The organism is Brevibacterium marinum (assembly GCF_011927955.1).
Classification (GTDB): Bacteria; Actinomycetota; Actinomycetes; order Actinomycetales; family Brevibacteriaceae; genus Brevibacterium; species Brevibacterium marinum.
The window spans coordinates 806814-922156 of sequence record NZ_JAATJN010000001.1 but is presented as its reverse complement, the minus strand read 5'-3'; the positions used below and the strand labels follow the sequence as shown (position 1 = coordinate 922156).

Here is a 115343-nt window from a genome sequence, read left to right as displayed (position 1 = left end):
GGGGCTGGGAGTGCTGGCCGAACGGTTCCCCGACGTTCCGCGCATCGCACTGACCGCCACAGCCACACCCGCCACTCACGCCGAACTCACCGAGCGTCTTCACCTAGACGAGGCCGAGCATTTCGTCGCCAGCTTCGACCGTCCGAACATCACCTATCGCATCGAGCCGAAGCAGTCCGGTCGCTCCCAGCTCATCAACTTCGTCACCACCGAACATCCCGGCGATTCCGGAATCGTCTACTGTCTCTCCCGGCGTGGTGTCGAACAGCTCGCCGATGCGCTCGCAGCCAGGGGAATCAACGCCCTGCCCTATCACGCAGGACTGCCGGCCGAGGTGCGAGCCGAGCACCAGGCACGATTCCTCCGCGAGGACGGACTCGTCATGGTCGCGACGATCGCCTTCGGCATGGGCATCGACAAACCCGACGTCCGCTTCGTCGCCCACCTCGACCTGCCGCGATCCGTCGAGGGCTATTACCAGGAGACCGGCCGTGCCGGACGCGACGGACTGCCCGCCGATGCGTGGATGGTCTACGGCCTCGGCGATGTCGTCTCCCAGCGTCGCCTCATCGAATCGGGTGACGGCGATCGGGCCTACCAGCGACGCGCGATGAGCCACCTCGACTCGATGCTGGCCCTGTGCGAGACCGTCGACTGCCGCCGCGTGCAGCTGCTGCGCTACTTCGATGAGGACTCCGAGCCCTGCGGCAACTGTGACACCTGCATCACACCACCGGTGACCTGGGACGCGACCGTGGCCGTGCAGAAGCTCCTGTCGGCTGTCATCCGCCTCGACCGGGAACGCGGACAGCGCTTCGGCTCGGGGCAGGTCATCGATGTGCTGCGCGGCAACGACAATGAGCGTTCCCGCACGGCCGACCATGAGAGCCTGAGCGTCTGGGGCGTCGGCGAGGACCTCAGCGAAACCCAGTGGAAGACCGTGGTCCGCCAGGTCCTCGCCCGCGGGCTGCTGGAGTCCCACGGCGATTACGGCGTCCTCATCGTCGGTGAGGCCGCCGGACCGGTCCTGCGCAGTGAGGTCGAGGTGTCTCTGCGCGTGGATCCCAAAAGATCTGGATCGAAGAAGGCAGCGGCCAAGCGCCGAGGCGGCCCCGAGGTCGAACTCGACCCCGCGGATGCCGAGCTGTTCGAGGCTCTGCGTTCCTGGCGTGCCGATCAGGCGAAGGAGCAGGGCGTGCCCGCCTATGTCATCTTCCCCGATGCCACACTGTACGGAATCATCGAGGCGAAACCGGGCACGGTCAGCGAACTCGGCCAGGTCAGCGGGGTGGGCCTGAAGAAGCTCGACCGCTACGGGTCCAGCGTCCTCGAGGTCCTCGAGTCCGCCGGAGCCTGACCTCGAGTCCGGCGCGGCCTGGCCTCGAGTCCGGCGCGTCCTCGAGGTCTTCGAGCCCGGCTCCGGCCGACCTGCCGAACTCTCGGAGTCAGTTCGTCTTCGTCACGGTGACGTCGATGGGCGTGGGGTTCGTGAAGATGTCGAAGACGGGGCAGTGTGCGTCGACGGTCGTCTGCAGCTCCTGGTAGGCCTCATCGCTGTCGGGCCCCGTGATCTCGACGTTGACGCGAACCGCGGAGAATCCGGGGCGCACGGTGTCATCGGCGCCGAAGAGCCCCTGGACGTCGAGATCGCCCTCGGCGCTGACGTCGAGGTTCTCGATCGTCAGTCCCAGGTTGTGCGCGTAGAGGCGGTAGACGACGATCTGACAGGAGATGAGCGCACCGAGTGCGTACTCGACAGGGTTCGGTGCTGCGTCGTCGCCGGCCAGCGGCTTCGGCTCGTCGACGGTGAAGGTGTGCTGACCGGCCGTGATGACCGAGGACACCGACCCCTGGGCGCTTCCCTTGGCGGAGAAGCTCAGCGCAGCGTTCTTCGCCGATGCGGCGATCCGCTCATTCCACGCCTGCCCCGCCGAGGTGAGGCGTTCGGCCCGATCCTCGGCGCTGATGGCAACGGTCGAGTCCGTGTTGATCGTGGTGGTGGAATTCTTGGTGGCTGTGGAGTCTGTGGTGCTCTCGGCTGTGACGGTCATGGGGACGTCTCCTTCGTGTCAGTGATGGTCGGATGCGTGTGGCTGGTCCCCAGGCTAGGAAGCCCAGTCGATCTCCAAGTGCACACTCGTCTGATTCCGACACAGACCGTCATACGCACGCAATACGAGGACGCATTTCGACATTCTCTGGGATCCCCCATTCAACGTCCTCATCACCCCTCCCCGATCGGATCCACGAATCTCAATCTTCTGGACGACGGCATCACTGATCAGCGACTTATAGGGTCAAGGTATGGACGAATCCCCACAGCAGGCGCGGCTCTCGACGAAAACTCTGCTCACCTCGGCGGGAATCACTCTTGGAATCGCTGCACTCGTCTTCGGCGTGGCAATCGCCATCGGTCTCACCGTTCCCGGGATTCGGGCACATGTCGATATCCTCATCATCACTGTGCTGGCGGTCCAGAGCTCCGGGACCCTGATTATGCTGTCGCTGTTTCTGCGCCGCCGCGGACACCGCATGTCAGCCATCGGCTTCTCCCGCCCCTCCCCGCGTCTGCTCCATCTGCTGTGGCAGATTCCCGCTGCTTTTCTCGCAGTGATCGGGGCACAGCTCCTCGTCTTCGCCGTCACCGGCTCGGGACCCGTGAGTGGGTCATCGACGGACGCGGTCGCCGGCAATGCCGGCCCCGTCTCCGCGATCGTGATGTTCGCTGCCATCGCGATCGTCACGCCCTTGTGGGAGGAGCTGTTCTTCCGCGGAGTGATCTACGGCTATATACGTGATCGCCTCGGCGCGGTTGGGGCTGTGACTGTCAGCGCCGCCATCTTCGCTCTGTGCCACGGGGTGCCGATCCTCCTGCCGTATATGGTCACCCTGGGGCTGTGTCTTGCGCTGCTGCGGACCTTCCACCGCAACCTATGGGGGCCGCTGGCTCTGCATGTGACGCTCAATTCGACGGCATCGTTCGTTCTCCTGGAAGCCGTATTCGCCTGAAGTGACGCCGACCGACCGTCCCACCTCCCGTCACACGGCCCTCCGAGCGCTTCGAAGTCGATGTTCGCGTGAATCCCCTGATGATTCCCCGCGATCTCAGAGCGCCGACTCTCCCCGAGCACGTGGAGGGAGCAAGCCCCACCCGGCCGGCGAGCTCCTTGTTGGAGTTCCGGGCATCGGAACTGAGCTCCCGCAGAATCGTCAGGTCCACCTCGGCGAGGTGGATTTCGTTCGATTCCGAGCGATGATCGACGATCAACTCCGAATTCACCACAAAGATCACTCCTCGTTTCCGCTGCCTGGTCGGATACAGCCGATAATGTCCGCCAGGTGGGTAACCTTTGAGGTGATCAGCCGCCGACAGCTCCGTCCCGATGAAGGTGACCCATGACGAATCCCGAACTCAGCACCACACTCGATCGACCCGCTTGCGAGCGCATCGATGCCGAGGATCCGCTGCGCGATTTCAGAGACGAATTCATCTTGCCCCCGGACACGATCTACCTCGACGGGAACTCGCTCGGGCCACGGACCAAGGGCGCGGCCGAACGCGCCCAGGAAGTCATCGAAGACGAGTGGGGCACCGGGCTCATCCGCTCCTGGAACAGCGCCGGCTGGTTCGACCTGCCGGCGACTCTGGGCGAGAAGGTCGCCGGTATCGTCGGCGGCGGGGCCGGCAGCACCGTCGTCACCGACACCACCTCGATCAACCTGTTCAAGGCGGCCTCGGCGGCGCTGAAGATGCAGGCCGCCGACTCACCGGACCGCCGCGTCATCCTCACCCAGCGGGAGAACTTCCCCTCCGACATCTACATGCTCCAGGGCTTGGCCAAGCAGCTCGGCAACGGCTACGAGGTGCGTCTTGTCGATGACGCCGAGGTGACCGCCGGCTTCCCGAACACCATGACCGCCGAGGTGGCCCTGGTCGTCCTCACCCACGTGAACTACCGCACGGGTCGGCTCTTCGACATGGACAGCACCACCTCGGCGATCCATGCGGGTGGCGCACTCGTGATCTGGGACCTGTGCCATTCGGCCGGTGCACTGGAGATCGACCTGGCCGGATCGGGCGCGGACATGGCGATCGGCTGCACCTACAAGTTCCTCAACGGGGGACCCGGCTCACCGGCGTTCATCTGGGTCTCCGAAGCGCTGCAGAACCGTTTCACGCAGCCGCTCTCCGGGTGGTGGGGCCACGCGAAGCCCTTCGAGATGTCACCGGACTATGCTCCGGCCGAGGGCATCCGCCGCTACCTCACCGGCACGCAGGGCATCATCTCGATGTCGGTGGCCGAGCTGGGGCTCGACATCTTCAATCGCGTCGACATGTCAGCGGTGCGGACGAAGTCCCTGCAGCTGTCCGATCTGTTCATCGACCTCGTCGAGTCTCGCCTGGCCGATCATCCCGTCGAGATAGTCACCCCGCGAGAGCATTCCCATCGCGGCTCCCAGGTGTCGATCACGCACCCCGAGGGGTTTGCCATCATGAGCGCCCTGATCGAGCGCGGAATCATCGGCGACTATCGGGAGCCTGAAGTGCTGCGCTTCGGCCTGACGCCGCTCTACATCGGCTTCACCGAGGTGTGGGACACAGTCGAGGCTCTGCGCGACATCCTCGACGATCGCACCTGGGACGCCCCGCAGCACAAGGTTCGCGGCGCCGTGACCTGAGCTCCGTCGACCCCGCTGCACGCGACTGCTCTGCGCGCCGCTCGCCGTTGCCGATCTCCAGACACCGGTGTCGGTCACTCAGCAACCCGTCGTGGGGTTGCTCAGAGACCGCCAGGTTGCTGAACGCGCCAAGTCACGCCTGACGGCGCCCGCCAACCGCATATGCCCCGATGGCGATCGCGCCGATGGCCAGGACTGCCCCGCCGATCGTCACGGCCTGCGGGATCGTCGCGATCGTGCCGAGCACACCGACGGTGACCCCGGAGAATGTCTGCATCCCGGGACCGAAGGTCGCATAGGACCCGATGACCCGACCGCGGATCTCCTGCGGGGCTTCGAGCTGGATGATCGCCATCTCGGTCGATTCGGCGGTGATCTTCGAGACTCCCGCGATGACGAGCACGACGATCGCCAGCCACAGGTGCGAGGTGAATGCGAACACGATCGACGAAGCTCCGAGCCCGGCTGCGGCCACCGCCGCGGCTGCAGGGGTGGGACGCACCCATCCGGTGGCCTCGAGGAGGAAGCCGCCGAGGACGCCGCCTGCGCCCATCGCGAAGAGCAGCATTCCGTACGCGGAATCGCTGTCCCCGCCGGGCCCGGCGAGAATGCCGGAGAAGACGGGCATGGACGTCTGGAGGACCGCACCGATCGTGATCGAGGCGAGCGCCGCGAGCAGCAGCATACCGACGATCGACCTGTTGTGGCGGACATCGATGAGGACACGCAGCGACTGCAACAGCGTGGTCCTCGTCGTGCGGATCCCGCCGCTGCGAATGTGCCCCGTGTACGGGGTGCGCATGAGGAAGAGCGTGAGGGGCAGGTAGAAGACGATGTTGATGAAGATGCCCCAGGTCGGGCCGAAGAAGAGCAGCAGTGCGGATCCGACGACGGGCCCGAACAGGATGCCCAGGCTGCGGAAGGTGGCGTTCAGGCGCACCGCACTCGGCAGCTCGGAGCGGTCGACGAAGTCGTGGAGCATCATCTGCTCGGCCGGTCCCCACAGACAACCCGCGAGACCGTGGATGACGAGGAGGACGCAGGCCTGCCACAGCTGCAGGGAGTCGGTGAGGAACAGGATGCCCCAGCACAGGGACACGACCATGAACATGACCTGCCCGATCTGGATGAGCCGTCGGCAGTCGAAGCGTTCGGCCAGAGATCCGGCATAGACGGACAGGAGCAGGAACGGCAGCCAATGGCTGATGAGTTGGAATCCGACGAGGGCCGGCGACTCGAACTTCTGCCACAGCACCCAGTAGGTGATGACGTGTTCGATGTTGTCGCCCATCATCCCCATGCCGGATCCGACAAGGTACGGTGCCGTCTTCCAGCTGCGCAGCACGCTGAATCGGCGCGGATGTTCGGCAGAATCGTCTCGGGTCTCGCTCACCCGCCCCATTCTGGCATCACTGCTCGGTCAGCAGGGGCGAAGTTCCGAACCGTGGAACCGGATATCGCCGAGGTGGCTCTGCCTCGGCCCGATCAGGTTCGCTGGCAATTGGCTCGGGAAGGCGACCGGCTATTGCTTCGACGAGCGCAGCGGAGCAGGATGGAGATGATCGAGGAGGATCAGATGTCGACCGGCACATCCGCTGCACCGAGCACCACCACAGCACAATCGCCCGCCGCCGAAGCGCTGCCGCCGGCTTCTGCACGTGAGAACACCGCCCTCCTCGTCATCGACGTCCAGACCGGAGTGATGGCCGCATCCTGGAACTCCGACGAGGTGGTCGAAAGGATCTCCGATCTGGTTGAGAAGGCCCGTGCCGAGGGCACCGAGGTCATCTGGGTCAGACACTCCGCACGGGAAATGCCCTCGGGGTCACCGCAGTGGCAGATCGTCGATTCGCTCTCCCCGGCCGTCGGTGAGGCGATCATCGAGAAGACCCACGGCAGTGCCTTCGAGGACACGAACTTCGAGGACGTTCTCGCGTCCGAAGACGTCGGCCATCTCGTCGTCACCGGCGCCCAGTCCGATGCATGCGTGAGGTCGACGATCCACGGCGGATTCGCCCGCGGCTACGATGTCACGCTGGTTTCGGACGCCCACACGACCGAGGATCTCAGCGATTGGGGTGCCCCGCCGCCGGAGCAGGTCATCTCGCACACGAACCTCTACTGGACCTTCGAGTCGGGTCCGGGTCGGACCGCTCGGGTCTTGGAAGCCGCCGAGGTCGATTTCGCAGCACCCGACCAAGACGACTGAGCCGTTGCCATTGCCCAGTCGACACTCATCGTTTCCTGACATGATGAGGCCATGAGTGAAGACACACGCAGCATCGAACTGACCAGGCTCGCCGAGAACCACTACCGTGCCACTGCGCCGAGCGGGGCGAGCATCGAATTCGGCCGCGGCGAGGGCCTGATGACACCGGTGGAGCTGCTGCTGGCAGCCGTCGCCGGATGCTCCTCGATCGACGTCGACACCGTGACCAGCCGGCACACCGAGCCGACGCGCTTCGATGTCTCGGCCCGGGCCGACAAGATCGACGAGGACGGCGCGTCTCGGGTGGACAACGTCCACCTCGACTTCGACCTCGCATTCCCCGACGACGAGGACGGTCGCAAGGCCGATGCGCGCATCGAGAAGCTCGTCGGCCTCTCCCACGACAAGTACTGCACGGTCTCCCGTACGGTCGAACACCCGACGAACGTGGACTTCAGCATCCGCCGCGACTGAGCCTCAGCGCATCGGCCAACACCGATCGACGGTCACTGCACGTGTGTCGTCAAGCATCAGTCCTGTGACACGATCGTCGATGCGATCGCCTCACCCAGTGATGAAGTCGTGCCCCGACCTCCCAGATCTGGGGTGAGAACGCTCGCGTCCCCGCTGCTCAACACCGATTCGATTGCCTCGAGCACATCCGTGCTCGCCCCGGTTTCGCCGAGGTGGTCAAGCATCATCGCGCCCGACCAGATCTGGCCGATCGGGTTGGCGATGCCTTGGCCGGCAATATCAGGAGCCGAACCGTGCACCGGTTCGAACAGGCTCGGGAAGGATCCCTCCGGGTTGATGTTCGCACTCGGTGCCACCCCGATGGTTCCTGTGCAGGCCGGTCCCAGATCGGAGAGGATGTCGCCGAAGAGATTGCTCGCGACGACGACGTCGAAATTGTTCGGTTTGAGAACGAAGTTGGCTGTGAGGATGTCAATGTGGAACTGGTCCCAGACCACGTCCGGGTAGCCCTCGGACATGACCTTCACGCGTTCGTCCCAGTAGGGCATCGTGATCGAGATTCCGTTACTCTTCGTCGCCGAGGTGAGGTGCTGATTCGGCCGGGAACGGGCCAGATCGAAGGCGAACTTGAGCACCCTGTCGACACCTGTCCGAGTCATCACGGTCTCCTGGACGACAATCTCCCGGTCGGTGCCCTCGAACATCTTTCCGCCGATCGACGAGTACTCGCCCTCGGTGTTCTCCCGCACCACGTAGAAGTCGACGTCACCTGGCCCGTAACCGGACAACGGGCTCTTCACACCGGGCAGCAGACGGCACGGCCTGAGGTTGATGTACTGGTCGAAAGACCTCCTGAATTGCAGCAGGCTGCCCCATAGAGAGACGTGGTCGGGTACGACGTCCGGCCAGCCGACGGCCCCGAAGAAGATCGCGTCGAAGCCGCGCAGACTGTCGAACCAGTCCTCGGGCAGCATGGTTCCATGAGCCTGGTAGTAGTCGGCACTCGCGAAGTCGAAATCGGCGAATTCGAGATCGATCCCGTGTTTCTGTGAGACTGCCTGCAGCACCCGACGCCCCTCTGGAACCACTTCCTGCCCGATTCCGTCGCCGGGGATGGCTGCGATCGACTTCTGTGAGCTCATTGAGCACCTGCTTCCGTTCTCTGACCGTCGGTGGGGTCGGTTGGGCTCTGAGTTTCCGATTCGGGATGATGACAGGCCGCTCGGGTCCCGTCTGCCATCGTACGCAGAAGCGGAACCTCGGTGGCACAGCGTTCGGTGGCCTTCCAGCACCGGGTTCGGAACCGGCATCCGCTCGGAGGGTTCAGAGAGCTCGGCACTTCACCGCTGAGGGTGATCCGCTCTCTGCTCCGCTCGACGATCGGATCGGGGATCGGGACTGCGGACAGCAGCGCCTGAGTATACGGATGCTCGGGTGCTGCGAACAGCCGGCCCGTCGGCGCGGACTCGACGATCGTGCCGAAGTACATCACGGCCACCTCGTCGCTGAGATATCTCACGACGGAGAGATCATGGGCGATGAATACGTAGGTGAGTCCGAGCAGGTCCTGGAGCTCCTTGAGTTGGTTGAGGACGCCGGCCTGCACACTGACGTCGAGAGCACTGACCGGTTCGTCGAGCACGATCACCTCGGGTTCGACGGCGAGTGCGCGGGCGATGCCGATGCGCTGCCTCTGACCACCGGAGAATTCGTGCGGGTAGCGCTGGACGAACTCGGGACGTAGGCCCACCATCTCCATAAGTTCCTGCGCCCGTTCTGAACGGTGGCCGGCCGCCAACCCGTGGATCTCGAGGGCTTCGATGATGGCGCTGCCGATCGTCAGCCGCGGGTTGAGGGAGGCATAGGGATCCTGGAACACCATCTGCACTCGTCGCCGCAGCGAGCGCAGGTCCTGGCCGGTGGTCGATTCGACGGACTGGCCGTCCAAGCGGATGCTGCCGCTGTCGATGTCGTGGAGCCGGACGATCGAGCGCCCCAGCGTGGACTTTCCGCAGCCGGACTCACCGACGATGCCGAGCGTCTTTCCCTTCGGCACCTCGAGGCTGACCCCCGAGAGCGCGTGAACCGTGCCGTTGCGTCTGCGGAAGAGACCCGAGCGAACCGGGTACTCCTTGACGACATCGATGGCTTCGAGTGTGCTCCTCATGAGGACGCCTCCTGTCGAACGGCGGCGACCTCGTCGATCCTCAGGCAGGCCGCCACATGGCGATCGGTGATGAAACGTTCGGGAATGGGAGTCTGATCGCACGTGCCGAGCATCGCGTACCGACACCTGGGCGCGAACCGGCAGCCCGGCGGAAGTTCGGTCGGATCCGGAGGAGCCCCGGGGATCGAGTACAGGCGCGAATCGCCCGGATTGCCGTCGAGTCGGGGCATCGCGGCCAGCAGATCCAGTGTGTACGGGTGGGAAGGACGGTAGAACACATCCTCGACGTCGGCCTCCTCAACCTTCCTCCCCGAGTACATCACGAGGACCCTGTCGGCGAGCCCTGCGACCACGCCCAGATCGTGGGTGATGAGCAGGAGGGCCGAGTTGGTCCGTTCCTGAACCCGACGCAGCACGTCGAGCACTTGCGCTTGGACAGTGACGTCGAGGGCTGTGGTCGGCTCGTCGGCGATGAGCACATCCGGATCGTTGGCGATGCTCATGGCGATCATGATGCGCTGGCGCATTCCCCCGGAGAATTCGTGGGGGAACTGGTCGACACGCTGCTCCGGAGTCGGAATCCCGACGATGTCGAGGAGTTCGATCGCCCTGGCCCGCATCTCCTGGCGGCTTCGGCCCGACGAGTGGACGCGCACTGCCTCCATGAGCTGACTGCCCACTGACTTCACCGGATTGAGTGCGGCGAGCGCGTCCTGGAAGACCATGGAGATCCGTCGTCCGCGCAGCTCCCGCAGCTGATCGTCGGTCTTGGTCAGCAGCTCCTCTCCGCGGAACCTGATCGATCCCGTCACGGTGGCGGTGCGCGGAAGCAGTCCCATGATCGCCATTGAGGTGATGGACTTTCCTGAGCCGGATTCGCCGACCACGCCGAGGGTCTCGTTCGCATTCAGTTCGAAGCTCAGTCCCTCGACCGAGGTGACTGGACCGTTGTCCGTCGAGAAGACGACGCCGAGGTTGTCGACCGTGAGCAGTGGCTGTTGATTGAGTGTCATCGTGGGCCTCATCGTTTCGTCTGTGGGTCGAGGGCGTCACGGAGTCCGTCGCCGATGAAGTTCACCGACAGAACCGTGATCAGTATGAGCAGGCCGGGGTAGAGCAGCAGATGCACCTGCGGGGTGCCGAGCAGACCGGCGGCCTGGCTGAGCATGTTGCCCCAGCTGGAGTCCGGGGGTTGGACACCGAATCCGAGGAAGCTCAGGGTCGATTCCGTGATGATCGCCGCGGCTACTGCGAGGGAGACGTTCACGGCGATGACTCCGGCGAGGTTGGGGATCATGTGTCTCAGGATCACTCGTATGGGAGAGGCTCCGAGCACGATCGCCGCGTCGACGAACTCCTTCTCCCGCAAAGACAGCACCTGAGACCTCGCAACACGTGCGATGACGGTCCAGCCCAGCGCGCTCAGAGCCAGCACGATCGTCACCGACGAGCTGCCGAACCCCTGGAGTAGGAGAGCGAGGATCGCGATCGGCGGGACGACGAGGAAGAGGTCGACGAGGCGCATGATGAGTTCATCCGCCCAGCCGCCGAAGTATCCGGCCAGGGAACCGAGGAGCACTCCCACAATGGTCGAGAGCAGACCCACACCGAGGCCGACCGACATCGAGATCCGCCCGGCGTAGAGCAGTTGACTGAGGAAGTCTCGGCCGAGTTGGTCCGTTCCCAGCCAGTGCACCGCACTAGGGCCGGTGGATCCGGTGATGAGGTCCTGGTGATTCTCCTGGAATGGGGCGATCCACGGAGCCCCGAAACAGGCGACGACGAGGACCGCCAGCACCACGAGGCCGCTGACGGCAAGCTTGTGTCGGAGGAACCGACGTCGGAAGAGGGCCCATTGGCCGACGAACGACCTGGTGGTATTGCCGGATGCGGCCGCTGACTGTGCTCTCATGACAATTTCACTCTCGGGTCGAGGTAGGCATAGCAGAGATCCGCCAGAAGATTGAAGACGACGATGATGACGGCGACGAGCATCATCCACGGCAACAGCAGCTGGGCGTCGCCGGCGAGCAGGGAATCGAGCAGGAGCTTTCCCATTCCTGGGATCGAGAAGATCTGTTCGGTGACGACGAGTCCACCGAGAAGGATGCCCGCGTCGAGAAACACCACGGTGACGAAGGGGGCCAGGGAGTTACGGAGGGCGTGGTTGATGACGACCTGCCGCTTCGGCACCCCTTTTGCCCTCGCCGTGCGCACATAGTCGCTGGTGAGGGAGTCAAGCATCGAGGCTCGCCCGTACCTGCTCCAACTGGCGACGAGAGTGATCGTCATCGTCACCACGGGAAGGGCGAGGTGGCGCAGGTAGTCCCCGAAATCGGAATGGCCCACCGAGTGAAGTCCCACGAAGTACAGCGGCGGCTCGGCCAAGTTCCATATCTGCACCGGCCACACCCCGAATATCTGGATGAGCAGAAGCCCGAACCAGAATGCGGGCAGGGCGATCCCGATGTAGGACACGCCGGTGAACACGTAGTCGGCTGCACTGTACTGTTTGACCGCCGAATACGTCCCGACCGCTATCGCAACGATCGCACCGAGGAGGACTCCCCAGAAGATGAGCTGGATGGTCGGCCCGGCAGCACCGGCGATCATGTCGACAACGTCGCGGCCGGTGCGCGTGCTGGTCCCCCAGTCCCCTGCCACGAAGCCCTTGAACCAGAGGAGATACTGCTCCGGGATGGGTTTGTCGAGACCCAGCCGTTCGGTCTCTCGGGCGATCGCAGTGGGGTCCTGGTTCAACCGGAGCTTGCTCAGCGGGTCGAAGGCCCGACGGACAGCCCAGAAGAGCAGGAACGAGGCGATGAGGATGACAGGGATCGAGTAGGCCAGTCGGCGCAGCGCATAGGTAATCATGGTGATATCCCGTCGTCTGCGGTTCCCGGACAGTCGAGCTCGATGCCGGCAACGATCGTCGTGGCGTCGAAGGCGAAGGTCTCAATCAAGGGTCCACTCCTCCAGGTTCCAGAAGGGGCCTTCTGCGGGGTTGATCTCGACCGGCCCCTCGACCCTGTCGCTGGTCATGACGATATTCGGCACCGTGTCGATCGGGATTCCGGGAACAGCCTCGGCGATCAGCTTCTCCGCTGCATGGGACTTCTTGATCCGTTCCTTATCGTTCGTCGTGCGGGCAACGGTGTTGAGGAGTCCGTCGGCTCCTGAGATCTTCGCTCGGGTGAAATTGATGCCCGAGAACCCGTTGTCTTCACCGGGGATGGCGTCCGACCTGAATGAGGAGCCGAGATCGGGCTCTGGGACGGTGTCGATGATCGTCCACATTCCGACTTCGAAGTCCCCTTCGGGAGCGACGCTCGAGAACAGATCGGCGCCTGCAACATTGGCGATCTTCATGGAGAAACCGGCCTCGCCTGCCTGCTTCTGGAGGATCTGTTCGGCCAGTTCTCGCCGTTGGTTACCTGACTGTGTGGTGATGCGGAACTCGGCTGGCTTCCCGTTCTTCTCCCAGATTCCCTCCCCATTCCTGCGCCACCCGTCGTCCGTCATGAGTTCGTCGACCTTCTCGAGGTCTTTGGTGTATCGGGAGAAATCCTCTCGGGCGTAGATGCCGTTGAGTGGGGTGAGGAAGCTCTGTTGCACCTGCTCGACCCCGATCTGTCCGTAGAGTCGTTCAACGATCGCAGGCCTGTCGATCGAATAGGCGAAGGCCTGTCGCACCGCCTTGCTGTCGAAGGGAAAGGCCGCATTGTTGATCCACAGGGCCTCCAGGTTTCCGGAATCTGTATCGACGTCGATGTTCGTGTTCGGAACCCCGGCCTTGATCTGGCTCATCGCGTCGAGCTGGGGTGTCGGATACAGCGCTTGGACCTGACCGCTCTTGAGTGCGAGGAAGGCGGCCGCGGTATCGGTGATGAACTGAAAGGTGACCTTCTTGAGCTTCGGCTTCTCGCCCCAGTAGTTGTCATTGGGCACCAGTGTCACCGAGACGCCTTTGACCCAGGACTCGATCTTCCAGGGGCCACCGGAGAAGTCGTAGCCGTCCTTCATCACCTCGGCGCGGTCCTCGCCCTTGAGGATGTGACTGGGGAGAACAGAGTAGTCGCCGCTGAAGAGCTTCTTCCATGAGCCGGTCGAGGTCTTGAGCGTGACGACTGCGGTCCTCTCATTCGGAGCGTCGATCGATTCGATGAGCGAGTACCCGCTCTTGTCGAAGATGTCATCGCCGTCCCGGATCTGAAGGCCGGTGTACACGAAGTCCTCGCCGGTGATGGGTTCTCCATCGGACCATTGAGCTTCGGGATTGATCCGATACGTGATCGTCTGCTTCCCGTCGTCGGTGATGGCCACGCTCGGTTCACCGGTCAGGAGATCGGAGGGGACGAGCTCCCAGGATCCATCGTTCTTCCGGGACTCGAAAGCGCGCGGGAGAGTGGGGATCCGCATCGTGTAGGAACCCCAGATGTTTGCGGCACACGTGGCGATCCAGTCCGCGCAGTCGGGTTCCTGTTCGGCCCCGATGACGATCTGCTCGTCGTCCGAGATGTTCTGGTCGAGACCGCCGTCGCCGTTCGAGCACGCAGTGAGGCCGAGTGCGAGCGCGAGACCGGCGGCCGCTGCGCGAAGGCGTGTCCTACGTCGCGGTCGGGTGAAACTCGTCATTGAAGTTCCTTTCCACCATGGCCTTGGCCCTTGCGGCGCCATGTCGTAGCAACAGATTAATCCCGGAACAAGGAGATAGCAATAGTCTTAGTCAATAGAAATGACTATCTATTGGGCAAGTGATCTTCGCGTTCATGCCGACTGCCGTTATCCTTGAGGACACACACGACGATGGGAGTACCTTGACGAACCCCGGCACATCCGAGGACGGCGCACGTCGTTCGGCGCCCGACGCACCGGCCCGCACGAGGCGTAAGCGGGATTCCCTCAACCGCACTGTCATCCTCGACGCCGCTGAGATGATTGCCGAGCGCGACGGCCTCGACGGGCTGACATTCCAATCCCTGGGAGCTGAACTCGGCGCTCACCCGACGTCGATGTACCGACACTTCAAGGACAAGGACGAACTCGTCCTCGCGCTCATCGACTCCCTGCGCGACCGTTCCTACCTCGGGGCCCTCGTACCCACTGGAGACTGGAGGGAGAATCTGCGGATTGCCGCCCGGGTCGTCCACGAACACTACCTGCGCTATCCTCAGCTCGCCCAGCAGATGGCCTCCAGGACCACGCGAATGCCTCGCGAGTTCAGCAATATGGAGTACACCCTCGCGGCATTCCTCGATGCCGGATTCAACCACACAGACGCACTCAGGTACCAACGCGTATTCGGCAACTATGTTCGCGCACTCTCAAGCATCGAGGCTGCCTCCCACTGCCTTCCGGAGCAGGTGCAGCGGGAGGACGAATTGGCCTGGAGGATGCAGTTCGAACGCCTCGACCCCGAGGACTATCCGGCCATCGCTGCGGCGGGCCAACCTCCTCTGGGCATCGGGGACGCCAGCACGTTCGACACCGGTCTCGAAGTCCTCATCAGGGGCCTTGAGGCACTTGCGGAGAGCAAACCCGATGGCGAAGATGACTCGCAGCCGCAGCCCAGGGACGCAGCGGAGACGAACGGCAGCTGAGTTCCGGTCACCCCCCGGGCTTGTCGGACCACCTCGTTGATGACTCGGTGAGCGCGACGAACCCCAGCTCACGCTCCAGCCATTCGTGTTCGATGGCCAGACCCGCAGGTGAATGGCCGGCATCGAACCATTCGATCGAGACGTCGCCTCCGCTGGCTCGCAGCTTCTCGATGTAGTTCCTCGCCTGAGCGGGCGGGGTGCGAGAGTCACGCGCCCCCTGAAACAGCACGACGGACCCCTGCACCTGATCGACGTAGCTCGTGGACGAAAGCTTCGCACATGCTTCCTCGAAGCTCAGCTCACCGTTGGCCAGCACCTTCTCCCACACTGGTCTGAGTGCGGCGTTCATCTCCTCGAATGCAGTGGCCCAGTCGGCCATCGCAACCACGGCGAAGCCTCCGGCGAAGTATTCGGGCAATCTGCCCATCGACAGCAGAGTGAGGTGACCACCGTAGGAGGCGCCGGTGACGAACGACGATCCCGGAGCGGCCACACCGAGTTCCCGCAGTCGGTCCATCACCGCTCGTATATCGGCGATTTCGCGGTCGCCGTACCCGGTCCAGAAGCCTTCTCTGAATTCCCTGCCGAACGTCACTGAGCCCCGATAGTTCAGCGAAGCGAAGGCGAAGCCCTCCGCCAGCCACGCCTGCGCCTCTGGAGCATAGTGGTCGGTGGTGACCAGATTGGGCCCGCCGTGGATCGATAGGATCGTGCCCCGTACCTCACCTGCTGGGATCGCCCACCACAATTGGACTGGTGTGCCATCGGCACTGGTGACGAGTTCAGAGTTGAGCGGCACACCTGCGGGCAGCTCGGGGGCAGCGATGACGACGCTCGATTCGCCGTCGTGGTCGATGCCGATGAGCGCCGGAGGAGTGTTCCACGACTGTTCGAAGATGAATACTCCGCCGGTCTGGTCAAGGTAGGACTGCGCGCTGTATGCGAACTCTGCGGCCACATCGGGGGCGGCGTAGCTGCCGGTGCCCTGGCGCACGACGGACAGCTCCCCGGTGTCGGTGTCGAGGAGCAGAAGGCGATGAATGCCTGCGTCCACGTGCAGCGAGAGGATCTGGGAATGGCCTGGGTCCCAATCGAGCGGGAGCACCTCGCCGGCAAGGGCGGGGAGGGGGTAGTCTGTTCGCTCCCCAGCGGACGGTGACCACAGCGCGGGCCTGGCGAAGCCGCTCTTCTCTGTGCTCAGCAGCAGCCGGTCGTCGCCCGCCAGCGGGGAGAAGCGAACGGCACGGACGGGTCCGCCGTCGACCATGTCGTTGCACACGGCGATCTCCTCGCCAGAGAGCGCGTCGACGACGGTGACTGCGGTCCGACGCCAACCGGGGTTGTGATTCGTCGAGTCGACGCAGAACAGGCTCGCATCGGCAGAGACGTGTCCGTACCAGGCCTCGTTCCGTGAGGACCAGATCACCGCCGCCTCGCCCCAGGGATGCGCGGGCACCGACAGCAGGTGAAACCCCTCATCGTCGACGATGGTGGCGAGAAGCGTCGACCCATCGGTGGAGAATTCCATCCCCCTGATGACGTAGGGCTCACGGTCCGGGGTCAGATGAACGCTTTCGGCACCGTCGACCGATCGGGCCAGGAGTCCGCCGACCTCGGAACCTCCGCCGTCATCGAGGGAGACGACCCAGCGAGCGTCGGGTGACAGGAACGATTCGAAGTTCACGTCGACCGGGAGGATGTCGGAGAGCACAGATCTGCTGCTGCCTGCCTCGGGTGCGAGGAGTCGCCCCCTGACCCCATGGCGATGGTTTTCGATGACGAGAGCTGTGTGCGGGTTCCCCATCGCTGGTCTCACCGTGTGCAGGTATGGGGTGTTGAATCGCGCCTCCCAGTTCGATGTCTCACGCCCGTTGCTCGATGCTGTGGCGTCGTGTTGTGTGGTCATTGCTTCTCACCTTCGGCTTTCATGGTGTGGTCTGAGTCGTGCCTGCGAATGCGTCGGATGAGCTCTGCGACGAGATCGGCCCGTTCGATGATCGATTCGAGATCCGCCCATTCGTGTTCGGCATGCGCTCCGTCTCCCAGCGGCCCGAGCCCGTCGAGGGTCGGGGTGCCGAGCGACGCTGTGAAGTTGCCATCGGATGCGCCTCCGACCTCGACACCGTCGAGCGGTGTCTGACCGAGGTCCTCTGCGACCTGTCGGGCAAGGAGGTGGAGTGCCTCCGCGTGCTCACGTTCAAGGGGCGGCCGGTTGATGCCCCCGCCCAAGGTCAGAGCGATCTCGGGATTCCTCGGGAGAGTCGACCGGAAGGCGGCGTCGACGCGTTCGAGTTCGTCGAGGGACCAGGCACGAACGTCGAAGGCCACCTCGGCGAGTTCCGGAATGGTGTTCACGGCGGTGCCGGCTGTGGCGAATGTCGGCGACACCGTCGTGCCGAGCGACTCATCCGAGTGGAGTGCGAGTCGCTGAAGGACCGACGCCATCTCCGCGAGAGCGTTAGCGCCCTTTTCGGGTTCGAGACCCGCGTGCGCCGCCCGCCCCTTGAGCCCGATTCGGTAGATTCCGGCGCCTCGTCGAGCGATCTTCACTGCCCCGTCGAGACTCGGCTCGAGGATGAGCACGGCGCTTGAGTGCGCTGCCGCTTCTTCGATGAGTCTGCGGGAGGTGATCGATCCGGTTTCCTCATCACCCGTGATCAGGAGCGAGATGTCGTCACATCCTCGCCGCCCCTGGGCAACCAGCCTTTCGAGGGCGCCGATGGTCGCCACGAGTCCCGATTTCATGTCGAAGACGCCGGGGCCGCGAGCGCGCCCGTCATCGACGGCGAAGGGCAGCCGGCCCAGAGTACCCACCGGCCATACGGTATCGGCGTGTCCGAGCAGGAGTATCCCACCGGGATCTGCGGCCTCGAAGTACAAGTGGTCGACGCCGTCGATCTCTCGGATCTCGCCGTGCCGACCAAGGGCCTCACCGGCCCAATGCCTGATGAGGGAGAGGCATTCGGCGATCCCCTCCCGGTGCCCGGAGGGAGATTCCATTTCGACCAAGGTCCGCAGGCGTGCGCGGACGAGCTCGGATTCGGCGTTCTCCTCGTCTTCGCAGCGGTTTTGAGTGCAGTTCATGAGCCCTGCCCTCCGCCATCGGCCGTGGACGGGTCGAAGAATCTCGTGAGCTCGGTGACGACGAACTCGGGAGCTTCTTCGGCCAGGTAGTGATCGGACTGGGCCGCTGCACCTTCGACCTCGTCCGCATAGTCCTTCCACACCTCGACGACATCGAAGGTCCTACCGACGTATCCCTTGTCTCCCCACAGAGTGAGCAGCGGCATCATCAGGCGCCGGCCGCGATCACGGTCGGCGCGATCGTGATCGAGATCGATGGTTGCCGCGGACTGATAGTCGGCCGTCGAAGCCTCAACCCCTCCGGGACTCGTGAAGCACCGTGCGTATTCGTCATACGTCTCGGGGTCAACCTGCCTGCCCCCGGCGTTGCGACCTTCGAAACGACTGCGCAGCCAGGTGAGGGGGTCCGCCCGGATGAGAGCCTCGGGCATCCCGTTCTCCAGCGCGAGGAAGAACCAGTGGAAATAGGAGCTCGCCATAGCGCGGTTCACATTGTCGAACATGTGCAGAGTCGGCACGATATCAAGCAGTGCAACACGGTCGACTGCCTCAGGGTGGTCGAGCCCCAAGCGGTGGGCGACTCGTCCGCCCCGATCGTGACCGGCAATGGAGTACTTCTCGAATCCGAGCGACATCATCAGGGCATGTTGGTCGGCAGCCATCTCACGCTTGGAGTAGGTGCTGCGATCGTTCTCCTGCTCCGGTTTGTCGGAGTCACCGTACCCGCGCAGATCTCCGAGGACGACAGTGTGGTCCTTTGCCAGCGCCGGTGCCACCAGATGCCACATGTGCTTCGTCTGCGGATAGCCGTGCAGGAGCAGCACCGGCGGGCCGGAGCCCGCGATCAATCCGCTGATGCGCACCCCTGAGTGCGAGTTGCCGATCGGCTTGAACCCTTCGAGCATGGTGCAAGCGCCTCCCCTCATTGGAAAAAACTTTAGTCAATTACATAGACTATCCCAGTTGCAAATGGGTAGAGAAGGGCTGAGACGATAGAAATCGGGAGGAACTCTACAGCGCCCACCGTCCCCGCGGCGGAGCACATGTCGCGTCGGCGAAGTCCCGAACGTCTCAGATCTCGGCCAACCGCTCGTGCTCCACGTCGATATCGGAATCGGCGGCGAGCCAGGAGCCCACCTGCAGGAAAGGTGCCGGAGCTTCGGTCCATTTCTGGTCCGCCTCTGCGCTCATAGGTTCATCTATGCAAGCAGGAAGGTGGCCGAGAAGACTTCGCCCTCAGTCGGGCTTGCGGAACACCGAGGGCAGCTTCTTCATCTTCCGCTCGGTGGCTCGATACGACCACTGTCGCATGGGCTGCGGGACCCGCCACTGCAGCTTCCAGGCCAACATCCTGAAGCCGAAGGCCAGGGCCGCGATGGTCAGCGAGACCACACCGCCCAGAATTCCCGTCGCGTGCGCGAGGAGCGTGACGCCGGCTCCGAAGAGCGCAGGAATGAGATAGAGGTCGGTGCCGGTGAAGATCGCCGGGTCCTCACTGGCCACCGCATCGCGCATGAGGCCGCCGCCGCAGGCGGTGAGGGCACCCATGAGCAGTGCGGCCGGGTAGTTGGCTCCGGCGCCGAGAGCGATCGTCGAGCCGGTGACGCTGAAGATGGCAAGTCCGATCGCATCGAACGTCACGATCCAGATGCGGGCACGCGAGACGTGCTTGCCGATGAGGTAGATGAGCAGCGTGGCGATGAGCGGCGGAACCAAATAGATCGGTTGGGACAGTGCATTCGGCACACGGTCGAGGAGGACATCGCGGATCGTCCCCCCGCCGATGCCGGTCATCGTCCCGAGAACCAGCCCTCCGGTGATGTCGAAGCCCCGCCGGGCGGCCAGGAGCACGCCCGAGACGGCGAAGACGAATGTGCCGGTGAGGTCGAGCGCGAGAAAGATCGCTTCCTGAACGTCCACGGCTGCTCCCCCTTCCGACACATCTGCGGTTCACCCCATGCCGTGCGGCATCCGGTCGGCATGGACGACGCCGGATCTGGAGTCTCGGCGCCTGGTGACCACTGTAGTATCAGTTCGCCGAGGTGGTGGCGAGCGCCGTGATCATGAGCTGGAGGCAGGCTCAGCTGAGCTGGAAATCATCCGGATTCTTGTAGGCCTCGATCTCGACGCTCGGGCTGCCCTGTCCCTTGAGCAGTTTCGAGATCGGGCACCTGGCATGTGCCCGCCCCGCGTACTTCTCCGCGTCTTCGACAGAAACGCCTTCGATGGAGATGTAGGCCCGGGGCACGAAGCGGTATCCCGCAGCGGACTCACCGTGCAGGTCGACTTCGACCCGGACTCGTGACAGAGCCTCGACCTCATTGACCGCCAGCACCACCTTGAGGGTCTCACCCAGACAGGTGCTCCATGCCATGGCGAGGAACTGCTCCGGGTTGCTGCCCTGATCGACGTGCGAGGTGGGAGCGGTCGAAAGCGTCAGTCCGTCTTCGACACGCACTTCGCCCGAGGTGCCGCCGAGGTTCTCGACCTTGGCCGTATAGATGGGGGCACTTGCGCTTCTGGGTTCGTCCGAGTCTCCGCTTGGCGCCTGCGGCTCGGCGTATCCTGGGTTCTCAGTCATTGCACTATGCTACGTCAGCCTGAAGGCACGTTCACTGACAATTCTGTGAACGGAGCGAGGCCCAGGGACGAAGCTTCACGCCCCGATCGCCCATCCGAATCGGTGTCTGCTCCGAATATCGAGCATGAGAAGACCACTTCGCACCGCCCTTGCCGGGGTCGTCGCCACCCTCGTCCTGTTCGGTGCCGCCGAGCTCATCGCCCGAGCCTTCGGGCCACCGGCCGCCCCTCTGCTGGCCGTAGGCCAAACGATCATTCCGCTGGCTCCCGCGGGCCTCATCAAACCGGTCATCGACCTTCTCGGGCACAATGACAAGCTCGTCCTCGTCCTCACCACGGGCCTCGGGGCTCTGGTGCTCGGGGGACTCATCGGATGGCTCGCATCTCGTCGCCTCCGGCTGGCCACAGCGCTCCTGCTCCTGGCCGGGATCGTCCCCGTCATCGTCATCCCCCTCCGCCCCGAGTCCGAGGTCCTCGACGTGCTTCCGACTCTGATCGGCCTCGCTCTCGGCATGGCGACCTTCCGCGTCCTCATCAGCCTCGATTCGTCGACTTCGACGTCTGCGCCCGGAACGGATACCGGCGGAACGGATACCGCTGCTGCCTCAACTTTTCCTGCCGTCGCTCGACCCGGCGCCTCGGCGACAGCCGATTCCCCGGCGACGACTGATTCACCGTCGACAATCGATTCCCCGTCGCTGCCCGATTCTTCCTCGCCACCCGATTCCCCGTCGCCGGTTGGAGCGTCATCGAGCGCGAAACCTGCCGCAGATCCGTCACGGCGCCGCTTCTTCGCGATCACAGGGATCATCGGCGCCGCAGGGGCAGCAGCAGTGGCCGCCGGACAGACCGTGGCTTCACTGACCTTGGACGCCGGTGCTGCGGTTGCGAAGCTCGTGCTGCCGAAGCCCGCGAAAACAGCACCCCCGATTCCCGCCTCGGCGCATCCTCAGGTGAAGGGCCTTGCGCCCTTCGTCACCGACCGAAAGGACTTCTACCGCATCGATACGGTCCTCGCTCCCCCGGTCATCGATGCGCAGCAATGGTCACTGCGGATCCACGGCATGGTCGACTCAGAGGTGACCCTGTCGATGGACGATCTTCTCGACCTCCCCCTCGAGGAGCACCACATCACGCTCACCTGCGTCTCCAATCCCGTCGGTGGTGACCTCGTCGGCAATGCCACGTGGCTGGGCTTCCCCGTCAGCGAGCTGCTGCAACGGGCGAAACCGCACAGGGACGCGGACATGGTGCTCTCCCATTCCTTCGACGGCTTCACGGCCTCGACGCCGATCGAAGCACTCTCAGACGATCGGAACGCGCTGCTTGCCGTCGGCATGAACGGCAGTCCCCTGCCGCCCGAGCACGGGTACCCCGCCCGCCTTGTCGTCCCCGGACTCTACGGCTTCGTCTCGGCCACCAAATGGGTCACGGAACTCGAGGTCACCCGCTTCGATGAGAAGACGGCCTATTGGACCGACCGCGGGTGGGATGCCAAGGCCCCCATCCTGGTCGCGTCCAGAATCGAAGTTCCGAAACCGCTGGGGAAGGTGCCGGCGGGTGATCTGGTCGTCGCCGGCACCGCCTGGGCGCAGCGAAGCGGGATCGAACGAGTCGATGTGAAGCTCGACGACGGGCAGTGGACGGAGGCAGAGCTGGCCGACGAGGTGAACATCGACACCTGGCGGCAGTGGAGAGCAGACTTCAGCACGGTCGATGCCGGGTCGCACACCCTCACCGTCCGTGCGATCGATCGCGACGGGAACGTGCAGACCCCGGAGCGCAGGGAAGCCATTCCCAATTCGGCGACCGGGCACCACCACATCCAGTTCCGCGTCGAATAGCTTCCCCGGTCGAAAACAGCGCCTGCGCCGAGATGTCCGAGCCGAGCAGACCGCCTGCGCCCAAGGCGGCTTGGTCGAACAGTTTCCAAGAAATTCTCGCGATCACCCATCCAGAACCACGGCGGCTGCGAATACCAGGTACACAGCGAGCAATGAAGACGCCTTCACGGCTGAGCGCTGTTGAGCACCACTGTTGATGCACCACCACTCACAAGGAGAAGAACGATGAAAACTCTCATTCGCAATCGCGCGACCACGATTCTGGCTGCCGGCGCAATCGGGCTGATGGCGTTGAGCGGCTGCTCCGGCACCGGATCCGATTCCGAATCCGGAGGCGGAGAGACCCAGGCCGAGGATTCCGGTGGCAGCTCAGAGGCTCCCGAAGAGTCGGAAGACGGTTCCATGGCGGACTCGAACCTCGTCGGCCCGGGCTGCGCCGCCTATGCCGAGGCCAATCCCGATGGCGGCGGATCCGTCGAGGGCATGGCACAGGACCCCGTCGCAACAGCGGCGTCGAACAACCCGATGCTCAAGACCCTGACCAAGGCCGTCTCGGGTGAGCTCAATCCGGACGTCGACCTCGTCGACACCCTCAACGGGGACGAGTTCACCGTCATCGCTCCGGTCGACGATGCCTTCGCGGACGTCCCCAAGGACGACCTGGACGCACTGGCCAAGGACTCGGACATGCTGACGAAGGTTCTCACCTACCACGTCATCCCCGGACAGATGTCTCCCGATGAGATCGCCGGAGAGCACGAGACCGTCGAGGGCTCGAAGGTCGAGATCACAGGCGAAGGCGAGGACATGAAGTTTGACGATGCCGGACTGGTCTGCGGCGGTGTGAAGACCGCCAACGCAACCGTGTACATGGTCGACAGCGTGATGATGCCTTCGAAGTGACATCGAAGCTCCACAGTGAGGTGGCCGGGGAACGATCCGCTGCGTCGAGATCGGGCTCCGGCCGCCGCCGCTTTCCTCGAAGATATGGAGGATCGATGAACAAGTTCCGATCAGATGACATGATTGGTCAATGAGCTCAAATGATCCGACTGCGTTTCGACACGGCCCCCCGGGCAGCGACCGGCGCATACACGAGGACCCGCGCGCTGACGGCGACCAACGTGCGAGCGACGACCCGCAGCCCGCCTCGGCGGATCCCAGCGGATCTCTGCTCGTCCGGATCGCCCGCGGTGACGCGGCCGCTTTCGAGGAGCTGTTCGTGTCCCAGTCCCGGATCCTCATGGCTGTGATCCTGAGAATCGTCAAGAGCCGATCGCTCGCCGAGGAGGTCCTCCAGGAATGCTTCACGGAGGTGTGGACTCACTGCAAAGGCTACGACCCCGATCGTGGAACCGGTCGAGCATGGCTGGTCACCCTGTGTCGCAGGAGAGCCATCGACTGCGTTCGCAGCGTTGCGGCCCAGCAGAACCGCGACTTCGCCGATGGTCTGCGCAGCACCGCCGAGTCGGGTGAGCAGGTCGAGCAGACGGTCATCGAAAGAACTGAATCGGATCGCACGGTGACAGCGTTGAAGATCCTGCCGGAAGAACAGGCCAGACCCATCGTCATGGCCTTCTATCAGGGCCTGACCCACGCCCAGATATCGGAGGGACTCGAAGTTCCCCTCGGTACGATCAAGTCGCGGATACGCGATGGAATGAAGAAGCTGCGAGAAGAGTTGGAGGCAAGTCGATGAGCACCGATCGTGACTATCTGGCTGCCGGCCTGGCCCTGGGCGGTCTCAGCGACGCCGAACTCGCCGAGGCACAGGCACTCGCAGACTCAGACCCAGACTTCCGTTCCGAGGTCGCAGCGTACGAGGACACCATGGCGCTCATGGCCGAATCCGATGCGGAGCTGTTCACTGCAGCAGACGCCCCCGATTCTGCGCCGGACGACGCGGTGGAGCCTGTCTCCGCGGCCACCCGGGACGCGATCCTCTCCATCCCGGAGACCCACTCACAGGCCGAGCCCGAGCAGAGCGAGCCCGAGCAGAGCGAGTCCGGACAGGTCGAGCCCGAGCAGAGCGAGTCCGGACAGGCGTCTCCCGGACCCGGTGCTGATCGGCAGAGCTCACCCGAACATGACTCAGCCGGCCGGGAGACAACAGGGTCCGCGTCTCCGCCCCCTCCTGCCGACCTGGCCGAACACCGTCGGCAACGTCAGCCCTGGGTGGCGTGGGTCGCTGCCGCGGCCGCGGTCATCGTCGTTGGAGTCATCGGCGTGAATTCCTGGCAGCTGCAGCAGAACCAGAGTGAGATGGAGGAGAAACTCGCCTCGACTCAGCAGCAGCTCGAGGACTCCACTCGCCTGATGGAGGCCGGGGACCTGCGAACGAGCACCGCCGATCTGCCCGAGGGCGGCGAAGTCACAGTGTTCTCATCCGAGAACGAGCAGCTCATCCGCCTGAATTCGAGTGACGTGGACACAGCTCCAGCCGGGAAGTCCCTGCAGATGTGGGTGATCGGTGACGAAGGCCCCGAGAGCGTCGGACTGATGACGGAACAGCCGGTGACCATCGCCGACGAACCCTTCGGCTCGGGGAGTCTGTTCGGCATCACCGTGGAGCCCGAGGGCGGTTCGGAGCAGCCGACCACCGATCCGATCGTCGCCATCGACCTGTAGCACCGTCGTCCATGGACCTCCGCCCTGAGCCGGAGGCCCATGGACCACAGATCCCCACCCCGGCGGATACCCCGAAGCGGATCGCCTGTCTAAGCTGGGAGGATGGCGGAGAACTCGACATCGCAGACCCCCACACGCACAGACGTGTATCTGGTGCTCGCGCTGGCCGCAGCCTCGATCGTCTTCGCGGTGCTGTACAACACGACGAGCTATTGGCCGTTCAAGGGACCCCTGTGGCTGATCTGCCTGATGTCCGTCCTCGTCACCCTGCCACTCATCTGGCGTCGACGCTATCCCAGCCAGACGGCGTGGATCCAGGCCGCCGTCTTCGTCACGGCGCAGGCCCTCGAGATCATGGAGCCCGGAGTCACGCAGATCATCGTGTTCATGGGCGTGTACGCGGTCGGTGCCTGGCAGCGCAATCGCCGAGCGGCGTTCATCTCCCGGCTCCTCCTGTGCGTGGGAATCTTCGTCTATCTGTTCGTCTCGATGATCCTTCAGTTCGAGTCGTTCACCGATATGACGGTCCTCCAGTTCGCGGCGGGGTCGGCAGTCACCTTCCTCGTCAACGTCGCGTTCTTCGGCGGTGCCTGGCTCTTCGGCAACCGTGCCTGGAGCCAGCGGAGGATCCTCAACGAGCTGCGCTCGGCCAACGCAGAGATCCGGTCCCAGGAACAGCAGCTGACGAATCAGGCACTCGACCTCGAGCGGGTGCGCATCGCCCGCGAACTCCATGACGGCATCGCCCACCACATCACCGGCGTCGGCATCCATGCCGCGGCGGCCCGACGCAGTCTCGAGAAGAACCCCGACAAGGCACGGGAGTCGCTGAAGACCATCGAATCCTCCACGCGGGAAACCGTCGACGAGCTGCGCGCGCTCGTCTACACGCTGCGGGATACGGACGATGCGAGCATCGGCGAACACAATGCGCAGGGCAACCCCGGCCTCGGCGACGTTCCAGAGCTCGTCGACGCCTCACGTCGATCGGGCCAGCGGATCACGGTCCACACGATCGGCCAGTCACGCCCGCTGACACCGATCACTGAGATGTCGCTCTACCGCGTGATCCAGGAGTCCCTGACCAACTGCCGCCGCTACGCGGGTCTGCACGCCGAGGTTCAGGTGCGTCTGCGCTACGGCTCGACCGAACTCGAGGTCGAGATCAGCGACTCCCGATCCCCCGGTGCGCTCAGAGACGAACCCCGCCCTCACCTTGAACCCGCACCGGAGCACGACCTCGCCCCCGCGCCGGAGCGGAGCCACGAGCCTGCACCCGAGCCTGCACCGGAGCGAGACCCCGAGTCGGATGACGACGATTCCGCAGGCACCCGAGTTGCCAGGCATGCGGGCTCGGGTCTCGGAATCATCGGGATGCGCGAACGGATGAGCGCCCTGGGCGGGACCCTCGAAGCCGGCCCGAAATCACGCGGCGGCTGGCTTGTGCGTGCACGGATTCCGTACCCACGCAACGTCGCCGAACCCGAGGCCGAAGCCCCCTCACCCGCTGCTTCGGAGACCGCCGCCTCGTCCACCGGACCCGACGCCCCTGCCTCATCCGCCGCCGACTCCACAGCAAAGGCCTGAACCGTGATCCGAGTCCTCCTCGTCGACGACCAGTCGATGGTCCGAACCGGCTTCCGCACCATCCTCGAGAGCGAGGACACCATCACCGTCGTCGGTGAAGCCGAGAACGGGCAGGTTGCCATCGACCGGGCACTCGACCTGTCACCGGACGTCATCTGCATGGACGTCCAGATGCCCGTCATGGACGGACTCGAATCCACCGCGGAGATCGTCCGTCGAGGCGCGGCCGGCGCGGTCCTCATGCTCACCACCTTCGACCGTGACGACTTCCTGTTCCAAGCGCTGGCCGCCGGTGCCAGCGGATTCCTGCTCAAGACCGCCGAGGCGGAGCAGCTCATCGACGCCGTCACAGCCCTGGCGAACGGCGACGGGCTTCTGTCCCCCGAGGTGACCCGACGCGTCATCGAACGCTCCGTGCGCAGCCCCGAGACGACCGCCTCGGCGGCCCCTGAACTGGAGCTGCTCACCGACCGCGAACTCGAGGTCCTCCACCTCGTGGCCACAGGACTGAGCAATGGGGAGATCGCGGGCAAGCTCTTCGTCGGCGAGGCCACCGTCAAGACGCATGTGTCCAATCTGCTGACGAAGCTCGACATCCGCGACCGGATCCACGCCGTCATCTTCGCCTACGAGAACGGAATCGTCGGCGGCTGACTCAGTCGCTGACACACTCTGCGCGCAGTCGGCACGGAGCCGCCACGTGCATTCGGCCGTACGGCGCTCTCCCCCTCCCCGCTGAACCGAAAATCCTCCCCACGGCGGATCCGCGTCGACCACTCACCGCATAGCGTTGAATCATGATCACTGTGGACGCGATTTCGCGCAGCTTCGGCGACAAACAGGTCCTGCACGACCTGAGCTTCTCCATCGGCGCCGGTCGGATGACCGGATTCGTCGGCTCCAACGGCTCCGGCAAGACAACGACCATGCGCATCATCCTCGGCGTGCTCGCCGCGGACTCCGGTCGCATCACCGTCGACGACGAGGACATCACTGCCGCGCACCGCAGCGCGATCGGCTACATGCCCGAGGAGCGCGGCCTCTACCCGAAGATGCCGATCATCGATCAGCTCATCTACCTCGCCCGCTTCCACGGACTCAGCCGTCACTCCGCCCGCCGTCGCGGACTCGAACTCCTCGAGCAGCTCGACTTGGGCGGCGAACCCGGCGACAACCTCGAAGCCGTCAGCCTCGGCAACCAGCAGAAGGTCCAGATCGCCGCGGCCCTCATCCACCGTCCGCGCGCCCTCGTGCTCGATGAGCCCTTCTCCGGACTCGACCCGGTCGCCGTCGAACGCACCCTCGAGGTACTCAAGGATTTCGCCGACACCGGCGCGCCCGTCCTCTTCTCCAGCCACCAGCTCGACCTGGTCGAACGCCTCGTCGACGATCTGGTCATCATCGACCGCGGCCGCCTCGTCGCCAACGGCACCGCCGATGAGCTGCGCCGCGAGCGCAGCAGCCCCGAGTGGATCCTGCAGACCGATGCGGACATGGGGTGGGTCCGCGAGGTCCCCGACATCACCGTCGTCGAGTTCGACGGGAACTGGGTGCGCTTCGCGGCCCCGAATCCGGACACCGCCGAGGCGGTCCTGCGCAGAGCCATGTCCGTGTCCTCGGTGAGGTCCTTCGCCCCGCACACCGTCGCCCTCAACCGACTCTTCCAGGAGGTCACGCAGGCATGAGCACCCACCAGGATGCGAACACCCCCACCACGACCACCTCCAGGAAGTCGGGGCTGGCGACGACCGCACAGACGAAGCGAGCAAGCTTCACAACCGCCATCGGCCTCGTCATCGAACGTGAGATCATGGTCCGGCTGAAGTCGAAGGCGTTCATGATCTCGACGCTGCTGAGCATCGTCCTCTTCGGAGCACTCGTCGCGGTCTCCGGATCGCTGCCCTCACTGTTCTCGTCCACGGACAAGGTGGCGATCACCTCGGCGGGGGCGACGGCGGTGGAGGGAATCGACGGCATCGAACCTGTCTCCGTCGACAGCGAAGACGAGGCGAAGGACCTCGTGACCTCCGAGGAGGTGGAGGCCGCCGTCGTCGCGGACGGGCAGTCCCCGGTCGGTGTCACGGTCATCGCCGAACGCTCCGCGCCCGAATCGCTGACCGGCGAACTCAGCCAGGTCCCGACGGTCGAACTCCTCGACCCCGACGCCCCGGACCCGGGCCTGACGTACCTGATCGGCTTGGGCCTCGGGCTCGTGTTCTTCATGTCGGCGGTGACCTTCGGCACGACCATCGCCTCGTCCGTGGTGGAGGAGAAGCAGTCACGGATCGTCGAAATCCTGCTCGCGTCCACCTCGGCGAAGGTGCTGATGTTCGGGAAGGTCCTGGCGTGTTCGATCCTCGCCTTCGCACAGATCGGCCTGACGGCACTGTCCGTCCTCATCGGTGCCGCCATCAGCGGAAACGACCTGGTGCTCGGCAAGGTCACCGAGCCGATCGCGTGGTTCATCCCACTCTTCGTCGTCGGCTTCGTCATGATCGCAGCTCTCTACGCCGCGGCCGCCTCGATGGTCTCCCGCACGGAGGACCTGGGTTCGACGTCCAGCCCGATCATGATGCTCATCTTCCTGCCCTACATGGGAGTCATCATCTTCTCGTCCAACGAAGCGGTGATGGCCGTACTGTCCTACATTCCGTTCTCCGCGGCGGTCGCGGTCCCGATGCGAGTCTTCCTCGGCACGATCGAATGGTGGGAGCCGTTGGTCTCCCTGCTCATCCTCGCGGTCACCACCGTCCTGGCGCTGCTGTTGGCGACGAGGATCTTCGAACGCTCCATCCTGCGCTCGGGCCCGAAGGTGTCGTGGAAGCAGGCGCTGAGCCGGCCGGACTGAGTCGCGTCCGGCTTCGGCTACCCGAACCGGCAAAAGCACCGTGCAGGTGGAGTGGTCTTGCAGGTTCGGGTAGCTGAAGGGCCAATTGTCGCGGGCGATGCGCACGGCGTCGGCACGATTGCGGCCGTCGGTCTTTCCGATCGCCGCCGACAGACGGTTGCGCACGGTGCCCGAGGAGACGAACAGCGCCGAGGCGAGTTCCTCGACAGGCTGGGTCGATGATGCCATTTGTCACGATGTTCCCGTGTGCGCCCCGGGTGTTCACTCTCTCCAGCTACCTCAACCTGCATTGGCAACCCGCCTGCACGGTGCTTTTGTCGGTTCGGGTAGCTGAAGCGGCTGGTGTTCCAATCGTCGGCTTCGCGTGATTGAGTTGGACCATGGATCCGATCGAGCTGCCCCTGACCACCGACCGCCTGCAGTTGCGGACGTATCGCGAGTCCGACGCCGAGGCGCTGCTGCCCGTCATGTCGCGCGAGGACGTCTCGCGGTACCTCCTCCAAGACCCCTGGACCGCTGAGGATGCAAAGGCCGAGGTCGCGAAGCGCATTCCGCGAACCGGACTCGAGACCGAATCCCGTGCCCTGGCACTCGTCCTCGAGACAGCAGAGGGCCTCGACGACATCGAAGGCTCGATCGTCATCGGCGCCATCGCCCTCTGGCACGACGGGGAATCAACGGAGAAGGCCGAGATCGGCTGGATCCTCGACCCCGCGGCCGGCGGGCACGGCTTCGCGACCGAAGCGGCCATCGCCGTACTCAATCTCGCCTTCGACCACTACGGGCTGCACCGGGTATTCGCAGGGATGGATGCCCGGAACACCACCTCGGCGAAGCTGGCCGAGAGGATCGGCATGCGGCAGGAAGCACACCTGCGTCAGGACTGGTGGTCGAAGGGCGAATGGACCGACACCCTCATCTACGCGATGCTCGCCAGCGACCGTCAGAGGGCCTGACCCGGGCCTTCCATCTGCGCCTTCGCCGCCATGACGCGGGCACTGCCGCCACGTCCGATGGCGCACTCACGGCGTCCTCCGCCGCAAGGTCAGCGAGCCGACGACGATCGCACCGACGATCCAGCAGGCGATGAAGGCCACGCGCAGCCAGATGTAGCCGGAGTCCTCATCGCCCGTCGCGACCGCCGTCAGCGCGTCGATGGCGTGCGACAGCGGCAGCCAATCACCGACGACTTCGAGCACCTCGGGCAGCTGGTCACGCGGCAGGAAGATCCCGCCCAGAAGGATCTGCGGGAACACGAGCACAGGCATGAACTGCACGACCTGGAACTCGGTGCGCGCGAAAGCGCTGGCGAGCAGCCCCAGGGCGGTGCCGAGCAGGGCATCGGCAACGGCGACGACGAACAGCAGCCATACGGAGCCCTCGATCTCGAGGCCGCAGACCAGCGTGGCATAGGTGACGGCCACGGCCGTCTGCACCACTGCAAGCAGGCCGAAGGCCAGCGTGTAGCCGAGGATGAAGTCGCCGCGTCCCAGCGGCATCGAGAGCAGACGTTCCAGGGTTCCGCTGCGACGTTCGCGCAGGGTCGAGATGCTCGTGACGAGGAACATGACGATGAACGGGAACAGTGCGAGCATCGCCGGCCCGATGGTCGCGAAGGCATCGGTCTCGTCGAAGATCCAGGCGACGAGGCCGATGAGCAGGCTGGGCACGACGAGCAGCAGGACGATCGTGCGGGGATCGTTCCGGATCTGGCCCAGCACGCGGCCCGCTGTGACCAGAGTTCGCATCGGAGTCATCGCCTGCCTCCTGTCCGACGACTCGACCTCTTCCGCCTCTGCCTCACAGGTGCAGCCTCATCGCGTGAGAGCAGGTGTGTCACGTGCTCGGGTCGAGATGGCAAGTCCTCGGGGCGAGACGGGGAGCCGCTCTGCGCGGAATCGGCGGTGATCATGGCGAGGAATGCGTCCTCGGCGCTGCCGGCACCGGTCGACTTAAGCATCTCCGACGGCGTGGTGTCGGCGATGACCGCTCCGTCGCGCATGAGCAGCAGGCGGTCGCAGCGCGTGGCCTCGTCCATGACATGACTCGAGACCAGCAGGGTCGTTCCGTCGTCGGACAGCCGCCGGAAGATGTCCCACAGCGCGGCCCGCAGCACGGGATCGAGTCCGACGGTCGGTTCATCGAGAACGAGAAGATCCGGGGAACCGAGCATCGCCGCGGCCAGGGATACCCGATTGGTCTGTCCCCCGGAGAGCGTGCGGGCAAGCTGCTCAGCCTGTCCGAGGAGATCGGTGCGCTCGAGAACGCGGTCCACGTCTGCGACGGACGCGCCCTGCACACGGGCGAAGTAGCGCAGATTCGCGCGCACCGTGAGGTCGTCATAGATGCTGGCCCTCTGGGTCATATAGCCCACCCGGTGACGCAGCACTGCGGCACCGGCGGGCTCCCCGAGCACGGTGACCCTGCCGTCCGCGACGATCTGCACGCCGACGATCGCCCGCATGAGGGTGGTCTTCCCACTGCCGCTGGGCCCGAGCAAGCCGACGATCGCGCCGCGGGGCACGTTCAGATCCAGTCGGTCGATCACGGTGGTGCGACCACGGCGAACGGTGAGTCCTCGCGTCTCGACCCCATTATTCATCATATGATGAATAATGCACCCACGAGTCGATGCCGTCAAGGGTGCTGTCATCCTCAGGCGGCGTCGCCCCTACCCGGAGGCACTCCCGCCGGACTCTCCATCTCTGCCGCCTTCTCCGACCCCGTCGAGATGACCCTGCACCGACGGCGAGAGCCGCGCGGTGAGTTCACCGACCGACAGCGAGGCAAGGGGCTCGAGTTCGAGGACGTGGCGGATGATGAGTGCCCCTGCCATCTGGGTGAGCACGAGCGTGGCCCGCAGGTCCGCCTCGGCGGGAGCGACGCCGCTCTTCTCAACCCTGCCCGCGATGGACCCCTTGAGCTCGCGCATCAGGAACTGCCTGATGAGACGGCCGGCGTCCGAATCGCTGACCGCCGAGCGCAGCACGGTGACCCCGATCGACCTCACCGCTGTCCGCTCCCACGCCGTGAGCACGGTGCGCACGAGCGACTCGCCGAGGCGATCGTCCGGGGCGTCGAAGGCCGACCGGACGATCCGATCGGGGCGGACGGGAAGCCTGACCACCTCGGCGAAGAGGCCCGCCTTGGACTCGAAGTAGTGGTGGACGAGGGCGGAATCGACCTCGGCCCGCCGGGCGATGCCGCGGATCGAAGCCGCGTCGTAGCCCTTCTGCGCGAACTCTGCGGACGCGGCATCGGCGATCGCCTTGCGCGCATCGCCGCTGCTCACCTTGCGCGGACGCCCCCGACGACGGGGATGAGACTCAGAATCCACCACGTCACTCACACTAGCGCCGGTCGATCATGTTGCGCAGGTCACGAAAGGTCTGCACAACGAGCCGTTCATCCGGCCAAAGGTTCACGAAACGGGCCTCTGTGAGGTCGGAACCACCTCGGCGAGGGTCATAGCGTGGATATAGCAATCGTCGTATGAAAGGTTCCCACGGTTCACATGTACAGGCAGTCGTCGAAATTGGCCAACGTCCTCTATGACATCCGGGGACCGGTCCTCGAAGAGGCCGAGGCGATGGAGACCGCAGGTCACACCATCCTCAAGCTCAATATCGGCAATCCCGCACCCTTCGGATTCGAAGCCCCCGAGGCGATCGTCCACGACATGGTCAACCATCTCCCCGTTGCACAGGGCTACTCCGACTCCCGTGGCATCCTGTCCGGACGCCGAGCCGTCGTCCAATATTACGAGACCCAAGGCATCCACAATCTGGACACCTCCGAGGTGTTCCTGGGCAATGGCGTCAGCGAGCTCATCACCCTGTCCCTGCAGGCACTGTGCAATCCCGGCGACGAGATCCTCGTCCCGAGCCCGGACTACCCGCTGTGGACCGCATCGGTCGCGCTGGCCGGCGGCACACCGAAGCACTACGTCTGCGACGAAGCCACCGCCTGGCAGCCCGACCTCGAGGATCTCGAAGCCAAGATCACCGAGAACACCCGCGGCATCGTCGTCATCAACCCGAACAACCCGACCGGTGCCGTCTACTCGCGCGAGACCCTGAAGAAGATCGTCGACATCGCACGTCGGCACGGCCTCATCATCTTCGCCGACGAGATCTACGAGAAGATCACCTACGACGGCGTCGAGATGGTCAACATGGCGACTCTCACCGGCGACGACGTGCTGTGCCTGACGTATTCCGGCTTGTCGAAGGCCTACCGGATCGCCGGATACCGCGCCGGCTGGCTGGCCATCACCGGCCCGCTTTCAGAGGCGAAGAGCTACCTCGAGGGAATCAAGCTCCTGGCCAATATGCGCATGTGTGCGAACGTTCCGGCCCAGCATGCGATCCAGGCGGCTCTGGGCGGAAAGCAGTCGATCGAGGACCTCGTCCTCCCGCAGGGTCGGCTCGGCGCTCAGATGGACGTCGCCCACGAGGGACTGAACGCCATCGACGGGGTGTCAGCCCACCGGGCCAGCGGCGCGCTGTACATGTTCGCAAAGCTCGACGTCGACACGTTCGACATCACAGATGACGAACAGTTCGCCCTCGATCTGCTGCGTGAGCAGAAGATCCTCGTCTCCCACGGCACGGCCTTCAACTGGTCGAGGCCGGACCACTTCCGACTCGTCACCCTGCCCTCGGTCGAAGTCCTCGACGAATCGATCAACCGCCTCGGCGAGTTCCTCTCCGGCTACAAGCAGAAGGCCAGCACCACCTGCGAACTGCCGACCGTCAAGGATCTGTCACCGGCAGCGGGGTGAGCCAGCGGCGCGACGGCCGGCTTGAGCCCTGAGCAGGGCGACTGAGGCAGGCGAGAGCCGGCTGAGGTATGCGACGGGCGGCTGAGACAATGGGTCCATGACGGAGCGCGCAGCGGAATCAGACACGGTATCAGTGGAGTCCGTCGCGCAGGCAGTCAATCTGGTGGCGCGTGGAACGCATGTCGACCGCAGCCGGCTGGAAGCAGAACTCGGACGCCGACCCGTGTTGGTCGATTCACTGCTCGATCTGTCCACCACCATGGTGCGCTGGCGACAGAAGGATCATGAACGCGCCGCCCTGCTCGAAAGCGCCTCGGAACTCATCCAGGTCAGGGACACGAAGCGTCTTCTGCAGAAGCTCGTCGACAGGGCCAAGTCGCTGATCGGCTGCGACATCGCCTACCTCTCGGAATACAGCCCGGACACCGACGAGCTCAACGTCAGAGCCAGCCGCGGAGCCATATCGCTCCAGCTCCCAGCACTGCGCGTACCACCCGGAGTCGGACTCGCAGGCCGCGTCGTCCGCGACCGAGCCGCCCACTGGACCTCCGACTACGACCTGACTCAGCTGCCTCATGAGCGACGCGTCGACTCAGCTGTCAAGGCGGAAGGCATGGAATCGCTCCTCGGCGTGCCCATGGTCGTCGACGGCGAGGTCCTCGGTGCCCTGTTCGCGGCGAATCGCTACCCGCATGACTTCGGTGCCGATGAGATCACCCTGCTCTCCGCACTGGCCGACCACGCCTCGGTGATCCTCAAGACCGCACGGCTCATGGGCGAACTCGCCGAGGCGGCCGCGCTGTCAGCTGCCTCGGAAGAACTGGCCGCGGCCAAGGCGAATACCTTACAGCGCCTCGTTGAGGTCGAAGAGCAGCTGACCCAGTTGGTGCTGCAGGGCCACGGTGCAGCAGCCGTCACGGACGTCATCGCCGAAACCCTCCGTGCCGAGGTCCTCATCGTGGACAGCCGGTTGCTCGAATCCCCCGAGTTCCCATCGAACGAATCCTCATCGCCGGGGTTCTCATCCGACGACGGGCTCCTCGGAGACTCCGATGCGAGCAGAGGGGAGATTCTGGCCGCGCTGGACACCAGCCACCGCACCGGGCGCAGTGCTCAGGTCGCCGACGATGAGCGACTCATCGTCGCTTCGGTGGCATCGAACAGTCGTCGGCACAGCGGACTGTTCGTGCGCTTCCGCAACGCCTTGAAAGACGGCGACCACAGCATCGTCGCTCAAGCCGCACAGTCCCTGGCCCTCATCCACATGAACGAGCAGTCTCGTGCCGATGCCGAGAACCGTGTGCGCGGCGAGCTGGCCCTCGACCTCATCGCCGACACCAGAAGTCTGGACGAGCTGCGAGCGCGAGCGCGCTCCGGCAACTTCACCCTACTCGGCCCCTGGCAGCTGATCGTGGTCCAAGCCGGCCCCGCTGACTTCGACCGCATCGGCTCATATCTGGCTCGGATCGAGCCGCGGATCCTCATGACCCAGCGCTCCCCCGGCCTGACCGTGCTGCTGCCCCGCTCGGCTCATCGGACCCGGACACAGCTGGAGGAACTCCTCGCGGCATCAGACGTCCTGCGCGAGAGCCTGATCGTCGTCTCCGACACCGGATTCCAGCGTTCTCAGCTGCGTACCGCAGAGGACGAGCTGTGGTCGTGCGTGCGAGTCCTCAATGCGCTCTCGATCGCCAGAGGCGTCTGTCCCGCCGAGGACTTCGCACCCTACACAGCCATGTTCGGCACAGCCCCCGAGCACGTCGGACAGTTCATGGAGCGCATGCTCGAACCCCTCCGACAATGGGACCGGAGGCAGTCGGCCGATCTGGTCACCACTCTGCGCGCATACTTCGAACACGGCAGCAGCATCAGCCGCACCGCCGCCGCTCTCTCGGTTCACATCAACACCGTCAAACTCCGACTGGAGCGCATCGATACGGTACTCGACAACGACTGGCGAGCCCCCGAATACGCGTTCCGCCTCCACGTCGCACTCCGTCTGGATCAGCTTCAGCGCAAGGTCTGAACGCAGCCGACTCGACTCCCGAACCCCGACTCACAGATCCGAGTACGCACACCATGACCAAGAATCCCTGGCCGAGAACGCCAGGAACCTCAATCATCACTGTCCGAAACGGCCATAGACGATCGAGTCGCGAAGTGCTTGACTGAACTCTGCGCGGAATCACTCTGCGCAGAAGATCCGACCGGCTCTACTCAGACACTTCCGGCAGCAGCGGTCGGCCGACACAGACTCGATGAAGACTCGACAGGAGACACGCAATGGCAGAGAACAGTCGCATCGCCGGCTTCCGCAATATGTCGGTCAACGATCGACGCTCGGCGGTGGCCGAGGCGACCGGCCTCGACGATGGCGCCTTCGCCCAGATCGATGCGACCGCGTTCGGGCCCGAGCAGGCGGCGAATCTCAGTGAGAACGTATTCGGCGTCTTCTCCCTGCCGTTGGGAACGGCCACCAACTTCACGATCAACGGCACCGATGTCCTCGTGCCCATGGCCACCGAAGAGGCTTCGGTCATCGCCGCAGCAAGCAATGCTGCCCGAATGGCGCGCCCCCAGGGCGGCTTCTCCACGAGCTCGACCCAGCCGATCATGCAGGCGCAGATCCAGCTCATCAATGTCGCCGACCCCCATGCCGCCCGCTCCCGCATCCTCGAGCATCAGGACGAAGTCATCGACCTGGCCAATGCTCAGGATCCGAAGCTCGTCGAGGTCGGCGGGGGCGTCAAGGGCCTCGACGTCCGACTCGTCGAAGCGAAATCGGCGACCTACGTCGTCGTCCACCTCCACGTCGACGTCCGCGACGCCATGGGAGCCAACGCGGTGAACACCATGGCTGAGGCCGTCTCCGGCAGTCTGGCCGCGATCGCCCAGGGCGACGCTCTCCTGCGCATCCTCACGAACAAGGCAGATCTGCGCCTGAGCCGCGCACGTGCTGTCTTCGACAAGGAGATGCTCGGCGGCAGCGAGGTCGTCGACAACATCCTCCACGCCTATGAGCTGGCGGCGGCCGACCCCTACCGTGCGGCCACCCACAACAAGGGCATCATGAACGGGATCTCCGCCGTCGTCCTCGCCACCGGCAACGACACGCGCGCCGTGGAGGCCGGCGCCCATTCGCATGCTCAGGCCGACGGTCGCTACACCTCGCTGTCGACCTTCGAGAAGGACGCCGAGGGCAACCTCGTCGGCAATCTCGAGATGCCGATGCCCGTCGGCCTCGTCGGCGGAGCCACGAAGGTCCACCCTGCCGCCCGCACTGCACTTCGGATCGCCGAGGTGAGCACAGCGAAGGATCTCGCCGAGATCATCGTCGCCACCGGTCTGGCACAGAATCTCGCGGCCCTGCGGGTCCTGGCCACAGAAGGCGTCCAGCGCGGCCACATGTCGCTGCATGCGAAGAACCTCGCCGTCTCCGCCGGTGCCACCGCCGAGGAGGCCACGGCCATCGTGGAGAGGCTCATCGCGGAAAAGTCCTTCCGCTTCGATCGGGTCCAGGCCCTCCTCGCCGAGCTGCGTTCCGGGGCACGGACGCCCGATGCACAAGGCACAGGTGCACAGAGTTCGGGTGGCCAGAAATGATGGGCTCGCTCCCCCAGGTCTTCGGCCAGGCCGATCTCCCGGCCCAGGTCAGCGTCTATGAGGTCAGCGCTCGGGACGGGCTGCAGGCCGAGCCTGTCACACTGCCTGCCGCGATCCGGGTCGAGCTCATCTCCCGCCTCGCCGCCACCGGCCTGTCGACCATCGAGGCCGGAAGCTTCGTCTCTCCCAAGGCCGTCCCGCAGATGGCCGACACCCGCTCCGTCCTCGACGAACTCGACCTCGACTCGGGCATCACCTATCCGGTCCTCGCCCCCAACCGACGCGGGCTCGAGGACGCGATGGCGGCGCGAGCCCAGGACATCGCCGTCTTCGTCAGCGTCACGGAATCGTTCTCGCGGGCCAACCTCGGCGATTCCCTGGAGGTGACCACGGCACGCAATCGTGATGTGGCCGCAGCAGCCACCTCGGCGGGGATGCGGGTCAGGGGCTATCTGTCCATGGTCTTCGGCGATCCGTGGGAAGGGCCGGTCGAACCGTCGCAGGTGGTCGGCGCCGCGGGGCAGCTGCTGGATGCCGGGTGCACGACGATCTCCCTCGGAGACACGATCGGCACCGCCACACCGGGCCACGTGACCGCCGTTCTGCAGGCCCTGATCGAAGCCGACATCCCCGTCGAGGCGATCGCACTGCACACGCACAACACCTACGGTCAGGCATTGGCGAACGTCTACGCGGCACTCCAGTCGGGCGTCAGCGAATTCGACGCCTCTGCCGGTGGCGTCGGCGGCTGCCCGTTCGCCGGTTCGGCGACCGGAAATCTGGCGACCGAGGACCTGCTGTGGATGCTCGACGGCCTGGGGATCTCGACCGGTGTCGACATCCGCGCGGTCGCTGAAACCAGCCAATGGCTGAGCCGGCAGCTCGGCAAGCCGCTGTCCTCTGCCACCTCGGCGGCTATCGTCGATCAGTAGCACCACCGTCGATCAGCAGCACCACCATCACGGACCGGCGCCGGGGGACCGCCCCGTCCCCGGCCCACCAGCAGGAACACGACCCAACAACAGAAGGCAGGCGAAGATGCCACAGCTGCTCGAAGTCTGGAATGACACCGTCGATTCGAAACACCTCGTCGGCGGCATTGCGATCGGAATCGGGGTGGCGGTTCCCGCCTATCTCATCGCCGACCACCTCTTCACGACAGGCGCAGGCGATGCGGAGCTGGGGCACTCCTATGCTCTGCTGATCGGAATCGTCGGCTGCATCGTCGGTGCCGTGATCGCCGGGCTCCTCTTCAAACCCAAACGAGTGGTCACCCAGTCCGCGGCCGACACCCGCAACCGGCAGGAGGTCATCGACGAAGTCGTCGAGGAGTACGGCGATCTCGGCGATCCCCGCGACCTGAAACCGGCGGTGCAGGAGGAGATCCGAGCCCTCGGACTCTTCGACGCCCTCGTCGAGAACCACGAGAACCGCGCGAAAGGTGCGCAGCTGTGAGCGCGGAGCTGTTCGAACCGATCCTGTGGGCGATCGGCATGGCCCTCCTGGCCGCGGTGCTCTTCACCGGAATCGGCCTCATCTCGGGCACCGATGAGACCGCGATCGTCGCGCCCCTGGCGCTCCTCGTCATCCTCATCGGAGTCCCGCCCGCCGGCGTCATCGCCTTCTTCCTCGCAGCAATCATCGCCAAGCACATCTCACACGCGGTCCCGACGACGCTGCTGGGGATACCCGGCGACACCACTGCGGTGCCGATGCTGCGAGAGGCACAGCTGCTGCGATCTCTCGGCGTGCCCCACATCGCCCTGCAGAAGGCCATCTCCGGCGGCGTGATCTCGGTGATCATCGCGATTCCGCTGTCGATCCTCTTCGCCCTGATCCTGACTCCCTTCGCCGAGGCGATCGGTGCGGCCGCGCCGTGGATCTTCATCGCTGCCGCGATCCTGGTCGCCTATACCTCGAAGGGGAAGCTCGCGGCCGTCGTCGCTCTGGTGCCCTTCGTCCTCATCATCGTCGGCCTGCAGGCGTTCATCCTCGAACAGGAGGAGGCGACGTTCACCACCTCCTTCTTCCTGGGCATCGCCACCGGGCCGCTCATCTTCGACCTGTTCTCCGCCCTGTCGCCCGCCGGGCGTCGATCGATGGTCCAACCGGGCAAACGGGAGTTCGACCTGGCCCCCGATGTTCGACCCGAGGGCGGCGGCAGGCTGCCGAACCCGTTCAAGGTTCTGGACCGTGAGCAGTTGGCGTACACCGGCGGTTCGGCGACCATCACCAGCGCCACCTTCGTCTTCTCTCCCGTCGCCATGGCGGTGCTCATGGGCGAGATCGCCGGCAGTCGGATCAAGAACGGCTTCCACCGTCTGACGACGGTCGTGTCCGTGAGGAACGGCACCACGGAGTCGACCTATATCGCCGAGACCCTGATCCCGCTGATCGCGATCGGTCTGCCGCTCTCACCCATGGCCGCGGGACCGGCGGCACCCTTGTTCAATGCCCCGCCCGTGTACACCCTCGATGCGGAGACCGGGGAGACGAACAACCTGCACGACCTGCTCTCGACCGGTGAGTTCGCGCTCTTCGCGGTCATCGCCGCGGTCATCGCGATCGTCATCGCCTACCCGTTCGTGATGCGAAACGCCCATCGGGCGGCGACGTGGGTGATGAAATCGGTCTCCCACGAAGCGATCATCGCCGGCTTCGTCGCACTCATCTGCGTCATCTGCCTCTACGAGGGCGGGCTGCTCGCCCTCGGCGTGACCGTCACGGTGGGACTCGTCGGCGGCCTGTTCAATCGCATGATCGGCATGCACGCCGGTGTCCAGTTCATGGGCTACTATGTCGCCGTCCTCACGGTTCCGGCGATCCTGGCGCTGTGACGCAGGAACTGGCGCTGTGACGAGCCTGCCAGACGCCGCCCGAGCACGATCCTGGCGCTGTGACGCACAGCGTCAGGAACCGTCACAGAAATTCATAGTCTAGTAAATCACTCAACTTACTGGTTATGGTGTGGACAATCACCCTCGGTTGAAAGGTCACCACCATGCGCCAGCTCATCGTCCTCGGGCTCGTCGGGCTCCTCGCCCAACTCATCGACGGCTCCCTCGGCATGGCCTATGGGGTGACCTCGACGACCCTGCTGCTCGCGGCCGGAGTCGGACCGGCAGCAGCCTCGGCAGCAGTGCACTTCTCCGAGATCGGCACCTCGCTGGCCTCCGGCATCTCCCACCACAAGTTCGGCAACGTCGACTGGAAGACGGTCTCGATCCTCGCAGCCCCGGGCTTCGTCGGAGCCTTCGCCGGTGCCACGTTCCTCGCCGGCCTCAGCGGGCACGCGGCCACGCCATGGGTCTCGGGCATCCTGCTGCTCCTCGGGGCCTATGTGATCTGGAGGTTCCTCGCCCTCGGTGGCCGTCGCCCCGTGTTCAAGGGCCGTCCGGGAGCGCCGCTGCTCGTGCCCGTCGGCCTCGTCGGAGGCGCGCTCGATTCCATCGGCGGGGGCGGCTGGGGCCCTGTCGGAACCACCACGCTCCTGTCCTCGGGGCGGTTGGAGCCCCGCAAGGTCGTCGGCTCGATCGACACCAGCGAATTCGTCGTCGCCGTCGGCGGCTCTCTCGGGTTCCTGTTCGCCCTGGGATCCTCGGGCATCGAATGGCCCATCGCCGCCGCCCTCCTCGTCGGCGGGACCATCGCCGCCCCCTTCGCCGCCTGGCTGGTCAAGATCCTGCCGGCTCGGGTCCTCGGGGTCGCGGCCGGTGGCATCATCATCCTCACGAACGTCCGCACGATCGCCCTGGCACTCGGCGCATCAGTGACGACGGTCGCGGTCATCCTCGCGGTGCTCGCTCTCGTGTGGGCCGGGCTCATCGCCCAGGTCGTTCGGCTCCAACGCAGGTCCCGCCGCGCCGAGGCCTCCCGCGAAGCCGAGGTCGAAGTCGCCGCCGGAAGCTGAGGGGTGTCCGGCGCGCGCCTGTGACGGCGGGCTTGTCGGGGCTCGCGACTGAGCGCGCTGTTACCATGACGGCATGCGGGTCACCACGAAATCCGACTATGCCCTGCGGGCGCTGATCGAAATCGCCAACGTCAGCGACGGCGGCCCCATCAGCGCCGATGAGCTCGGGAGGCGACAGGAGATTCCGAAGGGCTTTCTCCAATCGATCCTCGCCGATCTGCGCAGAGTCGAGATCGCGGCCTCCGTGCGCGGGAAGTCCGGCGGCTGGAGACTGACGAAGCCGGCCAGCGAAACGACGGTCGCCGATGTCATCCGCGCCGTCGACGGACCCTTGGTATCGATCTACGGCCAGCGCCCCGAAACCGTCGAGTACGACGATGCCGCCGCCTCCCTCCAGCAGGTGTGGATCGCGGCCCGCTTCGCCCTCCGGGACGTCCTCGAGCAGGTGACCATCGAAGCGCTGGCCTCGAAGTCGCTGCCCGCCGAAGTGACCGAGAGGGTCGCGATCGAAGACGCCTGGCAGCCGCACTGACCAATCACAACCGCAAAACGATCGTCACCGCCACTGCGCGGTGACGATCCCGACGTCGGCGACCACCTCGGCGATGGCGGCATTGTGGGCGGCGACGATCGGGTCATGCCGACCTCCCTTCGCGCTCGACGCCGCAGTCTGCGAACGCGACACGAGGAGCACGTCGCGGCGGCAGGCGTCCATCGGCATCGGGATGATCTCGACCGTCGGGTCCTCCGGCACCGAGGAGTCGGGGATCACCGCGACTGCCAGCCCAGCCGCGATCATCCGGATGATCGCCGCGTAGTCGTCCATCCGCATACCCACCCGCGGCTCGAAGCCGGCCGCGACACAGAACGATCTGACCACCTCGTCGATGGCATCACCCGGGTCGATGCTGAATGCCCAGGTCTGCGACACCAGCGCCGCGAGGTCGGGCATGCCGTGCTCATCGAGGGCGATCGGTCCGACGGATCTCGGCACGCAGAGGGAGAGCCGCTCCGAATACAGGTGCTTGGCCGTCAGGGTCGCCGGGATCCACGACTTGTCGATGTCGGTCGAGACGAGCAGGGCCAGGTCGAGGTCGCCGGCCTCCAGCCTGGCGACGAGCTTCGCGTGCTCATCCATGGTCACGTCGAGTGCGGCGGTCGTCATCTCCGCGGGTGCGGGGTTCGGCGCGGCCATCTCGTCGTAGGTCCGCCACCGGGGGCGCTTCTGCAGTTGGTTGTGCAGCTTGGGGATCACGCGGGCACCGACCGTCGGAACAGCTCCGATCTTGACCGGGACCGCCTGGGCCTCGCGCCACAGGGCCACCTCGGCGCCGAGGCGGTCGCACAGTCCCAGGATCTCGATCGCCCGGGAGACGACCAGGTCGCCCACGACCGTCGGGTGCGAGCCGCGGGGACTTCGTTCGAGCAGGGTCGAGCCGAGGACCCTCTCGAGGTTGCGCAGGTGATGATTGACCGTGGGCTGGCTCCATTCCAGACCCGTCGCCGCGGCCGCGACCGAGCCGGATTCGGCGATCGCACGCAGAGCGATCAGCCCGCGAGTATCCAGGGGTTCCATCATCCTCCGATCTTAAGCTCAATAGTGTGTATTCATCAGTTTAGGAAAGTTGGTATTCTCCCGGCAAGGCTTCGTTTTCTAATCTGAAGCTATGACTGTGCACCAGGATTCCCACATGCCCTCCGTCTCGGACCGATCGGCCCTCCGGGGGAGCGCGACGACCCACGCACCCTATGCCGATGCTCTGGCAGCGGCGGCCGAGCGTGATTCGCTGTTCCTGTCCACCCCCGGACACGGCGGCACCACCTCGGGAATCTCTGCAGGTCAGGCCGAATTCTTCTGCGAGCACATCCTCTCCCTGGACATCCCCCCACTCTTCGACGGCATCGACCTCGGCGTCGACACCCCGAAGGACGAAGCCCTGCAGCTGGCAGCCGAGGCCTGGGGCGCTCGGCGCACCTGGTTCCTCACCAACGGCTCCTCGCAGGGCAATCGGATGGCCGCGCTGGCGGTCGGCACCCTGGGCACGGGCGTCGTGACCCAGCGCAGCGCCCACTCGAGCTTCATCGACGGACTGGTACTCGCCGGACTCAACCCCGGCTTCGTCTACCCCAACGTCGACGAGGTCAACGGCATCGCCCACGGAGTCACTCCGGACTCGCTGCGCCATGCCATCGCATCACACCCCGAGAAGGTCTCCGCCGTCTACCTCGTGACCCCCAGCTACTTCGGCGCCGTCGCCGACGTCAGTGCACTCGCCGATGCGGCCCACGAAGCCGGCGCTGCCCTCATCGTCGACGCCGCCTGGGGTGCCCACTTCGGCTTCCATCCGGACCTGCCCGAATCCCCGGTCACCCTGGGCGCCGACATCGTCATCATGAGCACCCACAAGCTCGCCGGCTCATTCACCCAGTCCGCGATGCTCCACCTCGGCGACACCGATTTCGCGAACCGTCTCGAACCGGCACTGGCCCGTGCCTTCATGATGACGTCATCGACGAGCGAGAACGCCCACCTCATGGCCTCGATCGACATCGCCCGCCGGGACCTCGTGAACTCTCAGGACGCGATCTCCGATTCGTTGGACAACATTCGTCAGATCCGCGCCCGGATCGAAGGCTCCGAGCACTATCACCTGCTGTCCGGGGACTTCATGAACCATCCCGATGTCGTCGACATCGACCCCTTCCGCCTGCCCATCGACATCACCTCGACCGGACTCGACGGACATGCGGTGCGCAAGCGCCTGACCGAGGACTTCGACATCTTCGCCGAGATGGCGACGGCGACCACCATCGTCGCCCTCATCGGCATCGGCAAGTCCCCCGATCTCAGCCGCCTGTTCGACGCGCTCGACCAGATGCGCCTCGAGGGCTCCGGGGCCGGCCCCGCCGAGGCGGTCGCGGCGTCGGCCGGCATCCCCGCCCTGCCGAGTGCGGGAAAGTTGGTCGCCCTGCCGCGCGATGCGTATTTCGCGGACTCCGAGCTCGTTCCCGCCGCCGAGGCGGTCGGTCGCACCAGCGTCAGCTCCCTGGCGGCGTATCCGCCCGGAATTCCGAATGTCCTCCCGGGTGAGGAGATCACAGCGGAGACCGTGGAGTTCCTGCAGACGGTCGCCGCGAGCCCGACGGGCCATGTCCGCGGTGCCCTCGATCCCGAACTGGCCACATTCCGCGTCCTCAAGGACTGACGCACTCGCGACCGCCGCAGTCCGGGACGACCATACCCCGGGTCAGCTTGAGTCCGGGACGCCCTGAGTCGACGGTCTCTGCCCGGGTCGGTACGGTCATTCCAGGCAGTCGGCCGGGTCGGCTCCGGCAGTTCACATTGCGGTACTGACTGCAAACGAGACTTGTCTCCGCTAGAGTCTCCTCCGAGAGTATCTCCCACCATGGGAGCAGGCTTCCCGTATTCTCACCGCTGTAGCCGAAGCAGACTGCAACGTCGAGTGGCAGCCTGCATGACGAAACCGATTGATTCAGGACCGGATGGACGCGCAAGGACATCAACCAGGGGAAGAACTCGCCGACTTCACCGAGGGAGAACTCCTCTCCCTCATCGACGCCGGTACCGCCGGCGCCTACTCGGAGATCTACCGCCGCTACGTCGACGATGCTGTGGCCAGAGCGGCCTCTTCCCGCACTGGGACCGGGTCTTCCGGCCCCAGCGCCGAAGCCCGCTATATTGCCGACGACGCCTTCCTCAGCGTCCTCAGATCCCTGCTGGATGGGACAGCTGACACCGCCGAGGGCCTCAGATCGCTGGTGGACGACGCGATCGACGCGCGTCTGGACGAACTGGATTCCTCCGGTGTCCCCTCGATCGGGAACGGCGCGTCCGTCGACGCTTCTGCTGTCGAGGCGGATCGCATCCTGGCTGCGCAGGCACTCTCGACTCTGCCCGACAACTGGCAGCGGATCCTCTGGCTGCGGGGGGTCGAGCACCTCTCGCTGAAGGCCGCGGCCGACCGGCTCCACATCACCACCGCAACCGTCGAACGGCTGTCGACCCGTGCCCACCAGAACCTGCAGAAGGAATGGGAGCGCACCCGGAGCGACAAAAGTGCCCTCACCGCCGATCACCGCTCCACCCTGATTCCGGCACTCCTGACCTCTCCGATCGTCATCGAGCGCCTCTCGGGCACGATTGCGCACACGACCCCCGAGGCAGCTCACCCTCCGACCATCGGTGCAGTCCCGGACACAACGACGCCGGCCGAGGCGGTCCCCGACGAAGACGCATCCGCCGAGGCGGCCCCCCGCGATGCCGCATCCGCCGAACCGGTCTCCGACGATGCCGCCGAAGAGTCGCCATCGGAGGGCACCGCGAGCACAGCAGCAGCCGTTTCGGCCGGGACCGGCGAAACCGGCGCCCCCGCCGCGGCTTCTGCGGCTTCGAATGCGGCGCCGGCTGCGGCCGCGACTGCAGCCATCGGAACGGTCGAAGCCCCCGAGCGTTCGGCTTTCACCATGCCCAAGCCTGTGCTGATCCCTGTGATCGCAGCCTGCATCGGCCTCCTCGGGACCCTCGTCGGCCTCGCCATCGTGCCGCAGCAGACCGAACCCACGAACTTTCAGCCCCGGAGCTCGACCTCCAACGTCTCGACCACGGACAAGGGCACGGACACCGAGAGCCGCGACCCGCAATCGCCGGACGATGAGAGTTCGGACGGGCGCCGAGGAGAGCCCCGATCAGAGGACTCGAAGGCAGCCGACCCGGACAGCCCGAACGAGACGGGCGAGTCGGCCCGCGGCTCCGAGGATCGAACAGACGATTCGCCGACGGGGGACAAGGACGGCGACGACGGCGACAGCACAGACGACTCCGGGGCGAAGAACCCCGGAGACCCGAGCCCTCCGGATTCCGATCGACCGGACCCCGAGGCCCCGTCCGACACCCCGCCGCCCGAGACGCCATCCGATCCATCGCCATCGGAGCCTGACGACCCTGAGCCGACCCCGAGCGAGCCTCCGGAGACAGAAGACCCGAGCGAGCCTCCGGAGACGGAGGACCCACCCGAACCGACCGAGCCGGACGAACCGCCCCCGTCGGACACGGAGACACCCGAGGACCCCTCGACCCCTCCGGCCGATTCGGATGCGTCCACGTCGGACCAGTCCGATTCGGATTCGGAGACCGACGCGGACACTCAGACAGCCTCGGACACAGGGGCCGATTCGGATTCGGAAACCGCGAATTGAAGCACTGCCCGGCGTCCGCCCTCGCGACGTCGGCGTCCTTCACCGTCTGCCGTGTCTATGACCTGAGACCACTGGCTTCTGTCGGCCGAACCCCGGAACTCATGCCATTTTCGGAAATTTGTCGTGATCTGGCTCACCATTTTTCTTGACACGGGTGTTTAATCGAGTAACGATGTTCTGCATTGTCGAAAACCGATCGCCCCAGGCTCGACGAGCCCTGCAGGCGATGGATACCCGAATTGCATCGGAAACGAGGAACCGCTGATGTCAGAAGGACTCGAAACACCTGCCGCCAAGGAGAACAGACCCTCTCGCCGGGGACGGAAGGCCCTCAAGAAGAAGCGTCTGGAAGCCGACCACTGCATCGTTGTCGAGCCCCGGTCCATCCGCACCGCAATCGGAGGAACAACTGTCGGCAACTTCATGGAATGGTTCGACTTCGGCGTCTACGGCTATCTCGCTGTGACCATGACGTCCGTCTTCACGGAGGGCATGGACAGGCAGATGGGTCTCCTCGTGACTCTGCTCGGGTTCGCGGTCTCCTTCCTCGTGCGTCCGCTCGGCGGCATGGTGCTCGGACCGCTCGGTGACAAGGTCGGACGCCAGAAGGTCCTCTTCTTCACGATGGCCACGATGGCCACGGCCACCGCCCTCATCGGCGTTCTGCCTACGGCGGCACAGGTCGGCCTGTGGGTGATCGTCCCCCTCTACCTGCTCAAGATGATCCAGGGCTTCTCCACTGGGGGCGAATACGCTGGAGCGACCACCTACGTCTCAGAATTCTCTCCCGACAAGTCGCGCGGCTTCTGGTCCTCCTGGCTCGACGTCGGGTCATATATCGGCTTCGCGGCTGGTGCGGGCACGGTCGCGATCACCACCGTCATCTCGACCAGTGTCGCCGGCGAGAACGCCATGGCCGACGGTGCCTGGAGGATTCCGTTCCTCATCGCGATTCCCCTCGGTGCCGTCGCCATCTGGTTCCGGATGAAGATCCCCGAGACCCCGAGCTTCGAAGCTAACGAGGCCGGAGGTCTCATCATCAAGGACAAGGACGATCAGTACGCCCGTCACGGCCTCATCGGAGTAGTCCGCCATTTCTGGAAGGAGATCCTCATCGGCATCGCCATCGTCGCCGGTTCGCAGACGGTCGGCTATGCTCTCACCAGCTTCATGCCGACCTACCTCGAGGAGACGGTCAAGGTCTCGAACGTCCAGGCCGCCGTGGTCACCATTCCGGTGCTCGTCATCATGTCCGTCTGTCTGCCGCTGATCGGTCGGCTCTCGGACAAGCTGGGCCGCAGGTTCGTCTTCCTCGTCGCATCGGGAACCACGATCGTCCTCATGGTCCCCGCCTTCGCGGTCATGCAGATCGGTGAGATGTGGGCGGTCACCATCGCCCTGTTCATGGTCGCCCTGCCCGCGGGCTTCTACATCGCCTGCCTGGCATCGGCTCTTCCGGCTCTGTTCCCGACGGCCTCACGCTACGGAGCCATGGGACTGACCTTCAACCTCGGCGTCTCACTGTTCGGCGGCACCACTCCGCTGTTCAGCCAGGCACTGATCGATCTCACCGGAAACTCGTACATGCCGGCGTTCTACATCATGTTCTTCTCCGTCATCGCCTTCGTGGCGGTGCTGTTCATGAGGGAGTCCGCCCACCGACCCCTGCTCGGCTCGTTCCCGACGGTCGCCACGCACGAGGAGGCGATCGAATTGGCACGGACCCAAGACGACAATCCCGACATCGATCCGGACACCATGCCGATCCCAGTCGTGAACAAGGCGTAACCGCCAACCACGCCCGGGCACGGTCGCCTCGGCGCTCAGCTCTCGTCCGGCACTGGGGCTGTGCGCTTGAAGAAGTAGAGATTGCGAGTGACGAGCTCCGTCACCTCATCGGCCCGGCCCTGCTCGATGAGATCGACGATGGCCGAGAGTTCGCGCGCCGAGGTCGTGTTCACCTCGTCGACTGCGCCCTGGGGCCGGAAGACTCGCGACTGGTCACGGAGCCGAAGACTGATGTCGGCGGCGCGTCGGCCCAGCCCGTATTCGAGCAGCGCCTCGTGGAAGCGACGATCGTGTGTGAAGAATCCTGTCGCATCACCCGCTTCGGCCGCAATCGCCGTCGCCGCGGCGTGCTCCCGCAGCTGCTCCAGTTGAATCCTGAGCGGCTCATCGGCAGCCTCCGCACCGTCGGGAGCGCCGGACGCCCCCTCGGAAGCGCCGGACGAACCGTCGGCGACGGGATCGGCTGGCTCCGCGCTCTCGGAACCGACGTGGCCGGCCGCTCGGTCGCAGAGCTGCCTGACCGCGGGGACCGCGAGCAGCACCCTGACCCGAGTGATCTCCTCGAGGTCGGACCAGGTGACGGGAACCAGACGAAACCCCCGGTTGGGCACGGCCTCGACGGTGCCCTCGGTGACCAGGGACATCATCGCCTCCCGCACCGGGGACAGGGACATGCCCAGCTGCTTGGCGAGTCCCGCTGCGGAGTAGATGCGCTCCTCATCGAGTTCACCGGCGGTGATGGCGTCTCGGATGATCCCCAAGGCCTGCTCGCGCAGCGAGGTGACCGGCCGCCTGTCTGTTTCCACGTTCTCTTCACCTCCGCAATCGTCGACCGTCTCGAAATCGCCACTGTCGGCGACTTCTTGCTCTTCGGCTATTGACAGCATAACCGCGGCACTCCACGATTGAGACAGGTAATCGGTAACCGATTACTCAGAGAAACCGACCGAGCCGCCCGTCGACCACGACTCGCCGCGGCGGCACCGCGTTCCTGCGACGAAGGAGGAACCAATGTCAGCAGACCCGCTGCTCCAGCCGTTCGAGTTGGGCCCGCTCACCCTGCGCAACCGCATCGTCTCCACCTCCCACGAACCCGCGTACACGGAGTCCGGGATGCCCAAGGACCGCTACCGCCTCTACCACCGGGAGAAGGCCCGCGGCGGGGTGGGGATGACGATGATCGGCGGCTCCGCAATCGTGTCGAAGGACTCCCCCGCGGCCTTCGGCAACATCGACCTGTCCACCGACGAGGTGGTTCCATGGCTCGCGGCACTGGCGCAGGACTGCCACGACGAGGGAGCCGCGGTGATGATCCAGACCACCCACCTGGGCCATCGTTCCTCGAACTTCGCCGGTTACTGGCTGCCGCTGGTCTCGGCCTCACGGACCAGGGAGGCCGCGCACCGTTCGTTCACGAAAGAACTCGAGGACTTCGACATGGATCGGATCGTCGATGACTTCGCGACCGCCGCCGCGCGCGTCGCCGAAGCGGGTCTCGACGGCCTCGAGATCATGCACGCGGGACACCTGCTCGACTCCTTCCTCGCGCCGTGGCTCAACTCCCGCACCGACGACTACAGCGGCGAGCTGGAGAACCTCATACGCTTCCCGCTGCGGATCATCGACGCAGTGAAGGCCGCCGTGCCCGAGGACTTCGTCGTCGGAATCCGCATGGCCGCCGACGAGCTGCGCGAGAACGGCATGCGCGAGGATCGGGCCACAGACATCCTCACCACCTACACCGAGCACGGCATCGACTTCCTCAACCTCAACGTCGGCATGATCAACTCCGACCGTGAACTCGCCGAGGCGATCCCCGGAATGGGCACCCCCTCGGCTCCGTGGCTCGAGACCTGCCGACGCATCCGCAAGGCCATCGACATCCCGGTCCTCCATGCCGCCCGCATCGCCGATGTGCCCACTGCCAGATACGCGGTCGAGGACGGCTGTCTCGATCTCGTGGGCATGACCCGCGCCCAGTTGGCGGATCCGTACCTGGTGAAGAAGATCGAGGAGGATCGCGAGGACGACATCCGCCCCTGCGTGGGAGCGAACATGTGCCTCGACAGCATCTACACCTCCGGTTCGGCGACCTGCATCCACAATCCCGCGGCCGGCCGAGAGGCCGATCTGCCCCAGGAGATCCGCCGCGACGCGAAGGGCGCCCCCAAGCACGTCGTCATCGTCGGTGCCGGCCCCGGAGGGCTCGAGGCCGCCCGCGTCGCGGCCGTCCGCGGACACCGAGTCACCCTGCTCGAAGCCGATTCCTGCCACGGCGGGCAAGTGCGCATCGCTTCCCGCTCGGAACGCCGCCATGACCTCATCGGCATCGTCGACTGGCGGCTCCAGCAATGTCGGAAGCACGGCGTCGACATCCGGTTCGACACATTCGCCGAGGCGGACGACATCCTCGCGCTGTCACCCGATGTCGTCATCATCGCCACCGGAGGCATCCCGGATTCCAGTTATCCCTTCCGTGAGGAGGGCCCGTCCTTCGACGTCTGGGATGTGATGAACGACAGCCTCCGACAGAAGCGGCGAGTCCTCGTCTATGACGATCACGGCTTCCATCCGGCCCTCGACGCAGTCGAACGCCTGGCCCGCAACGGCCAGCAGGTCACCTATGTCAGCCCCGAGCGCACCATCGGCATCGACGTCGGCTCGATGAATTCACCCGCCTATCTGCAGGTGTTCTCCGAATTCGGGGTCTCCGTCCACCTCGGGGAGAGACTGGCGGCGAAGCCCGTGGCCGCCGACAGGAGCGTGCACGCGATCCTGCGCAACGACTACTCCGACCTCGAGACCGAGGTCGAGACCGACGCCGTGGTCGTCGACTTCGGGACGACACCCAACGACGAGGTCTACTTCGCGCTCAAACCGGCCTCGAGCAACCTCGGCGAGATCGAGCTCGATGCCTGGGTGCACGGTCGTACCCAACCGGAGGCAGACGCCGCCGGAATCACCAGGAGCACCGGCGCCGAGGCGAGCGCCCCCTTCGCCCTCTACCGAATCGGTGATGCCGTCGCCTCCCGCAATGTCCACGCTGCGGTCCTCGAGGGACTGCGCGTGGGGATGGGGCTCTAGACCGATGCCGCTGGAGGCTCGTGAGGTCACCACGGTCGACTACCACACCGCGGGGGAGCCGTTTCGGATCGTGGCCGATCCACCGGTCCCGATCCCCGGCGCCACGGTGGCGGAGAAGCGGATGAACGCGATCGGCAGCGAGGAGATCGACGGGCTGCGTCAGCTGCTGGTCTTCGAACCGCGGGGCCATGCCGATATGTACGGCGGGTTCATCACCGCACCCGATGACTCGGGCGCTCATTTCGGGGTGCTGTTCTGGCACAGGGACGGGTTCTCGACCGCCTGCGGCCATGGCACGATCGCATTGGGCGCCTGGGCGATCGAATCCGGACTGGTCGTCCCCGATGACTCCGGCGTCACCGACGTGGTCATCGACGTGCCATCGGGCAGGGTGAGGGCCACCGTGCACACCGAGGCAGCGGGCCGGGTCACCTCGGTGGATTTCGTCAACGTTCCCTGTCGCCTCATTGCGGCGGGGATCGAGGTCGCCATCGACCGGGGTCCGGTCGCCGTCGATCTCGTCTGGGGCGGTGCGATCTATGCCTGCGTCGACGCAGACCTGATGGATCTCACCGTCGCGCCGGAGAACGTCAGCGAAATCATCGCCCTGGGCCGCCGGGTGAAGGCGGCACTGACACAGAATCCGCTGACCGCGCATGCAGGCGATGACCGCCTGAGCGGCGTCTACGGAACCATCTTCGTCACCCGCCCCGGCACTCTTCCCAGCGGTGAGCTCCACCAGAGGAACATCACGGTCTTCGCAGACGGTCAGGTCGACCGCTCCCCCTGCGGATCAGGCACCGCCGGGCGAATCGGCGCTCTCAGCGTCAGCGGTGAACTGGCCCCCGGGCAGACCCTGGTGCACGAGTCCGTCATCGGCACCCGATTTCGCGCCCGTGTCCTCGCCGAGGCTGATGAGGGCGTCATCCCGATCATCGAATCGACGTCGCACAAGGTCGCCACCTGCACGTTCACAGTCGACCCGCGCGATGATCTGGTGCCGGGCTTCATCCTGCGGTGAGCGCGCCGTCGATATCTGACACCGCATCACCACGGCAAGCCCGTCTGCCAGGAGACTTTTCCTATCAGAGCATTGTGTGCTGGTTCACATAAAGGTAGATTGAGCATACCTTTACTCATCGATGGAGAGAGTGGCCGTGGGCAAATACATCGCCAGACGCGTACTTCTCATGGTCCCCATCGTCCTCGGCGTTGCCACACTCTCGTTCGTGCTCATGCAGCTCGCTCCCGGCGATCCTGCTGCGGCCTACCTCGGCGACAAGGCCACTCCGGAGGCCGTTGCCCAGCTGCGACACGCATGGGGTCTCGACCAGCCGTTCCTCATTCAGTATGTCCAGTTCCTCGGGGGCCTCGTCATCGGCGACTTCGGTCCCTCGTTCATCTTCCAGACCTCCGTACTCGAGCTGCTCAAGCTGCGCATGCCCGCGACACTCATGCTTATGCTCGTCTCAGTCATCTTCGCTGTCGCCATCTCGGTTCCGATCGCGCTGTGGGTGGCAGCGACGAAGAGTCCGACCGCGGCCGTCGTCTCCCGGCTCTTCACCGCCACGGTCCAGGGCATGCCCGCATTCTTCGTCGGCACGCTGCTGATCCTCGTCCTCGGAGTGAATACGGGACTGTTCCCTGTCGGCGGATACGGGCGCAACCTCGGGGAACATCTGTATTCTCTCGTGCTGCCGGGGATCGCTGTCGCACTCACCATCTGTCCCGTGCTCATCCGCAGCCTGACCGCGGCGCTCAACGACTCCCTGTCGGCCGAGTACACGAACTTCGCGATGTCCAAGGGGTTGAGCCGGTCCAAGACTGTAGCCAACTATGCGTTCCGCAATGCCGGGATCACGGGAGTCTCGATCCTCGGCATCCAGGTCGGGCACCTCGTCGGAGGCGCCCTGATCGTCGAGAACGTGTTTGCGATCCCGGGTGCCGGTTCCCTGCTGATGCAGTCGGTGCTCGCCCGCGACTACAACGTGGTCCAGGCCCTGACCGTCGTCTTCGGCATCCTCGTCGTCCTCGTCTATCTGCTCACCGACATCGTCTACAGCCTCGTCGATCCACGCGTACGGCTGGGAGGGTGAGCATGTCCGCCGAACCTCTCGCACCCCAGGCCAGATTCACGATGCCGCTGCCGGCATTCCTCCGGCGCCACAATCTGCAGCTGTGGATCGGCCTGGTCATCTTAGGCGTCATTGTCGCGATTCTGGCGATCGGGCCCCTGTTCGTCACTGCCGATCCGAATCGTCAGGACCTTCTCAACGCCTTCGGTCCGTCCTCGCTCGCCCACCCCCTGGGCACCGATCAGCTGGGCCGCGACATCCTCTCCCGGTTCCTCAACGGCGGGCGCATCGATCTCATGGTCGCCGTCATCGCGGTCATCGTTCCGTTCATCGTCGGCACGATCTTGGGGTCTCTGGCGGGGTATTTCGGGAGGTGGGTCGATGTCGTCATCATGCGTCTGGCCGACATCGTCTCTGCGTTCCCCTTCTATGTGCTCGTCATTGTGCTGGTGTTCGTCATGGGAAATGGCATGGCCAGCATCTTCGTTGCGATCAGTCTCGTCTCCTGGGTCGCATACGCCCGCATCGTCCGCGGTGAAGTCCTCGTGCTGCGGGAAGAGGAGTTCATCTCCGCCTGCCGGACCAGCGGACTGTCGACGCCACGCATCCTCACCCGCCACGTCATCCCGAACACAGTCAGTCAGGGAATCATCTACGGCATGTCCGACATCGTGCTCAACATCGGCGTCGTCGTCACCCTCAGCTTCTTCGGCATGGGCATCGTGCCGCCGACAGCAGACTGGGGACAGATGATGAATGACGGACAGCAGTACATGGGCACCGGCCACTATGGACTCATCCTGTGGCCGGGATTCGCCGTCGTCCTCGTGTCTCTGGCCCTGGCGCTCATCGGTGACGGCCTGACCAACATCCTGAAGCCGAAGAAGTGAGCCTCATGAGTCCTGAACCCGTGACGACACAGCCCACGCAGTCCCGACCCACGGCGTCCCAGCCCTTGCTCGAGGTCGACTCGCTGACCGTCGACATCGACGGGGAGGTCGGCAGGCGTCGGATCCTCGACGATGTTTCGATCACACTCGAACCCGGGGAGCCGATGGGCCTCGTCGGCGAATCGGGGTCCGGGAAGTCGATGACCCTGCGCACCATTCTCGGGCTGCTGCCGCCTGCGGCCACTGTGGTCGAGGGCGAGGTCCGTTTCCGCGGGAAGAACATCCTCACCTCGGGCAGCGGTCGACGCTACGACCAGAACGTCCGCGGCACCGGAATCTCGATGGTGTTCCAGGAACCGGCGATCGCGCTCAATCCCGTGATGAAGGTCGGCCGACAGATCACCGACGCCATCGCCGAGCACAAGGGTCTGTCCCGACGCGCCGCGCACGACCTCGCGGTCGACCTCATGGACCGAGTCGGAATCGCAGACCCCGAACGCCGCGTCTCCGACTACCCGTTTCAACTCTCCGGCGGCATGCGGCAGCGCGTGATGATCGCGGCCGCCCTAGCCCAGGAACCCGAAATCCTCCTCTGCGACGAGCCCACCACGGCCTTGGACGTGACGATCCAGGCCCAGGTGCTCGACCTCTTCCGCACCATGCAGCAGAAGAATGGGCTGGGACTGCTCTACGTCACCCATGATCTCGCCGTCGTCGCCCAACTGTGCACGAGCATCAGTGTGATGAAGAACGGGCAGATCATCGAACGCGGGACCCTGCAGAGCGTCTTCGACGAGCCGCAGGAGGACTACACACGCACACTCCTGTCGGCGACTCCGCGGATCGACGACGGTGTACAGATCGCGAGAGTGAGATGAGCACACGACTGCTGTCACAGGACGACGCCTCCGGTCGAGGATCAGCCGCCGGCCCGAGCCCCTCGCCCGGGTCCGGGCTCAGTGCCGAGAACATCACCGTCATCTTCGGGCGGGGCGAGCGAGCCTTCACAGCGGTCGATGACGTCAGCCTCGAAGTCGCCCCGGGTGAGATCGTCGGCCTGGTCGGGGAATCGGGCTCCGGAAAATCCACGGTCTCCCGAGTCATCTGCGGCCTGCAGCGCGACTATTCGGGCGGAGTCTCCTTCGACGGCCGCGAGCTTGGACCGAAGCGCAGCGCCGAACAGTGGCGGGTCGTCCAGATGGTCTTCCAGGATCCCTTCGCCTCACTTGATCCCCGGTACACCGTGCGCAACACCCTCACCGAGGTGATCAGGCACCACAAGCTCGCCTCGGGCGCTGCGCTGAAGCGCCGATGCGTCGAACTCATGGACATGGTGCGCCTGCCGGTCGAATTCCTCGACCGCACACCCACGGCCATGTCCGGCGGCCAACGCCAGCGAGTGGCCATCGCCCGAGCACTCGCGGTCCAGCCCGAAGCGATCGTGGCCGACGAGGCCGTGTCTGCCCTTGATGTCAGCGTGCAGGCGGAGATCATCGCACTCTTCGCCCGACTGCGCGAACAGCTGGACCTGTCCATCCTCTTCATCTCCCATGACCTGGCCGTGGTGAGGAGTCTGTGCGAACGCGTCTGCGTCATCCACAACGGAGTCCTCGTCGAAAGCAGTTCGACGGCAGAGATCTTCGACAATCCCCGCGAGGAGTACACGAAGTCACTGCTGAGGGCCATACCGCGTTTCGACAGCGCCTTCCTCGATCGCGGCGCCGGCGACCCCACGAATGATCCCGCCAGAACCCCGACCGATACGACACGAGATTCCACCGCGCCACGACGGACCATCTCGGCGAGGGAAGGAGGCCGCTAATGATCGCCAGACACACGTCCAGATTCCTCGGAATCATGGCCGCCGCCCTGCTGATCCTCACCGGCTGCGGACCGGGCGACGACGGTCCTCCAGCCAACGGCGGCGACCTCATCTTCGCTCGCAGCACTGACGCCACCACCCTGCTGCCGCCGACCACGACCCTGAACTCCGACATCTGGACGCTGCAGCAGGTGTACGAGACGCTGACGCTGAACAAACCCGATGGGACAGGCGTCGTGCCGGGCCTCGCGACGGACTGGACGGAGTCGGAGGACAAGCTCTCGTGGACGTTCAATCTGCGTGAGAATGTGAAGTTCCACAGCGGCAAGGAGCTCACGGCCGACGATGTCGTCTTCTCCCTCAACTACGCGCGGGACGAAAGTGACGATGCCAATCTCTGGGCCGGCGAATTCACCCTCATCGACGACGTCAAGAAGGTCGACGACTCGACGGTGAAGATCGAGCTGTCCAAACCGTGGGGTCCGCTGCCCAGCTACATGGCCCTGTTCGCCGCCGCGATCTACCCGGACGACTTCGGCGGCCACGACGCCGAGTACATGGCAACACATGCCGATGGCACCGGACCCTTCAAGGTCCACTCCTGGACGAAGGGTCAAAGCCTCAAACTCGTCCGCAACGATGCCTACTGGCAGGAGGGCGTACCGAACCTGCACTCGGTGACATTCAATGTGGTCTCCGAGGACAACACCCGCCGATTGCAGCTCCAGGGCGGACAGGCCCACATCAACGAGGAACCTGCTCCCTTGAGCATGAGCACCATGGACCGGTCACAGGATGTCTCGGCCACGGCCTTCGAATCGACGAAGATCCTCTACTTCAACCTCAACAACAAGGTGGACGGCCTCGATGACCCGAAGGTGCGCCGGGCTATGTCCTATGCGGTCGACCGGAAGTCCGTCGTCGATGTCGTCTATGCCGGTTACGCGGATCCGGCGAGCTCCTTCATCTCCCCCGGCCTGACCGGCCATGCCGAGGGCATCGACGGCGGCGAGTACAACATGGACAAGGCCAAGAAGCTCATGGCCGAGTCCGACCACGCGGAAGGACTGGAGATCACGATCCAGATCCCATCCGGCGTGGCCGACCGTGAGCTGCTGGCGCAGATCGCCCAGCAGTCATGGCAGGACCTCGGTATCACGGTCCATGTGCAGAAACTCGACGATGCGACACTGACGACGAACCGCACCAACGGCGACTTCGAGGTCCAAGTCGGCTATGCCACCTCTGACGTCTCCGACACCTCGCAGATGATCAACTTCCTCGCGGTCACCGACGATTCGGGCATCCGCTCCGGCTACGGCGACCCGCAGGTCAAGAAGTGGTCATCGCAGGCCCTGGCCGAACCCGATCCCGAGAAGCAGAACGCGCTCTACGCGAAGATCCAGCAGAAGGTCGCCGACGAAGCGCCGATCATCCCGGTCGCCTATCAGAAGGCGCTGTACGGAATCAGCAGCGATGTCGTCGATTTCGAACCCTATGTACTGGGGACCTATGGTCTGCGGGAGGCCCAGCTCAAGAACTGACGTTCAGTGGGCAGCAACGCTTGGCCACAGAGGAATCAGACCACCCGGTGTTCGGCATCTCAGTGTTCGAGCACGATCTTTCCGGTCGTCGCACGGGATTCGAGCGCTGTGAAGGCGGCGCCCACCTCGGCGATGGGATACCGGGCGCCGATGGTGACCGAGAGGTCACCGTCTCTGATCCATGTGAAGATCTCATCCGTTCTGCCGCGGATCTCCTCCGGGGTGCGGACGTGGTCGGCGACGGTCGGGCGAGTGAGGAACAGTGAGCCCGAGGTGTTGAGGGTGTTGACGTCGACCGGTGGGACCGGACCGCCGGCATTGCCGACGACCACGATGGTCCCGCGGGTCCGCACTGCGGTGAGGTCGTTGTCGAAGGTCGTCGCGCCGACACCGTCGTAGATCACAGAAGCGCCGACGCCGTCCGTGACCTCAAGAGTCTTCTCCGCGAAGTCCTCGTAGCCGAAGACGTGGGCGGCTCCGTTCCTCCGGGCGGTCTCGGCCCTCTCCTCGGACGAGGTCGTGCCGATCACGGTGGCCCCCTTGAGCACGGCGACCTGGGTGAGCAGCTGGCCGAGTCCACCGGCCGCGGCGTGGACGAGGACGACGTCCCCGGTCGAGACCGAATAGGTGTCGCTCGTCAGATAATGAGCCGTGATGCCCTGCATGAGGGCGGCCACGGCGGTCTCGTCATCGATGTCGTCGGGCAGCACGACCGCCTTATCGGCCTGGACGAGTGCGAACTGGGAGAAGCTGCCCTGACCGCCGGTCATCCATCCGACCCGTGCACCGACCGCAAGGTCCGTGACGCCGTCGCCCACAGCGGAGATCCGGCCGACGCCCTCGACTCCGGCCCGGAATGGCGTGGGCAGTGCCGCACGACGCTGTACGACGTCGAGGAAGTTCACTCCCGACACGCTCAGTTCGACGAGGACCTGGCCCCGACCGAGCGTCAGGTCCTCGTTCTCCACCTGCACGTATGCCTCCGGGCCTCCGTGCTGCTCGACCTTGACGAATGTCATCGCTGCCTCCTTGGAATCGCTGCCGGAACTTCACAATGAAGCCCCTGTCCGGTGCACCCCGCAGGACTGCCCCGCGAGACTTCCCTCCGGAATCGGATCCGGACTATAGTCCGAATATGAGCGAGCATACCGGACCACAGTCCGCTTTTGGAAGGGCACTCCTCCCCTTGGCATCGACCGAGCCGCCGCTGCGCGCAGACGCCCAGCGGAATCGGCGTCGAATCCTGGATGCCGCCGGACAGCTCCTGACTGAACGGGGCGTCGCGGGACTGACCATGGACGAGCTGGCCAAGCGGGCTCGTGTGGGCAAGGGCACGCTCTACAGGAACTTCACCGACAAAGCGGGAATCGCCTCGGCGCTGCTCGACGATCGAGTCCGCGATATGCACGCGCGCATGCTCCAGGGCCCGCCTCCCCTGGGGCCGGGAGCACCCGGTGTCGAACGTCTGGCGGCCTTCGCCGAAGCGTACATGAAGCACATCACCGGCAATCTCGATCTCGTCCTCCTCACCGAGGCGTCGAGCCCCCGCGGCCGTTTCGACCGAGTGGTCTACCCCTTCTGGCGTCGCCATGTCGAGATTCTCGTCGAGGAGATCGACACCGAGGCCCCACGGCTGCGTGCCGAGGCGATCATGTCCGTTCTCTCGGCGGCTCAGCTGGAGCAGTGGCTGCGCGTCGAACACCACGAACTCGCCGAACTCATCCCCCGGGTGCAGACGATCGTCCTCGGCATCGCTGGTCACTGAACCGCGCACATCACGACACTGGAACCGCGCACATCGCAGGTCACTGAACTGCGCACGTCGCGTCACGGTGCGTGTCACCTCTCGACGACGAGATCACTCAGCGGGGTCGAGCAACAGGGCAGGAACTTGCCTGCCGCGATCTCCTTGGGCCGGATGCCACCGGCATGGTTCATCTCGACCTCACCACTGACCAGCACGGATTTGCAGGTCCCACACATGCCCTCCTCACAGGAGGAGGGAAAGACCATGCCTGCCTCCACGGCTGCGTCGAGGACGGTGGTCTCCCGGTCACAGTCGATGTGCTTGCCGCTGGAGGTGAACTCGATGCCGAAGCTCGACAGCGGTGACCCTCCTGCTGCGGTCCCTGCTGTGCCCGACGCAGACTCACCGGGTTCTGACGTGGCCGGCGCCTCCGCCTCGCGGCCCTTCCGCGCGAGCCGTTCGGCCGGGGATGTGGCGAAGACGAATGACTCCTCGTGCACCCGAGAGCCGAGGACGCCGAGCTCGTCGAGCATGATCCGAACTGCGGACATGTAGTCGGCGGGACCACAGACGAAGGTCTCGCGATCTGCCGGCTCGGGGACCACCTCGGCGAGGGTCCGACGGGTGATCCGACCACGTCGTCCGGCCCACACCTCCGCGGACGAGTCGCGCGAGCACATCGTCACGACACTGACCCCGGGAACCTCCGCGAGCTGCTCGAGCTCGGCGCGGAAGATGATGTCCTCGGGGGTGGCGGCGTTGTGGATGAGGACGATGTCGGTCGGGGTCCCGGCCGGTCGCGCCAAGAGGGATCGGACCATCGACATGATCGGGGAGATGCCCGAACCGCCGGAGACGAACAGATGCCTGTTCCCAGCGTGGAAGCTGGTGCTGAACAGCCCGTAGGGCCCGTCGACGTGAATGCGGTCGCCGACCTTGAGCACATCGTGCAGATGGGTCGAGACCGCACCGCCGTCGACGCGTTTGATCGTCAGCGTGAACGTGTTGGTGCCGAACGGCGCCGAGGAGATGGAGTAGCAGCGTTCGAGGCCGAGCTCGGGGACGCGCACGGTGACGTACTGGCCGGGCTCGAAGTCGATCCGGTTCAGCCATGGAGCGAAGAAGTCGAAGCTCGTGACATCGTGGGTCAGCGAGGTCCTCCCGGTGCACTCCACCATGCCCGTCAGGCCGTCGTCGGCAAATGTCTCACCGGCGTTCGCGGAGTCGGCAAACCTCGCGCGGTCGTTGGCGGCGGGCGAGCCGGTGTCGACTGCGGGGCCGGCGTTCTGTGACACGGTCATGGCATGCTCCTCTCTCCTGGCTCACCGTCACCGCGGTGGGCCTTGAGCCGTTCGATGTACCAGGTGCAGAATTCCTCGAGGTCGGCCTCCGTCGGGGCGTAGGGTCCGGGCAGGTAGGCCGGTGAGGAGATGCCCCGATGGGCCTTCGCGCACAGGGCCGCGTCCTGCTCGTTCGTCTTCTTCCACACGGTTGTGAGGTTCTCGACGTCGTAGTCGACGCCCTCGACGGCGTCCTCGTGCACCAGCCAGGTCGAGCGGACCAGTGTCTTATCGGGGCCCAGCGGCACGAGGGAGAAGGTGACCGCGTGGTCGCCCATGAAGTGGAACCAGGCGTTGGGCTGGGTGTGCATCGACAGCCGCCCCAGCTCTGCGGTGTCGAATTCGCCGAGGAGCCTCGCCGAGGCGGCCGCACCGTCCATCGTGTACGACTCACCCTTGCCGTCGAGCGCGGCCCGTTCGATCCGGAACCCGGTGGGGCGACCGCTGAGCTCCTCGATGAGTTCGGTCGGCAGGTTGTTGCGTTCGCTGTTGACGCGCAGTCGCTCCTCGGCGTCGAGGTAGCGCTGGTAGGCGGGCTTGAGGCGTTTGGGGATCTCCTCGGGCCTGTACCCGTAGGTCGGGAAGAAGGTGCAGGTCAGCTCGGGGTGACCGGCTTCGCAGTGGTAGCACTCGCGGTTGTTCTCCATGACGAGCTTCCAATTGGCGTGCTCGACGAGGTCGACCTGGGCGGCGACCTTGGTCCTGTCCAGGGCGTGCGGTTCGATGTAGGGAGAGATCCGAGCGGCCGCCTCGGCGAAATCCTCCGGAGGATCCTGCGCGAGGCAGATGAAGACGAGTCCCGAGACGACACGGACGTTGACCGAGCGCAGTGAGAAGCAGGTCCTGTCGAAGCCGGGAGCTTGGACGCCTGCGGACATGAGGTCGCCCTCGGGAGAATAGGTCCACTGATGGTAGCTGCAGACGATGTTGCCCACGGACCCGTTGGCCTCGGACAGGAGGCGAGCGCCGCGGTGGCGGCAGACGTTGTGGTGGGCGCGGATCTCCTCGTCGTCATCGCGGATGATGATGACCGAGTAGTCGCCGATGTCGATGGTGACGAAATCGCCGGGCTCGGGCACCTCGGCGGCGGCCGCCGCGAAGATCCAGGTCGAGGCGAACACCGCGTCGACGTCCCGGCGGAAGAACTCCTCGGACAGATAGAAGGGAGCGTCGAGACAGTACCCGGGTCGACGCTCATCGATGAGACGATCCGGGTCGAAGGTGCTGGTCGTGGTTCGGGGATCGACTTCGTATGCCAAAGTCATCGGTGTCACCGCCTCGCTGCGATTGCTGTTGCTTTCTGCCAGTGTCCGCCGGGAATCCTGCAAAGAAAAGCGAATCTTTTTCACCTGGACCGTGTAACAATATTGCATGATCGATCAGCGCCTCCACGTCCTCCGCGTCCTCGCCGAAGTCGGCACCCTCACCGAGGCCGCACACCGCCTCGGCTACACCCCGTCGGCCGTGTCCCACCAGCTGAGGTCCCTGTCCAAGGACCTCGGTCTGCCCATCCTCGAACAGCGCGGGAGGGGCCTCGTCCTCACCCGCGTGGGGCAGCTTCTGCTCGAGCGCACGCAGGAGCTGTTCACCCGGTGGGAGGAGATCCGGGGCGAACTCGCCGAGGCGGATGCGGGCAGTGCCCTGCGACAGCGGCGGCTGCGCCTGTGCGGCTTCTCCACGGCCGCGGCGACCCTGCTGCCGCCGACCGCGGAGAGGGTGGACGAGCTCTTCGGCGATTCGCAGGTCACCATCATCGAGGCCGAACCCGAGGAGTGCTTCGAACTCCTCGTCACCGAGCAGGCCGACATCGCCGTCGTCGTGGCCACGGATCCGCTGCCGCCACGCAGCGATATCCGGTTCGAACAGAATGCCCTGGTCAGCGACCGTCTCGATCTCCTCGTCCGCAGCGATCATCGGCTGGCGACCCGTTCCGCGGTGTCGCTGAGCGAGGCCGCCGAGGAGAGCTGGATCCTCGATCGCCCGGGCTCGCCGTATCACCGACTCGTGCGCACCGCGTGTGCGGCCGCGGGCTTCTTTCCGGAGAACGCACACCAGTCGCGGGAGTGGGAGACGGGCGCGGCTCTGGTCTCGGCCGGGCTGGGTGTCGCACTCATCCCCCGCCTGGCCCGCCTGCCCGATGGCTACGATGTGGCCCGCGTGCCGCTACGCGGCGACCCGGTCCCCTCGCGCAAGATCCTCACCGGAGTGCGCAGCGGATCGGCCGGCCAGCCGATCATCGCCGCAGCGCTCGAGATCCTCCACGAGGTCGCCGCCTCGGTGGCTCAGCGCGATGTGTGAAAATGCGACTCACAGTGACGGATGAAGCCGCGGCTCAGGGTGATGTGTGAGGCACGCATCCTCGCTGCCCAGCACACGGACTGAACCGCATTCACATCCCGACCGGGGGTGGCATAGGGTCGGTTCCACGACCGAATCACGAAGGATGTGCACACCGATGGACGCAGTGAGGTACCTCGACACCGAGGCAGTCTTCGCCACGCTGACCCCCGCCGAGGCGGTCGCTTCCCTGCGGGAGGCGCTCGCGGGCGATTTCGATCCCAGCGATGACATTCCACGCACGATCAGCGACATCTCGGCCGGGAACATGATCTTCATGCCCTCGGAGATCGGTGATTGGGTCGGGGTCAAGCTCGTCGGCGTCTCCGTGGGAAACAGCGAACGCGGGCTGCCGCGGATCATGGCCCAGTACCTCATGTACGACAGCACGACGCTCGAGCTGCGCACCGTCATCGATGGTGCCGCACTGACGACGCTGCGCACCCCGGCGGTCTCCTTGGCCGCGGTCGAACCGGCCCTGGACAGGTTCACCCAGGCGGTCAACGTCGTGATCTTCGGAGCCGGGCCGCAGGGGGTCGGGCATGCGGACACGATCGCCGACGTCCTCGACGTCGAACTGGGCGATGTCACCTTCGTCGTCCGTTCCCCCGATCAGGTCACCGCCGATGCCCGTGACCGCGGAAAGGTGCTCGAGGCCCACACCGCCGAGGTGGACGCAGCACTGCGTGCCGCCGACGTCATCGTCACCGCCACCACCGCCGGCGAACCCCTGTTCTCGGCGGATCTCGTCAGACCCGGGGCCGTGGTCATGGCCTGCGGCTCCCACGATCCTCACTCCCGTGAGCTGCCCGCCGAGCTATTCACCTCGGCGATGGTGATCGTTGAGGAGTTCAGCACCGTTCTGCGGGAGGGCGGGGACGTCGTCCTCGCGATCTCCGAAGGAACTCTCGACGCGGACGAACTCGTGACGATGAAGCGGTTCAGCAACGGCGAGGTCAGCGCCGAAGCGGACCGGACGCTCATCTTCAAGGGTTCGGGGATGTCCTGGGAAGACCTGGCCGTGGCCGCGAAGCTGGTCGAAAGAGCTTGAGCTCCTCGACCCCTGAGCCGGCGGGCGGAGCCGCAGGGAAGCCCGGCCGTACCACGGGGAAGACGGACGGCGCCACAGGGAAGTCCGGCGAGCTTCGCCGCAGCATCGGCCTGACCGAACTCATCTTCATCGGACTCGTCTTCATCGGTCCCGCGGCCGCGGTCGGGGTCTTCGGCACGCTCGACGCGAATTCGGGCGGGGCGGTCGCTCTCGTCTACATTGTGGCCACGATCGTCATGTCGTTCACGGCGGTCAGCTATATGCGCATGTCGCGGGAGATTCCGCGGGCGGGAACGGTCTTCGCCTACGCCTCGGCGGGCATCGGAAAGCGGGCCGGATTCGTCGCCGGTTGGATGATCCTCCTCGACTATCTCTTCATCCCGTCGGTGGCATACCTGTTCACGGGCATCGCCCTGAATTCGATCTTCCCGAGCGTGCCCGTGTGGCTGTTCACCGGCGTCGCCGTCGTCCTCACCACCGGACTCAACCTCGCCGGAGTGAAGATCGCCTCTCGGGTCATCACCATCGTCGTGCTCGTCGAAGTCGCCGTGCTCGGATTGGTCCTCGTCCTCGGCGTCATCTATCTGGCCGCCAATGGGCCCAGCCGCGACTGGCTGTCCCCGCTGACCGGTGTGGGCACGTTCTCGATCGCTGCGGTCTTCGCCGCGGTGTCCGTCGCCGTGCTGTCCTATCTGGGCTTCGACTCTCTGGCGACATTCGCCGAGGAGGCCAAGGGCGGCCCGAAGATCGTCGGTCGCGCCACCCTGTTCTGCCTCATTCTCGCGGGGGTCTTCTTCGTCGCCCAGACCTGGGTCGGCAGCCTGCTCTCCTCGACCTCGCCCGCCGATCTGCAGGCCGACCCGGAACTGGAGGGAGCGGCCTACTACAGTGCCGTCGACGCCACGCTCGGGGCGTGGGTGCACTGGCTGCTGGCGCTGGCCAAGGCCGTCGGTGCTGCCTTCTCTGCGATGATCGGGCAGGCCGCGGGCTCGCGCATCCTCATGGACATGGGCCGCAGCGGTCAGGTGCCGAAGTTCCTCGGCGAGGTCTCGACACGGACCGGTGTTCCGTGGAAGGGCATCCTCGTCGCTGCGATCGGCAATGTCGTCGTCGCCGGGTGGGCCACGACTCGGGCGGATGGTCTCGACCAGCTGACGTCGATAGTCAATGTCGGTGCGTTGAGCGCGTTCATCTTCGTCCAGGCCGCCGTCATCGGCTACTTCCTCGTCAAACGTCGCGGTGAGGAGGCACCCAGCTGGTTCAAGCACGGTCTGATCCCTGTGGTCGGCGCCGGCCTGCTCGTCATCGTCCTCGTCAGCGCGAACCCCTTGGCGCTGATCATCGGCGCGGTCTGGTTGGCCATCGGCATCCTCGTGCACTTGGTGCGAAACCGACGCCGGGTCTGAGTCGGAATGCGGTTCAGTCCTGGAGTCGGGTCGTGCCTTCGGTGCCGCCCGAGGTGTTGAGCTGCTTCGCGTAGCAGTAATCGGCGCCGAGACCGTGCGCGGAGCACCAGGACAGTGCCTCCTCGGGGTCGTCGTATCCGATTCCCACGATCGTGACCCAGAAGTCGTTTTCCTTGAAACTGGAGAAGTCGCCCGACCACACCAGCTGCACCCGGGGAAACTCTTCCCGCAGCTCCTGGTGCTCGGCGAGGATGTCCTTCTCCTCCCAGGTCTTTCCCTCGGCTTCCAGCCCCAGCTTCTTCGAGCTCAGCTGAGGCACCCATTTCCCGTTGAGGTCGGACTTGACGCTGGGCCGATCGGTGTCGACCAATTGGTCGAGGGCTTCGGCCGGGTCCCCCGGCAGAGTCGGTGACTCGGAGGCTTCGGGGCTCTCGGACGGGCCCTGACTCGAGGAGGCCTCGTCGCTCGGACTCTTCGCCTCGGAGGAGGCGGGTGCCGCAACCGTATCTTCATCGGAGCTGTTGCCGAACAGGGTGGCCGCGCCCCATCCGATCCCGAGACCGACGAAGATGATGAGGACCGCGCCCAGGGCGATGAGCCCCTTCCGACTGCGCGGTTTCGTCGCCGGAGCTGCGGCATATGGGCCCTGCGCATACTGCGCGTATGCAGCCTGCCCCTGTGCGCCCTGTCCCTGCGCAGCCTGAGCCTGGAGGGCATCACTCTGGGGACGCTTCGGCCGAGGATACTGTGGAGGAGGGGGACCCGCTGCGGAACCACCACCCCACCCGTTGTTCGACTGCGGAGGACCCCAACCAGACTGGCCCCAACCAGTATCGGACTGCTGATCCCATCCTGATTCCGGCTGCTGGTTCCATCCATTGCCGGACGGGTGCCCCGAGGGGTTCGGCCAGTGACTTTGCTGATTGTCGCCGTTCCGCTCGTTGTCGCGGCCACTCCCGGGCGGAGGAGGATTCACACTCATCGGCGGCTCCCGATCCTTCTTTGCGAATTCAGTCCGTTCGGACAACATCGATGGTGACACAATCCTAATATAGGATTGCCACTACAAAATGAATCTGAAGTCGCAATTCACATGGACGACCTCGCCTGCATCGATGCAGACACATGGATGAAGGACCACACATGAGCAATTCATCTCACGACGCCACCCGTGACGGAGCCGGGGACGAGTCGAGCAGCACTGCCGCTGAAGACCACGAGGACACCGAGGCGTCCGCCGACCCGGACGAGTCCGAGGCCTCTTCAGATGCTTCGGCGTCGGGGTCGGATGGCTCGGCCTCGCGTTCCGCGCCTGCGTCGGATGGCTCGGCGGTCGGCGACACAGAATCCACTGCTCGATTCGCGCCGGGATGGAATCTCGATGGACCACAGCCCGATCCCTACGGTTCGGGACCACAGGCGGAAGCCCCCTATCCGCATCAGGCCTCGCACTACCCGATTCAGGGCTCTGCATACCCCGGGCAAGGCTCTCCGTATCCTGCTCACGGGTCGCCGTATGCGCAGCATCGCCCAGCATCGGACTCCTACTATGGACATTCCGGTCGCCAGCAGCACGAGTACCCGGACGGTCAGCCCGGAGCCCATCTCGGCAGTCAGCCACAGGGGATTCCCTATCCTCAACCTCCCCAGTCGCCTCTAACTCCCCACCCACAGATGTCACCGACCGCTTCGAGGCACCTTTCGGCCCTCACCAAGGGAGCCACCTGGCGCTCTGCGCTGATCCCGCCGGGGTTGGCACTTCTGGCGGGCATCGTCGTTTCGATCATCGTCTCGACCATGCTCACGTCGATCGGCGAGGACGGCCTCGCATCGCTTGCCGAGGAGACCGGGTTCAACACCGACGGCATCGCCTATGCGCTGCCGTTCGTCCTGCTGGCGCTGTCCCTGTTCGGCTCGGCCGTGTTCCGATTCGACGTGCTCGCCGGCGACATGGGCCAGGTCTCCGGGAGCTTCTTCGCCTCCGGCGCTCCGCTGCTCATCACGGCCGTCGTCGTCGGTGTGCTGTGGTGGTTCACGAAGCGCAGCGAACTGCGATCGCCGTCCCCGAACCGCGGGACCACCTGGATCCGAATCGGCATCACGACTCTGACGATGGCCCTCGTCCTCCTGTTCCTCGAACTCATCTTCGCATCACGATTCTCCCTCGCGGAGAGCGGAGGCGTGATCAATCTCGAGTTCTCCGCTGTGACCGTCCGTTCGTTCTTCCTGCCGTTGCTGGTCATCCTCATCACCAGCATCTGCGCACGGTCTGCCGGGCACTTCAAAGGCACCGAAGCCATCGGCGCACCATTCCTTCGCCGGATCGTCCCACCCGTGCTCGTGACATGGACTCATCTCCTCGTCAGCACCCTGGCACTGTCGGTTGTCGCGATCTTCGTGATCCCGCTGTCCTTCGACATGCCCTGGCAGACGATTCCCGCGCTGTTCATCAATGTGGGCCTGATCCTCACGATGCTCGTCCACCTCGGCGGCGTGTCCGCCTCGGCGCAGGGGGACATCTTAGGGTACGACTCGGGCGGATTCTCGGAATCACTGACCATCTTCAGCCAGGACGCACCGGGACAGCTGTGGATCGGCCTGCTTGCCGTCGTCGCCGCCGTCCTCGCCGCGACGCTGGTCGCCACCGTGACTCGACGCCCCTATTGGACGGCAGTCGGCGAGGACAAGCATCAGTGGACCACAGCGTGGAGGATTCCACTGGCATTCTGCGCCGTCTGGGGCCTGCTCTCGGTGCTGGCCGTTCCGCTTCGCGTCCACCTGGAGGGAGGGGCTGCGGCAATGACGATGTTCGATGCGACCGGTACCGCTCGCGCCGGTCTCGGCCCTCTGGCCTGGTCGTTCCTCGTCTTCGCACTCTGGGGCGTCGTCATCGAGGTGCTCTCGAGGACCCTCGGCCCGAGGCTCGTGCTGACCGTCCCCGGCGTCGCGAAGCTCCTCGCCGGACGTGCCGTCCATCCGCACTGGGGCCAGGCGCTGGGGATGAGCGAGCCGCGCTTTCCGCTCATCCATCCGGACGCAGTCGCACCGACCGCAGGCATACAGACCCCAGCAACTCCGCCAGCTCCGGGGGCTCCGAGGGCCCCATCAGCTCCGGGGGCTTCGGGTGCTCCGACTGTTCCGGGGGCTCCGGGCACCATGGGTTCCACGCCTCATCCTGCCGGTCGAGGACCCGGCGGGTACCCGCCCGCGAGCGCACCGGCTTCCGGTCCCACGCCAGGCTACTCAGAGTCCTCATACTCGGCTGCCGACCGCGCCCGCCCCATGCCCGGAGCATCGAACGGCGTCTACTCCAGCACCGTTTCGGCCCCTCCTCCCGGCTCGCCCCTGCCTCCCGGTGCGGTGCCTGTCAGACCCTTCGATAAGAAGAAGGCCACACTGGTCGGTGCGGTCAGCGGGTCTGCAGTGATCGTCATCGTCGCCGCTCTCATCGTCGTCACTCAGGTCAACGGCCACATGTTCGGCCCCGAAGCTGCTGTTGAGAAGTACTTCTCGGAGCTCTCCGACGGGGACGCCGAGGGTGCGCTGAAGATGGCCGATGTCGACGTGCCCTCCGAACAGCGACAGCTGCTGACGAACGACATCCTCGGCGCCGCGAATGCCCTGCCCGACGACGTCACCGTCGAAGACGCCCAGGTGGACGGGAGCTCGGCAACCGTGTCTGCGAGCTATGACGTCGGCGGAAGCAAGAGCACCACGAGCTTCTCACTCCACAAGGTGGGCAAGAAGGCGCTCCTCTTCGACGAGTGGAAGCTGCAGGCGCCCGAACTGTTCTACCTCTCGGTTGAGACGCCCGGCCTGAGCACGGTGAAGGTCAACGGCATCGATGTCGACACCGATGGAGGGGGCCTTGCGCTTCCCGCCTTTCCCGGCATGTATTCGATCGGTCTGTCGGAAGAGACGGATCTGGTCTCCGCCGATGCGGTGGAGGCCCGGGCGTTCTTCGCCGACGATGCGGACATGGAAGGAGCTGAGCCCGCATTGCTCGCGGCCCAGCCCACCGACGCGTTCCGCACCGAGGTGGACAAGCAGGTCAAGACCCTCATCGACAGCTGCGCGAAGAAGACCGTCGCGCAGGCCGACGGCTGTCCGTTCGGTTCCTACAGTGCCGAGAGCTACGACGCGACGAACATCAAATGGTCGATCTCCTCGTATCCGACGGTGAGCGTGGGCACCGATTCGTCCGGCGGAGGGTACTACGACCCCGAGGAGTCCACCGGGCCGAACGGCGGACCCGCCTGGCCGATCACGACCGAGACGACAGGAGAGGCCTTCGTGACCGGAAAGTACGACTCCTTCTTCGACGACTCGGACACGTTCGACGACACGGTCACCTTCTCGGTCGACGGCACCGCTGAGATCGTCGACGGCAAGGTTGTGATCAACGTCGACGGTGACGACTACGGGTATTGATCAGTCGACGTGGGGCTGGCTCCGTTCTCGGATCGTCGGCAGCAGCTCCAGCCCCTCGGTCACGTAATTCCCGCGATCCTCGGCGGGCACCATGGCTCCACCGGTCACCCACACCAGATGCGTGGAATCGCGGGACCATATCCCCTCGCCGAGGTGGCCCGAACTTCGCCAGGGAACGGTCAGTCCCGCGGTGGCCGAGGGTTCGACATCGATTCCCTCGGTCTGGTGCAGGACACCGACCCCTGCTTTGATGACGTCGTCCGAGACGGTGGCGAAACCGGAGATCAGAGGGCTGATGACCGGTCCGATGAAGCGCGAGGGGCGGCCCACGGCCAGACCGTCGGCGGCAGTGGACCCGCTGAGTCCGAGGTCGCCGACCGAGATCGTGCTGTGGAGTCCGGTTCTCACGCCGAGGACCATGGCCGGGGCTTGGCTCGGTTCGACGAAGACGCAGTGCACAGCGTCGCCGAAGACTCGCTTGAGTCCGTAGGTCACACCACCGGGGCCGCCGCCGATTCCGCATGGCAGGCAGACCACGAGCGGATGCTCGGCATCGACGCTCACATCAGCGGACTCGAACTGCTCCTTCAGCCGCAGCGCTGCGACAGAGTAGCCGGCGAAGAGGCTTCGCGAGTCCTCATCGTCGACGAAATGAGTCCGCGGTGCGCCTTCCGCCGACGCTCGCCCCGCCGATACCGCTGCCACGAAGTCTCCCGCATGTTCGACGACATCGACACCGTGGCTGCGCAACAGGTCCTTCTTCCACTCTCGAGCGTCGGAGGACATATGCACCGAGGCGGCGAAGCCGAGAGCCGCACTGAGGATCCCGATCGACAGTCCCAGGTTTCCGGTGGAGCCGACGACGATCCGGTGGGTTGCGGCGAGCGTATGGAATTCCTCGGAACTGCAGGTCGCAGGATCGTGCGGATCAAGGCCGTTGTCGACGGCGACCGACTCGGCGTATTCGAGAACCTCGTGGAAACCTCCACGTGCCTTGATCGAGCCGCTGATCGGAAGGGCATCATCGCGTTTGAGCCACAGTCGGCCGGGCAGTTCGGTGCCGAGGCGTTCGTCGAGGTCTGCCTGGGCCGCATCGGCGGGGACGAGCGGGGATTCGACGATCCCCTGTGCCGCTGCAGTCTCAGGGAAGACCTCGGCGAACCACGGGGCGAATCGCTCGAAGCGCTCGGCCGCCCGGTCCATGATTTCGGGATCGACCTCCATGTCTCGCAGAACCGCCTCGGCGGAGGGCAGATCCTTGCGGATCCAGGTCGTCGGCGCTCCTGCTGCCAATTCCCGGATGACCGGGTCATCGGGATCGAACTCGGTTCCCGGCTGTGGTCTTGCGGTCATGTGGGCAGGCTCCGATACGCATTGGACTGGTCGTCTCAGGATTCTGATCATAGGGTCCCGTTCGGACGAGTTCAACGGTCCCTCGACCCTGGGAGACGAGAAGCCGATGCCCGAGTTCCACCGGAGATGACTGTTCGCCCCTTACCCGCCGTTGGACTGACGTATCCCCTCACCGATGGCTTCGAAATGGTAGATGTAGCCGCCGTCGGGCCCGCTGACGGTCGCGTAGGCGTCGTTCGTTCCCGGTTTGATCGCGATGTTCGTCGCGGACTCGAGTCCATCGTGGTCCGGGGGAACACCGATTGTGGCCACCTGCTGCCCATCTGGCCCGTGGACTCGGATCTCGGGTCGACCGTGCATTGCCTGATAGATGTTTCCCTCTGCATCGACTGCGTTCGAATCCGTCTGGGCTCCTCCGCCGTCGATGTGGACCGCAGTATGGCCGACCGAGACTTTCGTGCGCTCCTCGTTGAGACGGAGTCGATCGATTCGGTCGGCATCCAGCTGGCTGATCCACAGCGCATCCTTCTCGAGGTTGAAGGAGATCCCGTTCGGGTTGGGCTGATTGTCAGCCAGGACCGTGGCATCGCGGGTCTCGGCGTCGATTCGCACGACCCGGCCCGAGGGCTCTGCGTCCGGATAGGTCGTCGGCGAGGAATCAGTGACGAAGAGATTGCCCGCGTCGTCGAACGTGAGGTCGTCGGGATGCATCACTCGACCGTCGACCTTGCCTTCGAACACCGTCTGCGGGTCGCCTCCGTCTGCCGTGACGCTCAGAATCCGCCCTCCGGCGTAGTCGGTGAGATACAGTCGGTCATCGCGCGGACTCCACTGAGCTGAGGTATATGCACCGGTGTCATCGGTGTAGACCTGCTCCACCTCGCCGGCATCGAGGTCGATTCGCATCACCTTCCCATCACCGGGAGGAGCAGTCACATCGACGACATGCAATCGGCCCTCCCCATCGAAGGTCGGTCCTTCCAGCAGCGTCATACCAGTCTCTTCGTGAACATCGCTGACCTTGAGGACACGATCGGCGATGATCCGAGATGGTGTCGACGTCGACGAGGCCGCTGCGCCTCCGCCGGAGCCCGCTTCGGTGCCACAAGCGGCCAGGGGCAGCAGGAGGGCAGCGATCGCGGCCGCGCAGAGCCCCCGCCGATTCCGAGCAGCGCCCCGAAGAGACCTCGGCCCCCGGGCCGCCCATGTTGAACCATCCGACTGCCATGATTCGACGTTACGACTCATCAGGCCACCTCACTCCCCTGCATATCCGCTTCGGCGCTGTTCTGCTTCTCGGCGGAGAGCACCAAGACCTCGTCAAGACGCTCCCTCCGCCACTGGGCGAGCAGACGGTGAAAGGCAACGGGACCCGGGTGATACGACCCCGCGGTCGAGGTCCGCTTCCCCTCGCCGTTGTAGTAGCCGGGGGTGCACTCGGCGAGGAAGCCCGAGTTGTCGACTGAGACTGCGACAAGCGTGTCCTGCCAAGCCTGCTCGGCTTCGACGGAGGGTTCAACATATGCGGCTCCCGCATCCTCCGCCGCGGAGACCACGGCAGCGATGTGTTCCGCCTGCTCGGTGAGAATGTGGGCGAAATTCACCGAGTTCGCATTCTGCATCGACCCGAGGTGAAACAGGTTCGGAAAGCCATGCGAGTAGAAACCGTGCAGAGTTCGGGCGCCCTGGGACCAGGATTCGAGCAGCTGCGTGCCTCCACGCCCGTATACCGGCAGCGCACCGGAGACCACGCCCGACACACCGGTCTCGAATCCGGTCGCGAAGATGACGCAGTCGACGGCGTACTCCACCTCGCCGACGACGACGCCCGTCTCGGTCATCCGCGTGACTCCACCTTGGTCTGCGGTGTCGACGAGCGTGACATTCGCTCTGTTGAAGGACTGCAGGTACTGGTCACTGAATCCTGGCCGTTTGCACATGTACCGGTACCAGGGTTTGAGAGCCTCGGCCGTCTGCGTGTCATCGACGATCGAATCGACCCGAGCACGAATCTGCTCCATTTTGGCGAAGTCGGCGAGCTCGTCCGCTCGTTCTCGTTCGGCTGGGTCGAGAGTGGAGTCCACAGTTCCGGTGATCATCTTCCGCTGAAGTCGAGCGGTGGATGTCCATCCGTCCTGCGTGAGGTCTTCGTCAACTTCGTCACCGGAGAGGGTGGAAAGAAAGTTGTCCATGCGCTCACGCTGCCAACCGGGTTCGAGCGTCGAAGCCCAATCGGGATCGGTCGGGCGGTTGTCTCGCACGTCCACCGAGGAGGGCGTGCGCTGGAAGACGAACAGCTGCTGTGCGTCGCGTGCGAGATGGGGAATGGCCTGCAGGCCCGTTGCGCCGGTGCCCACGATTCCCACTCGCTTGTCGGCAAGCCCGGCGAGGCCACCGCCGGCGTCACCATCGGTGTAGTCGTAGTCCCAACGGCTCGTATGGAACGTGTGCCCCTGGAACCCCTCGATCCCAGGAATCCCGGGCAGCTTGGGCTGCGTGAGCGTCCCCGATGAGACGATGACATAGCGCGCACGCATGACATCGTCTCGATCGGTGCGCACCAGCCATTCGGCAGCCTCATCATCCCAGCTCAGCTCGGTCGCACGAGTATGGAATGCGGTGTCCCGATAGAGATCGAAGTGCTCGGCGATCGCGACGGCATGCTGTCGGATCTCTTCCCCGGGGGCGTATCGCCACTTCGGCATATACCCCACTTCTTCCAGAAGCGGCATGTAGACATATGACTCGATGTCGCAGTGGATTCCCGGATAGCGATTCCAGTACCAGGTGCCTCCGAAATCACCGGCTTCGTCCATCATCCGCATCGATTCGACGCCCGCTTCTCTCAGCCGCGCACCGGTGACCAGCCCGCCGAATCTACCGCCGATGACAAGGACCTCGACACGATCGCGCATCGGCATTCGCTCGACTCGAGTGGTGTAGGGATCGTGGGCGTAGTACCCGAATTCGCCGGTGGCTGCGCGATACTGAGCGTTGCCCTCCGGTCGAATGCGCCGATCACGCTCCTGGCGGTATTTGTCGCGCAGTGCGTCGGGGTCGAAGGCGAGGTCTTCGGGTGCGGCTGAAATCGTCAAAACAAGAGGCCTTTCATCGGTGCGTATTCAAACCGTACATTGGTGTACGTTTAAGGGGCAAACCGGGCCCCGCCGGCTGATACGATGCCGCAATGGCAGACCTTTCTCGCAGGCGCGATGCGGCACGCAATCGAACACTTCTCCTCGACGCAGCTCGTCGGATCGTCGCCGAACAGGGCCCCGATGCCCCTCTCGACGAAATTGCACGCGCGGCGGGTGTCAGTCGGACCACCCTGCATCGACACTTCGCCGACCGTGAGGAGCTTGCCTTCGAAGTCCTTCGCGACAACGTGACGGAGATCGAATCCCGCGCCTCAGCCTTGGCCGGGGTGGCCAGCGGTGCCGAGGATCTTTACCACCATCTGCTCGATGTGCAGCGCGATGTCCCGTGGCTGGCACACATGGTCGCGAAACGGGATTCGCGCGAGACCGGGGAGCTCGCCGAGCGCACACTCGCAGCAATGGAACCTCTCATCGGACGAGCGCGGGAGCTCGGGCGCATCTACCCGTCGGTGACGGCTCAGGACATTCTGCTCACACTCCCCATGGTCATGACCGTCCTGTTCGCGAACCCCCAGGGCAATCGCGAGCCGTCTGTCGATCGCGCTCGCGCAATCCTGCACCGGGGCCTGTTCACCACAGAACCGCCGTCATGAAACGAGAAGCGGGCCCGCGCCCGTAGTCACCTCACACGTTCCTCGATGGCTCACGCGTTTTTCGCCGGCTCGCGTGTTGCTTCGCCGGCCCCCGCGTTGTTTCGCTGGCTCACGCGTTTTTCGCCGGTCCCCGCGTTGCTTCGCCGGCTCGCGTGTTGTTGCTGGCTCGCGTGCTTCTCGACGGACTCGAGAAGCAACCGTTTCACTACTGCACAGACCAACCGCCGTCGGACGGCAAGACCACTCCATTGACATTGCTCGAATCGTCGCTGAGCAGCCAGGCGATGGAGGCGGCGATAGCCGCAGGGTCCGCGACCGGCGGGATCATCCGCATGAATGGGCCGATTCGCCTTTCTGAGAACTCGGAGGCGAATGCCCCCTCGATTCCGGTTGCGACCGGTCCCGGCGCCACCGCGTTGATCCGGATATTGTCCGGGGCGTAGAGAAACGCGGCGCTGCGCGTGAGCCCGACTATCGCATGCTTGGACACGGTGTACGCGGTTCCAGCGGCATTGCCGCGCATCGAGGCTTCGGAAGCCACGTTCACGACAGCTCCACCCTTGCGACCGCGCATCAGAGGAATGAGAGCGCGGGTCAGACGGAAGGGCCCGTCGACGTTGACCGCCATCACCTTCTGCCAGATCTCATCCGAGGTCTCATGCAGTGGACGATGCCCATCGGTGATGCCCGCGACGTTTGCCAGACCATCGATGGGTGCCTCACCGGCAGCTGTGACAATCTCCTGCACACTCTGCGGATCCGTCACGTCTGCTCTGACCGTGACGATCGAGCCCTCCGGGTGAGCCGCTGAAAGCTCCGAGAGACGTTCCGCGAAGAGGTCGACGGCAATCACACGCCCGCCTTCGGCGATGATGCGCTGCGTCGTGGCGCGGCCGATCCCGGAGGCTGCCCCTGTGACGATGACCGTCTTGTTCACAAAGCGAGCAGCAGAGCCGGTGGCGCCGTCTTCATCGACGACCAGTTCACCGTCATTCGCAGCACGCACGAGCTCGTCGACCTCGTCCTGAGTGATCTGCCCGCGACTGATCTCGACGAAGCTCGCCAAGGACAGTCGGAGGGCCGGAGCCAGGCTCGACTCGTCGATGCCCTTCCTTGCGAGGAGGGCGCTGAGGAGCGGAGCACCGACGGGACTCGACTGCCAGTCTTCGAGGCTCGTCCTGCCGGTCAGTGGTCGTGCGGCTTCCGTCAATTCCATCATCCTTTCGCCTGCGTGGATTCTCACCCGCACGGGCATTTCGATTGAGGCCCTGCCGAACACGGGGCCGATTCACATTGCGGTGGCTGTCCAGACTGTGGTGCACGCATCCTGCTCCGATCATCGGGCAGCAGGTACCGATGCTCCTGCGCGTCGACTGGCGACGACTCCGCCGTCGACGCGAAGGTCGGAGCCGGTGATGAAGGTGGACCCAGGTCCCAGCAGGAACGCCACCGCCTCGGCGATGTCCGTCGTCGTCCCGATCCGTCCTGTCCCTGACGCTGCGATCATCTCCCGCATACTCGCGCCGGACTCCCCTGACATCTCATCCTGCCCCATTGGGGTCGAGACAACGCCGGGGCTCACACTGTTCACACGACCTCCACGACGCCCCCATTCCACACTGGCAGCCTCGACGCGCACCTGATTGCCACGCTTGGCAAGACCGTACGCGGCTTGTGGGCTTTGGAGTGTGCTGACCGCCGGAACGGAGAGCAGCTTATCCGACGGGGCCGTGGCAAGGGCGGACTCAACTTCAGGGGTGATCTGGTCAGCGGCGAACCAGCCCGCCATACTGCTGATGACGACGCCGGAACCTCCCGATTCGATCACCTTTCCGAACTGCTCGAGGCTGTGGGCCACTCCGAGCAGATCGACCCGCAGGACCGACGCGGCGTCGGCTTGGACCGGTGAGAGCCCTGCAGTGTGCACAACCTGGGTGACCGAACCCAGGGATGTCGCACATTCAGCCAGGTCCGCTACGGAACCGCACGATGCAACATCGGTTTGCCTGACGGTCACCGAGTATCCCTCGCCCCGGAGCGTTGCGGCCGCCCGGTCCAAGGTGGAAGTGCTGAAGTCGGCAAGGAGTACGTCCTTTCCTGCACCAGAGCGTCGCGCGATCGCTTCGCCCATCCCACCGGCTCCGATGACGACAAGAACTTCCCGCATGCCCGCTCCCCTCGATTTACAAGACTCAGCGTCTCGTTATTCTGTGATGCTAACACCTACACTGATCCCATGACCGGATCTTCGAGAGGCCGACCCCGTTCAGAGACCGCGCGATCGGCGATTCTGGAAGCGACGAGGGCGCTGCTCATCGAGGACGGCTACGAGGACATGACCGTGAGCCGAATCGCAGTTCGGGCCGAAGTCGGCAAGCAGACTGTCTATCGGTGGTGGAAGTCGAAGGCCGAAATCGTGGCCGAGGCCGCCCTGAACGGCGTGATCCCCATGGAAGCGGAGCAACCAGTCGCCACCGACGATCTCGTCACCGATGTCTACACGCTGATCAGAAATTTCACTGAACCGGCCAACGAACGCGGCGGCTCAGCACTGATTCGCGCCCTGGCTTCGGCCTCGGCCGCGAGCGAGACATCCGGTGCCCAACTGTGGGAGAGATTCGCCGAACCGACGAGAGCCGCGATCACGCAACGGCTCGCTGCGGCGGTCGACATCGGCGATGTTCGTGACGACGTCGAGCTCGGTTCTGTCGCCGATGCCCTCATCGGGTCACTTCTGCTTCGCGTACTGTCTCGACAACCGATCACTTCAGCGGATTTCGAAGCTCTTGCCGACGTAATCCTCTGCGGTATCAGCACAGGTTCACTCGGGCAACGATCCACCGAGCGTTCCGAGGATTCATAGCTCGCCACTCCCACCTCGGCGATCTCAGCCCCTCCGAAGATCCCGCGCGCTTTCCAGAACGTCCGCGAGCTCGCCGAGCCACTGCGTGTACCCATCATAGGTGTAGGCACGTTTGTCGTCCCAGGTGCCGAGCTGATCGTGTTTGACCGGAAGCAGGCTCTTGAAGACGGGGTTGTCCTCGAAGTCGGCCGAGGCATCGTGGATGAGCATGACGTCAGCCGGATAATCGCTGATCTTCTCCCAGGAGACCTCTGCCCAGCTGGTGTCAGCGCCCGAATCGGGCCCGACGAGGTGGAGCCCGTCCTCGGTGAGCATCTGCGCAACACCGAGTTCCTTGGCGGTATAGATGATCTCGCGACTGAAGTTCGCGAGGAGCACCGTCAGCCCATCCTTTTCATCTGCAATGTCACGGATTCTCTGGCGAGCGGCGTCGAAGTCGTTGCGCTGTTCTGAGATCTTGCCCGTCTCCGTGTCCTTGCCAAGGGCCTGCGCGATCGCGGCGTACTGGGCGAACATGTCGTCCGGCGTTCCTCCGTCGAGCTTGACCGGCACAAATGGAACGAGCGTGGCCACTTGGTCGCTGAGCTTGTCCTCCCACCATGTCCATCCGTCGCCCCGCTCGTTGCCGTAGGCGACGATGATGTCGGGATCCGTTGCCGCGAGCTCCTCGAGATTCAGTTCCATATCGGTGCCGACAACCTCGACGCCGGTCTGATCGAACGACTTCCCTGGGGACTCATTCTGCCCGAAGCCGTAGACGGCCACCGGCTTGATTCCGTAGGGGGCGAGCGCTGCAGCTGAGTAGAAGTCCATCGCAATCCGCTCGGCCGGGTGATCGAGTTCGATGGTGACGCCGTCGTAACCGTCCGGGGTGTAGGAGAACCCCTTCGTACCGGTCGTCGAGGTGGCTTCGGTCTCCGGGTTTCCGCATGCGGCAAGGGCGAATGGGGCAAGGACGGACAATGCGAGAAGTTGACGACGATGCATGGAGGACCTTTCGGTTTTCGGCAGAGCTGAGACGGCTGGCCTGGACTACGGTTCGGATCGGGGGTCGTGCGGGCGGCTCCAGGATGCAGCGCATCGTCGCTGTTCGGCACTGGCCGCCAGCGGGAGATGCGCATTCCGAGCCGGTCGAGAACACCGTAGCACCATTTGGCCAGGCTATCCTTACCTAAGTGGCGTAGACTGTCGGTGAACGTTGCACCCACAGCGCTTGCAGAGGTCCTCACCCTGCCTGCACACGTACCGTGTTCCTCGTACCGACGGGGAACGAAGGAGCATCAGTGCCACAAGCACCCATCACCGCCTTCGAGGCCACCGTCATCGACATCGAAGACCTCAGCCCCGTTTTCCGCCGCGTCACCTTCGGCGGCGAGGGCCTCAGGGACTTCGGATGCAGCGGCCACCCACGTGACCTGCGGTTCAAGCTCATCATCCCTTCGGCCGGCGCGACGAAACCGGAGTTCGATCTCCTTCGGTTCCTCGACGAGCAGGATCCCGAATCCGGACTGTCCTGGTACCAGGCCTGGTTGCAGATCGATCCGAGGGTCCGCGGCGAGATGCGCACCTATACCGTGCGCGAGTGGCGTGCCGAAGCGTGCGAACTCGTCGTCGACATGGTCCTCCACACCGACGAGCAGGGTCGTTCTGGCCCCGCAGCAGCGTGGGCACTGTCCGCTCAGGTCGGCCACAGTCTGCACATCATCGGACCATCTCGTCACGCAGAGGGGCCCACCGCCGGCATCGAATTCGCTCCCGCGGATGCCGACACGATCCTTCTCGCCGGCGACGAGACCGCCGTACCCGCCATCGCCTCGATCCTCGAGTCGATCACGAACGGCGAGTCGATCAAGGGCGCCAAGGTACAGGGCAAGGCGATTCTCGAAGTTCCGAGCGCCGAGGATGTACTTGAGCTGGACGCTCCCGCTGGGATCGAGATCCAATGGCTTCCTCGCGGTGACGCCGACCATGGACAGCTGCTCGAACCCGCCGTGCGCGACGCCGTCCGCGCCGAGAATCAAGTCCATACCGACAACCGTGTCTTCGTCGAGAGCAGCGCCTCCGTCGAGAACCGGGCCGTCACCGAGAACACCGCCGTCGCCGAGAACCGAGTCCTCGCCGGGGTAGGCGCGGGTGCGGCCAGCGCCGGCGCAAGTACGTCAGATGCACTCTCCGCCGAACTCGACCACGTCAACATCGACGAAGAGATCCTCTGGGACGTACCCGCTGCGCTGACTCAGGCCGCTCAGGGCAGCTCGAGCAAGACCGAAAAGAATGCCCGTCCGTTCTATGCCTGGATCGCCGGTGAGGCCGGGCCCGTCAAGCGACTGCGCCGTTACCTCGTACAGGAAGTCGGAGTCGATCGCCATCAGATCGCATTCATGGGCTACTGGCGTCAGGGCAAGGCCGAGGGGTGATCGGGGTCGCCTCGAGGGGCATCATTTCGCAGCAGTTCGCTTGGCTGAAGAACCGAGCATCTGCGGGATGATGGTGAAGCCCGCGCCGACGAGGCAGAGGACTCCACCCAACGCTGCCAGTGGTGGCGGAACTTCACCAAGGAGGAGCCAGGCGAGAACGACGACGATCGCTGGGACGAGCAGGCCCGAGGAGCTGAGCACTCCAGCGGGCAGGAACCGAATCGCGTATCCCCACAAATTGAACGCAAGCGCTGTGGGCACCATCCCAAGGTAGATGACCTGGACGGTGATTTCGACGGGGGCATGGGACACCTCGGCGATCAATCCGGGAGCGAAAGCGAGGCAGGCCAGAGTTCCGGCGAGGATACCTCCCCAGGTCACGGTCACAGAGTCATCGCGGGACAAGAAGCGCTTCTGCAACACCACACACGCTACGTAGAGAATCGCCGCAGTGAGGCTGAGAAGCATGCCGCCGATGGTGAATACCCCGGTGAAGCTTGCGATCGTGATCATCCCGATCCCGACCATCGAAACCACTATGCCGACGAGAAGCCTGCCCGGCAGGCCCTCGCCGAGAAGAAGCCCTGCGAAGACGGCGACGAGGAGCGGGCCGATGTTGACGATCATTGCGGCTGTTCCCGCATCAATGGACCGCTCGGCCGCGTTGAGGACGACCGTATAGCCGGCGAACCAGGCGATTCCCCAGATGAGCATGATCAGCCACGTCATTCTCGAAGTCGGGAACTTCGGCCTGCGAAAGAGCATCCAAGCAGACAGGACGGCCGCCGCAGCGCCCATGCGCAGCAGCGACATCGGCCCAGGGGTGTAGTAGCCGCCCGCATCGCGGATGACTGCGCGGCGCTACCGTGAAGCCGTCGCCCAATGATCCGCTGCTGCGATGACGTGCTCGCGCACTGGCACCGTCACTCGCCGAAGAGATCGTCGATGGCGTCTTGGGCTACGAATCTCGCATGCAGTATCGGTCGCCGGGCCGGGTCGATCGACGCAGGAGGCACCCAAACGGGCCTTCCGTCCTTGAGCATCACAGTCTCCCAGTCAGATCTGTCCAATAGGTGGTGATGGGCGGAGCAGCTGAGCATCATATTGTTGATATCGGTTTTGCCTCCCTGCGCCCATTCGACAATATGATGGGCATCGCACCACCCCGGCGGAGCATCACATCCCGGGAAGGTACATCCCTTGTCTCGAGCGGTGAGAACCGCGATCTGCTTTGCGTTCGCGTAGCGATTCTCGGTGGCCACCTGCATCGTCTTGGCCTTTTCAGAGATGAGTTCGAAGAACACGGCCCCATTCAGTCCGTTGCGCGCGAGCTCCTCGATGGGTACCGGATTCTCACTTCCAGTTGTGCCGAATCCGGTCCCATTCGCAAGGTCTTCGGCCTTCGCGGTGACAACCAACGCATATTGGGCACCTTGGCCGGTGCGCGTCATGTCGATTCGGCCGATCAAGGTGGCGAATCGCTCGTAGATCCATTCCTGAGCTGTCAGCTTCTGCCCCGACATGTCGACGAGAGTTCCGTCTTCGAGAACTCCGGAATCGGCCTCCGCATCCACATCAGCGTTGACGTTGGCGTCGGCGTTGGCGTTGGCGTTGGCGTTGGAGCCATTGTTCTTTGCGATCTTGGTTCTCGCCGTCAGCAGTCCGTTGAGCTGACCGCCGGTGATCGGGTCGAGCAGGCCCGCGATCTCCCAATCGCCGTTCTCGCGAGCATGCATACCGATTTTGTACGAGGAGCGGTCCGTGGGGTCGATCGGCTGTTTGCCGTCGGGATCGATATGAGCCAGGATGCGAGCGAAGATGGCGCGCAGATCGAAGACTCTCACGCTCGGCGCCTTCTCAACGAGAGTCGATTCGGCGTAATCACGGTCTGCCTGGCTGACCCATATGGGCAGCTTCTTCAGGCAGTCTTTGATGACGGTGGCTTGGTCGGCCGAGAGCCCACCTCTGTTGAACGCATCCGCGACCTTCGGGTACATGGGTGGCTGCGCCTCGCCGGTGAGAGTGACTCTTCCACCAAGGTTCTTGGCCATATCGGTGCGGCGGTTCGCTTCACGGCTGCTGAGATTGAGCCGGTCCTGGATGAGGGCCTTCGTCGTCTTGGCACCGTAATCGGTCGGCGTACCGACCCGTTCACACACCGCCAATGCCAAGGTGGACAGAGCCTCATTGACTCGACCGAGGGCTTCGAGCCCATCGATGAGCTTGATAGCGTCCTCGGGACCCATCGGGCGGTCGAATGTGCGCAACCCGTCCCGAAGATCGCCGAGGGCAGTGAGACTGTTCGTGACTTCAGGAGCGAATCGTGAGATGTCGGTCCATTCTTCGTTCGACAGCAACGGGTGAGGGCCGGGAGCGGCGGAAGCGGCAACAGGACGATCGGAACCGACCGGTGAAGCAGCAGCCCCTGCTCCCGAGAAGGCTTCTGCTTCCGAGAAGGGGTCTGTTCCCGATAAGGGCCCTGCGTCCGAGGCGCGATCTCCATCGGCCTCGGGGCCGGCGTCCACAGGCTCACCGCTGCCGTTCGGCTCATCAGGATCACCAGCGGGCACGGCCGCGAGGGATTCGAACTTCTCGGCGAGGGGATGACCGGTGAGGTCGAGGCTGGCACCTTTGAGCTGATCGAACAACGTGGGGCCCTCAGAGCCATCGAAGCCATCGGCTGCGTCCGCACCCGAGCCTGACGCGGCACGACGAGAACCGGAGCGCGAGTCGTGCTCTTCCGGGTTCTCGGGTGCGCGGTCGGGGGTGAGAGTCATGGTACTGAGATCCATTCGCCAACATCGTTGTTGCTCTTGCCTCCATTATACACGCTATTGGACTTTTTACACCTTCAGTTTCGATTTATGTTCGTTCTTTCTTTGATTCCCATATCATTTGCTCGCAGATTTTGCGAAGTTATTCGCAACACTGCAGGTCAGAGGCAACCCTGCAGGTCCGAGGCGGACTATGATTCGATCTCCATACAGAGACGAGCCGCGGCATTGTGGCGTCACAATGCCGCGGCTCGTCTCTGCAGTTCCGTTATCGATGTCTGTCAGGTCGTGGAAATTCCAGACCACGGGCAAGTTCCAGACCGCGGGCACCCCAGACCGCGGGGCACCCCAGACCGCGAGGAACCCCAGAACGCGGGGCAGTCCCAGACCACGCTTGCCCCACGAGCTCTCCTTCAGAGCGCGCTGAGCATCTTCCCCGGGTTGAGGAGCCCCTGGGGATCCAACGCATTCTTCACAGCGGTCTGGATCCGCTTCGACCCCTCGTCGAGTTCGTTGTTCAGCCAATCGCGCTTCAGGAGGCCGACCCCGTGCTCACCGGTGATGGTGCCGCCCAGCTCGAGGCCGATGCGCATGATCTCGCCGAAGACCTCCTGCGCCTTCGCCGTCTCTGCGGAATCACCGGCGTCGAAGAACACCGAAGGATGAGTATTCCCGTCACCGGCGTGTGCCACCAGCGCAATCATCAGACCCGACGATTCCTGCAGCTCCTTGAGACGGTCGCAGAACTCGGGCATCGCCACCCGCGGCAGGCACACATCGTCGAGCAGCTGACCACCGCCGTGCGAGTTGGCGAACTTCTCGTACGCGGGCTGGATCATCCGCCGCGCGGCGACGAGCGCAGCCGAGTCGGCGGGATCGTCGGAGTACGCGACGTCGAGGGCACCGCAGGCCTTCGCCACCTCGGCAAATCGGGCCATGACCTTCTCGGACTCCGCAGGAATCTGATCGACCTGCATGATGAGCATCGATCCGGCATCTCCGTCGAGGCCGAAGTCGCCGAACTCATTGAGCATCTTCAGACTCGACGAATCGAGGAACTCGAGCAGGCTGGGCACACCGCCGGCGGCCATGAAGTCCGCGACAGTCTGCAGCCCCGAACGCTCGTCGGGGAACGTCGCGACGGCCGTGAAAGGGTCCGGCAGCTTCGGGACCAGACGCAGGGTCGCCTCGACGACGATGCCCAAGGTGCCCTCGGAGCCGATGAACAGGTGGCGCATATCCAGTCCCGCGACGCCCTTCGCGGTCTCCGGACCCAGCTTCGTCAGCGTGCCATCTGCCAGAACCACCGTGAGGCTGCGAACGTAATCCCTGGTCACACCGTATTTCACACAGCACAGGCCGCCCGCGTTGGTGGCAATGTTGCCGCCGATCGACGACAGCGCGACGGATCCGGGGTCGGGCGGATAGGACAGTCCGAATGGCGCAAGATGGTCCTTGAGGTCCTGATTGATGATCCCGGGCTGAACCGTCACGAGGCGCTCGGCCTCATTGACGCCGACGACGTCCTTCATCCGCGAGACATTGAGCAGAATCGCTCCGGGCGAACCGTTCGCCCCACCCGAGATCCCCGAGCGCGCACCCTGAGGAACCACGGGAACACCGTGTTCGGCGGCGAAGCGCACGACCGCCTGGACGTCTGTCGCCGAGGTGGCTCTGACCAGGGCGATCGCCCCTTCGTGAGGGCAGAACAGGGCTTCGTCGCGAGCGTGGGCGCCGATGACGTCGGGATCCGTCGTCAGTGCGCCGTCCCCCAATCGCGAGGCGAGCGCATCGAGTTCGGCCGGTCCCACCGTGGTCTGGTTCTGTGCTGTCATGACATCCTTCCGAACGGAAATGTTGGGACGGTCGCGACCGCCTCGGCGACTCTCATCTGGGACTATCTCGTCAGATTCGGGTCCACCCTATCGGGCGCGGGGGCGGCCTTGAGGACGAGGGTGACGATTCCGGCCCCGACCATTGCCGCGCCCACGACCCACATGCCTGCGTTCTGGGTTCCGGTGAGCTGGGCCAAGCCACCGGTGATGTAGGGGGCGAAGAACCCGGCGGAGTTACCCAGCGAGTTGATCAGGGCGAGACCCGCGGCGGCTCCGGCACCGGCCAGGAAGGTCTGCGGCAGCGGCCAGAAGGTCGGCAGGGCCGCGCAGATGGCCATGCAGGTGATGGTCACGGCGACCATCGTGGTGAAGGGCGAGCTCAGATACAGGGCGATCGGGATCGTGACACCGCCGACGAAGAGCGGAATCGCGACGTGCCAGACCCGCTCGCCGGACTTGTCGCCGTGGCGGGACCAGAAGTACATGGCCAGCGCACCGAAGATGTAGGGGATCGCGGTGATGAAGCCGATCTCGACGATCGAGTACTCGACGCCGAAGGTCTCCTGGAAGCCGGAGATGATCGTCGGCAGGAAGAAGCTCATCGCGTAGAGGCCGTAGACCATACCGAAGTAGACGAAGGACAGCGCCCACACGCGCGGCTGGAGGAGGGACCGGCGGACCGGGTAATGGAAGGTCTCGGCCTTGCCCTCCTCCTCGGCATCCATCCTCGACTGCAGCCAGTTCCGCTCGTCGGGAGTCAGCCATTTGGCATCACGAGGACGGTCGGTGAGGTAGAAGATGCACATGATTCCGAGCAGGATTGCGGGCACGCCTTCGATGACGAACATGAAGCGCCAGCCGGCGAAATTCTCGAAGATCGAATTTCCGCTCGAGATCAGCCACGAGGACAGCGGCGAGCCGATGACGCTGGACATCGGGATCGCGAGCATGAACAGCGCGGTGGCACGGGCGCGCATGGATGAGGGGAACCAGTACGTGAGGTAGAGGATGATGCCGGGGAAGAATCCCGCCTCGGCGACGCCCAGGAGGAAGCGCAGCACATAGAGCCACCCGTGACTGGGCACGAACGCCATCGCTGCGGCCACAATGCCCCAGCTGATGAGGATCCTGGCCAGCCAGATCCGTGCGCCGTACCTGTGCAGGGCGAGGTTCGACGGCACCTCGAAGATGAGGTAGCCGAAGAAGAAGATGCCGGCCGCGAACCCGAACTGGGTGGCGTTCATCGCGAGGTCTTCGTTCATGCCGCCCGGGCCCGCAATGCCGAGGTTGGTGCGGTCGAGGTAGTTGGTGAAGTACATCGCGATGATGAATGGGATCAGGCGGAGAGTGACTTTCCTCAGGGCCCGCTTCTCCAGCGCTGAATCGGTCGGCATTCGTCCACTCACAGGCGGGTTCACCTCGGATGACATGTGATCTCCCTTGATCAGGCTTGAGCCTTGAGCCAGGGTGATGGCCCTCGGCACGCTACGTCGAACACATTACGTCACACCTGGTTCCGGTTCCCAGGTTCTGCCGCCAGAGTTTTGAATATCGGGACGAAACCTATGGCCGGCGCCGAGGTGGGGCGCCGGCCACAGGCTCGATCGGATCGGTTCGCGAAAGTTCGGCCCGGAGGTCGCCGGTTGAACCCCGTCGCTGTCCCGGAGGTTCGATCACTGCCCCTGGGGCTGGGTCACTTCACTGGGGTCCGGTGCGGCGATGTTCACGTCGGTGTCGAAGTCGTCGATGACCACGGTCGCGTCGACCCCGTCGGCGCGGCTGACGAGCGTCGCGGTGTCCATCGTCCCTTCTGCTGGGATGTCGATGAGCGTCGACTCGTCCTTCTTCCCGAGTGTGTAGCGGATGAAGTCGGTGCCGTCTTTGTCGACTTCACCCTCGACGGTCACCTCACCGGCACTCATCGTTTCAACCGTCGAGACCAAGCGGTCATAGTCGTAGGTCTTCGCGACTTGGTCTCCCTGGGCCGCCTGGAACACCACGTATTTGCCGATCGCCGGACTGGCATCGTATCCGAACGATTCCCAATACTCCTGCGGGCCCTTGATCCACAGCAGACTTGACGCCCTCACCAATTCGATGGTCATGTCCACCGATCCGGACTCGATAGAGGCTTCTCCCTCGAACGCACTGCTCTTTCGGTCGAAGATGAAATCCGTGCTCTGGGTTCCGTCGTCTGCCTTCACAGAGCCTTGTGCGTGGTAGCTCGTGATGCCTCCGAGCTCGTCTTTGAACGTTGAGAATCTATCCATTGCCGACGATTCGGCATCCTTGCTGAGCGAATCGACGTGGGCGTCCACCGCGCCGTCAGAACCGGAACAGGCTGAGAGGCTGAGCAGGAGGCTCGCTGCAACTGCGGATACTGTCAGTCGTCTCATTTCGCCTCCGCCACGAGCTTCGTGATGTCGATTCCGCACTCTTCGTCCACCGTCTCGGCCTGGTGCTCGTAGGTTGTGTTCGCAGTCTTCGTCGCCGTCGAGAGCAGCGTGAGGAAGTCGGTGTTGGAGACCTGACCACCACTGGACTTGAAGAGATCGGCGGCCTCTTTGTAGTCATCACCCGTGGCTTCCCAGTCTTGAGACGCATCACCAGGCGCGAGCTTTCCGATATGCGCGGTCCCCGCCGCCAACAGGTCCAAGCGTGTCCCCATATGGTTGACGATGGTCTGTTCGTTCTGATCGCTTGCCTCGTTGCTGAGGCTGACCAAGTCTTCGATGGCGCCGCAGTAAGTGTCGGCTTCGGACGGGTCCGTATACGACGGTGCTGCTTCTGTAGCCGTCGCTTCCGGTTTCGGGCTCGCCGTTGCAGCCTCGGATGACGGATTCGGTGTGGCTGTTTCCGTGGAAGGAACGGGTTGGTCTGCCGTTGTCTCGGCGGGACTCTGACAACCGGTCAGGAGCAGTGCCGGTATGGCGACTGCGAGGGTGGCGAGGCGGATTGAGGTTGAAGACTTCACTGGGAAGGTCCTCTCTGACGAGAGACTGAATTGACGGTGGAGGTCTACCCATTCGCATACTTGGAAGATCTGCGATTGAATAGAAGCGTGGTGGGAGCCAGCCCCTTGCCTGACTGGCTCCCATCACCTGGTTCCTGCTGGCCCGCAGCTGAGCGACGAGTGGAGAGTCACCGCTTCAGCTGTGGACAGCAGGGTTCTCACATCCTGTTACTTCGCTGCTCGGCGGCGAGCGAAGTAAACTGCGCCTGCACCGGCTGCCAGCAGGATTGCGCCGGCTCCGAGCATCGGGGATGTTGCGTCTGAACCGGTACGGGGCAGGTTTTCTGCACCGTTGTCGGGTCCATTGGCTGCACTGCCTGCTGCGGCGTTCGCAGCTCCGTTGTCGTCAGCCGAAGCGGAGTCGTCGGCCGAGGCCGAGTCGTCCGAGGAAGCGTCGTCAGCTCCGTTGTCATCAGCCGAAGCCGAGTCATCCGAGGAAGCGTCGTCAGCTCCGTTGTCATCAGCCGAAGCCGAGTCATCGGACGAAGCGTCGTCGGCTCCGTTGTCGTCGGACGAAGCCGAGTCATCGGACGAAGCGTTGTCGGCTCCGTTGTCGTCGGACGAAGCCGAGTCATCGGACGAAGCGTTGTCGGCTCCGTTGTCGTCGGACGAAGCCGAGTCGTCTGAGGAAGCGTCGTCACCGTCGTCGGCGCAGTTGATGCCGCCTTCGGAGATGTCAGCGAATACATCGGCGCGCTCGAAACCGAGTTCCATGCTGCCGAGGCCGTCGGGTGCGACTACGGGGACAGAGGCCAGCTGCAGATCAGCCTGCAGTCCACCCATGGTCGCCGAGGCGTGGGTGCCGTCAGCGGCTTCTTCGACGTTGGTAATGCCGCCATAGGTGATTTCACCCGACACGAGGTCTGACAGGTCGCCCATGCCACCCTCTTCGAGGATCTGGTCGAGCTCGAGCTTTCCACCGGGCTCGACGACGAGGTCGGCTTCGCCGACCTTGACCGACATGTTCGGCAGCGACGTGACGTCGACCTCTGCCCCGTCAGCAGCGCCGTTTGCACGGGCAATCATCTCGCCCTGCGGTGCGGCGTCGGTTTCTCCGCCCCAGGAGACTCCGATCTCCCCATTGAAGAGATTGACGTCTGCGAATCTCCACGTCGCGGTGCTTTCGACACCGAGACCGGAATCGCAGGCAGCTCCATCGCTGTTGAGGCTCACGTCGCTGGTGCTCAGGCCCAGGTTCGCTTCGCCGACAGGGAAGAGCGTATCAAGATCGCTGGGCAGACCCGGAACATCGCCGAGGCCGGTGATGAGATCGAGGTCACCGGTGGTGGATTCGGCGTTTGCCACCGTTCCGCCGCTGGTCAGAGTTCCATCGGACCAGTCTGTCTGGGCTTTTCCGGTGAGGGCTTCGAGCGTGCCCAGTGTCGGAATATCGAGGTTTCCGAAGTCCTGGTCGGCTTCATCCGACGGGGATTCGGTGGTCGAGTTGGCCTCGGCGTTGGTGGGGTTGAGGTTCAGTCCGACTGCTCCCGCTCCGACCGGGGCGGCGCGGGAGTATGCCCGAGCAGTATCGTCATCGGCGATCGTGGCGGGAACGGCGTACTCTCCGGTGCCCGTTCCCGTGTAGTCAGCGAGTCCTTCGGAGTCTGCGACAACTGTTGACTCTGCGATGTTCGCGCGGACATTGACCATGTTGTCTGCCAGCCCGACGCCGGCAAATGCGCCGTAGTTACGCACACCGCCGGAGAAGGAACCTTCCTCCACATCGGCCGCGTTTGCCGGCGCAACGGGACCGAGCAGGGCGATGCCGAGGGCACCGACTCCTGCTGCACCGAGGATACGGCGCAGCCCCTTGTTCTTGTTTGGCTTCATATTGCTCTACCTCTACACGTAGGGACTTTACAATTTGAGCTTTTCGCAAGTCTCCACACTCACCCGCCCGAAGGCTCAACCGCCACGAACTTTGTGTTCAGGAGACTCACGAGGAACTCCAAGATGAGCGTACCAACTTAGGAATCATTTTGGTCACGTAATGGCAACATAATTGCAAGTGAATAATTATGATCTGCGACTCTGGCCGACAATCCCTGTGTAAAAGGTCACTATTGCATTTTTATACGTTGGTATACATTTTTATTTGTTCAGCTTTTGAGACGGCACTTCACACTGTTAAATCAGTCAGTCTTCAGCGAACTCCGAAGCTGTGCGGTAGGCATCGACCTCTACCGACAAACCCGCTTGTCGATTGTTCGCTTATCCATGCTTGTCGATTGATCATTTATCAACAGACAGCTCGGCAGACGAACGCCCAGTGGGGTGAACAACCCGGTGAGGAACAGCGCGGCGGGACGAACAGCTCGAATCGACATCCGGCGCGGGCGCGAACATGAGCCCCGTGGTCGAAGTCGCGAAGTGGCTAAGAGGTTCCGCAGATAGGTCACGGTCGGCGGGTGGGCCGTGTATCCCAACGGTGGGTGGTCCAGGCGGATGACGTGATCGCTGAGCGCGCGCAAGTCGAACAGCGTCACCGGACGGTGCCGGCCCGGCTGATGATCTACTTCGCGATGACGCAGCCGGATGCTTCCCTTTGAGTGCCCCCACCCGCCCGGATGGAGCGGATTCGTCGGCCAGAGTGCTCCAGCGACTGAACCCACCTCGGCGCCCGCGTCCGACCCCACGAGTTGTCCAACGGAGGGTGTCTGGATGGCAGGTCAATCGCCGATCCCACGGCTCTCCACCGCAACCCAGCCACCTACCTATAGACGCCGTCTTGCGTTTCTGACTCAACGGTATTGAGGCTAGACCCCTGTTCAGGGGGGCCTCCGGTAGCAACGCCACCCGCGCCGAGCGCGACGATTGGGGTTTCGAACTCGAGTCCGACCCCTTGGGCGCCTTGCCCATGGTGCCAGCTGATCCTGCCCTACCCTCATCCCGCCGTCTGACCCGCTGAGTATAGAATGCTTACCTATAAGGCTTACCTATAAGGGTCACCGCAGATCGCGGCAGGCTCGTCACCTGAAGGAGGGGCATTTGAACACCACGAAGAAAGTCATCGCAGTGGCAGGTGCGACGGGCTCACAGGGCGGTGGTGCCGCCGCCGCGATCCTCGATGACCCCGACAGCCCGTTCACTGTTCGAGCACTGACCCGCAATCCTGACTCGGCTGCGGCCCAGGAGCTGTCGTCCCGCGGCGCCGAGGTCGTCCGAGCAGACTTCGGCGACGAGGCGAGCCTCGTCGCCGCGTTCGATGGGGCGTACGGCGCGTTCCTCGTCACGAACTTCTGGGCGCACGGGTCCGCGGATCAGGAGTCCCTCGAGATCGCGCACCTGGCCTCCGCAGCGAGCACCGCTGGGCTACATCATGTGGTCTGGTCGACCCTGGAGGACACGCGCGAGCTGCTGCCGATCGAAGACGAGCGCATGCCCGTACTCCAGGACCGCTACAACGTCCCCCACTTCGATGCGAAGGGTGAAGGCAACGAACGGTTCACCCAAGCGGGCGTTCCCACCACATTCCTTAACACGACGTTCTTCTACCAGGGCTTCCTGGACGGAGTGGAGCCCCGGCGCGGCGAAGACGGTGAGCTCACACTGTCCATCCCCTTTGAAGACGGCAAGCTGCTCGCCGGCATCGACGTCCGCGACATCGGGCGGACCGCCTACGAGATTCTCCGCCGCGGCGAGGAGTTCATCGATCAGACTGTCAGCATCGCAGGGGACTGCCTCACCGGTCAGGAGTACGCCGACATCATTGGCGATGCGTTGGGCGAACCCGTTCGGTTCCAACCCGTCCCCTACGACGTGTTCCGGAAGTTTGACATCCCAGCGGCCGAAGAGTTCGGGAACATGTTCCAATACTACGGCGACTTCGACGCCCAGTTCACCGGCGCGAGGGATCTCGCGAAGGTGCGTGCGATCAACCCGGCGCTGAAGGACTTCCGGACCTGGGCACAGGAGAACGTGCAGGCGCTGCGCAACGCCGTATGATCACACCCGGAGACGAGTCAGCCTCCACTGCCCAAGGGATGGCTTAGCCTAGGCGGTTCTGCAAGTAGGGGCGCGTCGCTGAGGTGGGGCAGGCACAAGCACCGGGAGGGAAGGAGGTGTCAAAATCTCGTTTCTTCTCCTGCGAGGTGCTTGTGCCTGCTCTGCCATCTTCCATCATTAAATCGATCTGGGACCAGTTCTGCGCGTTGCTGCCGGAGCATCACGTTGCTCATCCGTTGGGTTGTTATCGACCGCGGATCGCCGACCGGATTGTGTTCGACAACCCGTTCAGGTCCTCGTCCTGGGGGCCGCCTACGAGCGGATCGCTGATGCGAGCTGTTTAGCCGCCACCGTGCGCAATCGGCGCGATGAATGGATCGCCACCGGGATCTTCGAGGACCTGGAGCAGGTCTGTCTGGAGACCTACGACAAGATCGTGGGCCTGCAGCTGGAGGATCTGAGCGTAGATGGCTGCGTAGTCAAGGCCCCGTGCGGAGGCGCGGCTGCCGGAAAATCACCGGTTGACCGGGGCAAACAAGGCACCAAACGCTCCGTGCTCACCGACCGGGCCGGGATTCCGCTGGGGTGCGTGCTCGCAGCCGCCAACCGGCACGACCCACCCCTTCTGCGCCCGACTCTGGCGTGCCTGGGCCGGTTCGAACTGCGCTACGGCGTGGGCCTGCCCGAGGACATCACCGTGCATCTCGACGCTGGCTACGACAGTGCCAAGACCCGTGATCTGCTCGACGAACGGGGCTGCCGCTCGAAGATCAGCCAGAAAGGATTCCCACTACAAGCCGGAGACCGCTGGGTGGTCGACCGCGTCAGCTCCTGGCACAACCGCGGTTTCAAGAAACTGCTCGTGTGCACAGAGAAGCGTTCCGAGTCATCGCCGCGTTCATCGCGCTGGCCAACGCCGTGAACATCGTGCGCAGGCTGATCCGAACCGCCTGGATTACCCACCGTTGGGAGACACGGCCCACCCGCCGACCGTGACCTATCTGCGGAACCTCTAAGAGGCGTCCCGCATGTCGAGGGCTCGCCTGAGTTTGCGAACGGAACCGAAACCCGACGATGCGGCCGCTTCGGCCAGGGAGGAACCTCCGTCAATGTGGCGCTTCGCCATATCCATTCGGGCCTGCCTGAGCTCGTTCGACGGCGTTGAACCGTGGTTCTTGAAAGCCTTGAACAGGTATGAGCGCGACACGTGCAGGTCCTGCGCAATGGACTCGACGGTGGTGTCAGCATCGGATGCCACGGATCCGATCAGGGCCACCGCCCGGACGTAGACCGTTCTCAGCGATGCTTCCCGGGACTCCGGGTACAGACGCGATCCGATCGCCGTCGCCTTGGCGAGTTCCTCAAGCCCCCGTTGAACTTGAACGAACCCCGGCTCAAGGTCCTCAGCAGAACCTTGGAACAACGACGATGTCGCGGCATTCAGTATCCGCAGATGGGCCTCACTCGAGTGTCCCGCGAGCAGCTGATAATGCTCATGCGCCTCTGCGCCCCTGAAGCTGATGATCATGCACGTCGCCGAGGACTCGCATTCGGCCCCCGTGAAGTCTCCGGCCTGGACGACACCGACGTCGAAGGGCTTCAGATGCGCAGCCCCCGTTCTGGAGTGCAGTGTCAGCTCCCCACGGAGACAGGCGTGCAGCATGACCCCGTCATCATGCAACGGCCCCTCAGGTGCGGAGTACTCGACAACGGCGGGGCCATGGCTGTAACGCGCAACGACGAAATCATCGGTGACCACGATGTCGCCATTGAGTCGCAGCGAATCGGGGTCCGACTTCAGGTGCCACCCCTTCGACGCCAGGAAGGCGACCTGCTCGGCCTGAGTGGCCCCCACGCTCGTATAGCCCGTGGGCCGGGAGCGATCACCGTCCTCTGCGGATGATTCCATGATGCCCCCAATCGATTACCCGCGCGTGCTCGCTTCCCACACATGCGACAGACTACACACGTAAGTCTCAATATTTGACACTACTATACCGGGTCGGCGTCCACGTTTGAGCGCCACACCGCCCCTCAGAACCTCCTAAAGTCCGCATCAACTCCGCATCATCGGCTCCGTGCCCGCGGCCCCGCTCAGACACAAGGACAAGGCTCCTTTTGCTCCCAAAGCCAAGCGTTCTTGTTTCCTCGTTCTCCGGGCAGTCTCTTGCATTTATCCGGGCTTCATCTTTGGCCGGGCCATGACCAGCTGAAACGAGATCTCGCGGCTCACCCATGGCACCGGGCAGCACCCACAAGGCGCTTCGCCCCGCGTGTGATCGATGCGACCCCGGGTCGCTTGCACCCACCCGCCTCCGACGACGAGGGGGCTCGCACAGGGAGGCACCTGGCGCGATGCGTATGTGACGGATCTCTCCTCAGGGAAGACGCACCATCCGTTCGCTCACGACTCCACGCGATATGCTCGCGAGCACACGGTTCGACCCAGTCTGATGAGGGAGAGGCCATGCAACCGATGTCCGAACTCGACGCGCAGTCCCTGCGCGACTACTACCGAAGGTTCGCCCGGTTCGAGGCGACCGACACCTCACCGACCTACACCGCATGGGCGCAGGGAGTGGCCGAGGACGACGAAATCATCCACCTGCTCCTCGAACTGCCAAAGCAGAAGCGCCAGGCCAACCTTCTCTTCGCAGCTGCTCGCCACCTCGGCGCCGGAGATGACAGCAACACCCACCCCGGTGACGAAGGCAACGCCGGTGCGGGTGACTACGCGAGTCTGCGGAGGTGGCTGCTCGAGCACTGGGAGGTGACCCGGGAAATCATGCTCGCGCGCTCGACCCAGACCAACGAGGCAGGTCGGTGCGCCGTGCTCTTGCCGGCCCTTGCGCAGATCGACCGGTCGATCTCACTCATCGAAGTCGGCGCCTCGGCGGGGCTGTGCCTCTACCCGGACCGATACAGCTACGTCTACGGCACCCCATCGGGGCCAGTGACCCTCCACCCCGATGATGGACCCAGCCCGGTCGTGCTCGACTGCGAACTGAGGAACGCACAGGTACCGGACCGCCTTCCCGAGGTCGCCTGGCGAGCCGGGATCGACCTCAATCCGCTCGACATCAACGATGCCGACCAGCGGAATTGGCTCCGATCTCTCATCTGGCCCGAGCATGACATCCGACGCAGAAGACTGTCCGCCGCGGCATCATTGATGGGCCCCGATCCGCCGAGGTTGGTCGCCGGTGATCTGCTCGAGTCCATCGGACCGCTCATGACAGAGGCTCCCGCAGACAGTCAGGTCGTGGTCTTCCACAGTGCCGTCCTCGCCTACGTCTCCCCCGCTGAGCGGGCGCAGTTCGTCGAACTCATGCGTTCACATGAGGACGTCGTGTGGATCAGCAACGAGGGCGCTCGAGTCCTGCCGGACATCGGAAACCAGGTGCCCAACGATCCGGACGGACGCTTCGTCCTCGCCGTGAATGGTGAGGCGAGCGCGCTGACCGGACCGCATGGCCAGAGCTATGAAGGACTGTGACCGACGAGGCGAGCGCGCATTCTGCGGCTGGCGTCATTGAGTCCGACGATCTCAACTTCCTTGCCGTAGTGTTCGTACTTGTCGGTCACGGAGTCCAGGGCTGCGATCGTGGAGGCATCCCAAAGGTGGGAGCGGTGCATGTCGATGATGACGTGCTCGGGATCCTCGGCATAGTCGAACATCGTGTACAGGTCGTTGGATGAGGCGAAGAACAGTTCACCGTCGACGGTGTAGCGAGCGTTCGTCCGGCCGTCGGTCTCCACGATCGTCCGGTCGACGCTGACGAAGTGAGCCACTCGATTGGCGAAGGCGATCATCGCGACCAGCACTCCGAGAATCACGCCGACGGCGAGGTTGTTCGTCCAGACTGTGGCGATGACGGTGACCAGCATGACCGTGGTCTCCGACTTCGGCATCCGCAGCAGGGTGCTGGGACGGATGGAGTGCCAGTCGAAGGTCGCCCAGGAGACGAAGATCATGACGGCCACCAGGGCGGCCATGGGGATGAGTGCGACGATGTCGCCGAGGGCGACGACGAGGATCAGCAGGAAGACTCCGGCGAAGAACGTCGAGATCCGCGTCCGAGCGCCCGAAGCACGCACATTGATCATGGTCTGCCCGATCATGGCGCAGCCGCCCATACCGCCGAAGAACCCGGTGACGATGTTGGCCACGCCCTGCGCCCACGACTCGCGCGTCTTGTTCGAGTGGGTGTCGGTGACATCGTCGACGAGCTTCGCCGTCATCAGGGATTCGAGCAGGCCGACGAGGGCCATCGCCAGCGCGTAGGGGGCGATGACCTTCAGCGTTTCGAGTGTCAGCGGCACCTGTGGGAGGAGCAGGCTCGGCAGGGACTCGGGCAGCTGTCCCTTGTCTCCCACGTTGGGCACGTCCCAGGCGAAGACCACGACGAGGGCCGTCAGGACGATGATCGCCACCAGCGGCGCAGGGACGATGGAGGTGAAGCGCGGGAGGACGAAGACGATGATCAGCCCGAGCAGGCACAGCGGGTAGACCAGCCATGGGACATTCAGGAGTTCGGGCACCTGGGCCATGAAGATGAGGATGGCCAGCGCATTGACGAAGCCGACCATGACCTGGCGCGGAATGAATCGCATGAGGCGTGCGACTCCGACCAGAGCCAGAATCACCTGGAAGATACCCGCGAGAATGACGGTGGCGATGAAGTAGTCGGTGCCGTGCGAGGCCACCAAGGGAGCGATGACGAGAGCGACAGCTCCTGTCGCCGCGGAGATCATCGCGGGTCGCCCGCCGAGGATCGCCACGGTCACAGCCATCGTGAATGAAGCGAAGAGTCCGACGCGCGGGTCCACTCCGGCGATGACGGAGAAGGCGATCGCCTCAGGGATGAGTGCCAACCCGACGACGAGTCCACCCAGGATCTCGGTCTTGAGCCACCCGGGCCGCTTCAGGGCCCGGAGCACGCTCTGACGTTCCTCCGGAGTCGGAGAGTGCTGCGTGCTGTCTGGGGGCAGGGTGGTCGACACAGGGCCCTCCTACAAGCAGAAAGGAAACAGGAAAATGAAGTGGTGCCGTGAGTCGTCGTGAACCTTCACGGCATGTCAGAGTTCGGACTCAACATTAACGTTACGTTAGAGTTGGTGCAAACCAGTTCGACCTCTTCGAGCGCGGTCTGCACGCAGGCGGCGCGCAGTCGACTCCGCCGGGGGGCAGCGGGCAGTCGGCAAAGTCGACGGGAGACTGGAGCGAAACCACAGGCGACGAAAGGGTGCGCGGCATGCACATCGGCGAGATGACGGAGAAGTCGGGACTGTCTTCACGGACCCTGCGCCATTACGAGGACATCGGCCTCATCCCCGCCACCGGCAGAACCGAGGGCGGCTTCCGGGTCTACACCGACGAGGACTTCCGACGCCTGATGACGATCCGACGCATGAAGGCGCTCAGCTATTCCACCGCAGAGATGGGCGAACTGCTGGCCCAATTGGACATCCTGGAAGGCGACCTCCCCGACGGAGAACGGGAGAAGGCTCGGCGCAATCTGATGGCGCTGCTCGACGATGCCGATGCCAGACGAGAGAAGCTCGCGCGCCAGGTCGAGCGCGCCGACGAATTCCTCGGCATCCTCCGCGATCGCCTCGGCTGAGGGCACTCTCCTCGATTGAGAACGCCGAGGTCGCTTGACGCATCTGAGGGCTCCGCCCGACGACCAGCCGGGCACATCGGCACTCGCTAGCAGGACATGCAGAAGCTGCGCACAAATGCGCAACGCAGGCACTTTCGGCCAGCGGGTACGACTCAGCCAGCGGGTGCGACTCGGCCAGCGGGTGCGACTCGGCCAGCCAAGCTCACGCCCAGCCGACGACCAGGCGGGCCGCCTCAGCGGGGATCATCGGGTCCACACCGGTCAGCTCGGCGAACCGGCGCAGACGGTTGGCCACTGTATTGCGGTGACAGAACAATTCGGCGGCACTCGCCCGGATGCTGCCCGAATTCAGATACGTGCGCACGGCCTCGACGAGGCGCTCACGCTCGGCCGTCCCGCAGACGGCGAGCGCCCGCTCGACGTCGGTGATGATGGAGTTCCCCGCCGCATTCAGCGACTGCGCCGCGAGCCTGGCCCATCCGCGCTCCCAGGTCATCACCCCCACTTCGTCGGCGGCAAGGACTCGAGCCAAGTCGCGGGCGGTCAGGGCAGACCGGCGCAGGGACCCGATCCCGCCGGCGTAGACCAAGCCGACTCGTGCCTCGTCGAGGCGACGTTCGATCGTCTCCAGGCGTGAGCCGGACAGCTCGGACGACCGCGCGAAAGCGATGAGCGCATCGCCGAGGTGGTGGGTGAACATGGTCCCGCCCGCGCGTTCGTGCTCCGACACGAGAACCCGCAGCGCCTGGGTGTCCTCGCCTTGCGCGGCGACGACGAGAAGCGGCTCCCCGGGATCGAGGCCCAGCGCCGAGGCGATCGTGGCCAGACGTTCGTCCGTCGGGCTGAGGTCGTCGAACAGTCCCGCGATGAGCCCCTGCCGAACCGAGGACTCCTCCTCCCGCATCCGCTGCTCCTCGGCAGTGTAGGCCTGCTGAACCTGGGAGACGTACTCATCGACGGTCGACAGCACGATCCCCGTGTGCCGGATGACGAGTTCCGCGTCGTCCTGCGTCGCGACCCCGGTCAGGGCCTCCCACAGCACATTGAAATCGTGTCTGATCGCCGTCATCAGCGCCTCCAGCGGGATCCCCGCGCGGGCCCGCGAGACACCGACCTCCGTGGACACCGCGACCGGCGAGTCGAAGCCGCCGGCGCGCAGACCCTCGACGAGCGTGTGGAACGACAGGTGACCGGTCCGCTTCAGCTCCGAAACCGGTATCGGGGCAGGATCATAGCCGGGTACCCTGACGACGAGGGAGATGAACCGGTCCGTGAGCTGGTCGAGGTCCAGGGCGCTGAGCAGCTCGAGCCAGCGCCGACGGTCGCCCGGCAGCGGCTGATCCCTGAGCTGTCTCTCATGATTCGGCGACATGGTCCTAGACTATGTTCAGAACACTGTGCAGATGCACAATTCGAGTCGCATAATCGAGGGCAGAAAGCTCTCGGAATCGTGCGATGTCACTCTGTAGTGTTCTGAATTGCCGGTTGCATGACCGACCGATCCGAATGCCCCACCGACCCAGTACTGCACTCGACGGAGAGAGACATGAGCGTGAACGACCCCACGGCGGCGACGGAATACACCGCCACCCACGAACTCAGCGTCAAGGACGCCAACAAGGTCGCGCTCGGAGCCCTGTTGGGCACCGCGCTCGAATGGTACGACTTCTTCCTCTTCAGCGCCGCTGCCGCGCTCATCTTCAACGTCCAGTACTTCACCAACGAGAACGCCACCGCCGCCGCCCTGGCATCGTTCGCCACCTTCGGCGTCGGGCTCGCCGCCCGCCCCATCGGCGGACTCATCTTCGGCCGCATCGGCGACAAGGTCGGACGACGTCGCGTCCTCATGGTCACGATCGTCGGCATCGGCATCGTCACCGGCCTCATCGGCGCCCTGCCGACCTACGCCGCGATCGGATTCGCAGCCCCGGCGCTGCTCGTGCTGCTGCGCATCCTGCAGGGACTGTTCGTCGGCGGAGAATGGTCGGGAGCCATGACGCTGGTCGTCGAGAACGCCCCGCTGCACCTGCGTGCCCGCTACGCCGCAATCCCCCAGATCGGCTCGCCCATCGGCACGATTCTGTCCTCAGGCGGCTTCTTCGTCTTCACACTGATCCTCACTCAGGACAGCTTCAACGCCTGGGGCTGGCGCATCCCGTTCCTCATCGCGATCCCGCTGCTGCTCGTCGCCGTCTACATCCGCAGCCGCCTCGAGGAATCACCGGTCTTCCGCCAGCTCGAGGAGTCCGGTGAGGTCGAGAAGAGCCCGATCCGCGCCACGTTCCGCGACAGCTGGAAGCAGATCATCGTCGGCATGGCCGCGGCCCTCCTCGGCGTCGGCGGCTTCTACCTCGTCACCGCCTTCTGCGTCTGGTACGGCGTCAACATCCTCGGCTACGACGACTCGCTTCTGCTGTTGGGCAGCATGGTCGCCGCCGCCGTTGAGATCTTCTGCCTCATCTGGGGCGGGGTTCTCGGAACGAAGTTCGGGGCCAGCAAGGTCATCCTCTGGGGCGGAGTCGCCTCGGCGGTGGTGTCCGTTCCCGCCTTCCTCATGTTCGAATCCGGCATCCCCGTGCTCGTCGTCGTCGCGATGACGATCGCCGTGGGCACGCTGTCCCTGCCCTATGCCGCATCGGGCACGGTGATGACCGGTCTGTTCCCGGCCAGCACCCGCTACACCGGTGTGGGCATGTCGCAGAACGCGGCCGGAATGCTCTCCGGATTCATCCCGCTGCTCGCTACCGGATTCGTCGCCTCGGCCGGCGATCACTGGTGGCCGGCCGCTGCGATGCTCGCCTTCCTGTCCCTGTTCACGGCCTTCGCCGGCTACGTCGCGCCGCGCCTGAGCGTCGACCTGCCCGGTTTCAAGCACTGAGAACAGTCGGCACCGCAGCCGCTTCGATCAGCACGACCTCCCACGCTCACCATCTCTCGCTTTCGCTTCTGTTGAAGGGTCCACGTTCTGTGGAAGGACCCACCAGCATTCTCCGCTCGGTCGGCAACCGCATCGTCACCACACCCGAGGGTGCCGCAAGCGAGGCGATCCGCGCCGTCCCGCACTCCCCAGCATCACCGAAAGGATCCATCATGACCACAGCGCCCGCCACACGCTCGGATCGCGACGACGAATTCCTCGCCGACTGGTCCGTGCATTCGGGCTTCGGCGCCGTCGAGGGCACGAACGGCGTCGACCGGCAGGCGGCGAGCGCGGCCGATGGCCAGCAGCGCAGATGGTTCGCCGAGCTGCTCGAGGAGCACGGCTTCACGGTTCACCGGGATGCGATCGGCAACCAGTTCGGCATGCTCGAACTCGTCCCCGGCGCCCCGTATGTGCTCACCGGTTCGCACATGGACTCACAGCCCACCGCAGGGCGCTTCGACGGCGCCTACGGTGTCATGTCCTCGGCCCACGCCTGCTTCGCCGTCGCCGACGAGCTGCGCGCCGACCCGTCGAAGGCGAAGTACAACCTCGCCGTCGTCAACTGGTTCAACGAAGAGGGCTCACGCTTCAAACCCTCGATGATGGGCAGCAACGTCTTCACCGGCAAGACCGAACTCGAGACCGCACTGGCCACGAGCGACCCGCACGGCGTCACCGTCGCCGAGGCGCTCGACGCGATCGGCGAACGCGGAGACTTCACCGCTCCCGAGATCGCCGCCTATGCCGAGATCCACGTCCAGCAGGGCCGCAGCATGGAAGAGGACGGGGTCACGATCGGCCTCGTCAATGCCACCTGGGCCGCGCACAAGTACGAGTTCCGCGTCACCGGGAAGCAGGCCCACAGCGGCTCGACCCTGATGAGCGATCGCCGCGATGCGCTTCTCGGCGCCGCCCGGCTCGTGGTCGCCGCCCGTGACCTCGTCGAAGAGTTCGATGCGGGAGCGCTGCACACCGCCTGCGGTGAGCTCAACGTCTATCCGAACTCTCCCGTCGTCGTGGCCAGCGAGGTCGGTCTGCTCCTCGACCTGCGTTCGGCCAGCGCCGAGGTGATCGCCGCCGCCCATGATTCCCTCATGACCACTGTCGCGAAGGTGCGCGAGGAGGTCGGCGTCGAGATCGATATCGTCGCCGAACACAGTTGGGAGCAGAACCCGTACTCCGAGGACGGGGTCGAGCTGGCACGGTCAGCGGCCGAGGACCTGGGACTCGCCTCGGCGCGGGTGATGACCGTGGCCGGGCACGACTCGACGAACATGAAGGACTCCGTGCCCACGGTGATGCTGTTCGTTCCCAGCGTCGGCGGGGTCTCCCACAGCCTCCAGGAGTTCACGAAGGACGAGGACCTCGTCTCGGGCCTGCATCACCTCACCGAGGTGGTTCGTCGACTGGCCGGTGGCGCGCTGGGCTGACCGCGCGGCGTGACGGTGAACAGCTCCGCAACCGCTGTGCGTAGGAGCTCACGGTGAACAGCTCCGTAACCGCTAGGCGTAGATGCCCACGTAGAGCTTTTGTACTCTACCTGAGCACGTACGCCCAGCGGGTGCCGAGACTGCAGCGGGCGCCGAGACGGCTGCGGGTGCCGAAACGGCAGCGGATGCCGTGACGGCAGGGTCGAATCAATGTCGGCTCGTCAGCCGATGGGGTCGACGTCCTGATTCTCGTCGACAAGCTCCGCAGCAAGGGTTTCCCATTTGTCATAGGCGTCGGGGTGTCCCGAGCCCTGCACCGCCTGAGCTGCCTCACCAGGATCCATCGTCTTCCAGCCCTCGATCTGGAGCAGGCCCGGATTCGGGCAGGACGGGTTGACTCCATAGAAGGACTTCGACGCGTACACCGGGTCTGTGACCTGCTCCGAGGTGCCCCAATCAAAGGACGGGCGCTGCTGGAACAAGCCGGCCGAGTCCTTGTCGCCGTCGTCGAGATTACGCAGGCTCGACTCCTGCAGAGCTGTCATGACGGCGATCTTCTGCGCCTGGGTCGACAGTTCAGAACCTTTGCCGACAGCAATGATGGTGCGTGCGTTGTCGACCTGGGCTTGCGTGAGCTGGCCGGTGTCCTGGGTGTCGGTGACTTGGCCGCCGTTCAGTGCCGTGCTGCTGGAGGGGGTCTCCTGCGACGTCGCGTTCGCCGCAGAGGAACCGCCGGCGACGAGGACAGCTGAAAGGGTGGTCACTGCTATTGCCCGTGCGAGTTTCATCGGTTCTGATTCTCCTGGTGTCTGGCGTAAAGAGCAATGTTAGTTGTCTCGAGCGAACGGCGTGACCGGATTCCTTTCAGCAGAGGAACACACGACCGACTTCTTGCGCTCTCATGGTCCAGCCTCTCGAAGAGACAAAGTCACCTGCAACGAATACGACATCAACGGGAGTTGAATTACGGGGTATCTGCGGCGTGTCGAGCTCGCATCGCAGTCCCCGGCGAGGCAATGAGGACCGATGTTCGAGGAAGTAGTCTTGCTCCATGGACTCACTGCTGCCCAAGGACGCAGCACGCGCTGTCGGATCGTATCTGCGCAGCGCCGATCGACTGATGCCGGGTGCACTCACCGCGTGCGCAGTCAGCGGTTCAACCGCCCTCGGCGCCTACCGTCCGGGTCGCAGCGATATCGACCTCGTCTCCGTACTCAGCGATGAGTGGAGGCAGCACCGCAGCCTCATGGCACGCCTGAGGGTCCTGCACCTCTCCCAACTGCCCCGCCTGACCATGCGTGCAGCACGTGGGATGGGCTTCAGCGCATGCTGCAACACCGTGTTCGTATGGGAGTCCGAGCTCGCACGACCGGTGACCGAGATCCGAGCGATCGCCTCACACGTCGGTGAGATCTTCGAGCCTCGCGGCGCCTTCGACGTCAATCCGGTGATCTGGAAGGAGCTCGTCGACGGCGGCATCTCTGTCCTCGGCAAGGACGTCTCCGAGTGGGGTCTCGACCCGGAGCCCGGTGCGCTTCGGAACTGGGTGGCGGACAATCTTCGCGAATACTGGGCTCCGCTTGCCGAGAGTGTGAGCAGTGGCAGACGGAGGCTTACCGCCAGTGGTGTGGAATGGTGCCTACTCGGACCGGCCCGCATGCATCACACGCTTCTGACCGGGGAGATCCTCAGCAAGGAGGCCGCCGCGCTCCATGCACTCGAGGAATTCCCCGCGCACTCCCGCATCGTCGCGGTCGCCCTCGCCCATCTACATGGCGACGCGATACCGACAGTCCCGCCTCGTGGGCAGTGGCGCGGCCGGACGGCACGGGCGATGCAGGCGATCATCGCCGACTCCCTGACGAACCACCTCCCGTGAGGTGCTGTCGGAGCGACGGGCGACGAGTCCACTTCTCGTTCGCAGGCCGCTGGACAGCCCGTCCTCCGCCCAGCTGACGGACTCCGGCCCGACCCCGAAGTGGTCGGGAGCCGGGCCGGAGGTGGTCAGCAGCCGGCCCCGAGGTGGTCGGGCCGGGCCGGAGGTGGTCAGCAGCCGACCCCGAAGTGGTCCGGAGGCGGGTCGGATCCGAAACTCATTCGATGTCGTCGACGTCCTGGTTGTCGTCGACGAGCTGCTCGGCCAACGGTTCCCACTTCGCATACTCGTCGGGGTAGGCCGATGCCTGCACGTCCTGGGCGGCTTCACCCGGGTCGATGCCCTCCCAGTTGTCGATCTGGGTGAGGCCCGGGTTGGGGCTGTCGGGATTGACACCATAGAACGACTTCGAGGCGAAGACGGGATCCGTCACCTGTGCGATCGATCCCCATCTCATCGAGGGACGCTGTTGGAACGCGCCGGCTGAGTCGCGATCCCCACCGTCGAGGTTCTGCAGGCTCGACTCCTGCAGTGCGGTCATCACGGCGATCTTCTGCGCCTTCTCAGACAGCTCCGCGCCCTTGCCGACGCCGATGATGGTGCGTGCATTGTCGATCTGCTCGGAGCTGAGCTCCTCCGGATCGTCGATGCCCGCGGCCGCGGTGTCACCCTGGTGCTGACCGGGGCCCGAGGCATTGTCGCTCGGCTGGTCGACGGCCCCTGTGATCGGATCGGCCGAGGCCGAGGTCGCCGCCGCCAGGGAAAGGCCCCCCGCGATGACGGCAGCGGACAGTGCAGTCACCGCAAATGTGCGCACGCTTCTCATCAATTCTCACTTTCGTGTTGGATCGGGCGAGCGGCCCGGAAGGCGAATGTCTGGTTCCCGAATTCGGCACATGTCAGTCTCCTGCTTTCGGCACAGGGAGGTGCTCCGGTAATCGCCACACACCACACTGTCGGACACAGGAAGTCGGTTCAATGCAGAGAGGCTCATAGGTGGCTTACTCTCGCCGCCACGAATCGGTGAGGATTCGTGAGAATATGTTCAGAATTCCTTGGGTGCTCCGCGGCCCTATGCGCCGCTCTCACGAGTCCGTGACCTGGGTCTCGGTCCGCCCATCGGATCACTCGCAGGAGTGGGTCAGGCTCCGCTCAGGCAGCCGATGCCGCCGGAGCCGTCCAGTCCTTCATTCCGACCGCCGACCTCATTCCGGCCCTACCGCACGACCTCGCGTGTTGTGTTGTCGATGCGGCGGGTCCAGCCGCGACCGTCGAGGTGCTCGAGCAGCGGAATGACGACGCGACGTGTGGTGCCCAGGGCCTTCCTCGCCGCGCTGGTCGTGAACGGCTGATCCAGTCCCGCGAGCAGTCTCATCGCCTGTGCCGGTGTCCGCGGTGAGACAACCACACCGTCGCCGAGGCGCAGGAGCCGTCCCGCGGATTCGGCGACCGCGAGCTCCCGCACTCCCAGTCGGAGTTCTCGCAGGTCGTCGGCCTCAGGTGCGGCGAAGGGGTTGACGCTCAGGCGGCGTTCGAGTTCGGCGACGCCGGGCTCGGCGGGGCCGAGATCAGCAGTGTGTCCGGGCGGGCGAACCATACCCCTGACCGTTTCGAGGCCGGCGCGGGAGGCGATCGCGGCCACGAGCTCCTGGCTGTAGCCGGCTCCCCCGCCACGCGTGCCACCCCGGCTTCCGCGCGACAGTGCGGCGTCAGGCAGAGCAGGGTCGAAGCGTCGCAGCTCCTCGGCCAGTGCCTTCTCCGCAACACCGGCCGCCAGAGGTTCCGCTGCCAGCCGCGTCCTCACAGCCTTCTGTGCGGCTGTGACCCACGTATTCAGCGTCGGGCGGTGGACGAGCCACCCGCCGGCCACCTCCTCAATGTCATCGGGCAAGCCGCCGGATTCGCCGGCGGTGGCGAATCCGGCGGTCGTCTCGCCATCGGCCACAGGATCGGACACCGTCTCAGACACCACCTCGGGCACGCACAGACCGAAGCGCTCCAATTGTGTCCGTTCGACGGCGCCGCGACGGGCCACCTCGGCGAGGATGTCTCCGGTCTCAGGTCGACCGGTCAGTTCACGGGCACGCCGGGTGCCTGCACCTCTGCGGCCGAGCTCCGGCGGCTCGACGTCGAGGATGACGACTCCGGCGAAGACAATGCGGCTGCCGGGGCTGCGCAGCACGATCCGGTCGGTGACCTGCAGCGGCAGCGGACGATCCAAGGTCAGTCGGGCGTGGTCGGCGTCGAAGGGCCGCATGTGCACGGGCACGGCCGCGGTTCCGATGTGGAGCATGAGTCCGTGGACTCCCTCGTCGAGTGGCTGACCCATGGTGCGGCGCACGTCGATGACCTCGACGATCGGCCACGAATCAGCGGCGATGAGGGCGTCGCCGCGGTGGATGTCGTCGGCCGCGACGTCGCGCAGGTTGACGGCGACACGAGCGCTGGGGACGACCACCTCGGCGGAGGAATTCCGACTCTGCAGCCCCCGGACTGCGGTCGAGTCCGAGGTGGTCTCACCGACGAAGCGCAGGCGGTCGCCCGTGCGCAGAGTTCCGGCGGTGAGCGTGCCGGTGACGACGGTGCCGGCGCCCGTGATCGTGAAGGCGCGGTCGACCCACAACCGCAGGCGGGCCTCGGAATCGGGTGCCGGCGCCTCGGCGGTGACTGCGTCGAGCGTTGCGACGAGATTCTCGAGACCATCCCGAGTCGTTGCGGAGACGGTGAGCACAGGGGCATCGGCCAGCGGTGTGCCCTGCAGTTGGACTCGGACTTCGGCTTCGGTCGCGGCGACCGATTCGGGGGCGATGTCCGCACGGGTGATGACGACGAGCCCACGGGTGATCCCGAGAGCGGCGATCGCGTCCCGGTGGTCGCTCGACTGGGCCTGCCAGCCCTTGTCGGCGGCGACGACGAGGCACACGATCGGGGCCGGGCCGACACCGGCGAGCATGTTCGCGAGGAACTTCTCATGCCCGGGCACGTCGACGAACGCGAGTTCCCGTCCGGATGGCAGGGTCGTCCAGGCGAAGCCGAGGTCGATCGTCAGGCCTCGCTTCCTCTCCTCGGCCCAGCGGTCGGGTTCCATGCCGGTCAGGGCGTTGACCAGGGTGGACTTCCCGTGATCGACGTGGCCGGCGGTCGCGACGACGTACATCTCAGGCATGGTCGCCAAGACCCGCATCGTCCTGACGGTCCGCACCGTCCTCGTCATGGTCCGCACCATGACCGCCGAGGTGGTCGGTGCGAGCATCGCCCGGTTCGATTCCGCCGAGGTGCCTCCGTGTCGTCTCGCGGGCACGGTTCACCGCTTCGGCGATTCGGTCGTCATCATGTTCAGGGACACAGCGCAGGTCGATGAGGCATCGCCCCTGATGAACCCTGGCGACGACTGCAGGGTCGCCGAGGCGGAGCACCCGGGCGAGCGCCTCGGGCAGTTCGACGGCCCAGCCGGGCAAGGGAACGCCGGGGGCTCCCCCACCGCCGACCCGTCCGTCGTGGCCGACGACCGTGCCGGAGACGAGTCCGGCGAGGCGCTCGGTGCGATCCCTGAGACGGTCGACGTCGATGTGCAGAGCCTCATGGACCGGGTTCCGAGTGTTCGCGACCGTGGCTTCGATCGCGGCGAGGGTGAGCTTGTCGGTGCGCATCGCTCTGGCCAGGGGATGCTTCGCGATCGCCTGCACGGCATCACTGCGGCCGAGGATGAGGCCGGCCTGTGGACCGCCGAGGAGTTTGTCACCGCTGACGATGACGACGTCGGCTCCGGCGGCGAGCGCACCGGCGATGTCGGGCTCCTCGGGCAGGGACGGGTCGGGTTCGAACAGTCCGCTGCCCAGGTCGGCGATGAGCGGAAGGTCGTGTTCGTCGGCGAGTCCGCGCAATTGCGCGATCTCGACTGCGGCGGTGAAACCTTCGACGCGGAAGTTGCTCGTGTGGACCTTGAGCAGGCTCGCGGTGTCGGCAGTGATCGCCTGTGCGTAGTCGTCGAGATGGGTGCGATTCGTCATCCCCACCTCCCGGATCCGGGATCCGGTCGTCGCCATGAGATCGGGCAGGCGGAACCCCGCGCCGATCTCGATGAGTTCCCCGCGGCTGACGATGACTTCGCCGCCACCGATTGGGCTGCCGGCTCCGGCCTCACCGCCGCGACCCGCAGCCTTCGTCCCACGCAGCGCGGTCACCGCAAGCAGCAGCGCAGCGGCACCATTGTTGACGACCAGTGCGTCTTCGGCCCCCGGGCAGGCGCGCAGAAGCGCCTGCTTTGCACCGGTCCCCCGCTTGCTGCGGCGTCCCGTCTCCAGATCCATCTCCACGTCGACATATCCGGCAGCGTCGATCACAGCCTGTTGTGCAGACTCGGACAGAGGCGCCCGGCCGAGGTTGGTGTGGACGATGATTCCCGTGGCGTTGAGTACCGGGGTCAGGGAGGAAGCCGAACGAGAACTCAGGCGAGAGATGATGGTGGGGACCACCTCGGCGACGGGGATCTCACGGGTCCGGGCAGCGGACTGAACTTCGGAGATGACTGCCTTGATCGTCGACTGGCTCAGGATTTCACCTGCGGTGATGACCTCAGGCAGTGCGAGGAGGCGATCGGTGCGCGGAATGCTGCGTCGCGGATCCGTATCGTCCAAAGATGGTCTCTCCTTCACTGCGATCGGGCCCTGTTGCGGACGTTTCAGGTGCGGCGACGTCGACGATGCTGGTGGCGGAGGCGGACGGGAATCGAACCCGCCAAACCGAGATACTCGGTTTCACCGGTTTTGAAGACCGGGGAGCCCACCAGGACTCGGACGCCTCCGCCTGAAATCCTACCCCGTAGCCCGGGTCTCGATCACCGTCCCCTTGTGTGCTTGTGTCGCATCGTCGCGGACACCTTCGGGCCCCGCAGGTGCTAGTCTGAAACCGGAGGCATCATGGCTGATTTCACCTGGGATCCGGACACCTATCTCGACGTCATGGCCGATGAGATTCCCGACTATCCGCGCCTGCAGACGGAACTTGTCGCGGCGGTCGCTGAAGTCAGTCCGCGTACGATCCTCGACCTCGGCGTGGGCAGCGGGCTGACGGCCAAATGGGTCGCCGAGGCGCTGCCCGAAGGCCATATCCATGGCATCGACGCGAGTCAGGAGATGCTGGACGAAGCCGCCGAGGTTCTCGGTCCTGAACGCACAACGCTGGGACACGGGCGACTCGAAGCTCCGCTGCCGGACGGCCCCTTCGACCTCGTGATGTCGACTCTGGCCGTGCATCACCTCGACGGTGAGGGCAAGGCCGATCTGTTCAAGCGAATCGGCACGGTTCTCGTCGACGGAGGCAGGTTCGTGCTCGCCGATCTCGTCGTCCCGCCCGACCCTGCCGACGTCGTCACTCCGATCGATGGGGTCGTCGACACCCCGAGTTCCTTGGCTGAGCAGCTCGACTGGATGAATACGGCAGGACTGGCTCCGAGGGTGACGTGGCAGCATCGCGACCTCGCGGTGGTCGCCGCCGACAGGGTGGGCTAGCGAGCCGATCAGAGGTACCGAACCGATCGGATGAGCACTCACAGCAAGGTCCATGGATACGCCTCGCACCGGCCTCACCTGGGTGTTAGTCTCGCGGTATGACTGCCACCCCGGAACGCCTGACTTCATTCGCCCACGGCGGAGGCTGCGCCTGCAAGATCCCGCCGGGCGAGCTCGAGGACGCGGTCAAGGGACTGACCGGACAGTCCGGGCAGTCGGGCCCCGACGTCCTCGTCGGCCTCGACGACGGCGATGATGCCTCTGCCGTCCGCGTGCGCGAGGATCTCGCGGTGCTCTCAACGGCCGACTTCTTCACTCCGGTCGTCGACGATGCCTACGATTGGGGTCGGATTGCGGCAGCGAACGCACTGTCCGACATCTACGCGATGGGCGGGACGCCGGTGACCGCGATCAACCTCGTCGGCTGGCCACGTGAGAAGCTCCCGATGGAGCTGCTGACAGAGGTGCTGCGCGGCGGACTCGATGTCGCAGCTCAGGCCAACTGTCCCGTCGCCGGTGGGCACTCGATCGACGATCCCGAACCGAAGTACGGCATGGCCGTGACCGGCATTGCCCATCCGGATGCGATCATGCGCAACGATGCCGCCGAGGCGGGTCTGCCCCTGACATTGACCAAACCCATCGGCGTCGGCATCCTCAACAACCGTCACAAGGCCACAGGCGACAGCATCGAGGAGGCGGTGGCGACGATGACCGCCCTCAACGCCGATGCCGCTCAGGCTGCCGTCACGGCCGGAGTCAAGGCGGCCACAGACGTCACCGGTTTCGGACTCCTCGGCCATCTGTTCAAGATGTGCCGTGCCTCGGGAGTCGGTGCCGTCATCGACGCGGCCGCGGTGCCCCGCCTCGGCGGAGTCGATGAGTCGATCGCGGCCGGTTACGTCTCCGGCGGAACCCGTCGCAACCTCGACTGGGTGCGGCCCAGTCTCAGCGCCGAAGACTCGGTCAGCGAAGATGATCTGCTCCTCCTCGCCGATGCACAGACCTCGGGCGGGCTGCTCGTCGTCGGTGAGCTGCCGGGTCACCCGGTCATCGGGGAGATCGTCGTGGGGTCCGGCGTTCACGTGCGGTGACGTGCTTCGCACCTCACACCGTCAGTGCCATGAACAACCTATGCGGTGAGTGGTTTCGGCGCTGACGGTACGGGATACGAACGCCCAGCCGGGCGATGGAGACCGGCGACCTACGGCGTCCGCGATTCGATTCCCGCGATGATGATGTCGAGCCCCCGCTTGTAAAGCAGCTCGTTGCGCTCACTGCCTGTTGGGTGGGCCATCATAAGCTCAGCAATCGGAGAACCTGGATCCTCCGGCGCGAAGATCGTCGTCGGCGATAGGGCGTCGAGAGCGACTCCGAATGCGAACGCATCGACAACCTCCAGTGTGGTGAGGATTTCGTCGTCGGGCAGTCCGGATCGTCGGAGGATCTCGACCAGCGATTCGTACAGCTGCAATGTCTCGGGTTCGCGGATCGTGACACCAAGAAGATGGATCATCACGCGCGGATGGTCAGAGTACAGCCGATACAGCGCGCTCACCCCATTCTTCAGGGCCGCTTTCCATGACCGACCTCGTGGAGGAGTGAATTCGTATTCGCTGCTGAGAACCTCACGCATGGCGTGGATGATCCCCTCGCGGCCGTCCACATGATGGTAGAGCGAAGAGAGACTGACCCCGAGCTTCTTGGCCAGGGGCTGGATCTTCAGTTCGTCTCCTGCGTCAACCATCTCGATCGCGGCATGCGCGATCTTCTCCCGGCTGAGAAGCGGTGATACCGGTCGAGCCATGCAGCGGTCTCCCTATCGGACGGCGGTGTGATCTGATTGACAATCTATCGCGACGCAGGCACCACTCTAGTTAACCGAAACATTTTCGTTTAATTGACGACCATCATCCACTGGCAGAGAGGCCATCAGATGACTTCCGCACCCACGTCCGATATGCCGACGACCGACGATCCGCGAGTCCCCCTGAGAATTCGAAACGGCAGCGCGGTCTTCCTCGTTTCGCTCGCCGGCCTCATGATGGCCAACCTTGCACCGCTGATCATGTCCGTATTCGAGAAGGTCGGCTTCGACGTCGTCGCTTCAGGCAACATCCTCACCTGGGGACTCTTCGCATCGGCACTTGTCGGCCTCAGTACCTCACGAGCCGCGGCGGGAGCGCATCGTCGCGCCCTCGCCGCCGTCGGCCTCGTCATCGCCGTCATCGGGTTCCTCTTTGCGGCCATGGTTGCACAGCCGGTCCTGGTCGTCACCGGATTCATCGTCGGATCGGTGGGTGTCGGCGCTGCGATCTCAACCTCGGGTGCGGCCATCGCCGCTCTGAGGAACCCCAATCGAGTCAGTGCCACAAGCGGCGTGGTCAATCGTCTGCTCGTCATGGTGGTGCTTGCCGTGATTCCGCTGCTCGGCCTCGCACAGATCACCGTGTTCGGAGCACTCGCCCTGCTGTCCCTACTCAGCCTCGCTGTCACCGTCTGGCTTCCCAACACACCTGAGTTCTCAGCCGTCGACATCGCCGCGACCGCTGCAGAACCGAAGAAGTCACCTCGGAGAGTGCTTCTCGCAGGCATCGGGGTGCTCATCGTCTTTCCGCTCTGGGGCACGAGCGAGGATGCCGTAAGGACCCTTGCTCCCGTGCTCGGGGATGCCGTGGGCTTGGGCGAGCAGAGCCTGGGATTCGCTCTCAGCGCTGCGGCGGGCGTCGGAGCCGGCGCGATGGTCATCGTCACCCTCAGCGGCCGACGGATCGGCCGGGCTATCCCCTTGGCCATCGCACTTCTCGTCGGCGGTGCTGCGAAGATCTGGATCGGCCTGACCGACGATCCGCAGACGCTCGCGATACTCATCGTCGCCGTCAACACCATCTATGCTTTCGCGTTCGTCCTCTTCCTGGCCACCGCCGCCGGACTCGACGCCCGCGGGTACTGGTCGGGCCCGCTGATCGGTGCATATATCGTCGGCTCGAGCTTCGCCCCGATCATCGGCGCCTGGATCATCGACCGTGTGGGGGTACCGACCTTCGGAGTGGCCATGGGCGTCATCAGCTTCCTCCTCATCGTTCCGACCATACTCATCGCTCAAGTCTCGACCAGCGTCGAACGCACTCTCGGCCACCTCGGCGCTGAGAAGGCCCCGCACTGATGCGCTGAGAAGGCCTCGCACTGATCATCACTCCTCGACCACATCTCGCCGACCGGCCCGACGCAAGCCGACCGGCCCGACGCAAGCCGACCATCCCGACACAGGCCGACCACCCCGACACAGAAGGACATCATGACCACTGTCTTCACGAACGCAGCAGTATTCACCGGCGACGAACATGCGCCGATCCATGAAGCAGTGGCCATCGATTCCGAGCGCATCCTTGCTGTCGGCGAACGCTCGACGGTGCTCAACATCGCGGGAGACAGCGCCGAGGAGATCGACCTCGGTGGAAGCCTCCTCGCACCCGGGTTCGTCGAAGCGCACACCCACATGATGATGCTGGGACAGACGCTCGACAAGGTGCAGCTGCGTGATTGCACGAGCCTCGAAGAGATCCAGGCACGCCTGATCCGCAGGCGCCGGGAACAGCCCGACGCCTGCTGGATCCTCGGCTCGGGGTGGATGTTCGAAGCCCTCCCCAGCGATCGACCCACAGCTGCCATGATCGACGAAGTGATCGACGACATCCCCGTCCTCCTCGATTCCAACGATGTGCACTCGTCCTGGGTGAATACGGCTGCGCTGCGTGCGATGGGCATCGGCCGGCAGACACCGGATCCGCCCGGCGGTGAGATCGTTCGCGACGCGCAGGCCAATGCCACCGGCTTCCTGCTCGAGAATGCAGCGATCGAACACGCATGGACCTATCTAGAAAACAAGACGACCGATGACGATCGGGATCGATTCCTCGACAGCGCCTTCCGCACCTACCTCGAACACGGAGTCACCGCAGCTACCGATATGGCAGTGGGCGAAGCAGAGGCCGCCGCCTTCCGTCGTCGCCTCGACCGTGACGGACGCCTGCCCTTTCCTGTCACCGGCTACTGGCTGCTCCGACCCACGGGGGATCCGGCACAAGACCTCGACAACGTCAGACGCGCTGCCCAGATGCGCGAGCAGTTCGCCACTGCGCCGGGATCCCGATGGTTTCGAATCGTCGGCGTCAAGTTCATCCTCGACGGAGTCATCGACGCCTGCACTGCGGCCATGCGCGAGCCATATGCCGACGGAACACATGCAGAGCCGATCTGGTCGTACGAATCTGCGGCTCCAGTCGCCGTGTCGGCTGATGCGCACGGCCTCGACCTCGCCATGCATGCCATCGGCGACCATGCGAGCGAGATCGCATTCGATCTCGTCGATGAATGCGCACGCGTCAACGGCCAGAAGCCGCGCAGTCCTCGTATCGAGCACCTCGAATCGGTAACAAATGGGACGATTGCTCGCATGGCAGAACTGGACGTCGTCGCTTCAATGCAACCTGTTCACTGCGACCCCGCGATCATGGCGAACTGGATGGCGATGCTGGGCGATAGGCGAGCAGAGACCGGCTTTCCGTGGCAGACATTGCGTGAGGCAGGCGTGAGGATCGCGCTCGGAACCGACGCCCCCACCGCCCCCCATCAAACGACACACAACCTCTTCATCGCCCTGACCACTCGGTCCACGCTTGAGCCGGGGCCGCGAACCTATCACGCGGAGCGAGCCTTCACGCCACGCGAAGCACTCGCTTCGCTCACCCGTCACGGCGCAGCAGCCGGTGGCTTCGACGCCGGGATCGGAACTATAGCTCCCGGAGGGCCTGCGAACCTGATCGTGCTCGATGTCAATCCGTTCGAAGACGACACCGACAAGCTTCTGACGTCTCACGTCCTGCGCGCACTGATCGACGGCGAACACGTGAGAGCAGCCACCTGACACAGGAGTCTTCCGGCTGTGAAGCGCGACGGAAAGCGGCTGCGGTCGGTCGTTGGAAACCTACATACCGACCGAGAGGGCTGATCCCGTGACCGAGAGGCACGACACAGCCCGGTTCACTGCGCAGCTGTGTGGCGGTGGGAGGCGGTGCCCTGGAGGCCTTCTTGTTCGAGGGCTTCGCTGTGGGCCAGCAGGGCGGGGTAATCGACGGCGGCCCCTCGCAGCAGAACCTCGAGAGCGTGTCCGGCTTCGGCATCGCCGAGGTGCTCGGGACTGAACATCGCCCGGTAGTGAACCAAGGAGGCGACGACGTCGAGCAGCAGATTGCGGTCGATGGTGTCTCGCAGATCGCCGCGAGCGATGGCGCGATCCA

Annotated in this window: 96 protein-coding genes, 1 tRNA gene and 1 pseudogene (2 of these 98 cut by a window edge); 52 read left to right on the top strand and 46 right to left on the bottom strand. The window is 64.7% G+C overall.

The features are described 5' to 3' along the window. Positions 1 to 1357, top strand: the 3' portion of a protein-coding gene (gene recQ, locus BKA07_RS04025) for a DNA helicase RecQ (RefSeq protein WP_167949757.1). Its footprint begins 476 nt before the window's first position; only the last 1357 of its 1833 coding nucleotides appear in the window; the start codon falls outside the window, past its left edge; its stop codon occupies positions 1355 to 1357. A gap of 88 nt (positions 1358 to 1445) precedes the next feature. Here the strand turns inward: recQ and BKA07_RS04020 are convergent, their stop codons facing one another. Then, positions 1446 to 2051, bottom strand: coding sequence for an OsmC family protein (locus tag BKA07_RS04020; protein ID WP_167949756.1), 606 nt, complete (start codon positions 2049 to 2051; stop codon positions 1446 to 1448). A gap of 253 nt (positions 2052 to 2304) precedes the next feature. On the opposite strand from BKA07_RS04020, the gene BKA07_RS04015 reads away from it, so the two are divergent. After that, a complete protein-coding gene (locus BKA07_RS04015) occupies positions 2305 to 3009 on the top strand; it encodes a CPBP family intramembrane glutamic endopeptidase (protein WP_167949755.1) in 705 nt (234 codons plus the stop codon). Here the strand turns inward: BKA07_RS04015 and BKA07_RS04010 are convergent. Beyond that, positions 2963 to 3220 (bottom strand): Lrp/AsnC family transcriptional regulator, encoded by a 258-nt coding sequence (locus tag BKA07_RS04010; RefSeq protein WP_342449136.1) that lies wholly within the window; start codon positions 3218 to 3220, stop codon positions 2963 to 2965. The two genes, BKA07_RS04015 and BKA07_RS04010, sit on opposite strands and share 47 nt — an antisense overlap. 176 nt (positions 3221 to 3396) lie before the next feature. Between BKA07_RS04010 and kynU the strand changes: the two genes are divergently transcribed. After that, positions 3397 to 4680: a kynureninase gene (gene kynU, locus BKA07_RS04005; protein ID WP_167949754.1), complete on the top strand. Its 1284-nt coding sequence runs from the start codon at positions 3397 to 3399 to the stop codon at positions 4678 to 4680. Positions 4681 to 4813: 133 nt separating this feature from the next. Here kynU and BKA07_RS04000 read toward each other — a convergent pair whose 3' ends face one another. After that, positions 4814 to 6082, bottom strand: a complete 1269-nt coding sequence (locus BKA07_RS04000; protein WP_209043855.1) for an MFS transporter — start codon at positions 6080 to 6082, stop codon at positions 4814 to 4816. A gap of 174 nt (positions 6083 to 6256) precedes the next feature. Between BKA07_RS04000 and BKA07_RS03995 the strand changes: the two genes are divergently transcribed. Beyond that, positions 6257 to 6889, top strand: a complete 633-nt coding sequence (locus BKA07_RS03995) for a cysteine hydrolase family protein (RefSeq protein WP_245161829.1) — start codon at positions 6257 to 6259, stop codon at positions 6887 to 6889. Between the two features lie 51 nt (positions 6890 to 6940). Then, complete coding sequence (locus tag BKA07_RS03990; RefSeq protein WP_167949752.1) at positions 6941 to 7363, top strand: OsmC family protein; 423 nt, start codon at positions 6941 to 6943, stop codon at positions 7361 to 7363. A 56-nt stretch (positions 7364 to 7419) separates the two neighbouring features. Here the strand turns inward: BKA07_RS03990 and BKA07_RS03985 are convergent, their stop codons facing one another. The 6 genes from BKA07_RS03985 to BKA07_RS03960 all read right to left on the bottom strand — a co-directional run bounded on the left by BKA07_RS03985 (position 7420) and on the right by BKA07_RS03960 (position 14165). Beyond that, on the bottom strand, positions 7420 to 8505 hold the full coding sequence (locus BKA07_RS03985) for a tartrate dehydrogenase (protein WP_167949751.1): 1086 nt from the start codon (positions 8503 to 8505) through the stop codon (positions 7420 to 7422). Beyond that, positions 8502 to 9530: an ABC transporter ATP-binding protein gene (locus tag BKA07_RS03980; protein ID WP_167949750.1), complete on the bottom strand. Its 1029-nt coding sequence runs from the start codon at positions 9528 to 9530 to the stop codon at positions 8502 to 8504. Before BKA07_RS03980 ends, BKA07_RS03985 begins: the two co-directional genes overlap by 4 nt. Continuing rightward, positions 9527 to 10543 carry an ABC transporter ATP-binding protein gene (locus tag BKA07_RS03975; RefSeq protein WP_167949749.1) on the bottom strand — a complete coding sequence of 339 codons (1017 nt, stop codon included), beginning with the start codon at positions 10541 to 10543 and terminating at the stop codon, positions 9527 to 9529. Before BKA07_RS03975 ends, BKA07_RS03980 begins: the two co-directional genes overlap by 4 nt. 8 nt (positions 10544 to 10551) lie before the next feature. Continuing rightward, a complete protein-coding gene (locus tag BKA07_RS03970) occupies positions 10552 to 11442 on the bottom strand; it encodes an ABC transporter permease (RefSeq protein WP_167949748.1) in 891 nt (296 codons plus the stop codon). Beyond that, positions 11439 to 12404 (bottom strand): ABC transporter permease, encoded by a 966-nt coding sequence (locus BKA07_RS03965; RefSeq protein ID WP_167949747.1) that lies wholly within the window; start codon positions 12402 to 12404, stop codon positions 11439 to 11441. Before BKA07_RS03965 ends, BKA07_RS03970 begins: the two co-directional genes overlap by 4 nt. 81 nt (positions 12405 to 12485) lie before the next feature. Beyond that, positions 12486 to 14165, bottom strand: coding sequence for an ABC transporter substrate-binding protein (locus tag BKA07_RS03960; RefSeq protein WP_167949746.1), 1680 nt, complete (start codon positions 14163 to 14165; stop codon positions 12486 to 12488). A 134-nt stretch (positions 14166 to 14299) separates the two neighbouring features. Between BKA07_RS03960 and BKA07_RS03955 the strand changes: the two genes are divergently transcribed. Further along, positions 14300 to 15130 carry a TetR/AcrR family transcriptional regulator gene (locus tag BKA07_RS03955; protein ID WP_167949745.1) on the top strand — a complete coding sequence of 277 codons (831 nt, stop codon included), beginning with the start codon at positions 14300 to 14302 and terminating at the stop codon, positions 15128 to 15130. Positions 15131 to 15137: 7 nt separating this feature from the next. On the opposite strand, the gene BKA07_RS03950 is transcribed toward BKA07_RS03955, so the two are convergent. The 5 genes from BKA07_RS03950 to BKA07_RS03930 all read right to left on the bottom strand — a co-directional run bounded on the left by BKA07_RS03950 (position 15138) and on the right by BKA07_RS03930 (position 20795). Then, positions 15138 to 17036: a prolyl oligopeptidase family serine peptidase gene (locus tag BKA07_RS03950; protein ID WP_167949744.1), complete on the bottom strand. Its 1899-nt coding sequence runs from the start codon at positions 17034 to 17036 to the stop codon at positions 15138 to 15140. Beyond that, positions 17033 to 18214, bottom strand: coding sequence for a M20 family metallopeptidase (locus BKA07_RS03945; protein ID WP_167949743.1), 1182 nt, complete (start codon positions 18212 to 18214; stop codon positions 17033 to 17035). Before BKA07_RS03945 ends, BKA07_RS03950 begins: the two co-directional genes overlap by 4 nt. Then, positions 18211 to 19140 carry an alpha/beta fold hydrolase gene (locus BKA07_RS03940; protein WP_209043853.1) on the bottom strand — a complete coding sequence of 310 codons (930 nt, stop codon included), beginning with the start codon at positions 19138 to 19140 and terminating at the stop codon, positions 18211 to 18213. Before BKA07_RS03940 ends, BKA07_RS03945 begins: the two co-directional genes overlap by 4 nt. Before the next feature lie 310 nt (positions 19141 to 19450). Then, positions 19451 to 20134 (bottom strand): TRIC cation channel family protein, encoded by a 684-nt coding sequence (locus BKA07_RS03935; RefSeq protein ID WP_167949742.1) that lies wholly within the window; start codon positions 20132 to 20134, stop codon positions 19451 to 19453. Between the two features lie 160 nt (positions 20135 to 20294). Beyond that, entirely contained in the window at positions 20295 to 20795 is a 501-nt protein-coding gene (locus tag BKA07_RS03930; RefSeq protein ID WP_167949741.1) for an OsmC family protein, read from the bottom strand. A 124-nt stretch (positions 20796 to 20919) separates the two neighbouring features. Here BKA07_RS03930 and BKA07_RS03925 point away from each other — a divergent pair, with 124 nt between their 5' ends. From BKA07_RS03925 to BKA07_RS03885, 9 genes are all read left to right on the top strand, one after another. Further along, a complete protein-coding gene (locus BKA07_RS03925; RefSeq protein WP_167949740.1) occupies positions 20920 to 22638 on the top strand; it encodes a molybdopterin-dependent oxidoreductase in 1719 nt (572 codons plus the stop codon). Between the two features lie 225 nt (positions 22639 to 22863). Further along, the gene (locus BKA07_RS03920) at positions 22864 to 23541 is read left to right on the top strand and encodes a fasciclin domain-containing protein (protein WP_245161828.1); all 678 of its coding nucleotides are present in this window, start codon (positions 22864 to 22866) and stop codon (positions 23539 to 23541) included. Between the two features lie 130 nt (positions 23542 to 23671). After that, positions 23672 to 24337: a sigma-70 family RNA polymerase sigma factor gene (locus tag BKA07_RS03915; protein ID WP_167949739.1), complete on the top strand. Its 666-nt coding sequence runs from the start codon at positions 23672 to 23674 to the stop codon at positions 24335 to 24337. Beyond that, entirely contained in the window at positions 24334 to 25266 is a 933-nt protein-coding gene (locus BKA07_RS03910) for an anti-sigma factor (RefSeq protein WP_167949738.1), read from the top strand. The genes BKA07_RS03915 and BKA07_RS03910 overlap by 4 nt, the downstream gene beginning before the upstream one ends. Before the next feature lie 102 nt (positions 25267 to 25368). After that, positions 25369 to 26853, top strand: a complete 1485-nt coding sequence (locus BKA07_RS03905; protein WP_167949737.1) for a sensor histidine kinase — start codon at positions 25369 to 25371, stop codon at positions 26851 to 26853. A gap of 3 nt (positions 26854 to 26856) precedes the next feature. After that, positions 26857 to 27507, top strand: a complete 651-nt coding sequence (locus tag BKA07_RS03900) for a response regulator (RefSeq protein WP_167949736.1) — start codon at positions 26857 to 26859, stop codon at positions 27505 to 27507. A gap of 143 nt (positions 27508 to 27650) precedes the next feature. Next, entirely contained in the window at positions 27651 to 28538 is an 888-nt protein-coding gene (locus BKA07_RS03895; protein ID WP_167949735.1) for an ABC transporter ATP-binding protein, read from the top strand. Next, positions 28535 to 29701 (top strand): ABC transporter permease, encoded by a 1167-nt coding sequence (locus tag BKA07_RS03890; RefSeq protein ID WP_167949734.1) that lies wholly within the window; start codon positions 28535 to 28537, stop codon positions 29699 to 29701. Before BKA07_RS03895 ends, BKA07_RS03890 begins: the two co-directional genes overlap by 4 nt. A 380-nt stretch (positions 29702 to 30081) precedes the next feature. Then, complete coding sequence (locus tag BKA07_RS03885) at positions 30082 to 30657, top strand: GNAT family N-acetyltransferase (protein WP_167949733.1); 576 nt, start codon at positions 30082 to 30084, stop codon at positions 30655 to 30657. A 66-nt stretch (positions 30658 to 30723) separates the two neighbouring features. On the opposite strand, the gene BKA07_RS03880 is transcribed toward BKA07_RS03885, so the two are convergent. The 3 genes from BKA07_RS03880 to BKA07_RS03870 all read right to left on the bottom strand — a co-directional run bounded on the left by BKA07_RS03880 (position 30724) and on the right by BKA07_RS03870 (position 33041). Further along, complete coding sequence (locus BKA07_RS03880) at positions 30724 to 31458, bottom strand: ABC transporter permease (protein WP_167949732.1); 735 nt, start codon at positions 31456 to 31458, stop codon at positions 30724 to 30726. After that, complete coding sequence (locus BKA07_RS03875) at positions 31455 to 32306, bottom strand: ABC transporter ATP-binding protein (protein WP_167949731.1); 852 nt, start codon at positions 32304 to 32306, stop codon at positions 31455 to 31457. The genes BKA07_RS03880 and BKA07_RS03875 overlap by 4 nt, the downstream gene beginning before the upstream one ends. Positions 32307 to 32372: 66 nt before the next feature. Continuing rightward, a complete protein-coding gene (locus BKA07_RS03870) occupies positions 32373 to 33041 on the bottom strand; it encodes a TetR/AcrR family transcriptional regulator (RefSeq protein WP_167949730.1) in 669 nt (222 codons plus the stop codon). Between the two features lie 174 nt (positions 33042 to 33215). Between BKA07_RS03870 and BKA07_RS03865 the strand changes: the two genes are divergently transcribed. From BKA07_RS03865 to BKA07_RS03830, 8 genes are all read left to right on the top strand, one after another. Next, positions 33216 to 34484 (top strand): pyridoxal phosphate-dependent aminotransferase, encoded by a 1269-nt coding sequence (locus tag BKA07_RS03865; RefSeq protein WP_167949729.1) that lies wholly within the window; start codon positions 33216 to 33218, stop codon positions 34482 to 34484. 97 nt (positions 34485 to 34581) lie between these two features. Beyond that, on the top strand, positions 34582 to 36510 hold the full coding sequence (locus BKA07_RS03860) for a helix-turn-helix domain-containing protein (protein ID WP_167949728.1): 1929 nt from the start codon (positions 34582 to 34584) through the stop codon (positions 36508 to 36510). 257 nt (positions 36511 to 36767) lie between these two features. Beyond that, entirely contained in the window at positions 36768 to 38087 is a 1320-nt protein-coding gene (locus tag BKA07_RS03855) for a hydroxymethylglutaryl-CoA reductase, degradative (protein WP_167949727.1), read from the top strand. Further along, positions 38084 to 39019 carry a hydroxymethylglutaryl-CoA lyase gene (locus BKA07_RS03850; RefSeq protein ID WP_342448987.1) on the top strand — a complete coding sequence of 312 codons (936 nt, stop codon included), beginning with the start codon at positions 38084 to 38086 and terminating at the stop codon, positions 39017 to 39019. Before BKA07_RS03855 ends, BKA07_RS03850 begins: the two co-directional genes overlap by 4 nt. Before the next feature lie 106 nt (positions 39020 to 39125). Continuing rightward, on the top strand, positions 39126 to 39542 hold the full coding sequence (locus BKA07_RS03845) for a hypothetical protein (RefSeq protein WP_167949726.1): 417 nt from the start codon (positions 39126 to 39128) through the stop codon (positions 39540 to 39542). Further along, positions 39539 to 40924 carry a tripartite tricarboxylate transporter permease gene (locus tag BKA07_RS03840; protein WP_167949725.1) on the top strand — a complete coding sequence of 462 codons (1386 nt, stop codon included), beginning with the start codon at positions 39539 to 39541 and terminating at the stop codon, positions 40922 to 40924. Before BKA07_RS03845 ends, BKA07_RS03840 begins: the two co-directional genes overlap by 4 nt. 164 nt (positions 40925 to 41088) lie before the next feature. Continuing rightward, positions 41089 to 41997 carry a sulfite exporter TauE/SafE family protein gene (locus BKA07_RS03835; RefSeq protein WP_167949724.1) on the top strand — a complete coding sequence of 303 codons (909 nt, stop codon included), beginning with the start codon at positions 41089 to 41091 and terminating at the stop codon, positions 41995 to 41997. Between the two features lie 73 nt (positions 41998 to 42070). After that, entirely contained in the window at positions 42071 to 42529 is a 459-nt protein-coding gene (locus BKA07_RS03830) for an RrF2 family transcriptional regulator (RefSeq protein WP_167949723.1), read from the top strand. 24 nt (positions 42530 to 42553) lie between these two features. Here BKA07_RS03830 and BKA07_RS03825 read toward each other — a convergent pair whose 3' ends face one another. Next, positions 42554 to 43576, bottom strand: a complete 1023-nt coding sequence (locus BKA07_RS03825; protein WP_245161827.1) for a LysR family transcriptional regulator — start codon at positions 43574 to 43576, stop codon at positions 42554 to 42556. An 88-nt stretch (positions 43577 to 43664) separates the two neighbouring features. Here BKA07_RS03825 and BKA07_RS03820 point away from each other — a divergent pair, with 88 nt between their 5' ends. From BKA07_RS03820 to BKA07_RS03810, 3 genes are all read left to right on the top strand, one after another. After that, positions 43665 to 45203 (top strand): aminotransferase class I/II-fold pyridoxal phosphate-dependent enzyme, encoded by a 1539-nt coding sequence (locus BKA07_RS03820; protein WP_245161826.1) that lies wholly within the window; start codon positions 43665 to 43667, stop codon positions 45201 to 45203. Positions 45204 to 45501: 298 nt separating this feature from the next. Then, a complete protein-coding gene (locus BKA07_RS03815; RefSeq protein ID WP_167949722.1) occupies positions 45502 to 47214 on the top strand; it encodes a sigma-70 family RNA polymerase sigma factor in 1713 nt (570 codons plus the stop codon). 264 nt (positions 47215 to 47478) lie between these two features. After that, positions 47479 to 49002 carry an MFS transporter gene (locus tag BKA07_RS03810; protein ID WP_167949721.1) on the top strand — a complete coding sequence of 508 codons (1524 nt, stop codon included), beginning with the start codon at positions 47479 to 47481 and terminating at the stop codon, positions 49000 to 49002. Between the two features lie 35 nt (positions 49003 to 49037). Here BKA07_RS03810 and BKA07_RS03805 read toward each other — a convergent pair whose 3' ends face one another. Next, positions 49038 to 49808 (bottom strand): GntR family transcriptional regulator, encoded by a 771-nt coding sequence (locus BKA07_RS03805; RefSeq protein WP_342448986.1) that lies wholly within the window; start codon positions 49806 to 49808, stop codon positions 49038 to 49040. A gap of 205 nt (positions 49809 to 50013) precedes the next feature. On the opposite strand from BKA07_RS03805, the gene BKA07_RS03800 reads away from it, so the two are divergent. The 7 genes from BKA07_RS03800 to BKA07_RS03770 all read left to right on the top strand — a co-directional run bounded on the left by BKA07_RS03800 (position 50014) and on the right by BKA07_RS03770 (position 58417). Continuing rightward, positions 50014 to 52086: an oxidoreductase gene (locus tag BKA07_RS03800; RefSeq protein WP_167949719.1), complete on the top strand. Its 2073-nt coding sequence runs from the start codon at positions 50014 to 50016 to the stop codon at positions 52084 to 52086. A gap of 4 nt (positions 52087 to 52090) precedes the next feature. After that, the gene (locus tag BKA07_RS03795) at positions 52091 to 53107 is read left to right on the top strand and encodes a proline racemase family protein (RefSeq protein ID WP_167949718.1); all 1017 of its coding nucleotides are present in this window, start codon (positions 52091 to 52093) and stop codon (positions 53105 to 53107) included. 136 nt (positions 53108 to 53243) lie between these two features. Next, complete coding sequence (locus BKA07_RS03790) at positions 53244 to 54182, top strand: ABC transporter permease subunit (RefSeq protein WP_167949717.1); 939 nt, start codon at positions 53244 to 53246, stop codon at positions 54180 to 54182. 2 nt (positions 54183 to 54184) lie between these two features. Further along, a complete protein-coding gene (locus tag BKA07_RS03785) occupies positions 54185 to 55051 on the top strand; it encodes an ABC transporter permease (RefSeq protein ID WP_167949716.1) in 867 nt (288 codons plus the stop codon). Positions 55052 to 55056: 5 nt separating this feature from the next. Then, positions 55057 to 55929: an ABC transporter ATP-binding protein gene (locus BKA07_RS03780; protein ID WP_167949715.1), complete on the top strand. Its 873-nt coding sequence runs from the start codon at positions 55057 to 55059 to the stop codon at positions 55927 to 55929. Beyond that, on the top strand, positions 55926 to 56873 hold the full coding sequence (locus BKA07_RS03775; protein ID WP_167949714.1) for an ABC transporter ATP-binding protein: 948 nt from the start codon (positions 55926 to 55928) through the stop codon (positions 56871 to 56873). The genes BKA07_RS03780 and BKA07_RS03775 overlap by 4 nt, the downstream gene beginning before the upstream one ends. Then, entirely contained in the window at positions 56873 to 58417 is a 1545-nt protein-coding gene (locus BKA07_RS03770) for an ABC transporter substrate-binding protein (protein WP_167949713.1), read from the top strand. Before BKA07_RS03775 ends, BKA07_RS03770 begins: the two co-directional genes overlap by 1 nt. A gap of 59 nt (positions 58418 to 58476) precedes the next feature. Here the strand turns inward: BKA07_RS03770 and BKA07_RS03765 are convergent, their stop codons facing one another. After that, complete coding sequence (locus BKA07_RS03765) at positions 58477 to 59436, bottom strand: quinone oxidoreductase family protein (RefSeq protein ID WP_167949712.1); 960 nt, start codon at positions 59434 to 59436, stop codon at positions 58477 to 58479. Between the two features lie 116 nt (positions 59437 to 59552). Between BKA07_RS03765 and BKA07_RS03760 the strand changes: the two genes are divergently transcribed. Next, complete coding sequence (locus tag BKA07_RS03760) at positions 59553 to 60182, top strand: TetR/AcrR family transcriptional regulator (RefSeq protein ID WP_167949711.1); 630 nt, start codon at positions 59553 to 59555, stop codon at positions 60180 to 60182. 74 nt (positions 60183 to 60256) lie between these two features. On the opposite strand, the gene BKA07_RS03755 is transcribed toward BKA07_RS03760, so the two are convergent. After that, complete coding sequence (locus tag BKA07_RS03755) at positions 60257 to 61465, bottom strand: FAD-binding oxidoreductase (RefSeq protein WP_167949710.1); 1209 nt, start codon at positions 61463 to 61465, stop codon at positions 60257 to 60259. After that, on the bottom strand, positions 61462 to 62769 hold the full coding sequence (locus BKA07_RS03750) for an aromatic ring-hydroxylating oxygenase subunit alpha (protein ID WP_209043852.1): 1308 nt from the start codon (positions 62767 to 62769) through the stop codon (positions 61462 to 61464). The genes BKA07_RS03755 and BKA07_RS03750 overlap by 4 nt, the downstream gene beginning before the upstream one ends. A 106-nt stretch (positions 62770 to 62875) precedes the next feature. Between BKA07_RS03750 and BKA07_RS03745 the strand changes: the two genes are divergently transcribed. From BKA07_RS03745 to BKA07_RS03735, 3 genes are all read left to right on the top strand, one after another. Continuing rightward, positions 62876 to 63802: a LysR family transcriptional regulator gene (locus BKA07_RS03745; protein WP_167949709.1), complete on the top strand. Its 927-nt coding sequence runs from the start codon at positions 62876 to 62878 to the stop codon at positions 63800 to 63802. A gap of 157 nt (positions 63803 to 63959) precedes the next feature. Continuing rightward, positions 63960 to 64892 (top strand): ornithine cyclodeaminase family protein, encoded by a 933-nt coding sequence (locus tag BKA07_RS03740; RefSeq protein ID WP_167949708.1) that lies wholly within the window; start codon positions 63960 to 63962, stop codon positions 64890 to 64892. After that, positions 64889 to 66298, top strand: a complete 1410-nt coding sequence (locus BKA07_RS03735; protein WP_167949707.1) for an APC family permease — start codon at positions 64889 to 64891, stop codon at positions 66296 to 66298. Before BKA07_RS03740 ends, BKA07_RS03735 begins: the two co-directional genes overlap by 4 nt. A gap of 13 nt (positions 66299 to 66311) precedes the next feature. On the opposite strand, the gene BKA07_RS19185 is transcribed toward BKA07_RS03735, so the two are convergent. Further along, the gene (locus tag BKA07_RS19185) at positions 66312 to 67280 is read right to left on the bottom strand and encodes a hypothetical protein (RefSeq protein ID WP_245161825.1); all 969 of its coding nucleotides are present in this window, start codon (positions 67278 to 67280) and stop codon (positions 66312 to 66314) included. Positions 67281 to 67441: 161 nt separating this feature from the next. Between BKA07_RS19185 and BKA07_RS03725 the strand changes: the two genes are divergently transcribed. Next, positions 67442 to 70729 carry a zinc ribbon domain-containing protein gene (locus BKA07_RS03725; RefSeq protein ID WP_167949706.1) on the top strand — a complete coding sequence of 1096 codons (3288 nt, stop codon included), beginning with the start codon at positions 67442 to 67444 and terminating at the stop codon, positions 70727 to 70729. Here BKA07_RS03725 and BKA07_RS03720 read toward each other — a convergent pair whose 3' ends face one another. The 3 genes from BKA07_RS03720 to BKA07_RS03710 form a co-directional block, all read right to left on the bottom strand. Then, entirely contained in the window at positions 70730 to 72082 is a 1353-nt protein-coding gene (locus tag BKA07_RS03720; protein ID WP_167949705.1) for a D-serine ammonia-lyase, read from the bottom strand. 141 nt (positions 72083 to 72223) lie between these two features. Further along, on the bottom strand, positions 72224 to 73330 hold the full coding sequence (locus BKA07_RS03715) for an SMP-30/gluconolactonase/LRE family protein (RefSeq protein WP_167949704.1): 1107 nt from the start codon (positions 73328 to 73330) through the stop codon (positions 72224 to 72226). Further along, positions 73330 to 75177: a flavin-containing monooxygenase gene (locus BKA07_RS03710; RefSeq protein WP_209043851.1), complete on the bottom strand. Its 1848-nt coding sequence runs from the start codon at positions 75175 to 75177 to the stop codon at positions 73330 to 73332. The genes BKA07_RS03715 and BKA07_RS03710 overlap by 1 nt, the downstream gene beginning before the upstream one ends. Before the next feature lie 92 nt (positions 75178 to 75269). On the opposite strand from BKA07_RS03710, the gene BKA07_RS03705 reads away from it, so the two are divergent. Then, on the top strand, positions 75270 to 75833 hold the full coding sequence (locus BKA07_RS03705; RefSeq protein WP_167949703.1) for a TetR/AcrR family transcriptional regulator: 564 nt from the start codon (positions 75270 to 75272) through the stop codon (positions 75831 to 75833). Between the two features lie 205 nt (positions 75834 to 76038). Here BKA07_RS03705 and BKA07_RS03700 read toward each other — a convergent pair whose 3' ends face one another. Beyond that, positions 76039 to 77052, bottom strand: a complete 1014-nt coding sequence (locus tag BKA07_RS03700; RefSeq protein ID WP_245161824.1) for an SDR family NAD(P)-dependent oxidoreductase — start codon at positions 77050 to 77052, stop codon at positions 76039 to 76041. 117 nt (positions 77053 to 77169) lie between these two features. Beyond that, positions 77170 to 78000 (bottom strand): SDR family oxidoreductase, encoded by an 831-nt coding sequence (locus BKA07_RS03695; RefSeq protein WP_167949702.1) that lies wholly within the window; start codon positions 77998 to 78000, stop codon positions 77170 to 77172. 69 nt (positions 78001 to 78069) lie between these two features. Here BKA07_RS03695 and BKA07_RS03690 point away from each other — a divergent pair, with 69 nt between their 5' ends. Next, complete coding sequence (locus BKA07_RS03690; RefSeq protein WP_167949701.1) at positions 78070 to 78696, top strand: TetR/AcrR family transcriptional regulator; 627 nt, start codon at positions 78070 to 78072, stop codon at positions 78694 to 78696. Positions 78697 to 78720: 24 nt separating this feature from the next. On the opposite strand, the gene BKA07_RS03685 is transcribed toward BKA07_RS03690, so the two are convergent. Then, positions 78721 to 79683: an ABC transporter substrate-binding protein gene (locus tag BKA07_RS03685; protein WP_167949700.1), complete on the bottom strand. Its 963-nt coding sequence runs from the start codon at positions 79681 to 79683 to the stop codon at positions 78721 to 78723. A gap of 296 nt (positions 79684 to 79979) precedes the next feature. Between BKA07_RS03685 and BKA07_RS19710 the strand changes: the two genes are divergently transcribed. Next, positions 79980 to 81113 carry an SIP domain-containing protein gene (locus BKA07_RS19710; RefSeq protein ID WP_167949699.1) on the top strand — a complete coding sequence of 378 codons (1134 nt, stop codon included), beginning with the start codon at positions 79980 to 79982 and terminating at the stop codon, positions 81111 to 81113. Positions 81114 to 81134: 21 nt separating this feature from the next. Here the strand turns inward: BKA07_RS19710 and BKA07_RS19705 are convergent, their stop codons facing one another. The 7 genes from BKA07_RS19705 to BKA07_RS03645 form a co-directional block, all read right to left on the bottom strand. Then, entirely contained in the window at positions 81135 to 81962 is an 828-nt protein-coding gene (locus BKA07_RS19705; protein WP_342449135.1) for a DMT family transporter, read from the bottom strand. A 74-nt stretch (positions 81963 to 82036) separates the two neighbouring features. Then, a complete protein-coding gene (locus BKA07_RS03670; RefSeq protein WP_245161823.1) occupies positions 82037 to 83890 on the bottom strand; it encodes an HNH endonuclease signature motif containing protein in 1854 nt (617 codons plus the stop codon). Positions 83891 to 84300: 410 nt separating this feature from the next. After that, a complete protein-coding gene (locus tag BKA07_RS03665; RefSeq protein ID WP_167949696.1) occupies positions 84301 to 85722 on the bottom strand; it encodes an FAD-binding oxidoreductase in 1422 nt (473 codons plus the stop codon). A 62-nt stretch (positions 85723 to 85784) separates the two neighbouring features. Then, positions 85785 to 87116, bottom strand: a complete 1332-nt coding sequence (locus tag BKA07_RS03660; protein WP_167949695.1) for an MFS transporter — start codon at positions 87114 to 87116, stop codon at positions 85785 to 85787. 279 nt (positions 87117 to 87395) lie between these two features. Next, positions 87396 to 88118, bottom strand: a complete 723-nt coding sequence (locus tag BKA07_RS03655) for a hypothetical protein (RefSeq protein ID WP_167949694.1) — start codon at positions 88116 to 88118, stop codon at positions 87396 to 87398. Beyond that, a complete protein-coding gene (locus BKA07_RS03650) occupies positions 88115 to 88390 on the bottom strand; it encodes a hypothetical protein (protein WP_167949693.1) in 276 nt (91 codons plus the stop codon). The genes BKA07_RS03655 and BKA07_RS03650 overlap by 4 nt, the downstream gene beginning before the upstream one ends. Before the next feature lie 513 nt (positions 88391 to 88903). Then, on the bottom strand, positions 88904 to 90565 hold the full coding sequence (locus BKA07_RS03645; protein WP_167949692.1) for an LPXTG cell wall anchor domain-containing protein: 1662 nt from the start codon (positions 90563 to 90565) through the stop codon (positions 88904 to 88906). A gap of 1158 nt (positions 90566 to 91723) precedes the next feature. On the opposite strand from BKA07_RS03645, the gene BKA07_RS03640 reads away from it, so the two are divergent. Together BKA07_RS03640 and BKA07_RS03635 are read left to right on the top strand one after the other, a co-directional pair. Beyond that, entirely contained in the window at positions 91724 to 92680 is a 957-nt protein-coding gene (locus tag BKA07_RS03640) for an NmrA/HSCARG family protein (RefSeq protein ID WP_167949691.1), read from the top strand. Between the two features lie 152 nt (positions 92681 to 92832). Then, positions 92833 to 93676, top strand: a pseudogene (locus BKA07_RS03635) (IS5 family transposase). A gap of 16 nt (positions 93677 to 93692) precedes the next feature. Here BKA07_RS03635 and BKA07_RS03630 read toward each other — a convergent pair. Next, positions 93693 to 94589, bottom strand: a complete 897-nt coding sequence (locus BKA07_RS03630; RefSeq protein WP_167949690.1) for a helix-turn-helix transcriptional regulator — start codon at positions 94587 to 94589, stop codon at positions 93693 to 93695. 558 nt (positions 94590 to 95147) lie between these two features. Here BKA07_RS03630 and BKA07_RS03625 point away from each other — a divergent pair. Further along, complete coding sequence (locus tag BKA07_RS03625; RefSeq protein WP_167949689.1) at positions 95148 to 96176, top strand: DUF2332 domain-containing protein; 1029 nt, start codon at positions 95148 to 95150, stop codon at positions 96174 to 96176. On the opposite strand, the gene BKA07_RS03620 is transcribed toward BKA07_RS03625, so the two are convergent. Beyond that, positions 96161 to 97684 (bottom strand): SulP family inorganic anion transporter, encoded by a 1524-nt coding sequence (locus tag BKA07_RS03620; protein WP_342448985.1) that lies wholly within the window; start codon positions 97682 to 97684, stop codon positions 96161 to 96163. The two genes, BKA07_RS03625 and BKA07_RS03620, sit on opposite strands and share 16 nt — an antisense overlap. 251 nt (positions 97685 to 97935) lie before the next feature. Between BKA07_RS03620 and BKA07_RS03615 the strand changes: the two genes are divergently transcribed. Continuing rightward, a complete protein-coding gene (locus tag BKA07_RS03615; protein WP_167949688.1) occupies positions 97936 to 98304 on the top strand; it encodes a MerR family DNA-binding transcriptional regulator in 369 nt (122 codons plus the stop codon). Positions 98305 to 98506: 202 nt separating this feature from the next. Here the strand turns inward: BKA07_RS03615 and BKA07_RS03610 are convergent, their stop codons facing one another. Next, complete coding sequence (locus tag BKA07_RS03610) at positions 98507 to 99676, bottom strand: RsbRD N-terminal domain-containing protein (RefSeq protein ID WP_167949687.1); 1170 nt, start codon at positions 99674 to 99676, stop codon at positions 98507 to 98509. A 174-nt stretch (positions 99677 to 99850) separates the two neighbouring features. On the opposite strand from BKA07_RS03610, the gene BKA07_RS03605 reads away from it, so the two are divergent. Both BKA07_RS03605 and BKA07_RS03600 read left to right on the top strand, forming a co-directional pair. Further along, positions 99851 to 101182, top strand: coding sequence for an MFS transporter (locus BKA07_RS03605; protein ID WP_167949686.1), 1332 nt, complete (start codon positions 99851 to 99853; stop codon positions 101180 to 101182). Positions 101183 to 101394: 212 nt separating this feature from the next. After that, entirely contained in the window at positions 101395 to 102657 is a 1263-nt protein-coding gene (locus BKA07_RS03600; protein WP_167949685.1) for a M20 family metallo-hydrolase, read from the top strand. A 221-nt stretch (positions 102658 to 102878) separates the two neighbouring features. On the opposite strand, the gene BKA07_RS03595 is transcribed toward BKA07_RS03600, so the two are convergent. Next, complete coding sequence (locus tag BKA07_RS03595) at positions 102879 to 103445, bottom strand: hypothetical protein (RefSeq protein WP_167949684.1); 567 nt, start codon at positions 103443 to 103445, stop codon at positions 102879 to 102881. 263 nt (positions 103446 to 103708) lie between these two features. Between BKA07_RS03595 and BKA07_RS03590 the strand changes: the two genes are divergently transcribed. Then, positions 103709 to 104536, top strand: coding sequence for an aminoglycoside adenylyltransferase domain-containing protein (locus BKA07_RS03590; RefSeq protein WP_167949683.1), 828 nt, complete (start codon positions 103709 to 103711; stop codon positions 104534 to 104536). Positions 104537 to 104750: 214 nt separating this feature from the next. Here BKA07_RS03590 and BKA07_RS03585 read toward each other — a convergent pair whose 3' ends face one another. The 4 genes from BKA07_RS03585 to BKA07_RS03570 all read right to left on the bottom strand — a co-directional run bounded on the left by BKA07_RS03585 (position 104751) and on the right by BKA07_RS03570 (position 109337). Continuing rightward, on the bottom strand, positions 104751 to 105359 hold the full coding sequence (locus tag BKA07_RS03585; protein WP_167949682.1) for a hypothetical protein: 609 nt from the start codon (positions 105357 to 105359) through the stop codon (positions 104751 to 104753). A gap of 390 nt (positions 105360 to 105749) precedes the next feature. Continuing rightward, complete coding sequence (gene selB, locus BKA07_RS03580; protein ID WP_167952836.1) at positions 105750 to 107690, bottom strand: selenocysteine-specific translation elongation factor; 1941 nt, start codon at positions 107688 to 107690, stop codon at positions 105750 to 105752. Between the two features lies 1 nt (position 107691). Further along, positions 107692 to 109170, bottom strand: a complete 1479-nt coding sequence (gene selA, locus BKA07_RS03575) for an L-seryl-tRNA(Sec) selenium transferase (protein WP_167949681.1) — start codon at positions 109168 to 109170, stop codon at positions 107692 to 107694. A gap of 72 nt (positions 109171 to 109242) precedes the next feature. Next, a tRNA-Sec gene (locus BKA07_RS03570) sits at positions 109243 to 109337 on the bottom strand. Positions 109338 to 109452: 115 nt separating this feature from the next. Here BKA07_RS03570 and BKA07_RS03565 point away from each other — a divergent pair. Both BKA07_RS03565 and selD read left to right on the top strand, forming a co-directional pair. Then, on the top strand, positions 109453 to 110043 hold the full coding sequence (locus tag BKA07_RS03565) for a class I SAM-dependent methyltransferase (protein ID WP_167949680.1): 591 nt from the start codon (positions 109453 to 109455) through the stop codon (positions 110041 to 110043). Positions 110044 to 110141: 98 nt separating this feature from the next. Next, positions 110142 to 111137 carry a selenide, water dikinase SelD gene (gene selD, locus BKA07_RS03560; protein ID WP_167949679.1) on the top strand — a complete coding sequence of 332 codons (996 nt, stop codon included), beginning with the start codon at positions 110142 to 110144 and terminating at the stop codon, positions 111135 to 111137. Between the two features lie 110 nt (positions 111138 to 111247). Here the strand turns inward: selD and BKA07_RS03555 are convergent, their stop codons facing one another. Then, positions 111248 to 111850 (bottom strand): TetR/AcrR family transcriptional regulator, encoded by a 603-nt coding sequence (locus tag BKA07_RS03555; protein WP_167949678.1) that lies wholly within the window; start codon positions 111848 to 111850, stop codon positions 111248 to 111250. 129 nt (positions 111851 to 111979) lie between these two features. On the opposite strand from BKA07_RS03555, the gene BKA07_RS03550 reads away from it, so the two are divergent. Both BKA07_RS03550 and BKA07_RS03545 read left to right on the top strand, forming a co-directional pair. Further along, positions 111980 to 113209 carry an MFS transporter gene (locus BKA07_RS03550; protein ID WP_167949677.1) on the top strand — a complete coding sequence of 410 codons (1230 nt, stop codon included), beginning with the start codon at positions 111980 to 111982 and terminating at the stop codon, positions 113207 to 113209. Positions 113210 to 113341: 132 nt separating this feature from the next. Next, positions 113342 to 114970, top strand: coding sequence for an amidohydrolase (locus BKA07_RS03545; RefSeq protein WP_167949676.1), 1629 nt, complete (start codon positions 113342 to 113344; stop codon positions 114968 to 114970). A 116-nt stretch (positions 114971 to 115086) separates the two neighbouring features. Here the strand turns inward: BKA07_RS03545 and BKA07_RS03540 are convergent, their stop codons facing one another. Then, positions 115087 to 115343: the end of a TetR/AcrR family transcriptional regulator gene (locus BKA07_RS03540; RefSeq protein ID WP_167949675.1), read on the bottom strand. The gene runs 439 nt beyond the window's last position; 257 of the gene's 696 nt are visible here — the last part of the coding sequence; the start codon falls outside the window, past its right edge; the stop codon is at positions 115087 to 115089.

Bases quoted from the DNA above. Each gene is read 5' to 3' on its own strand.
- BKA07_RS04020 (WP_167949756.1), bottom strand. From the start codon at position 2,051: ATGACCGTCACAGCCGAGAGCACCACAGACTCCACAGCCACCAAGAAT.
- BKA07_RS04015 (WP_167949755.1), top strand. From the start codon at position 2,305: ATGGACGAATCCCCACAGCAGGCGCGGCTCTCGACGAAAACTCTGCTC.
- kynU (WP_167949754.1), top strand. From the start codon at position 3,397: ATGACGAATCCCGAACTCAGCACCACACTCGATCGACCCGCTTGCGAG.
- BKA07_RS04000 (WP_209043855.1), bottom strand. From the start codon at position 6,082: ATGGGGCGGGTGAGCGAGACCCGAGACGATTCTGCCGAACATCCGCGC.
- BKA07_RS03995 (WP_245161829.1), top strand. From the start codon at position 6,257: ATGTCGACCGGCACATCCGCTGCACCGAGCACCACCACAGCACAATCG.
- BKA07_RS03990 (WP_167949752.1), top strand. From the start codon at position 6,941: ATGAGTGAAGACACACGCAGCATCGAACTGACCAGGCTCGCCGAGAAC.
- BKA07_RS03985 (WP_167949751.1), bottom strand. From the start codon at position 8,505: ATGAGCTCACAGAAGTCGATCGCAGCCATCCCCGGCGACGGAATCGGG.
- BKA07_RS03980 (WP_167949750.1), bottom strand. From the start codon at position 9,530: ATGAGGAGCACACTCGAAGCCATCGATGTCGTCAAGGAGTACCCGGTT.
- BKA07_RS03975 (WP_167949749.1), bottom strand. From the start codon at position 10,543: ATGACACTCAATCAACAGCCACTGCTCACGGTCGACAACCTCGGCGTC.
- BKA07_RS03970 (WP_167949748.1), bottom strand. From the start codon at position 11,442: ATGAGAGCACAGTCAGCGGCCGCATCCGGCAATACCACCAGGTCGTTC.
- BKA07_RS03965 (WP_167949747.1), bottom strand. From the start codon at position 12,404: ATGATTACCTATGCGCTGCGCCGACTGGCCTACTCGATCCCTGTCATC.
- BKA07_RS03960 (WP_167949746.1), bottom strand. From the start codon at position 14,165: ATGACGAGTTTCACCCGACCGCGACGTAGGACACGCCTTCGCGCAGCG.
- BKA07_RS03955 (WP_167949745.1), top strand. From the start codon at position 14,300: ATGCCGACTGCCGTTATCCTTGAGGACACACACGACGATGGGAGTACC.
- BKA07_RS03950 (WP_167949744.1), bottom strand. From the start codon at position 17,036: ATGACCACACAACACGACGCCACAGCATCGAGCAACGGGCGTGAGACA.
- BKA07_RS03945 (WP_167949743.1), bottom strand. From the start codon at position 18,214: ATGAACTGCACTCAAAACCGCTGCGAAGACGAGGAGAACGCCGAATCC.
- BKA07_RS03940 (WP_209043853.1), bottom strand. From the start codon at position 19,140: ATGAGGGGAGGCGCTTGCACCATGCTCGAAGGGTTCAAGCCGATCGGC.
- BKA07_RS03930 (WP_167949741.1), bottom strand. From the start codon at position 20,795: ATGACTGAGAACCCAGGATACGCCGAGCCGCAGGCGCCAAGCGGAGAC.
- BKA07_RS03925 (WP_167949740.1), top strand. From the start codon at position 20,920: ATGAGAAGACCACTTCGCACCGCCCTTGCCGGGGTCGTCGCCACCCTC.
- BKA07_RS03920 (WP_245161828.1), top strand. From the start codon at position 22,864: ATGAAAACTCTCATTCGCAATCGCGCGACCACGATTCTGGCTGCCGGC.
- BKA07_RS03915 (WP_167949739.1), top strand. From the start codon at position 23,672: ATGAGCTCAAATGATCCGACTGCGTTTCGACACGGCCCCCCGGGCAGC.
- BKA07_RS03910 (WP_167949738.1), top strand. From the start codon at position 24,334: ATGAGCACCGATCGTGACTATCTGGCTGCCGGCCTGGCCCTGGGCGGT.
- BKA07_RS03905 (WP_167949737.1), top strand. From the start codon at position 25,369: ATGGCGGAGAACTCGACATCGCAGACCCCCACACGCACAGACGTGTAT.
- BKA07_RS03895 (WP_167949735.1), top strand. From the start codon at position 27,651: ATGATCACTGTGGACGCGATTTCGCGCAGCTTCGGCGACAAACAGGTC.
- BKA07_RS03890 (WP_167949734.1), top strand. From the start codon at position 28,535: ATGAGCACCCACCAGGATGCGAACACCCCCACCACGACCACCTCCAGG.
- BKA07_RS03885 (WP_167949733.1), top strand. From the start codon at position 30,082: ATGGATCCGATCGAGCTGCCCCTGACCACCGACCGCCTGCAGTTGCGG.
- BKA07_RS03880 (WP_167949732.1), bottom strand. From the start codon at position 31,458: ATGACTCCGATGCGAACTCTGGTCACAGCGGGCCGCGTGCTGGGCCAG.
- BKA07_RS03875 (WP_167949731.1), bottom strand. From the start codon at position 32,306: ATGATGAATAATGGGGTCGAGACGCGAGGACTCACCGTTCGCCGTGGT.
- BKA07_RS03865 (WP_167949729.1), top strand. From the start codon at position 33,216: ATGTACAGGCAGTCGTCGAAATTGGCCAACGTCCTCTATGACATCCGG.
- BKA07_RS03860 (WP_167949728.1), top strand. From the start codon at position 34,582: ATGACGGAGCGCGCAGCGGAATCAGACACGGTATCAGTGGAGTCCGTC.
- BKA07_RS03855 (WP_167949727.1), top strand. From the start codon at position 36,768: ATGGCAGAGAACAGTCGCATCGCCGGCTTCCGCAATATGTCGGTCAAC.
- BKA07_RS03850 (WP_342448987.1), top strand. From the start codon at position 38,084: ATGATGGGCTCGCTCCCCCAGGTCTTCGGCCAGGCCGATCTCCCGGCC.
- BKA07_RS03845 (WP_167949726.1), top strand. From the start codon at position 39,126: ATGCCACAGCTGCTCGAAGTCTGGAATGACACCGTCGATTCGAAACAC.
- BKA07_RS03835 (WP_167949724.1), top strand. From the start codon at position 41,089: ATGCGCCAGCTCATCGTCCTCGGGCTCGTCGGGCTCCTCGCCCAACTC.
- BKA07_RS03830 (WP_167949723.1), top strand. From the start codon at position 42,071: ATGCGGGTCACCACGAAATCCGACTATGCCCTGCGGGCGCTGATCGAA.
- BKA07_RS03825 (WP_245161827.1), bottom strand. From the start codon at position 43,576: ATGATGGAACCCCTGGATACTCGCGGGCTGATCGCTCTGCGTGCGATC.
- BKA07_RS03820 (WP_245161826.1), top strand. From the start codon at position 43,665: ATGACTGTGCACCAGGATTCCCACATGCCCTCCGTCTCGGACCGATCG.
- BKA07_RS03815 (WP_167949722.1), top strand. From the start codon at position 45,502: ATGGACGCGCAAGGACATCAACCAGGGGAAGAACTCGCCGACTTCACC.
- BKA07_RS03810 (WP_167949721.1), top strand. From the start codon at position 47,479: ATGTCAGAAGGACTCGAAACACCTGCCGCCAAGGAGAACAGACCCTCT.
- BKA07_RS03800 (WP_167949719.1), top strand. From the start codon at position 50,014: ATGTCAGCAGACCCGCTGCTCCAGCCGTTCGAGTTGGGCCCGCTCACC.
- BKA07_RS03795 (WP_167949718.1), top strand. From the start codon at position 52,091: ATGCCGCTGGAGGCTCGTGAGGTCACCACGGTCGACTACCACACCGCG.
- BKA07_RS03785 (WP_167949716.1), top strand. From the start codon at position 54,185: ATGTCCGCCGAACCTCTCGCACCCCAGGCCAGATTCACGATGCCGCTG.
- BKA07_RS03780 (WP_167949715.1), top strand. From the start codon at position 55,057: ATGAGTCCTGAACCCGTGACGACACAGCCCACGCAGTCCCGACCCACG.
- BKA07_RS03775 (WP_167949714.1), top strand. From the start codon at position 55,926: ATGAGCACACGACTGCTGTCACAGGACGACGCCTCCGGTCGAGGATCA.
- BKA07_RS03770 (WP_167949713.1), top strand. From the start codon at position 56,873: ATGATCGCCAGACACACGTCCAGATTCCTCGGAATCATGGCCGCCGCC.
- BKA07_RS03765 (WP_167949712.1), bottom strand. From the start codon at position 59,436: ATGACATTCGTCAAGGTCGAGCAGCACGGAGGCCCGGAGGCATACGTG.
- BKA07_RS03760 (WP_167949711.1), top strand. From the start codon at position 59,553: ATGAGCGAGCATACCGGACCACAGTCCGCTTTTGGAAGGGCACTCCTC.
- BKA07_RS03755 (WP_167949710.1), bottom strand. From the start codon at position 61,465: ATGACCGTGTCACAGAACGCCGGCCCCGCAGTCGACACCGGCTCGCCC.
- BKA07_RS03750 (WP_209043852.1), bottom strand. From the start codon at position 62,769: ATGACTTTGGCATACGAAGTCGATCCCCGAACCACGACCAGCACCTTC.
- BKA07_RS03745 (WP_167949709.1), top strand. From the start codon at position 62,876: ATGATCGATCAGCGCCTCCACGTCCTCCGCGTCCTCGCCGAAGTCGGC.
- BKA07_RS03740 (WP_167949708.1), top strand. From the start codon at position 63,960: ATGGACGCAGTGAGGTACCTCGACACCGAGGCAGTCTTCGCCACGCTG.
- BKA07_RS19185 (WP_245161825.1), bottom strand. From the start codon at position 67,280: ATGAGTGTGAATCCTCCTCCGCCCGGGAGTGGCCGCGACAACGAGCGG.
- BKA07_RS03725 (WP_167949706.1), top strand. From the start codon at position 67,442: ATGAGCAATTCATCTCACGACGCCACCCGTGACGGAGCCGGGGACGAG.
- BKA07_RS03720 (WP_167949705.1), bottom strand. From the start codon at position 72,082: ATGACCGCAAGACCACAGCCGGGAACCGAGTTCGATCCCGATGACCCG.
- BKA07_RS03715 (WP_167949704.1), bottom strand. From the start codon at position 73,330: ATGAGTCGTAACGTCGAATCATGGCAGTCGGATGGTTCAACATGGGCG.
- BKA07_RS03705 (WP_167949703.1), top strand. From the start codon at position 75,270: ATGGCAGACCTTTCTCGCAGGCGCGATGCGGCACGCAATCGAACACTT.
- BKA07_RS03700 (WP_245161824.1), bottom strand. From the start codon at position 77,052: ATGATGGAATTGACGGAAGCCGCACGACCACTGACCGGCAGGACGAGC.
- BKA07_RS03695 (WP_167949702.1), bottom strand. From the start codon at position 78,000: ATGCGGGAAGTTCTTGTCGTCATCGGAGCCGGTGGGATGGGCGAAGCG.
- BKA07_RS03690 (WP_167949701.1), top strand. From the start codon at position 78,070: ATGACCGGATCTTCGAGAGGCCGACCCCGTTCAGAGACCGCGCGATCG.
- BKA07_RS03685 (WP_167949700.1), bottom strand. From the start codon at position 79,683: ATGCATCGTCGTCAACTTCTCGCATTGTCCGTCCTTGCCCCATTCGCC.
- BKA07_RS03670 (WP_245161823.1), bottom strand. From the start codon at position 83,890: ATGACTCTCACCCCCGACCGCGCACCCGAGAACCCGGAAGAGCACGAC.
- BKA07_RS03665 (WP_167949696.1), bottom strand. From the start codon at position 85,722: ATGACAGCACAGAACCAGACCACGGTGGGACCGGCCGAACTCGATGCG.
- BKA07_RS03660 (WP_167949695.1), bottom strand. From the start codon at position 87,116: ATGCCGACCGATTCAGCGCTGGAGAAGCGGGCCCTGAGGAAAGTCACT.
- BKA07_RS03655 (WP_167949694.1), bottom strand. From the start codon at position 88,118: ATGAGACGACTGACAGTATCCGCAGTTGCAGCGAGCCTCCTGCTCAGC.
- BKA07_RS03650 (WP_167949693.1), bottom strand. From the start codon at position 88,390: ATGGGGACACGCTTGGACCTGTTGGCGGCGGGGACCGCGCATATCGGA.
- BKA07_RS03645 (WP_167949692.1), bottom strand. From the start codon at position 90,565: ATGAAGCCAAACAAGAACAAGGGGCTGCGCCGTATCCTCGGTGCAGCA.
- BKA07_RS03630 (WP_167949690.1), bottom strand. From the start codon at position 94,589: ATGGAATCATCCGCAGAGGACGGTGATCGCTCCCGGCCCACGGGCTAT.
- BKA07_RS03625 (WP_167949689.1), top strand. From the start codon at position 95,148: ATGCAACCGATGTCCGAACTCGACGCGCAGTCCCTGCGCGACTACTAC.
- BKA07_RS03615 (WP_167949688.1), top strand. From the start codon at position 97,936: ATGCACATCGGCGAGATGACGGAGAAGTCGGGACTGTCTTCACGGACC.
- BKA07_RS03610 (WP_167949687.1), bottom strand. From the start codon at position 99,676: ATGTCGCCGAATCATGAGAGACAGCTCAGGGATCAGCCGCTGCCGGGC.
- BKA07_RS03605 (WP_167949686.1), top strand. From the start codon at position 99,851: ATGAGCGTGAACGACCCCACGGCGGCGACGGAATACACCGCCACCCAC.
- BKA07_RS03600 (WP_167949685.1), top strand. From the start codon at position 101,395: ATGACCACAGCGCCCGCCACACGCTCGGATCGCGACGACGAATTCCTC.
- BKA07_RS03595 (WP_167949684.1), bottom strand. From the start codon at position 103,445: ATGAAACTCGCACGGGCAATAGCAGTGACCACCCTTTCAGCTGTCCTC.
- BKA07_RS03590 (WP_167949683.1), top strand. From the start codon at position 103,709: ATGGACTCACTGCTGCCCAAGGACGCAGCACGCGCTGTCGGATCGTAT.
- BKA07_RS03585 (WP_167949682.1), bottom strand. From the start codon at position 105,359: ATGAGAAGCGTGCGCACATTTGCGGTGACTGCACTGTCCGCTGCCGTC.
- selB (WP_167952836.1), bottom strand. From the start codon at position 107,690: ATGTACGTCGTCGCGACCGCCGGCCACGTCGATCACGGGAAGTCCACC.
- BKA07_RS03565 (WP_167949680.1), top strand. From the start codon at position 109,453: ATGGCTGATTTCACCTGGGATCCGGACACCTATCTCGACGTCATGGCC.
- selD (WP_167949679.1), top strand. From the start codon at position 110,142: ATGACTGCCACCCCGGAACGCCTGACTTCATTCGCCCACGGCGGAGGC.
- BKA07_RS03555 (WP_167949678.1), bottom strand. From the start codon at position 111,850: ATGGCTCGACCGGTATCACCGCTTCTCAGCCGGGAGAAGATCGCGCAT.
- BKA07_RS03550 (WP_167949677.1), top strand. From the start codon at position 111,980: ATGACTTCCGCACCCACGTCCGATATGCCGACGACCGACGATCCGCGA.
- BKA07_RS03545 (WP_167949676.1), top strand. From the start codon at position 113,342: ATGACCACTGTCTTCACGAACGCAGCAGTATTCACCGGCGACGAACAT.